At 61.7% G+C, this 110,658-nt stretch carries 116 protein-coding genes, 1 tRNA gene and 1 pseudogene; 56 read left to right on the top strand and 62 right to left on the bottom strand.

Features of this window, described 5'->3' with window-relative positions:
- Positions 1-131: 131 nt before the first annotated feature.
- Together NDI72_RS02370 and NDI72_RS02375 are read left to right on the top strand one after the other, a co-directional pair.
- Positions 132-686 carry a hypothetical protein gene (locus NDI72_RS02370; RefSeq protein WP_113152768.1) on the top strand — a complete coding sequence of 185 codons (555 nt, stop codon included), beginning with the start codon at positions 132-134 and terminating at the stop codon, positions 684-686.
- A 165-nt stretch (positions 687-851) separates the two neighbouring features.
- The gene (locus NDI72_RS02375; protein ID WP_283799710.1) at positions 852-3,113 is read left to right on the top strand and encodes an AAA family ATPase; all 2,262 of its coding nucleotides are present in this window, start codon (positions 852-854) and stop codon (positions 3,111-3,113) included.
- A gap of 378 nt (positions 3,114-3,491) precedes the next feature.
- Here NDI72_RS02375 and NDI72_RS02380 read toward each other — a convergent pair whose 3' ends face one another.
- A complete protein-coding gene (locus NDI72_RS02380; RefSeq protein ID WP_113152766.1) occupies positions 3,492-5,225 on the bottom strand; it encodes a site-specific integrase in 1,734 nt (577 codons plus the stop codon).
- Positions 5,226-5,489: 264 nt separating this feature from the next.
- Positions 5,490-5,566, bottom strand: a tRNA-Met gene (locus tag NDI72_RS02385).
- A 230-nt stretch (positions 5,567-5,796) separates the two neighbouring features.
- On the opposite strand from NDI72_RS02385, the gene NDI72_RS02390 reads away from it, so the two are divergent.
- Positions 5,797-6,750, top strand: coding sequence for a Gfo/Idh/MocA family protein (locus NDI72_RS02390; RefSeq protein WP_206544073.1), 954 nt, complete (start codon positions 5,797-5,799; stop codon positions 6,748-6,750).
- A gap of 94 nt (positions 6,751-6,844) precedes the next feature.
- Here NDI72_RS02390 and mnmA read toward each other — a convergent pair whose 3' ends face one another.
- Positions 6,845-8,029, bottom strand: a complete 1,185-nt coding sequence (mnmA, locus tag NDI72_RS02395; RefSeq protein ID WP_206548285.1) for a tRNA 2-thiouridine(34) synthase MnmA — start codon at positions 8,027-8,029, stop codon at positions 6,845-6,847.
- A gap of 287 nt (positions 8,030-8,316) precedes the next feature.
- On the opposite strand from mnmA, the gene sciP reads away from it, so the two are divergent.
- Positions 8,317-8,592 (top strand): CtrA inhibitor SciP, encoded by a 276-nt coding sequence (gene sciP / locus NDI72_RS02400; protein WP_113155879.1) that lies wholly within the window; start codon positions 8,317-8,319, stop codon positions 8,590-8,592.
- A gap of 200 nt (positions 8,593-8,792) precedes the next feature.
- Here the strand turns inward: sciP and NDI72_RS02405 are convergent, their stop codons facing one another.
- Positions 8,793-9,158 carry a flagellar export protein FliJ gene (locus NDI72_RS02405; protein ID WP_113155878.1) on the bottom strand — a complete coding sequence of 122 codons (366 nt, stop codon included), beginning with the start codon at positions 9,156-9,158 and terminating at the stop codon, positions 8,793-8,795.
- A 442-nt stretch (positions 9,159-9,600) separates the two neighbouring features.
- Here NDI72_RS02405 and ctrA point away from each other — a divergent pair, with 442 nt between their 5' ends.
- Positions 9,601-10,296, top strand: a complete 696-nt coding sequence (ctrA, locus tag NDI72_RS02410; RefSeq protein WP_113155877.1) for a response regulator transcription factor CtrA — start codon at positions 9,601-9,603, stop codon at positions 10,294-10,296.
- A 155-nt stretch (positions 10,297-10,451) separates the two neighbouring features.
- Here the strand turns inward: ctrA and NDI72_RS02415 are convergent, their stop codons facing one another.
- Together NDI72_RS02415 and chpT are read right to left on the bottom strand one after the other, a co-directional pair.
- Positions 10,452-10,820: a response regulator gene (locus NDI72_RS02415; RefSeq protein ID WP_204360832.1), complete on the bottom strand. Its 369-nt coding sequence runs from the start codon at positions 10,818-10,820 to the stop codon at positions 10,452-10,454.
- 103 nt (positions 10,821-10,923) lie between these two features.
- Positions 10,924-11,556, bottom strand: coding sequence for a histidine phosphotransferase ChpT (chpT, locus tag NDI72_RS02420; RefSeq protein ID WP_113156398.1), 633 nt, complete (start codon positions 11,554-11,556; stop codon positions 10,924-10,926).
- 469 nt (positions 11,557-12,025) lie between these two features.
- On the opposite strand from chpT, the gene NDI72_RS02425 reads away from it, so the two are divergent.
- Entirely contained in the window at positions 12,026-12,616 is a 591-nt protein-coding gene (locus NDI72_RS02425; protein ID WP_113155875.1) for a DUF1134 domain-containing protein, read from the top strand.
- Positions 12,617-12,798: 182 nt separating this feature from the next.
- Positions 12,799-14,079 (top strand): coiled-coil domain-containing protein, encoded by a 1,281-nt coding sequence (locus NDI72_RS02430; protein WP_283799467.1) that lies wholly within the window; start codon positions 12,799-12,801, stop codon positions 14,077-14,079.
- Positions 14,080-14,096: 17 nt separating this feature from the next.
- Here NDI72_RS02430 and NDI72_RS02435 read toward each other — a convergent pair whose 3' ends face one another.
- The 6 genes from NDI72_RS02435 to NDI72_RS02460 all read right to left on the bottom strand — a co-directional run bounded on the left by NDI72_RS02435 (position 14,097) and on the right by NDI72_RS02460 (position 19,878).
- Positions 14,097-14,897, bottom strand: a complete 801-nt coding sequence (locus tag NDI72_RS02435) for a TrmH family RNA methyltransferase (RefSeq protein WP_283799468.1) — start codon at positions 14,895-14,897, stop codon at positions 14,097-14,099.
- The gene (locus NDI72_RS02440) at positions 14,894-15,664 is read right to left on the bottom strand and encodes a HugZ family pyridoxamine 5'-phosphate oxidase (RefSeq protein WP_283799469.1); all 771 of its coding nucleotides are present in this window, start codon (positions 15,662-15,664) and stop codon (positions 14,894-14,896) included. The genes NDI72_RS02435 and NDI72_RS02440 overlap by 4 nt, the downstream gene beginning before the upstream one ends.
- A gap of 82 nt (positions 15,665-15,746) precedes the next feature.
- Positions 15,747-16,508 (bottom strand): SDR family NAD(P)-dependent oxidoreductase, encoded by a 762-nt coding sequence (locus NDI72_RS02445; protein ID WP_206548280.1) that lies wholly within the window; start codon positions 16,506-16,508, stop codon positions 15,747-15,749.
- A gap of 237 nt (positions 16,509-16,745) precedes the next feature.
- Entirely contained in the window at positions 16,746-17,933 is a 1,188-nt protein-coding gene (gene choV, locus NDI72_RS02450) for a choline ABC transporter ATP-binding protein (RefSeq protein WP_283799470.1), read from the bottom strand.
- Positions 17,930-18,784: a choline ABC transporter permease subunit gene (gene choW, locus NDI72_RS02455; protein ID WP_113155869.1), complete on the bottom strand. Its 855-nt coding sequence runs from the start codon at positions 18,782-18,784 to the stop codon at positions 17,930-17,932. Before choW ends, choV begins: the two co-directional genes overlap by 4 nt.
- 146 nt (positions 18,785-18,930) lie before the next feature.
- Positions 18,931-19,878, bottom strand: coding sequence for a choline ABC transporter substrate-binding protein (locus tag NDI72_RS02460; protein WP_113155868.1), 948 nt, complete (start codon positions 19,876-19,878; stop codon positions 18,931-18,933).
- Positions 19,879-20,106: 228 nt separating this feature from the next.
- On the opposite strand from NDI72_RS02460, the gene NDI72_RS02465 reads away from it, so the two are divergent.
- Positions 20,107-20,727: a thymidine kinase gene (locus tag NDI72_RS02465; protein ID WP_283799471.1), complete on the top strand. Its 621-nt coding sequence runs from the start codon at positions 20,107-20,109 to the stop codon at positions 20,725-20,727.
- Positions 20,728-20,736: 9 nt separating this feature from the next.
- Here the strand turns inward: NDI72_RS02465 and NDI72_RS02470 are convergent, their stop codons facing one another.
- Positions 20,737-21,747, bottom strand: coding sequence for a YeiH family protein (locus tag NDI72_RS02470; protein ID WP_283799473.1), 1,011 nt, complete (start codon positions 21,745-21,747; stop codon positions 20,737-20,739).
- A gap of 101 nt (positions 21,748-21,848) precedes the next feature.
- Here NDI72_RS02470 and NDI72_RS02475 point away from each other — a divergent pair, with 101 nt between their 5' ends.
- The 9 genes from NDI72_RS02475 (at position 21,849) to soxR (ending at position 33,362) form a co-directional block, all read left to right on the top strand.
- A complete protein-coding gene (locus tag NDI72_RS02475) occupies positions 21,849-22,781 on the top strand; it encodes a LysR family transcriptional regulator (protein ID WP_283799475.1) in 933 nt (310 codons plus the stop codon).
- A 20-nt stretch (positions 22,782-22,801) separates the two neighbouring features.
- Positions 22,802-23,890 (top strand): coiled-coil domain-containing protein, encoded by a 1,089-nt coding sequence (locus tag NDI72_RS02480; RefSeq protein ID WP_206548276.1) that lies wholly within the window; start codon positions 22,802-22,804, stop codon positions 23,888-23,890.
- Between the two features lie 179 nt (positions 23,891-24,069).
- Positions 24,070-25,218, top strand: coding sequence for a hypothetical protein (locus tag NDI72_RS02485; RefSeq protein ID WP_113155864.1), 1,149 nt, complete (start codon positions 24,070-24,072; stop codon positions 25,216-25,218).
- Between the two features lie 141 nt (positions 25,219-25,359).
- Positions 25,360-27,270, top strand: coding sequence for an AAA family ATPase (locus NDI72_RS02490; RefSeq protein ID WP_283799477.1), 1,911 nt, complete (start codon positions 25,360-25,362; stop codon positions 27,268-27,270).
- A gap of 63 nt (positions 27,271-27,333) precedes the next feature.
- Positions 27,334-27,741 (top strand): endonuclease domain-containing protein, encoded by a 408-nt coding sequence (locus tag NDI72_RS02495; RefSeq protein WP_206544061.1) that lies wholly within the window; start codon positions 27,334-27,336, stop codon positions 27,739-27,741.
- Between the two features lie 424 nt (positions 27,742-28,165).
- Entirely contained in the window at positions 28,166-29,449 is a 1,284-nt protein-coding gene (locus NDI72_RS02500; protein ID WP_283799479.1) for a DUF6638 family protein, read from the top strand.
- Between the two features lie 22 nt (positions 29,450-29,471).
- A complete protein-coding gene (locus tag NDI72_RS02505) occupies positions 29,472-30,596 on the top strand; it encodes a DUF2333 family protein (protein WP_206544059.1) in 1,125 nt (374 codons plus the stop codon).
- Between the two features lie 192 nt (positions 30,597-30,788).
- Positions 30,789-32,495 (top strand): formate--tetrahydrofolate ligase, encoded by a 1,707-nt coding sequence (locus tag NDI72_RS02510; RefSeq protein ID WP_283799712.1) that lies wholly within the window; start codon positions 30,789-30,791, stop codon positions 32,493-32,495.
- Between the two features lie 339 nt (positions 32,496-32,834).
- Complete coding sequence (gene soxR, locus NDI72_RS02515) at positions 32,835-33,362, top strand: redox-sensitive transcriptional activator SoxR (protein WP_502888367.1); 528 nt, start codon at positions 32,835-32,837, stop codon at positions 33,360-33,362.
- A gap of 144 nt (positions 33,363-33,506) precedes the next feature.
- Here soxR and NDI72_RS22035 read toward each other — a convergent pair.
- The 5 genes and pseudogenes from NDI72_RS22035 to NDI72_RS02530 all read right to left on the bottom strand — a co-directional run.
- A pseudogene (locus NDI72_RS22035) lies at positions 33,507-33,680 on the bottom strand (TipAS antibiotic-recognition domain-containing protein); the annotation flags it as partial.
- Positions 33,681-33,795: 115 nt separating this feature from the next.
- The gene (locus tag NDI72_RS22040) at positions 33,796-33,897 is read right to left on the bottom strand and encodes a hypothetical protein (RefSeq protein ID WP_502888369.1); all 102 of its coding nucleotides are present in this window, start codon (positions 33,895-33,897) and stop codon (positions 33,796-33,798) included.
- A 128-nt stretch (positions 33,898-34,025) separates the two neighbouring features.
- Positions 34,026-34,556, bottom strand: a complete 531-nt coding sequence (locus tag NDI72_RS02520) for a GreA/GreB family elongation factor (protein WP_283799480.1) — start codon at positions 34,554-34,556, stop codon at positions 34,026-34,028.
- 226 nt (positions 34,557-34,782) lie between these two features.
- On the bottom strand, positions 34,783-35,190 hold the full coding sequence (gene rnk, locus NDI72_RS02525) for a nucleoside diphosphate kinase regulator (protein WP_113155855.1): 408 nt from the start codon (positions 35,188-35,190) through the stop codon (positions 34,783-34,785).
- Positions 35,191-35,503: 313 nt separating this feature from the next.
- Entirely contained in the window at positions 35,504-36,640 is a 1,137-nt protein-coding gene (locus NDI72_RS02530; protein ID WP_113155854.1) for a site-2 protease family protein, read from the bottom strand.
- 179 nt (positions 36,641-36,819) lie between these two features.
- Here NDI72_RS02530 and NDI72_RS02535 point away from each other — a divergent pair, with 179 nt between their 5' ends.
- The 4 genes from NDI72_RS02535 (at position 36,820) to NDI72_RS02550 (ending at position 42,082) form a co-directional block, all read left to right on the top strand.
- Complete coding sequence (locus NDI72_RS02535; RefSeq protein WP_206544323.1) at positions 36,820-37,587, top strand: phosphatase PAP2 family protein; 768 nt, start codon at positions 36,820-36,822, stop codon at positions 37,585-37,587.
- A gap of 152 nt (positions 37,588-37,739) precedes the next feature.
- Positions 37,740-39,929, top strand: coding sequence for an anthranilate synthase (locus NDI72_RS02540; protein WP_283799481.1), 2,190 nt, complete (start codon positions 37,740-37,742; stop codon positions 39,927-39,929).
- 70 nt (positions 39,930-39,999) lie between these two features.
- On the top strand, positions 40,000-40,881 hold the full coding sequence (locus NDI72_RS02545) for a cation diffusion facilitator family transporter (RefSeq protein WP_113155852.1): 882 nt from the start codon (positions 40,000-40,002) through the stop codon (positions 40,879-40,881).
- 109 nt (positions 40,882-40,990) lie between these two features.
- Positions 40,991-42,082: an AbrB family transcriptional regulator gene (locus NDI72_RS02550; RefSeq protein ID WP_206994059.1), complete on the top strand. Its 1,092-nt coding sequence runs from the start codon at positions 40,991-40,993 to the stop codon at positions 42,080-42,082.
- A gap of 12 nt (positions 42,083-42,094) precedes the next feature.
- Here the strand turns inward: NDI72_RS02550 and NDI72_RS02555 are convergent, their stop codons facing one another.
- Together NDI72_RS02555 and NDI72_RS02560 are read right to left on the bottom strand one after the other, a co-directional pair.
- On the bottom strand, positions 42,095-43,399 hold the full coding sequence (locus NDI72_RS02555) for a serine hydrolase domain-containing protein (protein WP_283799483.1): 1,305 nt from the start codon (positions 43,397-43,399) through the stop codon (positions 42,095-42,097).
- On the bottom strand, positions 43,396-44,064 hold the full coding sequence (locus NDI72_RS02560) for a DUF899 domain-containing protein (RefSeq protein WP_283799484.1): 669 nt from the start codon (positions 44,062-44,064) through the stop codon (positions 43,396-43,398). Before NDI72_RS02560 ends, NDI72_RS02555 begins: the two co-directional genes overlap by 4 nt.
- Before the next feature lie 228 nt (positions 44,065-44,292).
- Between NDI72_RS02560 and NDI72_RS02565 the strand changes: the two genes are divergently transcribed.
- The 4 genes from NDI72_RS02565 (at position 44,293) to NDI72_RS02580 (ending at position 48,363) form a co-directional block, all read left to right on the top strand.
- The gene (locus NDI72_RS02565; RefSeq protein ID WP_283799485.1) at positions 44,293-44,847 is read left to right on the top strand and encodes a winged helix-turn-helix transcriptional regulator; all 555 of its coding nucleotides are present in this window, start codon (positions 44,293-44,295) and stop codon (positions 44,845-44,847) included.
- 247 nt (positions 44,848-45,094) lie between these two features.
- A complete protein-coding gene (gene leuA / locus NDI72_RS02570; RefSeq protein ID WP_113155847.1) occupies positions 45,095-46,834 on the top strand; it encodes a 2-isopropylmalate synthase in 1,740 nt (579 codons plus the stop codon).
- Positions 46,831-47,607, top strand: coding sequence for an alpha/beta fold hydrolase (locus NDI72_RS02575; RefSeq protein ID WP_283799486.1), 777 nt, complete (start codon positions 46,831-46,833; stop codon positions 47,605-47,607). The genes leuA and NDI72_RS02575 overlap by 4 nt, the downstream gene beginning before the upstream one ends.
- Positions 47,608-47,751: 144 nt before the next feature.
- On the top strand, positions 47,752-48,363 hold the full coding sequence (locus tag NDI72_RS02580) for a hypothetical protein (RefSeq protein WP_283799487.1): 612 nt from the start codon (positions 47,752-47,754) through the stop codon (positions 48,361-48,363).
- Positions 48,364-48,387: 24 nt separating this feature from the next.
- On the opposite strand, the gene NDI72_RS02585 is transcribed toward NDI72_RS02580, so the two are convergent.
- Positions 48,388-48,543: a hypothetical protein gene (locus NDI72_RS02585; protein ID WP_224873384.1), complete on the bottom strand. Its 156-nt coding sequence runs from the start codon at positions 48,541-48,543 to the stop codon at positions 48,388-48,390.
- Here NDI72_RS02585 and NDI72_RS02590 point away from each other — a divergent pair.
- Entirely contained in the window at positions 48,472-48,651 is a 180-nt protein-coding gene (locus NDI72_RS02590) for a DUF3955 domain-containing protein (RefSeq protein ID WP_224873383.1), read from the top strand. The two genes, NDI72_RS02585 and NDI72_RS02590, sit on opposite strands and share 72 nt — an antisense overlap.
- 3 nt (positions 48,652-48,654) lie before the next feature.
- On the opposite strand, the gene NDI72_RS02595 is transcribed toward NDI72_RS02590, so the two are convergent.
- On the bottom strand, positions 48,655-49,575 hold the full coding sequence (locus NDI72_RS02595; protein ID WP_113155843.1) for a metallophosphoesterase family protein: 921 nt from the start codon (positions 49,573-49,575) through the stop codon (positions 48,655-48,657).
- A 119-nt stretch (positions 49,576-49,694) separates the two neighbouring features.
- On the opposite strand from NDI72_RS02595, the gene NDI72_RS02600 reads away from it, so the two are divergent.
- Positions 49,695-50,180, top strand: coding sequence for an NUDIX domain-containing protein (locus tag NDI72_RS02600; protein ID WP_206544047.1), 486 nt, complete (start codon positions 49,695-49,697; stop codon positions 50,178-50,180).
- Between the two features lie 88 nt (positions 50,181-50,268).
- Here NDI72_RS02600 and NDI72_RS02605 read toward each other — a convergent pair whose 3' ends face one another.
- Positions 50,269-51,258, bottom strand: coding sequence for a glutathione S-transferase family protein (locus NDI72_RS02605; RefSeq protein WP_283799488.1), 990 nt, complete (start codon positions 51,256-51,258; stop codon positions 50,269-50,271).
- A 276-nt stretch (positions 51,259-51,534) separates the two neighbouring features.
- Between NDI72_RS02605 and NDI72_RS02610 the strand changes: the two genes are divergently transcribed.
- Positions 51,535-52,044, top strand: coding sequence for a GNAT family N-acetyltransferase (locus NDI72_RS02610; protein ID WP_206994065.1), 510 nt, complete (start codon positions 51,535-51,537; stop codon positions 52,042-52,044).
- Between the two features lie 69 nt (positions 52,045-52,113).
- Here the strand turns inward: NDI72_RS02610 and NDI72_RS02615 are convergent, their stop codons facing one another.
- Genes NDI72_RS02615 through NDI72_RS02630 form a run of 4 tightly spaced genes read right to left on the bottom strand, consistent with a single transcriptional unit; the run spans position 52,114 to position 58,951 of the window.
- Positions 52,114-54,174 carry a hypothetical protein gene (locus tag NDI72_RS02615; RefSeq protein WP_283799489.1) on the bottom strand — a complete coding sequence of 687 codons (2,061 nt, stop codon included), beginning with the start codon at positions 54,172-54,174 and terminating at the stop codon, positions 52,114-52,116.
- 1 nt (position 54,175) lies between these two features.
- Positions 54,176-56,986, bottom strand: coding sequence for a DUF4159 domain-containing protein (locus NDI72_RS02620; protein ID WP_283799490.1), 2,811 nt, complete (start codon positions 56,984-56,986; stop codon positions 54,176-54,178).
- Positions 56,983-57,900, bottom strand: a complete 918-nt coding sequence (locus NDI72_RS02625; RefSeq protein WP_283799492.1) for a DUF58 domain-containing protein — start codon at positions 57,898-57,900, stop codon at positions 56,983-56,985. Before NDI72_RS02625 ends, NDI72_RS02620 begins: the two co-directional genes overlap by 4 nt.
- 28 nt (positions 57,901-57,928) lie before the next feature.
- A complete protein-coding gene (locus NDI72_RS02630) occupies positions 57,929-58,951 on the bottom strand; it encodes an AAA family ATPase (protein WP_283799493.1) in 1,023 nt (340 codons plus the stop codon).
- Between the two features lie 161 nt (positions 58,952-59,112).
- Between NDI72_RS02630 and NDI72_RS02635 the strand changes: the two genes are divergently transcribed.
- Genes NDI72_RS02635 through NDI72_RS02645 form a run of 3 tightly spaced genes read left to right on the top strand, consistent with a single transcriptional unit; the run spans position 59,113 to position 61,642 of the window.
- Complete coding sequence (locus tag NDI72_RS02635) at positions 59,113-59,742, top strand: DUF1285 domain-containing protein (RefSeq protein WP_206554701.1); 630 nt, start codon at positions 59,113-59,115, stop codon at positions 59,740-59,742.
- Positions 59,739-60,377 (top strand): CoA pyrophosphatase, encoded by a 639-nt coding sequence (locus NDI72_RS02640; protein ID WP_283799494.1) that lies wholly within the window; start codon positions 59,739-59,741, stop codon positions 60,375-60,377. Before NDI72_RS02635 ends, NDI72_RS02640 begins: the two co-directional genes overlap by 4 nt.
- Entirely contained in the window at positions 60,377-61,642 is a 1,266-nt protein-coding gene (locus tag NDI72_RS02645; protein WP_283799495.1) for a CCA tRNA nucleotidyltransferase, read from the top strand. The genes NDI72_RS02640 and NDI72_RS02645 overlap by 1 nt, the downstream gene beginning before the upstream one ends.
- Before the next feature lie 57 nt (positions 61,643-61,699).
- Here the strand turns inward: NDI72_RS02645 and NDI72_RS02650 are convergent, their stop codons facing one another.
- The 7 genes from NDI72_RS02650 to NDI72_RS02680 form a co-directional block, all read right to left on the bottom strand.
- On the bottom strand, positions 61,700-61,885 hold the full coding sequence (locus tag NDI72_RS02650; RefSeq protein ID WP_113155833.1) for a DUF1059 domain-containing protein: 186 nt from the start codon (positions 61,883-61,885) through the stop codon (positions 61,700-61,702).
- Between the two features lie 125 nt (positions 61,886-62,010).
- Positions 62,011-62,901, bottom strand: a complete 891-nt coding sequence (locus NDI72_RS02655; protein WP_283799497.1) for a LysR substrate-binding domain-containing protein — start codon at positions 62,899-62,901, stop codon at positions 62,011-62,013.
- A 9-nt stretch (positions 62,902-62,910) separates the two neighbouring features.
- Entirely contained in the window at positions 62,911-63,180 is a 270-nt protein-coding gene (locus tag NDI72_RS02660; RefSeq protein ID WP_283799499.1) for a hypothetical protein, read from the bottom strand.
- Positions 63,181-63,238: 58 nt separating this feature from the next.
- Positions 63,239-65,125 carry an ABC transporter ATP-binding protein gene (locus NDI72_RS02665; protein ID WP_206554680.1) on the bottom strand — a complete coding sequence of 629 codons (1,887 nt, stop codon included), beginning with the start codon at positions 65,123-65,125 and terminating at the stop codon, positions 63,239-63,241.
- Positions 65,122-66,969 (bottom strand): ABC transporter ATP-binding protein, encoded by a 1,848-nt coding sequence (locus tag NDI72_RS02670; protein ID WP_206554681.1) that lies wholly within the window; start codon positions 66,967-66,969, stop codon positions 65,122-65,124. Before NDI72_RS02670 ends, NDI72_RS02665 begins: the two co-directional genes overlap by 4 nt.
- A gap of 125 nt (positions 66,970-67,094) precedes the next feature.
- The gene (locus NDI72_RS02675) at positions 67,095-67,640 is read right to left on the bottom strand and encodes a hypothetical protein (RefSeq protein ID WP_283799500.1); all 546 of its coding nucleotides are present in this window, start codon (positions 67,638-67,640) and stop codon (positions 67,095-67,097) included.
- 89 nt (positions 67,641-67,729) lie between these two features.
- Positions 67,730-67,987, bottom strand: coding sequence for a hypothetical protein (locus NDI72_RS02680; protein ID WP_283799501.1), 258 nt, complete (start codon positions 67,985-67,987; stop codon positions 67,730-67,732).
- Positions 67,988-68,284: 297 nt separating this feature from the next.
- Between NDI72_RS02680 and NDI72_RS02685 the strand changes: the two genes are divergently transcribed.
- Positions 68,285-68,731, top strand: coding sequence for a tRNA (cytidine(34)-2'-O)-methyltransferase (locus tag NDI72_RS02685; RefSeq protein ID WP_206544035.1), 447 nt, complete (start codon positions 68,285-68,287; stop codon positions 68,729-68,731).
- 180 nt (positions 68,732-68,911) lie between these two features.
- On the opposite strand, the gene NDI72_RS02690 is transcribed toward NDI72_RS02685, so the two are convergent.
- Entirely contained in the window at positions 68,912-69,169 is a 258-nt protein-coding gene (locus NDI72_RS02690; protein ID WP_113155827.1) for a hypothetical protein, read from the bottom strand.
- A gap of 119 nt (positions 69,170-69,288) precedes the next feature.
- Between NDI72_RS02690 and hemF the strand changes: the two genes are divergently transcribed.
- Entirely contained in the window at positions 69,289-70,203 is a 915-nt protein-coding gene (hemF, locus tag NDI72_RS02695) for an oxygen-dependent coproporphyrinogen oxidase (protein WP_206544320.1), read from the top strand.
- Between the two features lie 73 nt (positions 70,204-70,276).
- Here the strand turns inward: hemF and NDI72_RS02700 are convergent, their stop codons facing one another.
- Positions 70,277-70,909: a LysE family translocator gene (locus NDI72_RS02700; RefSeq protein ID WP_206548253.1), complete on the bottom strand. Its 633-nt coding sequence runs from the start codon at positions 70,907-70,909 to the stop codon at positions 70,277-70,279.
- A 95-nt stretch (positions 70,910-71,004) separates the two neighbouring features.
- Between NDI72_RS02700 and NDI72_RS02705 the strand changes: the two genes are divergently transcribed.
- The 7 genes from NDI72_RS02705 (at position 71,005) to NDI72_RS02735 (ending at position 78,002) form a co-directional block, all read left to right on the top strand.
- A complete protein-coding gene (locus NDI72_RS02705) occupies positions 71,005-71,322 on the top strand; it encodes a DUF6665 family protein (RefSeq protein ID WP_502888368.1) in 318 nt (105 codons plus the stop codon).
- A gap of 118 nt (positions 71,323-71,440) precedes the next feature.
- A complete protein-coding gene (locus tag NDI72_RS02710) occupies positions 71,441-72,196 on the top strand; it encodes a class I SAM-dependent methyltransferase (RefSeq protein WP_206994075.1) in 756 nt (251 codons plus the stop codon).
- Between the two features lie 267 nt (positions 72,197-72,463).
- Positions 72,464-73,027 (top strand): ubiquinol-cytochrome c reductase iron-sulfur subunit, encoded by a 564-nt coding sequence (petA, locus tag NDI72_RS02715; protein ID WP_113155823.1) that lies wholly within the window; start codon positions 72,464-72,466, stop codon positions 73,025-73,027.
- A gap of 23 nt (positions 73,028-73,050) precedes the next feature.
- On the top strand, positions 73,051-74,337 hold the full coding sequence (locus tag NDI72_RS02720; protein WP_113155822.1) for a cytochrome b: 1,287 nt from the start codon (positions 73,051-73,053) through the stop codon (positions 74,335-74,337).
- A gap of 29 nt (positions 74,338-74,366) precedes the next feature.
- Positions 74,367-75,191, top strand: coding sequence for a cytochrome c1 (locus NDI72_RS02725; RefSeq protein ID WP_283799506.1), 825 nt, complete (start codon positions 74,367-74,369; stop codon positions 75,189-75,191).
- A 186-nt stretch (positions 75,192-75,377) separates the two neighbouring features.
- Complete coding sequence (locus NDI72_RS02730) at positions 75,378-75,929, top strand: adenine phosphoribosyltransferase (RefSeq protein ID WP_113155821.1); 552 nt, start codon at positions 75,378-75,380, stop codon at positions 75,927-75,929.
- An 84-nt stretch (positions 75,930-76,013) separates the two neighbouring features.
- The gene (locus tag NDI72_RS02735; RefSeq protein WP_283799508.1) at positions 76,014-78,002 is read left to right on the top strand and encodes a S8 family serine peptidase; all 1,989 of its coding nucleotides are present in this window, start codon (positions 76,014-76,016) and stop codon (positions 78,000-78,002) included.
- Here the strand turns inward: NDI72_RS02735 and NDI72_RS02740 are convergent.
- The 7 genes from NDI72_RS02740 to NDI72_RS02770 form a co-directional block, all read right to left on the bottom strand.
- Complete coding sequence (locus NDI72_RS02740; protein WP_206548249.1) at positions 77,992-78,471, bottom strand: MaoC family dehydratase; 480 nt, start codon at positions 78,469-78,471, stop codon at positions 77,992-77,994. The genes NDI72_RS02735 and NDI72_RS02740 overlap by 11 nt on opposite strands.
- Positions 78,468-78,935: a MaoC family dehydratase gene (locus NDI72_RS02745; protein ID WP_206554686.1), complete on the bottom strand. Its 468-nt coding sequence runs from the start codon at positions 78,933-78,935 to the stop codon at positions 78,468-78,470. The genes NDI72_RS02740 and NDI72_RS02745 overlap by 4 nt, the downstream gene beginning before the upstream one ends.
- A 64-nt stretch (positions 78,936-78,999) precedes the next feature.
- Positions 79,000-79,971, bottom strand: a complete 972-nt coding sequence (gene corA, locus NDI72_RS02750) for a magnesium/cobalt transporter CorA (RefSeq protein WP_113155818.1) — start codon at positions 79,969-79,971, stop codon at positions 79,000-79,002.
- Positions 79,972-80,109: 138 nt separating this feature from the next.
- Positions 80,110-81,213 (bottom strand): redox-regulated ATPase YchF, encoded by a 1,104-nt coding sequence (gene ychF, locus NDI72_RS02755; RefSeq protein WP_113155817.1) that lies wholly within the window; start codon positions 81,211-81,213, stop codon positions 80,110-80,112.
- Positions 81,214-81,216: 3 nt separating this feature from the next.
- Positions 81,217-81,936 carry an aminoacyl-tRNA hydrolase gene (gene pth, locus NDI72_RS02760; protein WP_113155816.1) on the bottom strand — a complete coding sequence of 240 codons (720 nt, stop codon included), beginning with the start codon at positions 81,934-81,936 and terminating at the stop codon, positions 81,217-81,219.
- Between the two features lie 24 nt (positions 81,937-81,960).
- Positions 81,961-82,599 carry a 50S ribosomal protein L25/general stress protein Ctc gene (locus NDI72_RS02765; RefSeq protein WP_206544027.1) on the bottom strand — a complete coding sequence of 213 codons (639 nt, stop codon included), beginning with the start codon at positions 82,597-82,599 and terminating at the stop codon, positions 81,961-81,963.
- A 205-nt stretch (positions 82,600-82,804) separates the two neighbouring features.
- Positions 82,805-83,227: a winged helix-turn-helix transcriptional regulator gene (locus NDI72_RS02770; protein ID WP_283799509.1), complete on the bottom strand. Its 423-nt coding sequence runs from the start codon at positions 83,225-83,227 to the stop codon at positions 82,805-82,807.
- A 100-nt stretch (positions 83,228-83,327) separates the two neighbouring features.
- Between NDI72_RS02770 and NDI72_RS02775 the strand changes: the two genes are divergently transcribed.
- A complete protein-coding gene (locus tag NDI72_RS02775; RefSeq protein WP_283799510.1) occupies positions 83,328-83,888 on the top strand; it encodes an NADPH-dependent FMN reductase in 561 nt (186 codons plus the stop codon).
- A gap of 69 nt (positions 83,889-83,957) precedes the next feature.
- Here the strand turns inward: NDI72_RS02775 and NDI72_RS02780 are convergent, their stop codons facing one another.
- From NDI72_RS02780 to lgt, 6 genes are all read right to left on the bottom strand, one after another.
- Positions 83,958-84,890 (bottom strand): ribose-phosphate pyrophosphokinase, encoded by a 933-nt coding sequence (locus NDI72_RS02780; protein ID WP_206544024.1) that lies wholly within the window; start codon positions 84,888-84,890, stop codon positions 83,958-83,960.
- A 218-nt stretch (positions 84,891-85,108) separates the two neighbouring features.
- Positions 85,109-85,741 carry a hypothetical protein gene (locus tag NDI72_RS02785; protein ID WP_283799511.1) on the bottom strand — a complete coding sequence of 211 codons (633 nt, stop codon included), beginning with the start codon at positions 85,739-85,741 and terminating at the stop codon, positions 85,109-85,111.
- Positions 85,742-85,754: 13 nt separating this feature from the next.
- Positions 85,755-86,906, bottom strand: a complete 1,152-nt coding sequence (locus NDI72_RS02790) for a M24 family metallopeptidase (RefSeq protein ID WP_206544022.1) — start codon at positions 86,904-86,906, stop codon at positions 85,755-85,757.
- On the bottom strand, positions 86,906-87,700 hold the full coding sequence (gene pgeF / locus NDI72_RS02795; protein ID WP_283799512.1) for a peptidoglycan editing factor PgeF: 795 nt from the start codon (positions 87,698-87,700) through the stop codon (positions 86,906-86,908). Before pgeF ends, NDI72_RS02790 begins: the two co-directional genes overlap by 1 nt.
- Before the next feature lie 58 nt (positions 87,701-87,758).
- Positions 87,759-88,847, bottom strand: a complete 1,089-nt coding sequence (locus tag NDI72_RS02800; RefSeq protein ID WP_283799513.1) for a class I SAM-dependent methyltransferase — start codon at positions 88,845-88,847, stop codon at positions 87,759-87,761.
- Positions 88,844-89,683: a prolipoprotein diacylglyceryl transferase gene (gene lgt / locus NDI72_RS02805; RefSeq protein ID WP_113156388.1), complete on the bottom strand. Its 840-nt coding sequence runs from the start codon at positions 89,681-89,683 to the stop codon at positions 88,844-88,846. The genes NDI72_RS02800 and lgt overlap by 4 nt, the downstream gene beginning before the upstream one ends.
- A gap of 234 nt (positions 89,684-89,917) precedes the next feature.
- Here lgt and NDI72_RS02810 point away from each other — a divergent pair, with 234 nt between their 5' ends.
- The 5 genes from NDI72_RS02810 to NDI72_RS02830 all read left to right on the top strand — a co-directional run bounded on the left by NDI72_RS02810 (position 89,918) and on the right by NDI72_RS02830 (position 93,065).
- Entirely contained in the window at positions 89,918-90,553 is a 636-nt protein-coding gene (locus NDI72_RS02810) for a DUF1326 domain-containing protein (RefSeq protein WP_113156387.1), read from the top strand.
- Between the two features lie 26 nt (positions 90,554-90,579).
- Positions 90,580-91,446: a DUF2182 domain-containing protein gene (locus NDI72_RS02815; protein WP_283799514.1), complete on the top strand. Its 867-nt coding sequence runs from the start codon at positions 90,580-90,582 to the stop codon at positions 91,444-91,446.
- 91 nt (positions 91,447-91,537) lie between these two features.
- A complete protein-coding gene (locus NDI72_RS02820) occupies positions 91,538-91,852 on the top strand; it encodes an accessory factor UbiK family protein (RefSeq protein WP_113155809.1) in 315 nt (104 codons plus the stop codon).
- Between the two features lie 336 nt (positions 91,853-92,188).
- Positions 92,189-92,689, top strand: a complete 501-nt coding sequence (locus tag NDI72_RS02825; protein WP_113155808.1) for a type III secretion system chaperone family protein — start codon at positions 92,189-92,191, stop codon at positions 92,687-92,689.
- 22 nt (positions 92,690-92,711) lie between these two features.
- Complete coding sequence (locus NDI72_RS02830) at positions 92,712-93,065, top strand: tRNA-binding protein (protein ID WP_283799515.1); 354 nt, start codon at positions 92,712-92,714, stop codon at positions 93,063-93,065.
- A 271-nt stretch (positions 93,066-93,336) separates the two neighbouring features.
- On the opposite strand, the gene NDI72_RS02835 is transcribed toward NDI72_RS02830, so the two are convergent.
- On the bottom strand, positions 93,337-93,831 hold the full coding sequence (locus NDI72_RS02835) for a DUF2165 family protein (protein WP_113155806.1): 495 nt from the start codon (positions 93,829-93,831) through the stop codon (positions 93,337-93,339).
- A 162-nt stretch (positions 93,832-93,993) separates the two neighbouring features.
- Here NDI72_RS02835 and NDI72_RS02840 point away from each other — a divergent pair, with 162 nt between their 5' ends.
- Positions 93,994-94,236 (top strand): hypothetical protein, encoded by a 243-nt coding sequence (locus NDI72_RS02840; RefSeq protein WP_283799516.1) that lies wholly within the window; start codon positions 93,994-93,996, stop codon positions 94,234-94,236.
- A 30-nt stretch (positions 94,237-94,266) separates the two neighbouring features.
- Here the strand turns inward: NDI72_RS02840 and NDI72_RS02845 are convergent, their stop codons facing one another.
- On the bottom strand, positions 94,267-95,607 hold the full coding sequence (locus NDI72_RS02845) for an ATP-binding protein (RefSeq protein WP_113156386.1): 1,341 nt from the start codon (positions 95,605-95,607) through the stop codon (positions 94,267-94,269).
- A gap of 282 nt (positions 95,608-95,889) precedes the next feature.
- Between NDI72_RS02845 and NDI72_RS02850 the strand changes: the two genes are divergently transcribed.
- On the top strand, positions 95,890-96,234 hold the full coding sequence (locus tag NDI72_RS02850) for an antibiotic biosynthesis monooxygenase family protein (protein ID WP_283799518.1): 345 nt from the start codon (positions 95,890-95,892) through the stop codon (positions 96,232-96,234).
- Between the two features lie 2 nt (positions 96,235-96,236).
- Here the strand turns inward: NDI72_RS02850 and NDI72_RS02855 are convergent, their stop codons facing one another.
- Both NDI72_RS02855 and NDI72_RS02860 read right to left on the bottom strand, forming a co-directional pair.
- On the bottom strand, positions 96,237-96,959 hold the full coding sequence (locus NDI72_RS02855; protein WP_113155803.1) for a response regulator: 723 nt from the start codon (positions 96,957-96,959) through the stop codon (positions 96,237-96,239).
- Positions 96,960-96,999: 40 nt separating this feature from the next.
- Positions 97,000-97,506: a MarR family winged helix-turn-helix transcriptional regulator gene (locus tag NDI72_RS02860; RefSeq protein ID WP_113155802.1), complete on the bottom strand. Its 507-nt coding sequence runs from the start codon at positions 97,504-97,506 to the stop codon at positions 97,000-97,002.
- A gap of 254 nt (positions 97,507-97,760) precedes the next feature.
- On the opposite strand from NDI72_RS02860, the gene NDI72_RS02865 reads away from it, so the two are divergent.
- The 3 genes from NDI72_RS02865 to NDI72_RS02875 all read left to right on the top strand — a co-directional run bounded on the left by NDI72_RS02865 (position 97,761) and on the right by NDI72_RS02875 (position 99,780).
- Positions 97,761-98,654 (top strand): branched-chain amino acid aminotransferase, encoded by an 894-nt coding sequence (locus tag NDI72_RS02865; RefSeq protein WP_113155801.1) that lies wholly within the window; start codon positions 97,761-97,763, stop codon positions 98,652-98,654.
- Positions 98,655-98,774: 120 nt separating this feature from the next.
- Positions 98,775-99,050, top strand: a complete 276-nt coding sequence (locus NDI72_RS02870) for a hypothetical protein (protein WP_113155800.1) — start codon at positions 98,775-98,777, stop codon at positions 99,048-99,050.
- A gap of 88 nt (positions 99,051-99,138) precedes the next feature.
- Positions 99,139-99,780, top strand: coding sequence for an MBL fold metallo-hydrolase (locus NDI72_RS02875; protein WP_283799519.1), 642 nt, complete (start codon positions 99,139-99,141; stop codon positions 99,778-99,780).
- Positions 99,781-99,886: 106 nt separating this feature from the next.
- Here the strand turns inward: NDI72_RS02875 and NDI72_RS02880 are convergent, their stop codons facing one another.
- Positions 99,887-100,390 (bottom strand): anthrone oxygenase family protein, encoded by a 504-nt coding sequence (locus NDI72_RS02880; protein ID WP_283799520.1) that lies wholly within the window; start codon positions 100,388-100,390, stop codon positions 99,887-99,889.
- A gap of 90 nt (positions 100,391-100,480) precedes the next feature.
- Between NDI72_RS02880 and NDI72_RS02885 the strand changes: the two genes are divergently transcribed.
- Positions 100,481-101,092, top strand: coding sequence for a TetR/AcrR family transcriptional regulator (locus NDI72_RS02885; protein ID WP_283799521.1), 612 nt, complete (start codon positions 100,481-100,483; stop codon positions 101,090-101,092).
- Between the two features lie 294 nt (positions 101,093-101,386).
- Here NDI72_RS02885 and NDI72_RS02890 read toward each other — a convergent pair whose 3' ends face one another.
- From NDI72_RS02890 to NDI72_RS02920, 7 genes are all read right to left on the bottom strand, one after another.
- Positions 101,387-101,842: a BA14K family protein gene (locus tag NDI72_RS02890; protein WP_206544013.1), complete on the bottom strand. Its 456-nt coding sequence runs from the start codon at positions 101,840-101,842 to the stop codon at positions 101,387-101,389.
- Positions 101,843-102,259: 417 nt separating this feature from the next.
- Positions 102,260-102,475 carry a cold-shock protein gene (locus NDI72_RS02895; RefSeq protein WP_113155796.1) on the bottom strand — a complete coding sequence of 72 codons (216 nt, stop codon included), beginning with the start codon at positions 102,473-102,475 and terminating at the stop codon, positions 102,260-102,262.
- A gap of 417 nt (positions 102,476-102,892) precedes the next feature.
- Positions 102,893-103,105: a cold-shock protein gene (locus tag NDI72_RS02900; protein ID WP_113155795.1), complete on the bottom strand. Its 213-nt coding sequence runs from the start codon at positions 103,103-103,105 to the stop codon at positions 102,893-102,895.
- Between the two features lie 229 nt (positions 103,106-103,334).
- The gene (locus NDI72_RS02905; RefSeq protein WP_283799522.1) at positions 103,335-103,805 is read right to left on the bottom strand and encodes a VOC family protein; all 471 of its coding nucleotides are present in this window, start codon (positions 103,803-103,805) and stop codon (positions 103,335-103,337) included.
- 104 nt (positions 103,806-103,909) lie between these two features.
- Positions 103,910-104,347 (bottom strand): DUF1284 domain-containing protein, encoded by a 438-nt coding sequence (locus tag NDI72_RS02910; protein WP_283799523.1) that lies wholly within the window; start codon positions 104,345-104,347, stop codon positions 103,910-103,912.
- Positions 104,347-104,949, bottom strand: a complete 603-nt coding sequence (locus NDI72_RS02915) for a biotin transporter BioY (protein WP_283799525.1) — start codon at positions 104,947-104,949, stop codon at positions 104,347-104,349. Before NDI72_RS02915 ends, NDI72_RS02910 begins: the two co-directional genes overlap by 1 nt.
- A gap of 210 nt (positions 104,950-105,159) precedes the next feature.
- Entirely contained in the window at positions 105,160-105,825 is a 666-nt protein-coding gene (locus NDI72_RS02920; protein ID WP_113155791.1) for a GntR family transcriptional regulator, read from the bottom strand.
- Positions 105,826-105,951: 126 nt separating this feature from the next.
- On the opposite strand from NDI72_RS02920, the gene NDI72_RS02925 reads away from it, so the two are divergent.
- From NDI72_RS02925 to NDI72_RS02940, 4 genes are all read left to right on the top strand, one after another.
- Positions 105,952-106,524, top strand: a complete 573-nt coding sequence (locus tag NDI72_RS02925; protein ID WP_283799526.1) for a helix-turn-helix domain-containing protein — start codon at positions 105,952-105,954, stop codon at positions 106,522-106,524.
- 2 nt (positions 106,525-106,526) lie between these two features.
- On the top strand, positions 106,527-107,069 hold the full coding sequence (locus NDI72_RS02930; RefSeq protein WP_283799528.1) for a GNAT family N-acetyltransferase: 543 nt from the start codon (positions 106,527-106,529) through the stop codon (positions 107,067-107,069).
- Between the two features lie 146 nt (positions 107,070-107,215).
- On the top strand, positions 107,216-108,448 hold the full coding sequence (locus NDI72_RS02935) for an OpgC family protein (protein ID WP_283799530.1): 1,233 nt from the start codon (positions 107,216-107,218) through the stop codon (positions 108,446-108,448).
- Between the two features lie 67 nt (positions 108,449-108,515).
- Positions 108,516-110,102 (top strand): OpgD/OpgG family glucan biosynthesis protein, encoded by a 1,587-nt coding sequence (locus tag NDI72_RS02940; RefSeq protein ID WP_283799532.1) that lies wholly within the window; start codon positions 108,516-108,518, stop codon positions 110,100-110,102.
- Positions 110,103-110,108: 6 nt separating this feature from the next.
- Here NDI72_RS02940 and NDI72_RS02945 read toward each other — a convergent pair whose 3' ends face one another.
- Positions 110,109-110,615 carry a DUF2938 domain-containing protein gene (locus NDI72_RS02945; protein WP_206554241.1) on the bottom strand — a complete coding sequence of 169 codons (507 nt, stop codon included), beginning with the start codon at positions 110,613-110,615 and terminating at the stop codon, positions 110,109-110,111.
- Positions 110,616-110,658: the final 43 nt, after the last annotated feature.

Below are 110,658 nucleotides of genomic sequence, written 5' to 3' on the forward strand. Positions count from 1 at the left end.
CAACCGTGATCTTCTGGCTCTAATCAACGAGTCCTGAGCCTAGCTATGCCGTTGATTTTGAGGCAAACATACCCCATCAGAGTTATCCATTCGAAGCGCAGAACAAGCGCACCGCCCTCTACGACAACTTGATGGCTTTCGATGGTGAGCAGCAATACCGGATTATCAAGGAACTCTGCGAACACAGATCCTTCGGCTTCAAAACGAACAAGAAGCGAGAAGAGCTCAAAATCAGGCTGGCCACACGCTATGCGCAGTTCGCAGGCGGCGCTCCTGCATCAGATATCAACGAAACTTTGATCGAAGAGACACGGCACTGGCTCGATGGCCACCCGAAGGCGCTGGAATCTTACAACAGCGCCCTGCAGAAATACGAGGCGGGCATTTTCCATCGCAACCTGATCGATGATCTGCGTGTCGCACTCGAACTCCTGCTTAAACAAATCTTCGATAACGGAAAGTCACTTGAGAATCAACTTCCTGCGCTCGGCACATTCATCAAAGGCAACGGTGGATCCAAGGAACTCGCCAATATGTTCCAGAAGATCGTTGAATACTACGCCAAGTATCAGAGCAGTTATGTCAAACATGACTCCAGCGTAATTGAGGAAGAGATCGAGTTAATATTTGAGATCACCTCTTCTTTTATGAAGCACTTGGTAAGATTGAGCACAGATGAGAGCTGAGATTTAGCCCCACAAAGCAGGGTCCTGATAGACCGGCAAGGAGCCGAATGGTGAGGTTAGCGCGATCGGCGCGTTGGATTGATGCTATGGGAGGTTGACAACAACGATGTCGGCGCATGAACTCTAGGGATGGGTATAGTAACAAATATCAAATCGCTGCAGGGAATGGGAGTATTCGCCGACCGCGCTGCGCGTTCGCCTTCTCTTAATTTCCGCCGTTACAACCTCGTCTACGGGTTCAATGGTTCAGGGAAAAGTACCCTATCGCGTCTGTTCGCGAGCCTCGAGTCCGGCAGGCCGCATCCCAAACTTCCCACCGACGGAAGATTCGAGATGGCGCTGGACGATGGATCGACGTTCGGATGCCCGACCAATCCCGTCGGTCTTGAACGGCGACTACTTGTCTTCAACTCAGATTACATTGAACAGAATCTGCAATGGGGCGCAGGGCGCGCGAACCCAGTGTTCTACGTTGGCGCTGATCAAGCTGAAGCCGCAAAGGAGCTTACAAGGGTCGAGGACAAGATTGTCGAAGCGGACAAGAAAAGGGAAACTGCATCCGCCGTGGAGAAAGCTGCGGAGAAAACCTTTGTCAACTTCAAGAGGGAGCGCGCGAAGTCGGTTGCCTCCCGCCTGCACCTTGGCAACCGCAAATATGAGGCACCGGCACTCGCCAAGGATTACGATACCTGGAAAGACGACAAAGGGCCCGCGCTCACGGACGACGAAATGAAGGCGGCCGAGGATACGTGTCGGCTTGATGAGCCAATGCCGCGCTTCGAAACGATATCATTCGACAAGTCCACAATCGAGACAGCCTACCGCTTCATCGCCGACGTCTGCGGTCAGTCGATGGCGACCGTGGCACTCGACGAGGTCCAGCGGTATCCCGATATACTGCTTTGGCTGAAGCAGGGGCATGAGTTCCATGAAACTAACGGGATCGCCGACTGCCTCTTCTGCGGCAACGCAATATCGGCCGAGCGGCGTGCGCACCTCGCCGCTGCCCTCGACGACAGTGTCGACCAGTTCGTCGCACGTCTCAACAAGACAGCCCAGCGGCTGGCTGGTCTCATCGAGTTATCAGCTCAATTGGGCGCTCAGGTACCCTCATTTGACGATCTGGCAACTGAGTTTCGGATTGGCTTCCGGGAGGTTCGGGAGAACCTATTGAAGGACATACGCCTGCTGGCGAAGCAACTGGGCACACTGCAGACTGTCCTCTTCGCTAAGCTCGAGCGTCCGGCGACGCCCGCCGACATGAAGGACGTCGCCGCAGAGGCGGATGTCCTCGCTACCGCGGAGCGGATTGATGCGGGCGTTGTGACCGTCAATGAAGCTATTTCGGCCCACAATCGGGCGGTCACCAATTTCGCGAAGCATAAGGAAGCCGCCGAGGCCTCTATACGCCGGCACTTCATCCTCGACTGCCGCGACGACTACGCGCAGGCTGCAAAAGACCTTGAAGACGCGACGAACCAGCATGAGATTGACGCCAAGAATGTTGCGGCGCTGCGGATCAAGGCGGACGAGCTGCGCCAGCAAATAAGGGCACACGGACCCGCCGCCGAGGTAATTAATAGGCTGATCGCAGCCTATCTTGGTCACGGCGAACTCACGATCAATCCCACCGACGACGGCTACGAACTCCAGCGGCACGGAACACCGATCACCGGCGTGCCGAGCGAAGGTGAGAAAACCGCGATCGCGATTTCCTACTTTCTTTCGTCCATTGAGGCAGACAACCGGAAGCTGACCGACCTCATTGTGGTCGTAGACGATCCGGTATCGAGCCTAGACACGAAGGCGCTGAATTTTGCGTGCTCCCTCGTGAGATCTCGCCTGGAAAAGGCCGCGCAGGTGTTTATCCTCACCCACAACCTGCAATGCATGAATGAGTTCAGAAAGGCGTGGAAAGGCAAGGCCCGCCCTCCGGCTGGCAAGGAGCCGTCGGCGACGTTTCTCTTCATCGACGTAGCGATACCTGAGGGGCAGCCCCGTCGGTCCTCGACGATCGTCCAGATGTCGAAGCTGCTTCGCGAGTACGATTCAGAATACCACTTCCTCTTCAGCCACGTGCTCAGGTTCGTGGAGCATCCCGATGCTTACGATGACCATGGCTACATGATGCCCAACGTCATCCGACGGGTGCTCGACGTATTCTTGGCCTTCAAGTGCCCAGGCGGCGGTGGGCTGCCCGCACAGCTCGACAAGCTGTGCGTCGACTACCCAGAGCTAGACCGGGAGCAACTGGCTGCTTTGGAGCGGCTCGTCCAAGTCGAATCCCACTCTGATAACATTGACGACTTGCTGTCCTTCTCAACCATGACGCTGGAAGAGACGAGAGATGCGGCAACCGCGCTCTTCCAAACAATCAACAACGTCGATGCTAAGCACCTTGAGCGGCTGAAGAGGCTCTGTCGCTAGACGCCACTACTGATGGCGGCTGGCCATTTCGTTGTCCCATGATCTGAGAAATACGTCCATATTGCCACGCGAAAACTTTCTCGACGATTGCTGACCGCAAGTTGCCACGCACCGGACATTCATCCCTGTCGCAGCGAACGGCAGCTCTCCGCCCGTTCCAGACTTTTGTGTTGTCGAGATGACCGACAGCTTTCAGCGCGCGGGAATGGAGACGCGAACGACCGAGGTGAAGGCGCGCTCCGTCAGAGTTGAGCGGCTATCTAATGGCTGCGTTTCCAGTTCCTCCAACCAGAAGTGAATAGGCAGCTTCCCAACATAGTTCAGAAATCGGGTCGATTACTTCACGCCGCACCCGCCGCTCGTTTCTGTGCAAGCGGGTCACTTTAATTCGCTCAACCGTTCTTGATAATATGCCGACCAGTTCTGCTGCTGTAACCAAGGTTTCAGCACCACCAGATCACCGCAATTCACACGTTCCTTGGCGGCCAGAAGAATGGGCGTTATCGCATCAAGTGCGGGGGACGCTGCCTGCTCGAAATGCTGTAAATCTCGCGTCGTTAGGCGATGCTTCATGCCATAGCGGGCGGGGATGTCCGACTTCGGTGAGTGTCCCATCAGGCGCTTTCGCGTGACGTCCTTGATTTTGGTGTTATCGATCAGATCAGCAAACCAGTGCCTCGTGGAATAGAGTGTTACTTCCTTGCGGGCGATGCCTGTTTTCTTCTTCAGATACTGCCAGCTCTTTGTGATCGGCTGGCCCCAGCGCATTTCGCCATTTGGCTTGGGATAGGGCTCCCATTCCGGGAAGAGATAGGGGCAGCCAAGCTGCTTCAACTCGTCCACCCGCTCAAGGAGACCCAGATCAAGGATCAGTGGGTGAAGGGGGACGACGCGCTGCGACGACGGGGTCTTGAAACGCTTCACATCTTTCTTGGCCACGCGGCCTTTGGAGGGGTCAAAACCTCTGAGGTAGAGGTAGTGAATTCCGTCTCGCTCCGCGATGTCGTTCAGTTCCAGCTGTCCCAGCTCGCCTGGCCGCAGGCCTGTCAAAAGCAACAGAAGGTAGGCCCAGTAAAGGTGCGACTGGATGAAGTATTTTCCTGGTTGCCAGATCCGTTTGTCGCTCTGGCATCCCGTGAAGAGCGGTTGCGAAAAGATTTTCGCGATTTCGCTGTCATCGAACGAGTCCCGGGGCAGGGAGGTGAGATTGTTTTCACTGACATGGCTGAACACGGGCTTGGGGTGAGGGTAGTGTCCCCGTTCAATCAGCCAGTCAAAGAATTTCGACAGGGCGTTATGATAGCCGTTGCGCAGCCGTGTTTCGGTCAACCGATCAAGGCGCGACCATCCATGCTTCTTTGCATAGAGGTACCTCTCTGCCAGTGTTTGTGCATGCTCTTTGGGAACGTTGCGCCTGTTTGGAATGTCGGGGAGCATCTGATCGAGCTCGAGCACCTTGCGCTTGTCAAACCTGGCGACGACCGGATCATCCATGATGTCGATCAGGAACTGTACGACCAGTTGGATAGCTGAGCGGGCATCCGCGTTGCCGCCATTCGTCACATCCTCTTCAACGTATTCCTGCAGCGCCTGAGAGAAGGTGAGCGGATCGGCCTCTGGCGCAGGGGGATGTGCAAAAGGCTCCTCGAGAACGTCGATGGGGACTTCCGGCTCGCTCGCTGACGGAGTGATGCGGGCTTCACGGGCCATTGGATCATGCCATGCGGCGATTGTATCAGGCTGAGAGGGAATGGCGGGAGAATGATGTGCAGATGCCTGAAAGCTGGCGGGTACTGCGCCCATTTGGATGGCTGCCTGCATGTCGGCCCTGCCGCGTTCATAAGCTTGAACCCTGTCACGCTGACGCAGGAACGTCTCGGCATCCAGATTCTGGTTCACGAAACGGTTCAGCAGGGCGGTGAAGTCAGGCTCGATCATGTCGGGATCGCACTGGGCGGCCAGCGCCCGACGCTTCAGGTTCTTCAGCATCTCCTCGTAGTTGCGCCGTGCCTGAAGCCGTTCTTCAGAAAGAGGCCATGGATCCAGCAGATATTTTCGCAGTTCGCCCACGTTCTTCTGAAAGAGCGATACGTAGTTCGCGCTGTCGTTCATTCTGTGAATCCAGCCCAGGTGCTCTGAAAGTCGAATACGCGCCTGACGATAGTCGCTGGTTCTTAACGAGACTCTATAGAGCTGCTTGCCCAGGAGGAGGGATGTGACGGGATTCAACCGAACCTGAAGGTAATAGCGTCCTTCACGGCGAGAAAGGTAGGAAGCGCAAGCCATGGCATCTCCGCGTACATTTGTGCGAGATGTCTCACAGTTTCTGGAACCTCTGTTCCTTGTAACTGGTTGATATTGCTTGCGTAATCAAAATGGTAGCGGAGGAGGGATTCGAACCCCCGACACAAGGATTATGATTCCTCTGCTCTAACCGACTGAGCTACTCCGCCAACCGAGGACAAAAACAGCTGCGTCGGCTGCGAGTCCGTTGCCTCAAGAAGACGCGCGGATATAAGGTGGCTGTGTCTGCCCTGTCAAGCGGGGTTCTTCGTTTCTTGGGGGAATTTGTCGTGGCTGTCGAATTCCCTTAAGAAAGGGCCGGGTTTTCCCTGGCAGGGTTGAGTCGCGGGTGCGGCGTCTGTATGTGTTTTCAGCGCCAAAATCTCGGGCGAAGGATTTGATGAAACCGCGTATTGCAGTACTCGGATGTGGCTATTGGGGCTCAAACCACATTCGCACGCTTAAGTCTCTTGGAGTGCTGGCAGCCGTCTCCGACGCCAATGAGGCGCGGGCCGAGGGCTTTGCCAGTGAGCATGATTGCGTCGCAATCTCCCCGGAGGCGCTCTTCGAGCACGACGATATCGATGCAATCGTTCTGGCCCTGCCGCCGCAGTACCACGCCGAATACGCCATCCGCGCCATGCAGGCCGGCAAGGACGTTCTTGTGGAAAAGCCGATCGCGCTGACCGTCGATGACGCCAAGCGCGCGGTCGCCGTTGCGCGCGAGACCGGGCGCATCATCATGGTGGGGCATGTGCTGCGCTTCCACCCGGCTTTCGAGAAGCTCAAGGAGCTGATCGACAAGGGCGATCTCGGCGAAATCCGCTATATTCATTCGCATCGTCTCGGCCTTGGCAAGTTTCACACCGAGAATGACGCCCTGTGGGATCTGGCGCCGCATGATCTCTCGATGATTCTCGCACTGACCGGCGTTGCGCCGGAAGAGGTGCGCGGCGAGGGCGCGGCGCTGCTCGACCACCTGAGCGACTTCGCGCATCTGCACATGCGCTTTCCCGGCGGTCTGCGCAGCCATTTGTTCACCTCGCGCCTCAACCCCTATCGCGAACGCCGCCTGACGGTGGTCGGCGACAAGGCGATGGCCGTGTTCGACGATGTCGAGCCATGGGGGCGCAAGCTTGCCGTCTATCGGCATGCGGTCTGGCATGACAGCGGTCACTGGGCGTTCACGACCAATGAACCGACCTATGTGGACGTGGAAGAGGGAATGCCGCTCACGCGTGAGCTGCAGCATTTCATCGACTGTATTGAGACCCGCAAGGAGCCTCGCACCACCGGTGAAGAGGCAATCGAGGTTCTGCGCATTCTCACGGCAGGTTCCGTCACCCACGGCTGACGGGCGCTGCCTTTCAGGCGCGATAGTGATCAATCACGCGCCCGTGCGGGCGCGTGTGCAAACTGGTTTGGCGTGAAGTGCGGCGCAGTGCGCTCTACGCGCCCTGACCAGCCATGGTAGAGAGGCGCGTGAGCTGCGCTTCGGCTTCGGTGCCGCGCTCGGAGCGCTCGATGAAGCCGCCGCCATAGACGCGGGCCTCATTGCCGTCGTCGGAGTAGAGCACGCAGGCCTGGCCCGGTGCGACACCGGCTTCGCCCTCCGTCAGTTCGACCCAGGTGACGCCGTCTTCATGGTGAAGCACCGCAGGGCGGGGCGGCCGCGTGGAGCGAACCTTCGCAAACACTTCCATGCCGCCCCTGGGGAGCTCGCCAAGCGGTCCGTCGCCCAGCCAGTTCACCTGGCGCAGGAAAACCTTGTGCGTCTCGAGCGCCTCGCGCGGGCCGACAATCACGCGCGCATTCTCTGCGTCCAGATGCACCACATAGAGCGGCTCGCCGGTCGCGACGCCGATGCCGCGGCGCTGGCCGATCGTGTAATGCATCACGCCGTCATGGCGGCCGAGCCTGCGCCCGTCCAGATGCACGATCTCGCCCGGTGTGGCGGCTTCCGGCTTCAGCTTGCTGATGATGTCGGAATATTTGCCGCGCGGAACAAAGCAGATGTCCTGGCTGTCCTGCTTGGTGGCGACGCTCAGGCCCATCTCTTCGGCGATGGCGCGAACCTCGGGCTTGGAGAGCCCGCCCAGCGGGAAGCGCAGATAGTCGATCTGCTCCTGCGTGGTGGCGAACAGGAAATAGCTCTGGTCGCGCTCGGCATCCACGGGGCGCGTGAGCGCGCGGTGAGCGCCATTGGCGCGGCTGCGGATATAGTGGCCGGTGGCCAGCGCATCCGCGCCAAGCTCGCGGGCGGTTTCCAGAAGATCGGCGAACTTGACCGTCTGGTTGCACGAGACGCAGGGGATCGGTGTTTCACCGGCCACATAGCTCTGCGCAAACGGGTCGATCACGGCCTCGCGGAAGCGCTGCTCGTAATTCAGCACGTAATGCGGAATGCCAAGCGTCTCGGAAACGCGGCGCGCATCGTCGATGTCCTGACCCGCGCAGCATGATCCGGGGCGGTGAGCCGCCTCGCCATGATCGTAAAGCTGAAGGGTGACGCCAACCACGTCGTAGCCTTGTTTCGCAAGAATGCCGGCAACAACGGAGGAGTCTACGCCGCCCGACATCGCCACCACGATTCGGCAGTCCTGCGGGCGTCCGGGCAGGTCGAGGCTGTTCATTCGCTAGGTCTTCTTTGTCTTTATCGTGGCCGATTACATGCCAATGCGGCGAATATAGGTCAAGGATCGGGCCACCGCCACCCTGATAGGTTAACGCCCCTTTTGCCTGCAAACCCCAGCTTTTCCAAGGGGTCCGGAGCGTTTCCGGCGCAATTTGAAACAAATCTCAGGCAAATCCCTAACGCGGGATTCATGTCCGTTACCGTATGCTTACCATGTGCTTAGGCAAATTTTAAAGCCGGCGCACTAGCTTGTGAAACGGGTCTTGAGTTCAGGTAGAGAGTACTATGACCGAAATGGTTCGACCACGCGTAAAATATGTCATCGGCCCGGATGGCAGCCCGCTGACTGTTGCGGACTTGCCTCCGAGCAATACGCGCAGGTGGGTTATCCGTCGCAAGGCGGAAGTGGTTGCCGCAGTACGCGGCGGGCTTTTGAGCCTTGAGGAAGCTTGTCAGCGCTATCGTCTGACGGTGGAGGAGTTCCTCTCATGGCAGGCTTCTATCGAGGATCATGGCCTTGCAGGTCTGCGCACGACGCGGATCCAGCAATACAGGCATTGATCGGCTTTCGGAGCGCTTCTCTTCGCTAGAAGGGGCGGGCCGACTTCCAGTCAAAACCGTAAAAAGGGCCGGCGCTCGTCGCCGGCCTTTTTGCGTTCCGGGTTTCAGTCTGTGGATTCCTGAACGCTGAACGCAAAAAAAACGGCAGGGGATAACCCTGCCGCCTCGTGCAGAATGCGGTGTGGCGTGAGCGTAAAGGTCTAGCCGGTCATAGCACGCGAGGGCGCGGCATCCGGGCGGGTGCGGTTTTCAAGCGCTTCGGCCTTGGCGAGCTCGGCTTCAGCCTCGTTCAGCTCTGCTTCGGCGCTCTTGCGCTGCTCGACCAGTTCAGCCTGGGAGGTGCGCAGATTGTCGCGGCGCAGGCGAGCGGCCTTTGCGAAGGTCGGGTAGGCGAAGTGATTGAGGTCGGTAATGCCCGCCTTCGTTTCCTCGGAGACGATCTGTGCATCCAGTTCCGCCGCCATGCGGTCGAATTCTGCGATCATCGTATCCAGCTGCGCCATCCGGCGCCGCTTCTCATTAACCTGAAACTGCTTCAGACGGACGAGATTTTCACGCGGCTTCATGCTCGTTACTCCCACAATACGCACACACCAGCGCCTCGCGGCGGCTGTCCGTCCCTTTTACGCCGGGTCGGAATACAAATGCTAAACGCACTTAGGAAACAAAATCCTAAGATTTAGCTTTCCCGGTAACCATTCGTTTACGGGCATTGTTAATCATATGGGTGATGGCTTAAGGCGCGGTAAAGATTGTGCGTGAGGAGCCGTAATTTGATTGCTTGGAGAGTCGGTTAGCGTAAATTTCTAATGCAATTTGCGTTGTCCAGGAGCGGAAATTTCATTATTGGAATCAAACCGGTGCCTTCAAAAGCTAAAAGGGGATTCTGGCGCTTGCCAGAACGAATTAGATTTTGTTAACCATTAACTGGCAGCCTCCGATTCAGGCAATCATTGCTTCGGTGCCGGGTGCCTGCCAGGCCGGGTCGGCGGCGAGAAGGGGATAAAGATGCGCGTTCTGCTGATTGAAGACGACAGTGCCACGGCACAGAGCATTGAGTTGATGCTCAAGTCTGAGAGCTTCAATGTCTATACGACGGACCTCGGTGAAGAGGGCGTCGATCTCGGCAAGCTCTATGACTACGATATTATTCTGCTCGACCTTAATCTGCCGGACATGTCCGGTTATGAGGTCCTGCGGACGTTGCGCCTTTCCAAGGTCAAGACGCCTATTCTCATTCTGTCCGGCATGGCCGGCATTGAGGACAAGGTGCGCGGCCTGGGCTTCGGCGCGGACGATTACATGACCAAGCCGTTCCACAAGGACGAGCTGGTTGCGCGTATTCACGCAATTGTGCGTCGCTCCAAGGGGCATGCGCAGTCGGTCATCACCACGGGCGATCTCATCGTCAATCTCGACGCCAAGACGGTCGAGGTTGGTGGTCAGCGCGTTCACCTGACCGGCAAGGAATACCAGATGCTGGAGCTGCTTTCGCTCCGCAAGGGAACGACGCTCACCAAGGAAATGTTCCTGAACCACCTCTATGGTGGCATGGATGAGCCGGAACTGAAGATCATCGACGTGTTCATCTGCAAGCTTCGCAAGAAGCTGGATGCAGCGTCCGGCGGGCAGAACTTCATCGAGACGGTCTGGGGCCGTGGCTATGTGCTGCGTGAACCCGAGGAAGTCCGCGAAAGCGCCTGATCCGCTTCAAATCCCCTTGGAACGCGCAAAACCCGGCCGCGAGGCCGGGTTTTTCTTGTTGCGTACTCGTTTTCGGAAATTCCGGGCAGGGGCGTCGCCCGCAGGGCGCCAGAACATGCCTCGCAAGAACACGCCTCATCTGCCGGAGAGCGCTCTCAGGCGGCCGACTGGAATTCGCGGAACTGCTCCAGAAGCTGGGTGCGGGTGAAGGGCTTGAGCATGTAGCCCTTTGCACCTGCGCGCTTGGCGCGCATGATTGCGCCCAGATCGAGCTCGGCAAGGCACAGAAGGATGTAGGGCTTGAATTCGGCTGGCAGCGCCATCAGCTGTCTGACCAGTTCGCTGGAAGCCATGTCCGGCAGCGAGCTGTCGACAATGATGATGTCGGCCATGTCGTGTGCAGACAGGTTGATCGCTTCCTGGCCGGTCGCGGCTTCGGTCACCATCATGTCCGCACTCGTCAGAATGCGCTTGGCGACTTTCCGGATCACACTGGAATCGTCAACGATCAGGCAGCGAGCCATTTTCATGTCCTTTCATGCAAAGCCGGTGCCGCTGATTAGACGACAGAAAGGACTATGGCCCGCTGCAGGTAAAGCTGCGGCAAAGAGGTATGGTTAATCTTCTCTATTTCGCCGCAGAGAGAATGATCTCATCCGCCGTGGCGCGAATGTTCACGTTCATGCCGGTCTCTTTGGCCAGAAGCAGCGTGTAATAGAACTGCACGCTGTGGGCGTCGACGGGCTCGTCCGGCTTCGATCCCGAGTGCAGTTCGAGGAACTTCGGCGGGACGCGCAGCATCGGGCCTTCGGCCTTGATCACGAAATGCGCATTGGTGTCGGTATCTTCCAGATAGACCCGCAGCCTGCCGCCGCGCGGGATCGCTGCATTGGCGACCAGAAGCAGGTTGAGCAGCAGCTTGACCTGGTTCTTGGGCAGAAGGGCGCGCACGCCGTGCCATTCGAGTTCGGGCTTTTCATTGTTGATGAAGGCCGCCGCGACCGTCTGGGCGTCGCCCGTGTCGATCTGCATGCCGGCCGAACCGGCTGCGCCGAAGGCGATGCGGGCGAACTGGAGACGCGCCGATGCGTTGACCGCGCTTGCGCGGATCAGGTTCATCGCGTCTTCGTCGGCGCCGCCTTCATCCAGTAATTCGAGGCCATTGTTGATGGCGCCCACCGGAGAAATGATGTCGTGGCAAACGCGGCTGCACAGAAGAGCTGCCAGATCGGGGGCGCTCAGCGAGAAAAGTTCGGACACGGGCATCTGTCCTCCAGACGTTGTTGCCAATCGGGCCTTTTCCGTCTGCTTTCGCCACGGGGCTGGCCGGTCTCTGCTCCAGAGCATCGGTCCGAAAAGTGGAAACCGGTTTTCGGGCTATTCCGATGCTTCGTTAATGGTTCGGACTGTCCTTTGTGCGCCCGAACGGCCGCACGGCAATCCATTGGTTCTGACTTTGCGCAGGCTCCAGTCCCTGACCGAATCAGATCATGAAACGCACGATTTCTGGTTACACAGGCCCGTTAAAACCGGCAACAGTTTGGCTCTGATCGCAAACAGATCCGGCTGCCGTGGCTGGTTTTTCGGGGTCTGAAGAAACTTTGCCAAGCATCTTTGATGTGAGGTTAACAATTAGAAAAGATTCGGAGCCTAGTTTTAGCAGTTGTGGCTCTGTGCGGGGCGATGACGGGGCGGTCTCTGACAGCCACTCATTGATGGAGAATGAACAATGCCTGCAAGGCTTTTTGACTGGACGCGGCTCATCCAGGCCGCGTTGATTGTTTGTGCGGTCGGCCTTGGCGCCTTGTCTTTGACGACGAACGCGGCGCGCGCCAACAATACCTACTCGGCAGGAGAGATCGTTGAGGCCGGTCACGGCTTCTTCGGCGCGACGACCGGCGGTCTTGCCGCCGTGGTCGAGCGGATCTTTTCCAATTACGGCCTGCCGAACGGCTATGTTCTCGGCGAAGAAGGGTCTGGCGCTTTCATTGGCGGCCTCACCTATGGCGAGGGCATGCTCTACACCAAGAATGCCGGTGACCATAAGGTCTTCTGGCAGGGGCCTTCCATCGGCTGGGACTATGGCGGCCAGGGATCGCGCGTGATGATCCTGGTCTACAATCTCAACTCGGTGAACGATCTTTACCGTCGTTTCGGCGGCGTTGCGGGCTCGGCCTATCTGGTTGCGGGTCTCGGTTTCAACGCGCTGACCAACGACAATATGGTTCTGGTTCCGATCCGTACCGGTGTCGGCGCGCGTCTGGGCGTCAATCTCGGCTATCTGAAGCTGACCCCGCGTCCGACCTGGAATCCCTTCTGATCCAGACCAGACGTCAGACCATTCGGGAGCGGCGCCGCGCAGATGCGATGCGCCGCTCTTTCCGTCTTTGGGCCGTGCAGGCGCGCCTATCAGCTTGACGTGGACGCCTTTTTGCGTGACCCAAGGAACCGGCTGCAAGCGGCAAATCGCTGTGGCTTTCACGACGACATGGGTTTCATGCGGTGATCAAGACCATACTGCTCCTTCTTCTGGGCTTCTTCATAGCGGGGTTTGTGGCTCTTCTGCTGGCGCCGATCCTCTGGCGTCGTGCTGTGCGTCTCACGACCAAGCGCATTGAAGCCAGCATGCCGCTTTCGGCCAATGAGCTGGAGGCGGAGAAGGACAGGCTGCGCGCAAGCCACGCCATGACTGCGCGCCGGCTCGAGATGAACATCGAAAATCTCAACCACAAGACGTCCGCGCAACTGGTCGAACTCTCCCGCATGAGTGAAGAGGCGCGCCGCCTTTCCGAAGAGCGGGCTGCCCAGGAACGGCTGATCGCCCGGCTGAAGGGGGAGGTTGAGCGGCAGGCCAAGGCGCTTGATGAGAAGGCCGAAGCGATTGCCTCGCTGGAAGCAAGGCTCGATGAGACGCTTGCCGAGCTCGAGACGCGCAGTGCGGGGCTGCTTCAGCTCAACGACACCTATGAGGAAGAGCGGCTGCTTGCCAGCAGCCGGCAGATCGAACTCGTTGCGCGCGAAACCGAGCTGCGCAAGGTCGAGGGCGATCTGGCCTTGCTTCGCCGGGAACGCAAGGAAGCGATCCGCGAAGCGCGCGACGCGGAGACGGCGCGTGATCAGGCCGAGGCCGGGCTCAAGGTAGCCGAGAAGCGCAACGCCGATCTGCAGAAGAAGCTCGAGGGCCAGATGCGGGTTCTCTACGAGCTTGAGGAAAAGCTGGAGCGCCGCGAGGGTGAAATCGCGCGGCTGCGTCAGGACATTACGAACGCCAGCACGGAAAGCCTCTCCACGCAGGCCGCCCGGCGGCTTCGCGAAGCAGAAGAAGAGCGCGACCGGCTCGCGCGTGAACTGGCCGACAAATCGCTGCAGCTTGGAACGGTTCTGAGCGAAGGCGGCGTGCGCAGAAGCGCGCCGGCGCAAGACTTCCGGGCGCAAGGCTTCCCAGCGCAAGACTTTAATGACGAGCGAGAGACATTGCAGACACGCATTTCGCGCCTCATGCAGGAAAACAAGAAACTTCGCGCAGACCTTTCAGCCCAAAAGGCGAAGACCGCTGGCGGTGCGAAGCAGAAGGCTCCAGCCGATACCGCGCGCGCAGACGATGCGCTGCGCGAGCAGATCCACAGCCTCGCAGCCGAGGTTGTGAGCCTCACGGCGGCGCTGGAAGGCACGGACACGCCGATTACCAGGCTGCTTGAAAAGGCGGAGCCCGAAGGCGCCGAGGGTCGCCCGCTCAGCCTTGCCGAGCGGGTGCGTGCGCTGCGCGCGCAGACGAAGGGCTAAATCGCCAAACGCCGCGTTCAGCCGCGCCAGAGCCGGTGCAGCGCGATGGCGGACGCCGCAGCCACATTGAGGCTGTCGAAATCATCCGCCATGGAAATCCGTGCGGTCGGCAGCCGGTCCATCACATCCTGTGAAAGCCCGTGCCCCTCGCTGCCCAGAAGCAGCGCGTGACGCGGCGTGCGCTCCACATCGGCAATGTCGATCCCGCCACGCGGGCTGAGCGCAAGAATGGAGAAGCCACGGCTCTCCAGTGCTCCGGCAAGGGCGTCGGGATCGCTGATCCGCGCGAACGGCACTTTGAGCGTTGCACCGACCGAAACCCGGATGGCCTTGCGATAGAGCGGATCGCAGCAATCGTCGGTCAGCAGGATTGCGGCTGCGCCAAATGACGCCGCGTTGCGGAAGATCGAGCCCATATTGTCATGATTGGAGATACCGGAGAGCGCCACGACCAGCGCCTGCGCCGGCAGCGTGTCGAGCAGCTCGTTGCCGGTCGTCTCCGGTTTTTTGCCAATGGCCAGAATGCCGCGATGGATTTCAAATCCGGCGATCCGGTCCATCACCGCGCCGCTGGCCACATAGACGGGCACGTCTTCCGGGATGTGTTCGATCAGATCGGCGAGGCCGTCGACCCGGTTTTCCCGCAAAAAGACGCTTTCTGCCGAAAAGCGGCTGGTGGAGAAGAGTACGTTCAGCACCACGCGGCCTTCGGCCACGAAGCGGCCCTGCCGGCCCACCAGATCGCGCTCGCGAATATCCCGATAGGCCGCAATGCGCGGATCGTCAGCCTCTTCGATGCGGATCAGCGTGCGTTTCATGCGGCCAGCGCGGCGCGCGCTTCCCTGGCCATCTCAACGAGGGCGGGGCGCATCTGTGCGGCGTCGCTCAACGGTTCTGCGAAAAAGACGCGGCGCGTGTCGTCGCCAAGCGCCAGGTCCACGCCGTCGGGGTCGATGCCGGTGAGCTGCCATTTTCCGGCCTGCGCGCGGCCGAAATGCCGGGCATAGTTCTCCACCGCATCGGCATGGTCGCTGTTCATATGCGCGATCGCGCCAGCCTCGGCCGCGGCCAGTCCCGCAAGGGCCGGGCTGTCGCTCAGAAGGTCGCTTCGGGTGAGCCTGTAGGCGCGGGCAAAGCCGCCATTGAGGAGCGCGGTTTCAGGCTCCAGCCGATAGATCGCGAAGTCGGGGAAATCGACATAGAGTTTCGCCTTGGGATGGCGCGCCAGATAGCGGCGCTTGGCAAGCGCGTGGGCGTCGCTGTCGCGCTCCAGCCTGTGCGCCGTGGCCTTTACGGTGAGGCGCGGATGGGCAAGGGGATCGCCCTTGCCGGGCTCGCCGATCAGCAGCGAGCAGCGCGGATCGGCTTCAAGCCCCCTTGTATGGGCGGAGAGGCCGGAGACGAGAATGAGCGGCGCGCCATCAAGATCGGTGGCGGTGGCGACGCGCGTTGCAAACGGAGCGCGGTCTTCCGGATCGACCGTGGCGAGCGCGCCGTAACGCGACACCCTTAACAGCGTGCGCCCGAGGCGGATCGCGTCTGCGTCTGTTTCAAGGATAACGTCTTTCTTCTTTTCGTCGCTCATTGCCGCCTCGTCTGTTTTAATATGCTTCTTTCGCTCAAGAAATAGGCGGCTTCAAGTCCCCGTCGGGGATATCCGGACCAGCCTATCGCGGCGCCATGCGGATTGCGCCATCGAGCCGGATCGTCTCGCCATTCAGCATCTGGTTTTCCACGATGTGGCAGGCGAGCGCTGCATATTCCGACGGTTCGCCAAGACGCGGCGGGAAGGGCACCTGCTGGCCAAGCGAGGCCTGTGCGTCTTCCGGCAGCCCGGCCATCATCGGCGTCTTGAAGATGCCCGGCGCAATGGTGCAGACGCGAATGCCCGAGCGCGACAGATCACGCGCGATCGGCAATGTCATGCCCACCACGCCGCCCTTGGAGGCGGAATAGGCAACCTGGCCGACCTGTCCGTCAAAGGCGGCGACCGAGGCCGTGTTGACGATCACGCCGCGCTCGCCACCGTCGAGCGGTTCCAGCTCCTGCGCCTGTGCGGCAAACAGCCGGATCATGTTGAACGTGCCGAGAAGGTTGATTTCGATCACCCTGCGATAGAGGTCGAGCGGGTGCGGACCATCCTTGCCGACGGTCTTCATCGCAATGGCGATGCCGGCGCAATTGACGAGGATGCGTGGAGCCCCGAGCTTTTCGGTCGCGGTGCGGAGCGCTTCCTGAACGTCCTCCTCGCTCCTCACGTCACATTTGACGGCGATGCCCTGAAGGTCGGCGGCAACGTCTTCCGCCCGCTCCATGCCGATATCGGCGATGGCCACCCTGGCCCCCCTGGCGGCAAGCGCGCGTGCGGTGGCTTCGCCAAGTCCCGAGCCGCCGCCCGAAACGAGTGCAACAACGCCGGATGGATTCATGAAAAGACCTCCCTTTGATTTGGGGAGGCAGAGTAGAGCATCGGACCGAAAAGTGGAAACCGGTTTTCGGGTTATTCCGATGCTCCATCAATAGGTTAGATCGTCCTTTGTGCGTCCGGATGGACGCACGGCGATCTAGACCGGTTCACGGGCGCTGGAAACGCCGAACTGGTTTCAGTTCGTTCGTCCGGGATCAAACGCCCCGCCCTTCATTCGGGCGAGGCGTTTTCATGCGCATCAGCGCCGGATGATGGAGCCCAGAACGTCGCGGATGCCGATGGCGCCGACAAAGCGGGAAGCATCGTCGAACAGCGCTACGGGCGCAGTCTGCGACTGCTGCATGGCGCGCATCACTGTTTTCAGTGATGTGCCGGCCGTCGCCCAGAAGACCTTTGGCCTGTCTTCCGGCAGATCCTCGATATTGTCGCAGGAAACCCAGATGGCCGGCTTCTTGTTGCGCTCGGCATCGATGACCAGCATGTTTTCATCGAACTTGAAGCGAGTGGTGCGGCGGCGGTCTAGCCAGAGCCAGCCTTCGCCGGCAGGCTCCAGATCGCGCACATCGCGCATCACGTTCCAAGCGGTCAGCACCGAGAGCGGGTTCACATTGGAGATGAACTCGCGCACATAATCGTTCTCCGGGGCCAGAATGATGTCTTCCGGCGCGCCGGTCTGGACGATCCTGCCGCCTTCCATGATGGAGATGCGGTTGCCGATCTTCAGCGCTTCCTCAAGGTCGTGGCTCACGAACAGAATGGTCTTCTTGAGCCGTTCCTGCAGTTCGATCAGCTCATCCTGAAGCTTGGTGCGGATCAGCGGATCGAGTGCGGAGAACGGCTCATCCATCAGCAGGATGGGCGCTTCCGTCGCGAAGGCGCGGGCAAGGCCCACACGCTGCTGCATGCCGCCCGAAAGCTCATGGGCATATTTGTCGGCCCATTCGGTCAGGTGAACCAGTTCGAGCTGCGCCATGACGCGCTCCTTGCGCTCGGCGGCGGGCACGCCGGCAAGCTCCAGCCCGAAGCCGACATTCTCCGCCACTGTGCGCCACGGCAGGAGTGCGAATTGCTGAAAGACCATCGCCACGCATTCGCGGCGGATCTTGCGCAGTTCGGCCTGCGAGCAGTTGACCACATCGGTCTGCCACTCGCCGTCATGCACGATGACATTGCCGCGCGCCACCGTGTTCAGCCGGTTGACCGCACGCAGAAGCGTGGATTTGCCGGAGCCTGAAAGCCCCATGAGAACGGAGATCTCGCCGCGCTCCACGGTGAGGTCACAGCCCGCGCAGCCAAGCACCGCGCCCGTTTCGGCAAGGATTTCCTCACGGTTCCTGCCCGCATCCACCAGCGGCAGGGCGTCGGCCTTCTGTTTGTCGGTGCCGAACAGGATGTCGACATTCTGGAATTCGACGGCCACGCTCATTTGTCGCTCCTGCGTTCGATCCGCGCGATGCGGTCGAGAATGATCGCCAGCACGACGATGGCGAGACCGGCTTCAAGGCCGAGTGGAATGTTGACCGAGTTGAGCGCGCGCACCACCGGCTTGCCGAGGCCGTCAGCGCCGATCAGGGCGGCAATCACCACCATGGAAAGCGACAGCATGATGCACTGCGTCAGCCCCGCCATGATGGAGGGCAGGGCAGCCGGCAGCTCCACCTTCCACAGAAGCTGGCGCTTGGTTGCGCCAAAGGCCTGGCCCGCTTCGAGCATGGGCTGTGGAACGGAGGTGATGCCCAGATAGGTGAGACGGATCGGTGCGGGTGATGCGAAAATGACGGTCACGATGAGACCGGGGGCCGCGCCGAGGCCAAACAGGATGAGCACCGGGATCAGGTAGACGAAGGTTGGCAGCGTCTGCATCAGGTCGAGGACCGGACGCAGGAACTGGTAGACGCGCGCATTGTGCGCGGCCCAGATGCCGACCGGCACGCCGATGGCCATGGACACGGCGGCAGCGGCCACGACGAGCACAAGCGTTTCGACCGTTTCTTCCCAGAGCCCCTGATTGATGATGAAGGCAAGACCGAGCGCCACGGCAAGCGCGAGCTTCCACGAGCGCTGAAGACCGTAGGCAAGGGCGGCTATGGCCAGCACCAGCCCGATGGGCGGGATGGCGAGCAGAAGGTCGACCATGCCGTCGAGGATGTCGGCCAGCACCTCTGCAAGCGTGTCGAACAGCCAGGCAAAATTGGTGGTCAGGAAATCGAAAAAGTCACGGCCCCACCGGCCGATGGGAATTTTCCAGTCTGCGATCCATTCTGAAACAGGGTCCATGAGCCCGGGGAGTTCCTTTCTGCGGATTTCTTCTTCTTGCGTGTGCAGGTGCCGGGTGAAGAACCGGCAGTCTCCGTTCCCGGTCGGGAAGGAGGAAAAGCCGGCGCGAAGCTGCACTCATGCGGGCCTGCGCGCCGGCTGCCGGACTACATGTCCAGATGCGCCTTCACGGCGTCGAGACCGGTCTCGCCGCTGAAGGTGGTCACACCCTCAAGCCACGGGCCGAGCGCGTCCGGATTGGCTTTCAGCCATTCTGCGGCGGCCTTCTGCGGCTCCTGATTGTCATCGAGGATCTTGCCCATGATCTCGTTCTCCATCTGGAGCGAGAAGACCATGTTCTTCAGAAGCTTGCCGAGGTTCGGGCACTCTTCGGAAAGGCCGGCGCGGGTGTTGGTGTGCACGGTTGCGCCACCGTAATTTGGGCCAAACACGTCGTCGCCGCCTTCAAGATAGGTCATCTCGACATTGGCGTTCATCGGGTGCGGTTCCCAGCCGAGGAAGACGATGGGCTTCTTGGAGCCGACGGCGCGGCGAACCTGCGAGAGCATGCCGGCTTCGGAGCTTTCCACGAGCTCGAAATCCTTCAGGCCGAACGTGTCGTTCTCGATCATGTCGAGGATCAGGCGGTTGCCGTCATTGCCGGGCTCGATGCCGTAGATCTCGCCATCCAGTTCGTCTGCGAACTTGGCGATGTCGGCGAAGCTCTTGAGGCCTGCATCATAGGTGTATTTCGGAACGGCCAGCGTGTATTTCGCGCCTTCCAGATTGGTGACCAGCGTTTCCACCGTGCCGTCTTCGCGGTAGGGCGCGATATCGGCTTCCATGGTCGGCATCCAGTTGCCGAGGAACACATCGACGTCGTTGTTCTTCAGCGAGGCATAGGTCACCGGCACCGAAAGCACCTGGGTTTCGGGCTCATAGCCGAGGCCTTCCAGCACCACGGACGCGGTTGCGGTGGTTGCGGTGATGTCGGTCCAGCCGACGTCGGAGAATGTGATGGCCTTGCAGGAATCGGCTTCTGCGGCGAACGCTGCGCCCGAGAACAGGCTTGCGGCGAGCCCGAGTACCAGTGTCTTCTTTCGGCTGGGTAACATGACAGCTCTCCTTTTATGATTGTTGTCCGGCAAAGGGCGGGTCTTAACCGGCTTTGCCAATTTATTCAAAGGCAACCACCAATTCGGGGGCGCTGCAAGTGCAAACGAGTGTCTGTTTGCGCCATGCAACGTGCCGTTGGCGACGGTATTCCGGTGGAAGAAAAACAATGCGGCGTTTTCTAAAGAGCGCTGGTGGTGTTTAAGAGCGCGAAAGATACAGGCAGCGCGATGGCAAAGCTCTATTTTCACTATGCGACGATGAACGCCGGCAAGTCGACCATGCTCTTGCAGGCGTCCTACAATTATCGTGAGCGCGGCATGAGCGCGATGTTGTTTGTGGCCGGTCATTATCGCAAGGAAGACGGCGGCTATATCTCTTCACGCATCGGGCTTGAAAGCGATGCCGAGATGTTTCGCGATGGAGACGATCTCTACGCCCGCGTTGCAGAGCATCACGGCCACACGAATGTTCACTGCGTCTTTGTCGATGAAGCGCAGTTCCTTGAGGAAGAGCAGGTCTGGCAGCTTGCCCGCGTCGCCGACAGGCTGGGCATCCCGGTCATGTGCTACGGGCTGAGGACCGATTTCCAGGGCAATCTCTTCACCGGATCGCAGGCGCTTCTGGCGCTGGCGGATGAATTGCGCGAGGTGCGCACGATCTGCCGCTGTGGCCGCAAGGCCACCATGGTGGTGCGGCTGGGGCCGGACGGCAAGGTTGCCAGGAAGGGCGCACAGGTCGCCATCGGCAAGGATGTCTATGTCTCGCTTTGCAGAAAGCACTGGGAAGAAGAGATGGGCCGCTGGAAGGCGGAAGATCTCGTGAGCTTTGCCGGCAGCGCTGCCGGGTAGAGCGCCCCGTCAGGCGACGCCCAGAAACCGGATCAGCGCATAGCTGACAATGCCCAGAACGGTGAGCGACAGAAGCGCTGCGACGATCACCCGGCCGCCGCTTTTCATCACGCTGCGAATATCCACCGTCAGGCCGAGCGCTGCCATGGCGACCACGGTCAGAAGCCCGGATGCCTCGTGCATGGGAGCAAGTGCGGCGGCGGGGATCAGCTCAGCCGAGCGCAGCGCCATCATGGCCAGAAAGCCGATGATGAACCACGGCACCATTTGCAGGAAGGTGAGTTTCGCGCCGGTCTTGCGGCCATGGGCAAGGCCGAGAAGAAAGATGACCGGCCCGAGCATGAGCACGCGCACCAGCTTGACCAGTGTTCCCACCTGAATGCCGATGGCCCCGGCTGGCGCAGCTGCCGCAAGAACCTGCGGCACCGCATAGACGGTGAGACCCGCAAACACGCCGGACTGCACCGGGCTCATTCCAATGGCGACATAGAGGACCGGCAGGAGCAGCACGACGAGAATGCTCAGAAACGCCGTGAAGGAAAGGGACGCCGCGACTTCCGAGGCTTCGGCGCGGATTACGGGGGCTGCTGCGGCGATGGCCGAGTTGCCGCAGATGGAATTGCCGCAGGCAACGAGCGTCGAAAGGCCGGGCGAGAGGCCGAGCGCGCGGCTGATTGCATAGCCCGCAACGAGCGACAGCGCGACAACGCCGACGATGCCGCCCACCAGTCCGAAACCGGCATCCCCCAGCGCACCGATGCTGATCGATGCGCCGAGCAGCACGATCGCCACTTCCAGAACCGCCTTGGCGCAGAAGTCTATGCCGGGCCGGAAGGCGGGGCTTAATCGGGCAAGGGAAGCGATGGCCGCGCCGAACAGGATGGCGAGCACAAGCCCTTCAAGCCACGTCTCGCCGAACCATGCCTGTTCCGCCCGTGCGGCCGCCAGCGCCAGCCCCGCGACGAGCACGGAGAGAAGAAGGCCCGGTAGAAGCCGGAGTGGGTGGCGAAGTGCGGACATGAATGCGACCTGATGCAATGACGCATTCTTGGTCGCATGGCGCTTTATCGACTTCTATCGAATAGTTTGCCATATATCGTTCGGGAAAATCGAATGATGCCATGACCTTTGAACAATTGCTGATCTTCGTTGCCGTCGCCGAGCGGGAGCACCTGACCCAGGCAGCCGCCGCCGTGGGGCGCACGCCCTCCGCCGTCAGCGCCTCCATCAAGGCGCTGGAAAGCTATTACGGCGTGGAGCTTTTTCACCGGGTTGGCCGCCGCATCGAGCTGACCCGCGTCGGCAGGGTGTTTCTGGGCGAGGCGCAGACGACGCTTGCGCGTGTGCGTTCGGCGGAAACCATGCTGTCCGAGCTTGGCGGGCTTCGCCGCGGCACGCTCAACGTTCATGCCAGCCAGACCGTTGCGAGCTATTGGCTGCCGCCGGTGCTGATGCGCTTTCACAAGCTCTATCCGGGCATTTCCCTGAAGCTGACCGTCGGCAACACGCGAATGGTGGCCGATGCGATGCTGGAGGGGGTGGCCGAGGTCGGGCTGGTGGAGGGCAGGGTGGACGAACCGGCCCTTTCCGTCAGGCGGGTGGACCGCGACGTGATGGCGATTGTCGTTGCGCCAGACCATGTCTGGGCGTCGGGCGCCGCCCTGCAACCTGCCGATCTCGTGACGGGGGCGGCGTGGATCATGCGCGAGGAGGGATCGGGCACGCGCACGGCGTTTGAAAGCACGCTCGTGGAGATGGGCATCGACCCGGCCGCGCTCGATCTGGTGATGGATTTTCCTTCCAACGAGGCGGTGCTGTCGGCCGTGCGCGAAGGCGGGTGCGCGGCTGCCGTCTCCATGGCCGCTGCCGGGCCGCTGGTGGAGCGCGGCCTGCTGAAACTGGCCAATATCGACCTCGGCGCGCGTGATTTCAGCCTGTTGCGACACAGGGAAAGACGCCAGAGCGGGGCTGCCACGGCGCTGGAGGAATTGTGTGTTGAGGCCGGCAACGTCTTTCAATCGTCAATCGACACACATATATTTCCGCAACCCTGACATTTGCGGAGCGCACCAGCATGGCCACCTTGCAGAATTTCGACACCGAGATCGCCAAGACCCGCGAGGTGGTGGATGACATGCGCTCCAGGATCGAGCAGTCGGGAACCGTTCTCGACAAGCTCGCGCGCACCGACGAAAAGATCGGCCAGGCCGATTTCGACATCGAGAACGCCCGCATTCAGGATGTGCTTTCGCAGCAGAAGGTGATGGAGGCGAACATCGCCGACCTGATCATCGGGCTCGAGGACGCCACCAATGTGTTCGGCTCCGAATTCGAAAGCATGAAGAGCTATACCGGCTGGGAGAACTTCATCGGCATCTTCTCCAAGCAGAAGAAGCAGCGCATGCGCACCGAGCGCGTGCGCAACATGTCGCTGTCGGGCAATCTGCAGGAACTGCTTGCCAAGTCCGACACCATCACCGGCATTCTTCAGGACCAGAAGCAGGTGCTTCAGGACCGCTACAAAACGTCCGAGACAAGCCTTGGGCAGGTGATCGAGCGCCGCAAATCCACGATGACCAATCTGGAAACGACGCAGAAGCGCATCGAGGAGCTGAACCCGATGCTGCTCGACATTGAGAACCGCATTGCCGCTTCCACGAACCAGAAGGATCGTACGGAGCTTGAGGGCGAACGCTCGAAGCTTGCCACCGAATACAATGAGGCGCAGGCCAAAGAGCAGGAACTGCTCGCCGAGAGCCAGACGCTTGAGCGCTACACGTCCATGTTCCAGACCTTCGTGGATTCGCTCAACAACCAGATCGCTGCCCAGTCGACGCTGATCAACAAGCTGACCATCGACACCGAGCAGCGCATCGTTCTCTACAAGGCGCTTGAAGATTCGCTGAAGACCGCCGCCCAGCAGGATGTGGCTCACCGCATCAACACGCTTGGGTCGCAGGTCGACAACACGGCCGAGGAAACCATGGCCGGCATCGGCGCAGCCGCGCAGCGCCACATTGGCGATCTGCTCGAACTGCACGAAAAGAACATGGTCACCACCGCCGACATTCAGCGCCGCAAGAAGCTCGCCGACGATGCCTTCGCCCGCCGCTTCGAAGATGTCATGAAGAAGCACGACGCGGCCAATTACGTCCGGGCGTGACGACATACAGTGCGCGGACCTTCAATGCGGAGCCTCGCCCCTCACCCTTACCCTCTCCCCGCTCGCGGGGAGAGGGGGACGTTTACGTGGCGACCCTCTTCCTTCTCGCCGCATGCGGGGAGAAGGTTCAGGCAGGCGGATGAGGGGCGTGCGCCAAGGTCCCAGAACAGGTCTTTTGCATGAACACCGCTCCTGACGCCGCAGCGCGTTATTTCGATGCCATTGCGTCCGCGCTCGAAGGGCTCGGCGTCTATTTCGGCGACCGCACGGCCTCGCCGTTCCAGTCGCACGGCCTCGTGGCCGAAGTGGTCGCGCCCTATATCGGCCGGCTGGAGCGCTCCTTTGACTGCTGGCGCAACCGGCTCGGCTTCATGGAAAAGTTCCGCATCCAGCGGGCCGAAAGCGGATATCCGGTGTTTCAGAGCGTTCTGGAACTGGAGAACGACCGGCGGCAGGCGGAACAGCGGCTGGCCGGCATTTCCGGTCCGGACGAGCTGCGCGCCGAAATGGTCGATTTCATCCTGCGTCACCGCGCGTTCCCTGCGGATCTCCAGCAGTCCATGGCCGAGCGCCTCTATCTGGAGGAGGTGAAGGAGGGAAAGATCTTCTCGCCCTTCATTTTGCCGGAAACCGTGCGCGTTTCGGTGAATCCGAAGACAAAACGGCCCTATTATCTGGTGCATTGGGGCGCTTTTGACGGAAATTCGAGCCTGCCCATGGTCTACATGGCGGCGGTCGAGGATTCCTCGCCCGGCATGCTCAAGGCGCTGGTTTCCGACGAAGGAAAGCTCAGGGAGGACGTCGATATCGGGTTTCCGGTCGGCGGTCTGCTCAACCCGGAGCTTGCGCATCAGTTTGACGATTTCGCGGAAAAGAACTCCGCCTATTCCCTGTCGCCGGCCACGATTGCCGGAAATCTCGACAAGGATTTCGACCATCTCCACCCCAAGCAATTGCGCCGGGTGGTGCTCGGGCCGTTCTACACGGCGGGTATCACGGAGAATAACTCCACCGTGTCTGACGTGCTCGGCAGGGTGCGCCGGCGCGAAAACGCGTGGCTTCTCACCTGGACGGTGCAGGAAGTCTATTCCAAGACCGAGCGCCCGGCCCGCAAGGGGCTGTGGTCCAGCCAGCCGGCGCGTGAGGAGTTCTTCATCGACACGGATGATCTGGACGCCGCCCGCATGGGTGTGAGCGCCTATGAGCAGCACGCGCTTGTGCCGCATGAGGCCTATCAGGCGCTTTACGCCGCCGGCGAAGCGCAGAAGATTTTCGATGGCTACGACGTGCACGTCATTTCAGGCGGGCGGGTGATCACGGATGTATAGCAGCTTCGCCCCGGCAGAAGACCATACGCCAGCCCCTCATCCGCCTGCCGGCACCTTCTCCCCGCAGGCGGGGAGAAGGGCGATGGCGGCAGGCGTTGCGCATCAGGGGCAGTCCCACTGCCCGACAGATCAGGAGCTTTCATGGACACCGGCCTGACGACCATCGACGAGAAAGACATTGAGAAGCACCGGGCGACGGCGCAGAGCCTTGTGACGCGCTTCGTGGTTCTGCAGGCCGATGGCGGCCGCTCCGGCACCGGGCTTGCCGGCACCGGGCGGCGTTTCGTGTCGACCGTTTCCACCGGCGCGCTGCGCAGGACGCGCGAGGTGGAGCTGGCGAAAACCATCGCCGCCATCCGTCAGGGCGACCCGATGCTCTCCATTGCGCAGCACACGCTCCTTTTCCGCGCCCGGCGCGGGGCGGCAGTGGCGCTTGCGGTGGCCGACGTCTTTGCGCGGTCAACCGAGCTTGAAAGCCTTCAGGAGCGCAACGCCCGCAGCCCGCTTGAGGGCGATGCGGCGCAGACCTATCACGCGCTTTTGCAGGCTTCGGCCTATGTCGCGGCCTTCACGCTCTCCTCCTATCTCCTGCAGATGCTCGACGCCGACAGCGAGCCGGTAAATGACACGGATGAGCCGGACTTTCAGTTCGACACGCCGCAGGATGCGCTGAAGAGCGTTCTTGCCGCGCTTGATGGGGCGATCGCGGGTGCGACAGACGACACGGCGATGACGGCGCGCGCCCGCGCGCTTGCCCGCGTCGCAATCGAGGGGCTGTTGCAGCGGCGCAGCCGTTTCACCGGTCTCGGCGCGTTTGAAGACACGCATATGCGGCTCGAGGCTGACGATTTTACGCTGGACGGGTTCGACATTGCGCCGGGAAGCCGGCGCAAGCCGCTTGTCATGACGTTCAAGAAACCCAACGAGATCATCGGCAACCACATTGCCAAATATCAGGCCATGAAGCTCGCCAAGATGCTGATGGCCTATGATTTCGACCGCCAGCTCAACCCCTTCGTGGAGCTGGGGGGCTTTCTTTTCACCTTCATCGGTGATGGCGCACCGGGCACCGGCAAGACCATCCTCATCCAGATGACCGCCGGGCTGTTGAACGATTACTGCCAGGTGGCGGGCGTGCCGTTCCACTACGAGAATTTCGGCGTCGACCAGATTTCCTCCTATCAGGGCAAGTCGGGCCAGAACTGCAAGCAGTTCGTGGAAAATGTGCTGAGCCCGCGCGCCATCGGCTTCGGCACCATTGACGACATCGACCAGGTGGCGGCCAAGCGCTCCGACGACCGGGCGTCTGCCGGTCAACAGGAGGTGACGGGCGTTCTGATGGAGAGTTTTGCGGGCGCGGGCACCGTGGTGCGCGGCAACTGCTCCTTCGGCATGTTCTCCAACTATCCGGAGAATGTGGACGACGCGTTGCGGCAGCGCGCCGGCGCGCGCTGGCTTGTCGACGGGCCGCAGACTTTTGAGGATTATGTCGACATCTTCGTGCTTCTGGCAGGCAAGAACCATTCGATCCCGCTTGGCGAGCACGCGCTTTACGCCACGCAGGAGATCAAGCGCGCGGTCGAGACTGCCTATGAGGCACATTCCAGACCGCAAGAAGACGGGCTTGCGAAGGTCTATGAGCGCTTCCTGAATGATCGCGGCGAGCCGAAGACGCTGACGGATATCGGCGCTTATCTGCATGAGATCAAGCTGGCGGAGCCGCGCTTCACCGGCCGCGCCATCAAGAACATCACCGACGCCATCAAGATGCGCGCCATGGACGTCGAGCTTCCGGACGAATGGTTCGAGACGCCCGAAGCCTTCATGCGCCGGGGTTATGACGACAAGAAAGCGATGATCGCCGAGCTGCGCCGGCCATTCACGATGGACATGGTGATGCAGGAGATCAATCGCTACGCGGATTCGGAGTTCCGCTATTCGGACCGCTCCGACGATGCGGCGGTTTCCACCATCGTCCGCGACCAGCGCCTGCGCGAACGCGCGCTGCGCGAGATCGAGGAGATGAAGGCGAGGGGCGTGTGGGGCGGTTGAGTGAGCTTCCTTCTCCCCGCTCGCGGGGAGAAGGTGCCGGCAGGCGGATGAGGGGCGAGCGCCATGCGGAATGCGAAGCCAGAGCAGACCGAAAGGGCGCGCTCCCTGCGCCGCACTGAGAACGATGCGGAAGAAGCCCTGTGGTCGGAACTGCGAAATCGTCGGTTGAACGGCTTCAAATTTGTACGGCAGCTTCCTGTCGGGGCGTATTTCGCCGATTTCGCCTGCAGGGAGAAGCACCTTGTGGTCGAGGTCGATGGCAGTCAACATGCTGAAAACACTGCGGATCGGCGTCGCGATGGCTATATGAACGAGAAGGGGTGGTCTGTGCTGCGTTTCTGGAATGTCGATGTTCTGAAAGAGCGGGAACAGGTGCTTGAAACGATTCTGGCTGTTCTGGAGGAACGGCTTTCGTCGGCCGTCGTGGCGAATGACATGCGGTTTGCTCCTGCAAAGGATCGTGAAGGGTGAACGAGTTGAGTTTTGAAGCAGGCATTTGCCCCTCATCCCCCTGCCGGGACCTTCTCCCCGCGGGTGCGGGGAGAAGGAGGCTGGTCAGAGGCGAGGCGCCAGTTCCTGGTCAATTGCAATTCCCGAACCGGGGAGTTCGCGAACGCTCGCAGGGCATGAGCAGACCCGTTCGAAATGACAAACCGGCGTCTGCGCGCCCTTCTCCCCGTGTGCGGGGAGAAGGTGAGGATGAGGGGCGAGCGCGACCGGTAAGGCTTCGGCGCATCATGGGCGGTTTGGCGCTTCGATTGCTACACTGCTTTCATCTGCCAGCCGGCCCCTCATCCCCCTGCCGGGACCTTCTCCCCGTGAGTACGGGGAGAAGGCGGATGGCCGCGACGTTTATGCTTCCATTTTCACGCCTGCAGGGGGAGGGGCTGGCGTCATGAACCTCCTGCGCGACAACGAGCTAATCTTTGGCCGCCTGCTCAGGATCGAGGAGCCGCATCTGATTGCGCGTTACAACAAGGCGCTGGACGCCTTTGGTGTGCCGCCGACGAAGCTTGCTTCCTTCGAGATCGATCGCACCGGCTTCTCGCCGCAGATCGCGGAGGAACTGGAAGATATCCAGTATCTCGATCCCAATGGCGTCAATCGGCGCTTCATCATTCTGACACCGGCGCAGATCGAATTGCCGGTGGTTCACACGGCCTTCTCCAACACCTCGCAGCTCGTCTACGAGTTCATGATGGCCAATGCGCGCGCCATCAACGCCATCACGATCAAGGATGTGGTCTATGGCGAGATCGAGGAGCAGGTGAACCAGTTGCGGGACATAGAGGATCTGCTCTCCATCGTGCAGGTGGAGTTCAAGGTTCTCTCGGCGGAGGACCTGCTCGGCAAGGCGGCGGAACTGGGGCGGCTGGCCGACCGGGTGAAGCACGAGCCGGATGCCTGGCGTGACGATGCGCTGCTCAACCGCATGGTGGCGCTTGCACGCGAGACCGGTGACATTCGTGAAAACAGCCTCGTGCCGGAGCAGGTGGTGTTCCGGCATGACGCCTACTGGACCAGCCATTTCGGCGGCGTCTACATCTTCATTGACCGCGACACGACAACGGTGATCGCCGATCCGGCAACGCCGGGCTTTCGCCGCTCGCGGCCATGGCAGGTGAGCTATCTGTCGAAGGACGACCCGGCGCGCATCTTCCGCTTTCTGGCGGAGACGGGCCGCATTCAGTTGCCGCGCGCCTCGTGGATCGAACGGTCGAACTATCTTGCCCATCGCGGCGAGATGGTGCTGCTTGATCTGGTGCGCCGTGAAAACCCGGATACGGATTTTGCGCGCGTCGACCCGGTCTGGCTGCAGACCTGGACACACCGCAATGCCGGGCTGGTGGCGGGTGAGGGGAGCATTCCCTTCCTCAATGCCGCCGTGCGTGAGATCAGCCAGACGGGCAGGCTCAAGATCGAGGAAATCCCGCCGCGCCTGCGCTTTCTCGTTACGCGGGCCGATCCTGAACATCCGGATGCATGGCTCACCAACAGGCTGATCTCCGACTTCGTGCCGTCCGATTTCATCGCCCGCTATGTTTTCAACAAGCAGGGTTTCTACAAGGATTACGAGCGCTATTCCGACGCCTGGCGCGAATATGTTGTGGCGCAGCTCAAAACCGCTTATCTCAGGGATAAACCGGCGCTGAGAAAGCGCCTCTATGGCCTGGATTAAAAACGCCTGAGGGAGGCGCTTCGTGCTCGATCCGATCGTTGAATTTTTCACCCGTGTGTTTCACTGGATCGGCCGGGGCATCGGGCTCGTGATCGCCTGGATCCTGTGGCCGTTCATGGCGGTCGGGCGCTGGTACACGCGCCGCGGCTGGATCGTGCGCGGCTCGGTCGGCCTCGTTGTTCTTGTGATCGTGGGCTTCTATGGATACTTCTTCTGGCAGACGCAGGTCTGGACCGGCTTCAATCCGGACTATGTGGAAGAGTACAAGCTGGAAGAGCGCAGCGTTTCCGCCGGCGAGCAGACCGCGGCCACACAGGGCGGCGAGACGCGTACCTGCGGACGCTCGGCCATTGTCGACGTGACGGCGGATCTGACCGATTTCAACGTCAATGAGAATGCATGGATTTCCTCCATGCTGCTCTACAAGCTCGGCTTTTTCTTCGCGCTCGACTGGGATGACACGCCCTTCTTCGACAACAAGGCGTCGTTCCAGCGCGGTATCAACCAGGCGGCCCGCCGCAGCGCCATCGAACTGGTGGATGCGCTTGGGCGTGTGCGCGGCACGTCGCAGATCGACCGTGATCTGCAGAATGCGCGCGGTGCGCTGACCTTCGATGAGGAAACCTGGTATTTCGGCCTGAGCCCGTTTGGTCCCAAGACACCGACGCCCAGCTTCTACCGGTCCGCCATCCGCGACCTGCGCAAGTTCAACGACCGGCTTGAAAGCTGCGAGGCGGTTTTTGACGCCCGCGCCGACAATCTGATCCAGTTTCTCGACCGCATCGCCAGCGATCTGGGGTCGACCTCGGACCTGCTGCGCCAGCGTTCGGAGAACTACAATTCGGGCTGGTTCGACACGCGTGCGGATGACCGCTTCTGGTTCGCCTATGGCCAGCTCTATGCCTATTACGGCCTCCTGACGGCAGCGGGCGCGGACTTCGAGGACGTTATCAAGCAGCGTTCGCTCGGCTCGCTGTGGGATACGACGGAAGAGCAGTTCCGCGCGGCGCTCAACGTGCAGCCCTTCATCATTTCCAATGGGCGTGAGGATGGGTGGATCATGCCCACGCATCTGGCCACGATGGGCTTCTACATCCTGCGGGTGCGCTCCAACCTGGTTGAACTGCGCCTCGTTCTCGACCGCTAATCCGGTTCGCCACTGTGTGGCAGGCGCGGCTTTTCGCGCGCCTGTCGTTTCACCACCACCATCGAATGCAGCCTGTCGCATTTCACGCATTGTGCGCCTCTTTTGCGACGGTGGACGTTTTCAATTCGCGGCTTTATGCCAATCGGCAAACGTTGCGGACCATCGGGAGAGGGAATCATCGTCATGGCCGAAATGAAATCCGGGGCCGAAATGAAATCCGGCGCCGAAGTGAAATCCGACATCGAAATCGCCCGGGCGGCGAAGAAAAAGCCGATCCAGGAGATCGGTGCGCGGCTGGACATTCCCTCCGAGCATCTTCTGCCCTACGGCCATGACAAGGCGAAGGTTTCGGCCGAATTCATTGCCGAGACCCGCAACAACACGGACGGCAAGCTGATCCTTGTCACGGCGATCAATCCGACGCCGGCTGGCGAAGGCAAGACCACGACGACGGTGGGGCTTGGCGATGGACTGAACCGCATCGGCAAGAAGGCGGCCATCTGCATTCGCGAAGCCTCGCTCGGCCCGTGCTTCGGCGTGAAGGGCGGGGCCGCCGGCGGCGGCTATGCCCAGGTGGTGCCGATGGAGGACATGAACCTTCATTTCACCGGTGATTTTCACGCCATCACCTCGGCTCACAACCTGCTCTCGGCGCTGATCGACAACCACATCTACTGGGGCAATGCCGAAGAGATCGACACGCGCCGTGTGACCTGGCGGCGTGTGATGGACATGAACGACCGGGCGCTGCGTGAGATCGTCTGCTCGCTGGGCGGCGTGGCAAACGGCTTTCCGCGCGAGGCGGGCTTCGACATCACCGTGGCCTCCGAGGTCATGGCCATTCTGTGCCTTGCGACCGATCTGAAAGATCTGGAAAAGCGTCTGGGTGACATCATCGTCGGCTACCGCCGCGACAAGAGCCCGGTCTTTGCGCGCGACATCAAGGCCGATGGCGCGATGACGGTGCTGTTAAAGGACGCCCTGCAGCCCAATCTGGTGCAGACGCTGGAGAACAATCCCGCCTTTGTTCATGGCGGCCCCTTCGCCAACATTGCCCATGGCTGCAACTCGGTAATGGCGACCACGACGGCGCTCAAGATCGCCGACTATGTGGTCACCGAAGCCGGGTTTGGCGCGGATCTGGGTGCGGAGAAGTTCTTCGATATCAAGTGCCGCAAGGCGGGTCTTAAGCCGGCTGCTGCCGTCATCGTTGCGACCGTGCGGGCGCTCAAGATGAATGGCGGTGTGAAGAAGGAAGATCTGGGCGCGGAGAATGTCGAGGCGGTGAAGGCCGGTTGCGCCAATCTCGGACGCCATATCGAGAATGTGAAGCAGTTCGGCGTGCCGGCCATTGTCGCCATCAACCATTTCCACACCGATACGGATGCCGAGATCGAGGCGGTGAAGGCCTATGTGGCCGAGCAGGGCGAAGAGGCCATTCTGTGCCGGCACTGGGCGGAAGGCTCCGCCGGCATCGAGGAGCTGGCGCACAAGGTGGTGGCGCTGGCCGAGAGCGGAGTCTCGCAGTTTGCCCCGCTTTATGCCGACGAGATGTCGCTGTTCGAGAAGATCGAAACGGTGGTGAAGCGCATCTATCGCGGGTCCGAGGCGGTTGCCGACAAATCCGTGCGCAACCAGCTCAAGCAGTGGGAAGAGCAGGGCTATGGCCATCTTCCCGTCTGCATGGCGAAAACGCAGTACTCCTTCTCCACCGACCCCAATCTGCGTGGCGCGCCCACGGGGCATGTGGTGCCGGTCCGCGAGGTGCGGCTTTCCGCCGGCGCCGGTTTCGTGGTGGCGATCTGCGGTGAGATCATGACCATGCCGGGCCTGCCCAAAGTGCCGTCATCCGAGCATATTTTCCTCAACGATGACGGGCAGATCGAAGGACTTTCCTGATAAGTTGAGTCGGAAAGCAGGAGGCGGGCCGCAAGCCCGCCTTTTTGTTGGCCGGTACTGGCGTTTTGCTTTCGCGATGGGGCGCGAGCGGCAGGGTGTGTTGGTGGTGCTCGGGGGGCGCAGGCTGGTGCGCGCTGGCCCGGCTCATCGCAGGGAAATGCCGGATTGTCCGCTGCATCTGATGCCGGGCCTGCGACCCCGGACCTGCGCCCCCGGACCTGCGACCCCGGATTTGCGCCCCCGGATTTGTCATGCCGGACCGGCAATAACGCGTTTCCTAAAAAGCTTTGTGCCGTATAAAAATTAAGTTCAATTGAGCTTGAGTTTGGAAGCCGGCCTGTGAGAGCTTCTTGGCTGGAGCTGGAGCTGGAGCTGGAGCTGGAGCTGGAGCTGGAGCTGGAGCTGGAGCTGGAGGAGACCGTCTTGGCATCGATGCTCACCATTAATCAGGTATCGCGGCGCAGTGGCGTCGCGGCTTCCGCGCTGCGCTATTATGAAGAGCGGGGGCTGATCGTCTCCGAACGCGCAGGCTCCGGGCACCGGCGCTATCAGCGCGCTGTGCTGCGCCGTGTGGCGTTCATCGTCTTTGCGCAGCGGGTGGGGCTCTCGCTTGATGAGATCCGCGCCGAGCTCGACAAGCTGCCCACCGATCATGTGCCCAAGGGCGATGACTGGGCGCGTCTTTCAGAAAGCTGGACGCAGCGCATTGACGAGCGCATTGCAGAGATGGAGCGTCTGAAGCGCGGGCTCACCGAATGCATCTCCTGCGGCTGCCTCTCGCTGGAGACATGCGCGCTGACGAACCCGGCCGACCGGGCAAGCCGGGCCGGGCCGGGGCCGCGATACTGGGTGGGAAGCAGGGGATAGGTCCTGCGTTTGGAGCATCTCCGCTTTTCGGGGACTGGCTTTAGGCTTCCGGCATGCGCCTTGCGCCGGCGCGCATGGCCGCGGGAGCCATCTGGGAAAGCCCTTGCCCGGCGTCTGATTGCGCTGGGCGAAGTCGGGGTGGCTCTCGTAGATATCGGCAAGACCTGCATAGGCGGTCGGCGTGGAGGGCCCGTTCCACATGTCTGAAACCCACGCCCGGTGCCGCTCGAGCGCGGTGTCGAGAGCGCGTGCCTCGTGAGCCGTGCCGGCCTGCATTGCCTTGACGAGGCTGGCTTTGATCCCGGCCAGATCCCGCATGCGGGTTGCTATCTGCCGGTCATCGAACCTGTTTCCCGACGAATCCCTTGCAAGCGCCGTCAGGCCATCGAATTGGGGATCGTCGAGAATGGCGCCGATCTTATCGAGCGGCAGTTCAAACGCGGTAGAGGAGGATGTGCTGCGGGCGCAGCAGCTCCTCCTCACCGTAATGGCGATAGCGGTTTTCGCCGACGCGTGCGGGGACAAGAAGGCCGATCTCGTCATAATGGTGAGGCTTGCCCGCACCGAGATGCCGGCAAGCCTCACCAGTTCACTGACCGTCCATTCTCTCATCACACGCGCCTCCGCAGGACAGGAGGGACAATCCCTCACGCTGCGTGAGGGTCAAGCGGCGCTCGGACCGGGATCGTCATCACCGCCCGGTGCGATGAATGTGGGTTGCGCCATCGCCGGCGCTTCTGCGCTGTGAACGAGCCGCAGGGCAGGCCGTGGCTGCGATGAAGCGCCCATCTTTCGCCGTGCGGACTCGGGCTGATAGACCACCTCTTCCAGCGTGATGCGGTCGGGCGTGTCCGTTCCTTCGTGGGGCAGGACGAGCCTATCGCCCGCTGAAAGGCCGAGCAGCGCCAGACCGCGCAGGGTGGTGAGGGGCAGCGTCAGGCCGACAAAGCCCTGCAGCTCCTCATGGCTGATGATGCGGGACTGCGGTGCTTCGTCGTTGATGCGGTAGCGCACGCGGCTGTTGAGCGTGGTCACATTCGCCGGCACGTCTTCGCGAAAGATGACCGTTGCTCCGTCAAGCTTGGCGCGCAGAAGCGTGGCATAGGCTTCGCTGAATCTGTGCCTGCGCTCCTGCAGGAATTCGAGGATGGTGAAATCCTTGGTGGTGAGGATGCAACCCTGTCTGGTCCACATGGCGATCTCCAACGCGGTTCCCGCGCTTCGTGACGGGAGACCGCGAACAAACAAACCCGCGCGGCCTCACTGCGGCTGCGCAGACTGAATATCGGTCGAGCGGCCCCCCTGCGCCGAAAGGCTGTGGCGCAGGGGCTAGGCTCCCGTCAGGAGATGTCCCGTGAAGAAACGGTGATGTGGACCAGTCATTTTTCCAACCAGGGGTCGCCAACTCGGGGCTGGTGGCTCAGGCGGTTTTTTCTTCCTGCGTCACGCGCACCACCGTCAGCTTGTGGGTCTGGCCGGTGCGTGCGGACCAGTTGATCGACTGGCCTTCCTTGAGGCCGATAAGCGCAGTGCCCACCGGCGTGGTGATGGAAATGCGGCCCTTCTCGATGTCGGCATCGCCGGGATAGACCAGCGTCACGGTCTTTTCGGGGCCTTCGTCGGCTGTGTAGACGACGGTGGAACCCATGCGCACGACGGTGGCGGCGAGCGATCCGTCGCGCACGACGCGCGCCCGGTCGAGTTCGGCCATCATGGTTTCCGACACCTCGGGATTCCGATCTTCCAGCGCTTCGGCGAGGCCGGTGAGGCGATCATAGTCGGTCTGGGAAATCGTGATGCTCGGCTTGCGCCCTGTCTTCTGCTGCATTGGCTTGTCCATGCGAATAGTGCGGTCACGCAACTCCTGTGCGTGCCGGTCAGGCTTCGACTGTAGTTCGAATTTTTAAGTGATGCGCCCTGAGTTTCGTTCCGCCGTTCAAACTCGATCTATCGATCGGAAGACGGAAACGCGCCCCTCGGTTCGGAGGCGCACAGCACCGAACCGGGGGTCAATATCCCGCAATGGGACATACCCGGAAAAGAACGGAGATGTGCTTTCGGTTCGTGCTCATGCGTTAAACGTGGTGCGCAGACGGGGCGATGTCAAGGCAGTTTCGGTAAATGCATCATGCGGTGACATGTTATGCCCGGTCTTGCATGTTGCGCCTGTTTCGCTTCCGCAGGGCGGCAAAGCGAAAGCCCTCGGGCATTGCCGCGCGCACCATGATCATTTCGCCGATGGTTTCATGGGTGATGAGGCCTGCAAGCCTTTCATGACTGTCCAGAACGGCCACGGCGGGAGCCTGTGTTTCCTGCATCAGGCGCACGCCCTCGGTCAGGCTCTGCTGTTTGTGGATGGTGGGAAGGCCGGCCCGCATGGCGCTTGCGGCTGGGGCGTCCGGCCCCGCATCCCGCAGCACGCGGATCATGTCGTTACGGGTGATCAGCCCTTCCAGATGGCCCTGTGCATCCACCACGGGGAACTCGTTCTGTGTGGTGGCGAGCAGAAGGTCGATGGCTTCGCCGATGCTGGCCGAGCGGCTCAGCGTGGCGAATTTCGTGACCATCACGTCGCCCGCCAGAACGCTGTTGGCCACGCTCTTGATCTGGGCGTTCTGGGCCTCTGCCGAGGCCGCCAGATAGACGAAGATGGCGATAAAGATGAGGAGCGGGTTGTAGAGCAGCCCCAGAAAACCGAACAGGAAGGCAAGGCCCTGTCCGATATTGGCGGCGATCTGTGTCGCTTTGGCCCAGCTCAGCCGGGTTGCCAGAAGCGCGCGCAGCACGCGACCGCCATCCATGGGGAAGGCGGGAATGAGGTTGAACAGGACGAGAAAGATGTTCACGCCGGCCAGCCGCACGAGAAAATCGGCGCGCGGATCTTCCACCTGAAGCATCTGCTCGATGCCGGCTGTGCCGCCAAGTGCAAAGATGATGAGCGCGGCAATGACCACATTCACCATCGGGCCGGCGATGGCGATCACGAGCTCCTGCCGGGGTTCTTCCGGCATGCGCTCCAGCCGCGCCAGCCCGCCAATGGGCAGAAGCGTTATGTCCGGTGTCTTGATGCCGTAATGGCGCGCGGCGAGCGCATGGCCGAATTCATGAAGCACCACGCAGGCGAACACCGCGACGATGAAGGCGACGCCTTCCCATGCGGCTGCCGTTCCACCGATCTGGTAGTGCATGAACCAGATCCAGACCAGCAGCAGGAAGAAGGTGACATGCACCCTGAGCACTGTGCCACCGATTTTTCCGATGTTGAAAGACCAGCCCATGAACGTCGCTCCAGTTGGCAACAACCGTATATACCTTATTTAGGTGACAATCATCGTGTTGGCATCGGGCATCGTGTTGGCATCGGGCATCGTGTTGGCATCGGGCATCGTGTTGGCATCCGGCATTGTGTTGGCATCGAGCCATTGCAGGATCATCTGTTTGAGAGAGTTGAGTGGGTATGACGGTTGAGACGGAAGGCTTCCTTCAGCGGGTTTCGCGCAGGCGCAGGGCATTGGCCCCGGCGCTACTCCTTCTGGTTCTGACGGTCGGTTCCTTTGTGTTTCTCGCCATCGCCGATGAAGTGGCCGAGGGCGAGATAAAGGCGTTCGATGAGCGGGTGCTGCTTTCGATGCGCACTGCCGCAGATCCGGGCGATCCAATCGGGCCGCCATGGCTCGAGGAGACCGCGCTGGAGATCACCGCCATCGGCGGCTATCCGGTCATCATCATTTCGCTTCTTGTGGTGACGGGGCTTCTGGTGGTGACGCGGCGCTATGGCGCGGCGTTTTATGCGCTCTTTTCCGTGGGCTCCGGGGCGCTCGTCTCTTACCTGCTCAAGCACTATTACGAGCGGCCGCGCCCTGACATCGTGGAGCATCTGGACGTGATCCACACGGCAAGTTTTCCAAGCGGTCACGCCACGGTCACCACGGTGGCCTATCTGACGCTTGCGGCCCTCGTTATCCGCTTCTTCCCCGACTGGCGCGTCAGGCTCTATGTGCTGGCGGTTGCGGTGTTCGTTTCGTTCATCGTCGGCGTCAGCCGCGTCTATCTTGGCGTTCACTGGCCAAGCGACGTTGCGGCGGGCTGGGCGCTTGGTGCTGCCTGGGCGAGCTTCACCTGGCTCTGCCTCAGCCTGCTGGCGGTTTATCGCGGCAAAAGGCTTGCGAATGGCGCGGGAAACCAGTTGCGCGAGAGCCCGGCGGACGCTATGGAAAAGCCATGACAACGATTTCTTGCGCAAATCTCTGGTGGTGGGTTCGCTAACAGCGGCCAACCGTGCAGTGTGCGCGTAAAGAAAGACCATGGCCGCAGGTGAAAACCGGGCGGCCATTTTTGTCTGCGCTTCCCGGCGATGCCTGAAAAAGGGAGCATATGATGAGCCTGGAAGTTCTGGAAAATGGCGCCGAGCGTTTTGCGACGGCGGGCGGCGTCACCATCACGCGAAGCCGTGTGGAGACCGCCTATGCGGGCGCCATCGATGCCTATATCGATGCGCTGGACGAGCGCCGTGGCGCGGTCTTTTCCTCGAATTACGAATATCCGGGCCGCTACACGCGCTGGGATACGGCCATCATCGACCCGCCGCTGGTGATCTCGGCGCGTGGGCGCGCGATGAAGATCGAGGCGCTGAACGCGCGCGGCAAGGCGCTGCTGCCGATCATCGCCGATGTGGTTGCCGCACTGGATACGGTGACGGTGCGCGAGCGTGACGAGACGCGCCTTGCCCTGACGGTGGCCGAGCCTGACCGCGTGTTTTCCGAGGAAGAGCGTTCGCGCGCGCCGACGGTTTTCACCGTCCTGCGTGCGATTACCGCACTCTTCCATTCCGATCAGGATTCCAATCTCGGCCTTTATGGCGCGTTTGGCTATGACCTCGCCTTCCAGTTCGACCCGATCAAGCAGACCCTGAACCGGCCGGAGAGCCAGCGCGATCTGGTGCTTTACCTGCCGGACGAAATTCTCGTGGTCGACCATCATGCGGCAAAGGCCTGGCATGATCGCTACGACTATGCGGGCGAAGGGTTTTCGACTGAAGGCCTGCCGCGTGAGGGCGCGCGCGAGACATTCAAACCAGCAGCGGAAGCGCCACCGCGTGGCGATCACACGCCCGGCGAATATGCGCGTCTTGTCGAGAAGGCCAAGCACAGCTTCCATCGTGGCGACCTTTTCGAGGTGGTGCCCGGCCAGATGTTCATGGAGCGCGTCGAGCGCCGTCCGTCCGAGATTTCGCGCCGGCTGAAGCAGATCAACCCGTCGCCCTATTCCTTCTTCATCAATTTGGGGGAGCAGGAATTTCTGATCGGCGCATCGCCGGAGATGTTCGTTCGGGTCAATGGCCGGCGGGTCGAGACCTGCCCGATCTCCGGCACCATCAAGCGTGGCGATGACGCCATCGCCGATGCCGAACAGATCATCAAGCTTCTGAACTCCAAGAAGGACGAGTCCGAACTGACCATGTGTTCGGATGTCGACCGCAACGACAAGAGCCGTGTCTGCGAGCCGGGTTCGGTGCGTGTCATCGGTCGCCGTCAGATCGAGATGTATTCACGCCTCATCCACACGGTCGATCACATTGAGGGCAGGCTGCGCGAGGGCATGGATGCGTTCGATGCGTTTCTGAGCCATGCCTGGGCCGTGACCGTGACCGGCGCGCCGAAACTGTGGGCGATGCGCTTCATCGAGGAAAACGAGAAGAGCCCGCGCGCCTGGTATGGCGGGGCCATCGGCATGGTGCATTTCAATGGCGACATGAACACCGGCCTGACGCTGCGCACGATCCGCATCAAGGATGGTGTGGCGGAGGTGCGGGCAGGGGCCACGCTTCTGTTCGATTCCGATCCGCAGGAGGAAGAGGCCGAAACGGAACTCAAGGCGTCGGCAATGCTGTCGGCGATCCGCGATGCCGGGAAGACCAATATGGAAAACGAGATGCGCACGACCGCCCGTGTCGGTGAGGGCGTGAAGATCCTGCTTGTCGATCACGAGGACTCCTTCGTGCATACGCTCGCCAACTATTTCCGCCAGACGGGCGCGGATGTGGTGACGGTGCGCTCGCCCGTTGCCGATGATGTGTTCGACCGGGTGGAGCCGGATCTGGTCGTGCTCTCGCCGGGGCCGGGACGGCCGGAAGATTTCAACTGCAGCGCCACCATTGCCAAATGCCGTGCGCGCGAACTGCCGGTCTTTGGCGTCTGTCTTGGCCTGCAGGCACTGGTGGAAGCCTATGGCGGCGAGCTGCGACAGCTTGCCGAGCCGATGCATGGCAAGCCTTCGCGCATCCGCGTCAGCGGCAACAGCCTGGTCTTCTCGGGCCTGCCTGCGGAAGTGACAGTCGGGCGTTATCACTCGATCTTTGCCGATCCGGCGCGTCTGCCAGCCAGCTTCACGATCACGGCCGAAACGGATGACGGTGTCGTGATGGGCATCGAACATGAGGATGAGCCGGTTGCAGCCGTGCAATTCCATCCCGAATCGATCATGACGCTCGGACAGAATGCCGGCATGCGCATGATCGAGAATGTGGTGGCGCATCTGCCGCGAAAGGCGCGGGTGAAAGCAGCCTGACACATTCGGCATGTAATGCCCTGTGAAGGTCCTGCCCGGTGGGGCAGGATGTCGATTGAAAGGAACCACCATGCCGTCCAACGGTGATCTTCAGCGTATTGCCCTATGGTCCATCGTGGTGGCGTTCGGCATTTTCGGGCTGAAACTGTCGGCGTGGTGGCTGACCGATTCCGTGGCGCTGTTTTCCGACGCGATGGAATCGGTGGTCAATGTGGTGGCCTCCTTCGTCGCCTGGTATGCGCTGCGCATCGCGCACCGCCCCGCAGACGACAATCACCCCTTCGGTCATCACAAGGCGGAGTATTTCTCCGCCGTTCTCGAAGGCGTTCTGATCGTTGTTGCAGCGCTTCTGATCATCCACGAGGCATGGACCGCACTGTTTGCGCCGCGTGCGCTGGAAGCGCCGGTGGCCGGCCTTCTGGTGAATGCGCTGGCAGCGGTGGGCAACGGTCTCTGGGCGTGGCTCCTCATTTCGACCGGGCGCAAGGCGCGGTCGCCGGCCATGGTTGCCGATGGCAAGCATCTGTGGACGGACGTTGTCACCTCGGCGGGTGTCATCTTCGGTCTGGTTCTGGCGGTGGTGACCGGGTGGCTGTGGCTCGATCCGGTGATGGCGCTGATCGTTGCAGTCAACATTCTGTGGCACGGCTGGCATCTGGTGGGGGATTCCGTGCAGGGGCTCATGGATGTGTCTGTCGAGCCCGAGGAACTGGCCGAAATTCACCGGGTCGTCGAAGAAAACAGTGTCGGTGCGCTCGAATTTCACGACCTGAAAACCCGCGAGGCAGGCCGCGCCCGCTTTATCGAGTTCCATCTCGTCGTGCCGTCCGACATGACGGTCGAGGTCGCGCACCACATTTGTGACCGCATCGAGGGCGCGCTTGAAAAATCGCAGCCGGGCGCTGAAGTCACCATCCATGTGGAGCCCGCGCACAAGGCGAAATTCGCCTGATCCCAAAGGGGTAAATGGGGCGGCCATCCGCGTGTCCGCGTCTGGCTCATTTCCCTGAGCCCGGCAATCCTGTATGCCGTGATGGCAAGAATTCAGGACGCATGGTTTGATGGACACCGCACCGCAGGCAACTTTCCAGGGCCCTCTTACCCGGCTGACGCCTGCTCTGCAGTGGCTCTTTCTGGTGTGCCTCACGGCAGCCCTTGCCGGCGTGATGCTCTATGGAACCATGCCGGCGGCGCTGCTCATCGGGCCGATGCTGGCGGCGGTGACGACGGGCGCGCTCGGCGCGGGCATTCGCGTTCCGGGGCTGGTTTTCGCCGCCGCGCAGACGCTGGTCGGGCTTCTGATCGGTGGTTCGCTGGAGCCGGCCATTCTCGCTTCCTTCGTTGATATCTGGCCGATCCTTCTGATTGCCGTCGTGGCGACGGTGGGGGCGAGCAGCTTTCTGGGTTTTATCGTCAGCCGCTGGAAGATCCTGCCCGGCACCACGGCGGTCTGGGGCTCCGCGCCCGGTGCGGCCACGGCGATGGTGCTGATGGCCGGCGCGTTTGGCGCGGATGCGCGGCTTGTGGCCTTCATGCAGTATCTCCGGGTGATCTTCGTCACCGTGGCTGCGGCCGTCATTGCCAGACTGTGGGTGGACACGTCAGGCGTTGAGGTTCCCGCGACCGTCTGGTTCCCGTCCATCGACTTCAATGCCTTTGCCATCACGCTGGCAACCGCCATGGTGGGCGGGGCGTTCGGGCGATTGGTGCGCCTGCCTGCACCGTTCTTTCTCGGAGGCATGCTGGCCGGTGCGGTGGTGCATCTGGGCGGCGGGCTGACGCTGGAGCTTCCGCCATGGCTGATGGGCGGCGCTTACATGATGGTCGGCTGGACCATCGGCCTGAAATTCGACCGGGCGCTTCTGCGCACCGCCTTCAAGGCGCTGCCGCAGGTGGTGATATCGATCGTGGCGCTGATGGCCTTCTGCGGCGCGCTCGCCTGGTTCCTGCATGTGGAATGGGGCATCGACCCGCTGACCGCCTATCTGGCGACGAGCCCCGGTGGCATGGATTCGGTCGCCATCATCGCGGCTGCCGCTTCGCAGAACGTCAATCTGTCCTTCATCATGGCTGTGCAGATGGCGCGTTTTCTCTTTGTGCTTCTGGCCGGTCCGCCCATCAGCCGTATGGTGGCGCGCTGGGCCGGTGGTTAGGGCGCCGCACCGTCAGGCAGCAATGGCCTGACGGGCCTGTGTCCAGAAATCCATATAGGTCCGGGGTGGCTCGGGCGATGTCATCATGTTCTGGCTCAAGAACACGCCCACCAGCCCGTTCTGCGGATCGGTATAGGCGGTGGTGCCGAACCCGCCATTCCATCCGAAACTGCCCGGTGTGAGCCAGGGACGCGTTCTCCTTAGGCCGACGGACATGCCAAGCCCCCATCCTGCACCGCCTTCATCCATGAACATCGTCGCGTGCGGGGCCGTCTTTTGCCCGGGCGTCAGTTGATCGCGCGTCATTTCGGCCACCGTCTCGGCCTTCAGATAGCGTCTGCCGTCCAGCGTCCCGCCATGAAGCATCATGCGGCAGAAGGCGGCGTAATCATCCACCGTCGTTACCAGACCGCCTGCGCCGGAATCCATGGGCGGCGGATTGGTGAAGTCCACGCCCTGTTCCGGCCCGAAGACGATAAGCTCCGCTCCTCCAATGGTAAAATCCGGGCCATACTGGTTCGGCAGCCGGTCCTGCTTTTCTGCGGGGACATGAAAACCGGTGTCCTTCATGCCAAGCGGATCGAGCAGGCGCTCGCGCATGACAGCGCCGAGCCGCTGCCCCGTTGCACGCTCGATCAGGATGCCGGCCACATCGAGCCCGTTGTTGTAGAAGAAATCCTCGCCGGGGTGCGCTGCCAGCGGCAGGGCTCCCAGCTTCTCCATGTAGTCGTCGGAAGACATTTTCGGCAGCACCCAGCTCGGCGCGATGCCGGCTTCGCGCATGGCTTTCTGGATCGGGTATGCGTCCGGAAACACCATGATCGCGCCAAGCCCGAAGGTCATGGTCAGGAGCTGGCGCAGCGTCACGGGGCCGTTTGCGGGAACCGTGTCATCCAGTGGTCCATCAAGGCGTTTCAGAACCCGGCGGTCGGCAAGCTCCGGCAAGAGGTCATCGACGGGACCATCAAGCGTCAGCACGCCGTCCTCCACCAGCATCATCGCCAGCGCCGCCGTGACCGGCTTCGTGATCGAGGCAACGCGGAAGATCGTGTCGCGGGCCATGGGTGCGCCTTTGCCGTTCAGCGCAAACGTGCCGGCAGTGCCGACATGATCCACACCATCGTGATGGATCAGCCATGTCGCGCCGGCCATGCGGCCTTCGGCGACATGCGCTTCCATGGTGTCTTTCAGCGTTTCCAGTGCCTTTGGGGAAAGCGTGTTCATGGCGGTCGCCCTGTTGCTGATGGCGGAAGAAAAGGCCAGTGCCGCACCACCGGTCATCAGGCGGCGGCGGGAAAGCGAGGGGGCTTCGGTCATCCCGTCGTCTCCGCATCATATTCATCGTGCAGCCGCCACCATTGATAGGGTGCCGTCTGGGAGATGCCTTCGGGCGCGTCTTCCCAGCTTTCCTGACGTCCGAGGGGCGTGAGGTCGAGAAATGTCCAGTTGCTGCCCAGCGCCTCGACACCGCGCCCGCTGGTGAAATAGGTGTGAAACACCGTGTCGCCTTCGTGGATGAAGACGTTGAGGCCGAAGCCGCCGGTAACGCCGAAATCCTCGTTGAAGGTCGAGTCTTCCACGGAATACCAGCGCTGCGGCCAGCCCATGCGCCTGCGAAAGGCTTCGATCTCGCCAACTGGAGCGCTGGAGACCAGCGCCAGTGTCGTGTCGCGGGCGTTCAGATGGGCGGCGTGGCCGAGATTGTCGACGAACATGCAGCAGCCGGCGCATGGCGAAGGATCAGCCGGCCTGAGCATGTGGTGATAGACAATCAGCTGGCGGCGTCCCTCGAACAGATCGTTGAGCGTCAGCGTGCCTTCCGGGCTTTTGAAGGCATAGTCCTTATCGACACGGACCCATGGCAGGCGACGCCGCTCGGCAGCCAGGGCATTATGGGCGCGGGTGAGCGCCTTTTCCTTTTCAAGCAGCGCTGCGCGCGCTTTCTGCCAGTCTTCCCGGGATGCGATTTCTGGGGCGGTCATTGTGGTTTCCTCCTCGCTTCCTTGCATGTTCGAGCGCGGTATCGCGCTCGCAGTCAGGGATAAGACGCAGACGGGTTCCTCCGATCCGACATGCGGTGGCAGAAAATCCGGGGCGATTTTCCTCCGGGCTGCCATTCCCTGCCGATGTTCAAATACTGATTAAGTTTTGCAACTGGTTGCGAATGAGTCAACCCGGTGGCATCTTGCAATCAGATTCTGGAGGGCAGATTGAACGAGACCCGGAAGACCGCCGCACCGCATCGCTCGGGCTGCCCCATCAACCTCACGCTTGAGGTGCTGGGTGACAAATGGAGCCTGATCGTGTTGCGCGACATGATGTTCGGCGACCGCCGCCATTTCCGCGAACTGCTGACCGGTTCGGAGGAGGGGATTGCCTCCAACATTCTCGCCGACAGGCTGCGCAGGCTTCTGGCGGAGGGCCTTGTCTCGAAGGCGGATGATCCGAGCCACAAGCAGAAGTCGATTTACAGCCTGACCGAGAAGGGCATCGAACTGGTTCCGGTCTTCGCCATGATTGGCGCGTGGGGCAGCAAATGGCTGCCGGTGAGCGAGGAGCTGTCGATCCGCGCGAAGCTTTTGGCGGAAGGCGGGCCATCGCTTTGGGATGCGTTCATGGAGGAATTGCGCGAAATGCATCTGGGCTTGGCTTCCGCGCAAAATGCCGGCGAACCGGGGGTGCGCATGCGTTTGCAGGCGGCTTATGAAGAGGTGCTGGCGCGCAAGGCGTCCACCGCACTTGCAAGCCGCGCCGGCGTCGTTTAATGAAGCTCCCATGATCACGCGTCAGACAGATATCTTGTCCAGTCGCGCCGCTTTCGTCGGCGAGACCGTTCGCGCGCTATTTTCCAGCCTCCTTCTTCTTGGCCTTATCGGCGATCGCCGGGTCCGTTGAAGGAGCGCCCGGCGATCGATGTCGCCGCCTGGCATCAGCTCTTTCTCCAAAACCGCGATTTGTTGTTGACAGGCCCGCCGTGCCGAGCGCACGCAACCGGTGCCGGGAGAAAATGGAATGGACGCGCATACAATGACTGACATGGCAGAAAACCGAGTACAGGGTGAAGCAACCGCACAGGGCCGCAAGGGCATGGCGGATGCTTCGATCAAATATCAGCCCTATCCGCAGATCGACCTCGCAGACCGTACCTGGCCCTCCAGGCGCATTGAAAAGGCTCCGATCTGGTGCTCCGTCGATCTGCGTGACGGCAATCAGGCCTTGGTCGACCCGATGGGGCATGACCGCAAGGCGCGCATGTTCAAGCTGCTGGTGGACATGGGCTTCAAGGAAATCGAGGTGGGCTTTCCATCCGCCTCGCAGACCGATTTCGACTTCGCCCGCTGGTGCATCGAGGAAGCCGGCGTGCCGGACGATGTTTCGCTGCAGGTGCTGGTGCAGTGCCGTCCCGAACTGATCACGCGCACCTTCGAGGCGTTGCAGGGCGCGAAGCACCCGATTGTCCATTTCTACAACTCCACCAGTGAGTTGCAGCGCCGTGTCGTGTTCGGCAAGGATGTTGCCGGCATCAAGCAGATCGCCACGGACGCCGCCAAGATGGTCATGGACATGGCCGCCAAGGCCGGCGGTGGATACCGCTTCCAGTATTCGCCGGAGAGCTTTACCGGCACCGAGCTGGATGTGGCTCTGGAGATCTGTAACGCTGTCATCGAGATCATTGATCCGACGCCCGACAACAAGCTGATCGTCAATCTGCCGTCGACCGTCGAAATGTCGACGCCGAACATCTATGCCGACCAGATCGAATGGATGTGCCGCAATCTCGACCGGCGCGACAGTCTGCTGATTTCGCTGCACCCGCACAATGACCGTGGCACGGGCATTGCCGCCACGGAGCTGGGCCTGATGGCCGGCGCGGATCGCGTCGAGGGCACGCTGTTCGGCAATGGCGAGCGCACCGGCAATGTGGATGTCGTGACGCTGGCGCTGAACATGTACACGCAAGGCGTCGATCCCGAGCTGGACTGCACGGACATCAACCGCATGAAGGATGTCTACGAATACTGCAACCAGCTGGTCATTCCCGAGCGTCACCCCTATGTCGGCGAGTTGGTCTACACCGCCTTCTCCGGCTCGCATCAGGACGCGATCAACAAGGGCATGAAGGCCATCAAGACGGCCAACAAGCCGCTGTGGGAAGTGCCTTACCTGCCCATCGATCCGCAGGATGTTGGCCGCTCCTACGAGGCGATCATCCGCATCAACTCGCAGTCGGGTAAGGGCGGCATCGCCTATGTTCTGCAGGCCGATTACGGCCTGAACCTGCCGCGCAATCTGCAGGTCGAGTTCCGTGGCGACATTCAGGACATTACCGACCGTGAAGGCAAGGAACTGCCGGTCAAGCAGATCTATGAGCGCTTCATGGAGCTCTATGTCGACCAGCCGGACGCGCGCATCAAATTTGTCGATCACCAGACCTTCCCCGACACTTCGGTCAAGGGACAGCGCATTGTCGAGGCGACGATCACCGATGGCGGCAAGGAAACCGTGATCAAGGGCGTGGGCACCGGCCCGGTCGATGGTTTCATTGACGCGCTCTCCAAGCATCTCGGCGTGGACATGTCGGTCATCGACTATTCCGAGCATTCCATGCAACAGGGCTCCAATGCGGCGGCCATCTGCTACATGGAAGTCCAGCATCCGGGCGGCAAACTGTTTGGCGTGGGCGTGAACACCAACATCGTCGCGGCGTCGCTCGAAGCGGTGGTTTCGGCGGCCAACCGGATCATCGGTTGACGGGCGCGCTTTACGCTGACGATATGGGCGAGGGCGAATGCGCCCTCGTTCTGCTGCATGGCTTTGCCGGCAGCCACCGGGTCTGGGAGGGTGTGCGCAAGGCGCTGCCCAACGCGCTTCCCAAGGGCCTTCGCATCATCGCTTATGATCTGCCGGGCCACGCCCGTTCCCTTGACCTGCCGGGCGCAGGCAAGGCCAAGTCCGTGGCGCAGATGGTTGTCGACGATCTCGCTGCGCGGGGCATTGCCCGATATCACTTGGCCGGCCACTCCTTCGGCGGAGCGGTCGCCGTTCTTGCCGCCCATCTTGCGCCCCAGTCCGTCGCCTCACTGGCGCTGATTGCGCCGGGTGGGTTTGGCCCGGAGATTGCCGGAGACCTGATGACGGCGCGCGCCCATGCACGCACTGACGATGAAATCACCGCTGCCGTTCAGGCAATGTTCGGAGCGCAGGCGCAGGTTGAGAGCGGCGTCGTGGACGCTGCGGTTGAACTCAATTCTGTTCCGGGGCAAGGCGAGAAGCTCATCGAGATCAGTTCTCTCATCGTGCGCAATGGGGAGCAGGGAGCCTTCCCGCGCGCCATGCTGGAGGCGCTTGCCATGCCCGTTCACGTGGCGTGGGGTTCGCGCGATGCGGTGCTGCCGCCGCATCAAGCCGACGGGTTGCCGGGGAGCTTCATCGTGCATCGGTTGCCGGGGCTTGGCCACATGCTGCCCGAGGAGGCTCCGGCCGAGATTGCGCGCATCATCGCTGAAAGCATTGGCGCAGTCTGATCCGGATGTTCGGCTTTCCCCTCGTGTTTTTCTTAAACTCGTCTTGTTTACGCCGCTTTCAGGGGCGGAACAAAACGTGATGATTTTCTGTTTTAGCCATGTTAACGATGGGTTAACGCTTCCTTGTCGTCAGGAGTACCGCCCATGAGTGAGGCTGGTCAGTCCGCAGTTTCGGTTACCAATGTGCGCCGGCTTTCCGATGCAATGCGCGAGATGAAGAATGCGGCTGCCGACAGAACGGATGTGGTCGTGGAGATGCGTGAGGCGAGCCGCACGCGGCTTGAGCTTCTGGCGCAGGAACTCCAGCCCGTTTTCGACGATGTTCCGGCGGACGATCCGACCTTTGATTTCGCCATCTCTTCCGGTGAGCAGCCCCGGCTGTGGATCGATGCCGTTGCCCATGTGGCGATGGGCCGTGACCGCCGCACCTATCGGTTTGTCCGCGATACACGTCTTGGCCGCGTGGTGCTTGCCGAAAGCGCGGAGATCGCTCCCGTCGCCAATCAGGTAACGCGCTACATTGCCGAGCGCCTTGTGGAGCGTCAGCGGGCCGTGGAAGGTGATGTGGAGCCGCTGCCGCGCGGCGATACACAGGAGCAGGAAACTGTTGCTCCAACGCTCTACAGGAGCGCCTGGAGCAGCTTCTTCAGCGGGGTTGCCTTCGTCATCCTGGGCGGCATTGTCGGTGTCGCCACGGTTGTCGTCGCCATGTGGGACCGCTTCCCCGAACTGGATGCGTTCTTCTCCCGCTTCTGAGGAGAAATCAAAGTCTCGCCCGCTTTATGTGGTTTCCTGCGTGATGAAGGGACCTGTTTGCGAGCGATTTTGATGAAGTTTCTGTTCTTTTGCGCCGTTTTTCTGGTTGTGGCCGGTGGCGCTTGTCTGTTTGCAGCCAATTGGATTGGCAGCAGTGTTGATGCCGAAGGTTTTCTGCATGAGCCGTTTGCGCTGATTGCGCTCGGTTCCCTGTCCGTGGCCCTTGGCGCGGCGAGCGGCACATTCGGCCTTGGCATTGCTGCATGGCGGTGCGTGCGCGCCTCCTGATCCTCAGCCGGCCTGCACGTCTCCGGTAAGGAGCGCGCCCGAAACCTCGCCTATCGTGCCATTGCCATCGGTCACGCCGCGGCGGGAAAAGCGGATCTCCCACGCGCCCGGCTTTCCGTCGATTTCGAAGAGATTGTAGTGACCGGGCGGTTTGGCGCTGCCATGGGACTGGCCGGCTGCAGCGACGCCGACGACCGGCACGGAAGCTCCGCTTGGCCCGTCGATGCGGTGGACGGTCGGCTTGTGTGTGTGGCCGTGCAGAATGAGTTCCGCGCCATGCTTGCGGATCAGTTTCTGGAACCGGCCGATGCCGTAAAGGCGCTTGCTCGCATTGGTCGCGCCACGCACGGGGGGATGATGGATCATCACGACCCGGAACAGCCCGGCCTCCCGGGTGGCGTCGAGCATCTTCGCCAGCCGCTTGGCCTGCGCTTTCGAGAAATGGCCCGACGCCATGAAGGGCGCGGTTGCGCGGGCCGAGGAAACGCCGATGATGGCGACCTGGTCGCGCACCCGCAGATAGGGGAACGCGTCTTTGCCTTTTGGGGGTGTCCCGTCGTCGCCGGTCATGTAGGCGGCCCAGGCGCGGCAGCAGCGCGCAAGCGCGCCCGGCACATAGGCGTCATGATTGCCCGGCACCACCGAGACCCTGTCCGCAGGTCCGAGGCTCTCCAGCCAGAGCCGCGCCATCTCGATTTCCTTGTCGAGCGCGAGGTTGACCAGATCGCCCGTAAGCGCAATGTGGTCGGGCGCGGCTTCGAGCATGTCGTCGGTGATGCGGTCGATCAGGCCGTGGTCGAGATTGAGCCTTCGATTGCGCCGCCAGTTGATGTAGCCGGTGATGCGCTTGGAAGCGAGCTCACGATAGGTAACAGCGGGGAGAGGCCCCAGATGGATGTCGGAAAAATGCGCAAGGCGAAACATGTTTCGTGTGTAGAACACGCAAACCGCGCTGACCAGCCCGCCAGAGCACCGGAGCGAAAAGTGTCATCCGGTTTTCGGTCTGGCCGCTTCTCTGTCGAAGGCCGATCCGGGGGCAACCGATGAACGCACCCGCTTCACCGCCCCGAAAGGCGGCGCTCAGCGCCCGTCTTTTTCATTTCTGGCTGCGGTTGAGCAGGCCCATGACACTGGGCATGCGCGGTGTGGTCTATGACGCGGAAAACCATGCGGTCTTCCTCGTGCGGCACACCTATGTGAAGGGCTGGCACTTTCCCGGTGGCGGTGTGGAGCCGGGCGAGAGCACCGAGGCGGCGCTTTCGCGCGAGCTTGTCGAGGAAGGCAATATCGAGATCCTCGAACGGCCGGTTCTGCGGTCGTTTCATTTCAACCGCATGGCCAGCAATCGTGACCATGTGGCGGTCTATCTCATCACCGGCTTTCGTCAGACGCATCCGCATGTGCCTGACCGTGAGATTGCCGAGGCGCGTTTCTTCCCGCTGGACGCGCTGCCGGATGGCACCAGCGACGGCACCCGCCGCCGCATCGCGGAGATTTTCGACAACGCACCCGTTTCCGACGAGTGGTAGCGCGGCGTGACTGGTGTTCGTCCTTCTCCCCGCATGCGGGGAGAAGGGGGCTTTGGCGTTGGCGCACGTTCCTTAGAGGATGAAAAACTCAGGCGGCCTTTGCCCATTCACCGCGATTGTGCGGTGCGTCCAGATTGAGTTCCGGTCCGAGCGGCACCACGCCGGTCGGATTGATGGTCTTGTGGCTGCCGTAGTAGTGGGCCTTGATGTGCAGCATGTCGACGGTCTCGGCCACACCCGGCGCCTGATAGAGTTCGCGCAGATAGTTCGACAGGTTCGGATAGTCGTCGATCCGGCGCAGGTTGCATTTGAAGTGACCGACATAGACCGGGTCGAACCGCACCAGCGTGGTGAACAGCCGCCAGTCGGCTTCCGTCAGCTGTGAGCCGGTGAGGTAGCGCTGGCGTGAGAGGCGGTCCTCCACCTGATCCAGCGTATCGAAGAGCGCTTTGAACGCCTCTTCATAGGCGGCCTGCGTGGTGGCGAAACCGGCCTTGTAAACACCGTTGTTGATGTTGTCGTAGACAAGATCATTGGTGGCGTCGATCTCGGCGCGCAGGTCTTCCGGATAGAAATCCAGCGAGGCGTCGCCCCACTCATCGAACGCTTCGTTCAGCATGCGGATGATCTCCGCCGACTCGTTGGAGACGATGGTTTCCGTCTTCTTGTCCCACAGCACCGGCACGGTGACGCGACCGGAATAATCCGGGTCGGCCTTGGTGTAGATCTGGTGCATGAAGTCGAAACCGTAGAGGTCGTCGCCCGTCGCACCGTCTTCCCTGAGGAAGGTCCAGCCATTTTCACCCATGAAGTGATGGACGACCGAAACGGAGATCACGTCTTCCAGCTTCTTCAGCTTGCGGAAGATGAGCGTGCGGTGCGCCCACGGGCAGGCGAGCGATACGTAGAGGTGGTAGCGCCCGGGTTCGGCCCTGAAGCCGCGCTCGCGGCCTTCAGCCGGTGCGCCGTCCTTTGTGACGAAATCCCTGAACTGCGATTTGGACCGCTCGAAGCGGCCGCCGGTCTTGGAAGTGTCGTACCACTGATCGCGCCAGACACCGTCAACGAGCAAACCCATTCTCGAAACTCCTTTGTTCCAGCCGCATGTAGGTTATTGCCGGGGTGAACCCAACCGTTCTGGTTGTAAACACTGCGTCAACAATTTTGGTTCCGCGGTAAAGTTCCAGTGGACGAGGCAGGGAATTGCTGGTAGCGGGAAAACCATTCAGCGAGGAAAACGCACGACATGATCCTGTTTCTGGTGGAGCGACGACGAAAGGACTAAAGGCCCCTGGCATGGGGCGGGCGGGCCTATGGCCGCTTCCACCTTTCGAGACCACCGGACTAGACGATCATGGCTTCTGCCGAAATTCATTACCTGCCGGAACAGCCGGCCCACGACGCTGAAATCGAACTCATCAACGAAGAAGCCTTCGGCCCCGGCCGCTTCACCCGCGCGGCCTACAAGATCCGCGAAGGCGGCCTGCATGATCGTGCGCTCTCTTTTGTCGCCATTCATCAGGATGTGGTGATCGCCTCGGTGCGGATGACGTGGATCGCCGCCGGCGAGGGCAGGGCGCTTCTGCTCGGGCCGCTGGCCGTGCGGCCTGCCTTCAAGAGCATCGGCATTGGCCGCAAGCTGGTGCACATCGCCATCGAGGCCGCGCGTGAGGCCGGAGCGGGCGCTGTCGTGCTCGTGGGAGATGCGCCTTACTACGGGCCGCTGGGGTTTGAGAAAATCCCCTATGGCCAGATCGAGATGCCGCGCCCGGTTGATCCAAACCGGCTTCTGGCGGTGGAATTGCAGGAAGGCGCGGTCGCCCGCCTTCAGGGTGATGTCACCCACGCGGCGCTGGCGCGATAGCGCAGTCCAGAAAAACTGCGGAAAATCGCTCCGCCCCTGTCGAACCACGAGGGCGGGAAGCCGCTTCCCTCAGCGTCCCTCGCGATACCACATCGCCCCGAAGGCAAAGAGCAGGAGGGCGAGCGCCAGAAGACCGGTGAAGACGGGCACCCGGCGCACGGCCTTCAGCACGCTGTCATCCGTTGTTCTGAATCCGATCCAGTCATTGCCCGAAGCGGTGCCGGTGCGGCGGACGGGAACGATGTTGGGCAGATTGCCATCGGCAATCCGGCGCACTGAGCCTCCCGTTGCATCTGCTGCCGGCGTGAGCTTCTCCAGCGTCGAAACCATGTCGCCGAATTCCGGTGCGTTGACCGGGCCGACATGGGCGAGCGTCGTCAGCTCGCCATTGGCGATGCTGTAGATGCCGATCTCGTTGGTTTCCAGACTGGTGGAGAAGCGGCCGGGGCCAGCCGGGCCAAGCTCTGCGGAAAGCAGATTGCCGGACGGCGTGGTGATCTCGGCGGGCGGCGCGCATTCCTCCATCGTCTGGCGGGTGATCTCGAGCCGCATGCCGCGACCTGCCGCTGAAAGGCGCTCCTCTTCCAGCTCCGGTTCCTTCATCAGCCAATGGGCGATGCGCCGATAAAGCGCCACATGCGGGCCGCCGCCTTCGAACCCGCGTGCCCACAGCCAGCCCTGATCGGACAGAAACATGCCGACGCGGCCTTCGCCCTTGCGGTTGAGGATGAGAAGCGGCTGGTCGTTCGCGCCCTGCATCACCACCTGACCGTCAGGCCGGTCGATGCCGATCAGACGGAACCAGCGGCTCCATTCCGGCGGTTCGGATGCCGAGCCCTCAAGGCCGCGTGTGACCGGATGGCGTTCGCCGGTTTCGGTCAGGCGCGGGTAAAACCCCTGTTCGAGCACGTCGCCGGTTGGCAGACCCGGCAGAGCGGAGATGAGCGGGGTGCGCGCGATGGACTGGTTGCCGGCGAATTCCGGTCCTGCCGCGATCAGAAGCGCGCCGCCATTCTCCACATATTCGGCGATGTAGTCGTAATAGAGGATCGGCAGCACGTCGCGGTGCTGGTAGCGGTCGAAGATGATGAGATCGAAATCGTCGATCTTCTCCACGAAGAGCTCGCGGGTGGGAAAAGCGATCAGCGACAATTCGTTGATGGGCGTTCCGTCCTGCTTTTCCGGCGGACGCAGAATGGTGAAGTGAACCAGATCCACGGAAGCGTCGGATTTCAGAAGGTTGCGCCAGGTGCGTTCGCCCGAATGCGGCTCTCCCGAAACCAGCAGAACCCGCAGGTTCTCGCGAATGCCATCGACCAGCGCGACCGCACGGTTGTTCACGTCGGTCAGCTCGCCCTCAACGGGGTCGATGGCGAGTTCGATGATGTTGCGCCCGGCGCTCGGCACGTCGATCTCGAGCCGCGTTTCGCGGCCGATCAGGGCGTCTTCGATGAACAGTTCCTCGCCATTGATGATGACGCGCACTTCCACCGGTCCGCGCTGCTCGTCCGTGGCGATCACCCGGTAGGTCATCTCCAGCGGTTTGCCGACAATGCCGAAGCGCGGCGCGCGTTCGAAACGGATGCGGCGGTCCATTTCGTCCGCTTCGCCGGTGATCAGCCCATGAACCGGCGCACCAAGGGCTGCCGCATTTTCGGGAATGTCGTGCACCTGCCCGTCGGTGATCAGCACCGCCCCGCCCACGCGGGAGGGCGGCACGTCGCGCAGCGCGCCGTCCAGCGCCTCGAAGAGATGTGTCTGTGCGTTTTCCGTTGCTGAAGACGCGCGGCCCGTGCGCACCACGCGGGTTTCGAATTCCTTGAAACGCGTCAGCCGCGCTTCCAGTTCGGCAGCGGCCTGGTCGGTCATCTCGCTGCGACCGTCGATGGTGGTCTGGCTGTGGCTTTCGTCCACCACCACGGCCACGATGCTCTTGAGCGGTTCGCGTTCCTCATCGAGCAGGACGGGATTTGCAAGTGCTGCACCCAGTGCGGCAAGGGCTGCAAGCCGCAGCCACGCCCCGCGCTGCCGGGTCCACAGACCGGCAAGCGCCAGAAGCGCGACGGGCGCGAGAAGGGCGGCCAGCACAGGCCAGGAGAAGAAGGGTTCGAAACTGAGCGACCAGTTCATGCTACTGCCCCAGTCGTTCAAGCAGGACCGGCACATGCACCTGGTCCGATTTGTAGTTGCCGGTGAGCATGTACATCATGATGTTCACGCCCGCGCGGTAGGCATAAAGGCGCTGCAGCGGATCGTTGGGCACGGTCGGCAGAAGCGGCTCGCCATTGGCGTCGAGCGCCCAGGCTCCGGCCAGATCGTTGCCGGTGATCATGATCGGCGTCACCCCGTCGCCCACCCGCACCGGGCGGTCGGTGCGTGAGGGGGCGTTGAACGAGGCTTCCACCCAGAGCGGGCTTCCGCGATAGCGGCCGGGAAACTCCGGCAGGATGAAGAAGGCCTTGGTCAGCACGTGATCTTCCGGCACCGGTTCCAGCGGCGGAACGTTGAGACCGGAAAGGATGTCGCGCAGGCGCTGCGTTGCTGGCGTCACCGCATCCGAGCCAAAGCCGGTGGAATACTGGTCTCGCGTGTCGAACAGCACCGTGCCGCCCGACTGCATGTAGGCGTCGATGCGGGCGATCGCTTCTTCGCCGGGCATCGGTGCGTCGGGATCGATGGGCCAGTAGATGAGCGGGTAGAAGGAGAGCTCGTCGGTTGCGATGTCGACGCCTGCCGGCTCCCCGGGTTCGAGCGCGGTCTTGGCGGCGAGGAAGGTGGAAAGCCCCTGAAGGCCTGCGCGGCTCGTGGCGTCGAGCGAGGAAAGCCCGGTCAGCACATAGGCAATGCGTGTCTGCGAGATGGCGGCGATGGCGTCGGCCTCGCCGGTGCGCTCGTCCTGCGCGCGGGCTGTATCCGGCGACATGATTGCAAGCGCCAGTCCCATGGCGAGCATGGCGGCCGCGCCCCTGGCCAGTTGCGGTTTGCGGCGCAGTCGTCCGCCAAGCCACAGAACGGCCAGCGTATCGAGCGCAAGCAGTGCGAGGGCGGCGGCAAAGAGCGGCCCCTTCAGCGGCTGCTGCTCATCGAAGCCATAGCTGATCGCGGTCATCGGGGCAGGGGCCTCCGGGCGGGTGATCGGGGTGAGTTCCGCATCGGGTGCGAGCAGATTGTGCGCCACGACGCCTTCTTCGCTGCCATAGAGACCGGGCGGGTTCTTGAGCGTGACGGCGGTTGCGCCTGCGGCAAGCGGTTCGGCATCGCCCGATGGCGGGACGAGGCGTCCGTCGGCGGAAATCATGCGGTAGGGGGCAAGTGCCCGTCCGCCTTCGGCGCCCGGCTCATTGAGGGTGCCCTGATTGCGCGAGAACTGGACGATCCGGCGCAACATTTCCACGAAACTGCCGGAAATCGGCAGGTTCGACCATGTGGCCTCCGGCGTGACGTGAAAGAGCACGATCTGCCCTTCGCCGCGCGCAATGCCGGTTACCAGCGGTGTGCCGTCGGCCAGATTGGCCCAGCTGCGTTCCACGATGTCGGGCGAAGGTTCGGCGAGAACCTGCCGGTTCACCGTTACGTCGCGGGGCGGGGCGAGATCGGAGAAGGGGCCATTGGGCGGGAACTCCGCCACGGGCTGCGGCTCGGTCCAGGAGAGCGCGCCGCCCAGTGAGCGTTCCCCCAGCCTCAGCCGCACCGGCAGCAGGTCTTCGTCATTCTCGGCTGCGGCGAGCCTTGGGCCGGCAAAACGCACCAGCGTGCCGCCGGCGTTGACCCAGTCGATCAGCGCCTGACGGGATGATGCGGGAAGCGTGCCCACATCGGCCATGACGATCACGGCCGGGTTCTGCTCCAGAAGCTCCGGCAGCGCTTCCGTCAGTTCCGCGCTTGAGGGCTGCAACAGGTCGGCAAAGGGCGAGAGCGCGCGCTCGATATAGTAGAGCGGCGAAAGGAGCGGCTGCGCCTGATCCGCCTCACTCTGGGAGATCAGGCCGATCCGCCGGCGCTTGCTGTTTTCATCGAGAACCCGAAGGGCGGCGGCCTGGTTTTCACCCTCAAGCCCCACGGAAACGAAATCGTTGCGCAGCTCAAACGGCAGGCGCATCGCGCCCACGGCGCGGGTTTCGCCGACGCCGAACGTGATCGTGGTTTCGGCGATGCGCCGGCCCCTGTCGTCGCTCGCAAAGGCAACCGCCTGACGTGGCCCGGTGTCGCCTGCAGCGCGTGTCGCCGTCACTTCGAAGGCTTCCGCCGTGTTCTGCGCATCCGTTGCTGCGAGAAGGCCGAGCCGCTCGGGCGATGCCCAGAGAACTTCGCCCGGTGCGCTGGCGAACAGTTCGCCGAACGCCGCCTCATCGCCCGTCGCCGCGAGCCCGTCGGAGAGCACCGCAATGGCCGCACCCGGAAAGTCTTCCAGCGCGCCTGCCACCCGGCCATAGATTGCAGGCCGGTTGCCCGGCACGGGGCGGGGCTGCGCGGCGTTCAGCCGTTCAAGCGCGGTGTCGGCGTCGAAGGGGCCGATCTCCTGGTTCTGTTCTTCAGCCGTGAGCGCCAGAACGACCGGCTGTTCATTGGCGCGGGCATCTTCGATCAGGCGTGCGGCGGTGGCCACGCGTTCATCCCAGTCGGGCGCGGAAGCCCAGCCATTGTCGAGCACGATGGCGAGCGCAGCGCCGTCGCCGGCCGCCTTCTCGCGCGGGTTCAGCACCGGATCGGCAAGCGCCAGGATCACCAGCGCGGCAAGCAGCAGTCTGAGCAGCGTCAGCCACCACGGACTTTTGTGGGGCGTCTCCTCCCGCTTTGCCACGCGGGCCAGAATTTTCAGGGGCGGAAATGTTTCGGTCTGCGGGCGCGGCGGGGTGAGACGTAAGAGCCACCAGATCACCGGCAGGGCGATCAGGCCCCACAGCAGAAACGGTTGTGCGAACGAGAGGGAAAGCCAGTTCAAAGCCCGCCCTCCATGCCGAAGCCTGCGTCGACGCTCATGGCGTTGTGGACCGTGACAAGCGCCTGTGCGGCGGGCCGGTCCGTGTGGTGCACGGTATAGCTCCAGCCAAGCCGCTTGCACCAGCCGGTAAGTTCTTCGCGCCGCGCGAGATAAAGCCGGCGATAATCGTCGGCCAGCGTTTCGGCGCGGCCTGCCGTCAGCTTGTCGCCTGTTTCCGGGTCGGCAAACTCGGTGCGGCCGGAATAGGGGAAGCTTTCCTCCGCCGGGTCGGCAATCTCGATCAGATGGGCGCGTGCGCCACGGCCCGCCAGCTGGTCGAGCCAGGCGATGGTTTCTTCCACCGGATCGAGGAAATCACTCGCCAGCACCACATCTGAGAAGCGGCGCACCTGCAGGAGGTCTGGTCGCGCGGGAAGGCTCGGGGCATGCATGAGCTGCGTCGCCAGCCGCTCCGCGCCGTTGCGGGCGGAAAACGGGTCGGTGACACCCGGCCAGGCAATGCGTTCGCCACTGCGTGACAGGAGCTCGGCCAGCGCAAGGGTGAGGACCAGCGCGCGCGATTCCTTGGCGGTTGGCGCAAGCGAGGATTTGAAGAGCATGGACGGCGACGGGTCGGCCCAGAGCCACACCGTGTGGGCAGCCTCCCACTCGCGGTCGCGGACATAAAGATGATCGTCGCGCGCCGAACGCCGCCAGTCGATGCGCGAGATGGCCTCGCCATCCACATAGGGCCGGAACTGCCAGAAATTCTCGCCAATGCCGCGCTTGCGGCGGCCATGCCAACCGGCGATCACATTGTTGGCCACGCGCCGGGCGTCCACCAGCAGGTCAGGCATCAGCGCGGCTCGCGCGCGAGCGCGAACCAGCGCATCGTTCGATGCAACCGGTGTGGAGACTTCGCCGATCTTTGCCATCAAGATCCTATCTGGGGCAGGCCGCCCATTAGTCGAGCGTTTTCACAAGACGCCGGATCACGTCGCGCACGGTCATGCCTTCTGCACGGGCCGCGAAAGTGAGCGCCATGCGGTGCTGGAGAACGGGTTCGGCAAGTGCGCGCACATCGTCCACCGAGGGCGCGAGCCGGCCATCATAGAGCGCGCGGGCGCGGGCGCACAGGGTCAGCGCCTGGCTGGCGCGCGGGCCGGGACCCCACGCCACATGGCGGTCGGTGTCGGGATTGCCAACGCCCGGCCTTGCCGTGCGCACGAGCTGGAGAATGGCGTCGACCACGCTTTCGGGCACCGGCATGCGGCGGATCAGCATCTGGACTTCCTTCAGCCGCTCGGCGGTCAGCACATTGGCGGCTTCCGCCTCGCCCACACCGGTGGTTTCCAGAAGGATGCGGCGCTCGGCTTCGAGTTCGGGATAGAGAATGTCCACCTGCATCAGAAAGCGGTCGAGCTGCGCTTCCGGCAGCGGATAGGTGCCTTCCTGCTCCAGCGGGTTCTGCGTCGCGAGCACATGGAAGGGCGCGGGCAGGTCGTGCCGGTGGCCGGCAACGGTGACGTGATATTCCTGCATCGACTGGAGAAGGGCCGACTGGGTGCGCGGGCTGGCGCGGTTGATCTCGTCGGCCATCAGAAGCTGCGAGAAGATCGGACCGGGGAGAAAGCGGAAGGAGCGCTTGCCCTTCTCATCCTGCTCCATCACTTCCGAGCCCAGAATGTCGGAGGGCATGAGGTCCGGCGTGAACTGGATGCGTCGCGCATCAAGGCCGAGCACGACGCCCAGCGTTTCCACCAGCTTGGTCTTGGCCAGTCCCGGAACGCCGACGAGAAGCGCATGGCCGCCGGCCAGCAGCGCCACCAGCGTGCGCTCCACCACCGCTTCCTGGCCGAAGATCACCTGTCCGACGCCATCGCGCACCCGGGCGATGTCCGCAAGCGCGCGTTCGGCCTCGGCGATCATCTCCTTGTCGCTCATGGGCTTTTCGCCGGGGACTTCGTTCTTGGAAACAATGCTCATGCCGTCTCGATCCTTGTTGAGGCCCGCGGGTATGGTGCGGGGCGGGAGGAACGGACCAGGCCGGCACGTGTCTGAAGCGATTCGTACCGTCACGTCCCTTTGGGAAATTTAAAACACTGAACAAGGCTGACAAGCGAAACAACAGTGACTATTTCGTGACCATGGACGATGAAACGACTAAGAGCACATCAAGTCTCGCTGAAGCCGGCGACGCCGTCAGTCTTGAGGCAATGATAGCGCGCGCGGCCCGCTCCGGAAAAGGCGCGCCGCCCGTCGAACGCTGGAACCCCGCCTTTTGTGGCGATCTCGACATGGAGATCAAAGCCGATGGCACCTGGTTCTACATGGGAACGCCGATTGGCCGCCCGGCGCTGGTACAGCTTTTCTCCTCCGTTCTGCGCAAGGATGAGGACGGCAAAACCTATCTCGTAACTCCGGTGGAAAAAGTCGGCATCCGCGTCGAGGATGCGCCTTTCCTCGCCGTGGAGATGGTCGTGACCGGCGCGGGCGAAGACCAGGCGCTCACTTTCCGCACCAATGTCGGCGATGTGGTCGAGGCCGGGCCAGAGCATGAACTGCGCTTCGTGGACCAGCCGGAGACCGGCGGGCTAAAACCCTATCTCCATGTGCGCGGGCGTCTCGAGGCGCTGGTGGCCCGCTCGGTCATGTATGATCTTGTGGAAGCGGGCGAGGAGATCGAGATTGACGGGCAGCTCATGTTTGCCATCCGCTCGCGCGGTTCGGTTTTTCCCGTGATGCCTGTCGCCGAACTGGATAGACTTTCGCAATGACCATGACGACCGCGCCCAAAAGCCTGTTCTCGGCAGAGGAATTCCGCCGCCGCGCTGCAAGACAGCAGGGACCGGCAGGGGCGGAAGACTATGGCGATCACAGCCTGAACCCGGACCTGCGCGAAATGATCGTCCGGCCCGGCCTGCGCGATGCGGCGGTGCTCATTCCGGTTGTCGATCATGCCGATGGCGCGTCGGTCATCCTGACCCAGCGCACGCTGGCGCTGCGCAACCATTCCGGCCAGATCGCCTTTCCCGGCGGCCGCATCGACCCGGAGGACGTGTCGCCCGAGGCTGCGGCGCTCCGCGAGGCGGATGAGGAAATCGGCCTTCGGCCCCGCATCGTGGATGTGGTCGGACGCATGCCCGATTACTCGACCGGCAGCGGTTATCGCATCGCGCCGGTGCTTGGTATCGTCCGTCCGGGCTTCCGGTTGCACCTCAATCCCGACGAAGTGGATGCCGCCTTTGAGGTGCCGCTTGCCTTTCTCATGGATCCCGCCAACCATCGGTGCGAAAGCCGTTTGTGGCAGGAGAAGGAACGGTTCTATTACACCATGCCATTCGGCGAGCGCTTCATCTGGGGCGTGACCGCCGGCATTATCCGCACCCTTTACGAAAGACTTTATGCTTGATGGACAAGCGACTGATTTCAGAATCGCAATGGCTGGCCGACGAAAAGCTTCAGAAACTGCTCGCAGCCCTTTCCACCGAGGGCGATGAGGCGCGCGTCGTCGGCGGCGCGGTGCGCAACACGCTGCTTGGCCAGCCTGTCACCGACATCGATATCGCCACCACCACGACGCCGGATGAGACCGTGCGCCGCGCGCGCAAGGCAGGTTTCCGCACCGCGCCGACGGGCATCGATCACGGCACCGTGACGGTAATCGCAGATGGTCACGCCTATGAGGTGACGACGCTACGCGCCGACGTGGAAACCGATGGCCGCCGCGCCAGCGTCACCTTCGGGCGCGACTGGCAGAACGATGCCGAGCGCCGCGACTTCACGATCAACGCGCTCTATGCCCGCGCCGATGGCGACATCATCGATCTGGTCGGCGGGCTTGCGGATCTCGACAGCCGCACCCTGCGCTTCATCGGCGATGCAGACACCCGCATCACCGAGGATTATCTGCGCATTCTGCGTTTCTTCCGCTTTTTCGCCTGGTATGGCGCTGGCCGTCCGGATGCCGCCGGGCTGAAGGCCTGCACGCGTCACCGCGACGGGCTGGAGCGTCTTTCCGCCGAGCGTGTCTGGGCGGAGCTCAAGAAGCTTCTGTCCGCGCCCGATCCTTCGCGTGCGCTTCTGTGGATGCGCCAGACCGGTGTGCTGACGAAGATCCTGCCGGAATCGGAGAAATGGGGCATCGACACGATCGGCCCGCTGATGGAGACGGAACGCACGCTTGGCTGGGGGCCGGAGCCGCTTCTGCGTCTTGCGGCGATCATTCCGCCCCATGAGCCGCGCATATTGGAACTGGGCAGGCGGCTGCGCCTTTCCAACGCGGAAAAGGCGACGCTGATGGGCTGGGCGAGGGCACCCGTTCCGCAGCCTGATCTCGATGAGGCCGGATTCAGAAAACTTGCCTACAGGTCTGATGAAAAAGGTCTTTTGTGGCGGCTGAAGCTTGCGCTTGTGAGCGCGCGGGCGCGCGCTGCCGAGGATGACAAGGCGCTGATGGAGGCTGCCGGCTTCACCCGCCTGATGAGGCTCGCCGCCGCATGGCAGAAGCCGGTGCTTCCGGTCGATGGCGGCGATCTGGCAAAGCTCGGGCTGGAAAAGGGGCGCGCGGTCGGTGAAGTCCTGTCGCGGCTTCAGGACGAGTGGATCGAGTCTGATTTCTCGTTGAAGCGCGACGCGCTGCTTGAGCGCGCCGCAGAGATGATTTCGACCGGATGATTTCGACCGCAGGCTGACCCTTTCGGGGCTGCGGTCTTTGGGGGGGCAGGGCGCGGCTCAGGCCGCGTTCTTGGCCTGCCCGATGCGAGAGCGGATGGCTTCCACCATGCTCTCGCGGATCACCGTTTCGCCGTGGGCATCGCGCATATGTTCGGCTGCGCGGCGGATCACCTCCGCTTCTTCCTCATGGCGTGTGTGCCAGTCGCAGCCTGGAACGAGCGAGCCGCAATGAAATTCCTTCATGAGACTGTCCTCCTGTTCTCGGTTGATGCGTGCCTTAAACTATAACACGGAATGCGGCGAGAGGTTGCTGAGGGAAACAAACTTGATTGGCATTGAGCTAGCCCACAGCGTCATCCGCCGTGCCGTCAGACTTCAAGCATTTCCTCGATCTCGCCGCGCAGCCATGCCTTGAATTCACGCACCTTTGCCGGTTCCTGCCGGTTCTCCGAGGTGATCAGCCAATAGCTGTAGCGTGTTCTGGCCCGCTCCTGAAACGGCGCGACCAGCCGCCCGCATTGAAGCGCATCATAAGCGAGTGTGTGCCAGGCAAGCATGACGCCCTGTCCGGCGATGGCTGCATCAAGGCAGAGCGCGGCGTCGGTGAAACTGTCGCCCTCAACGAGGTCGCGCTGGTCAAGACCAAGCGGTTTCAGCCACACATCCCATGCAATGTTCGAGTTGGCGTCGCGGATGATCGGCGCTGTGAGTATGTCTTCAGGCGTCTCGAGCGCGTCGGCCAGCGCCGGCGCGCAGACCGGAAACACTTCCTGCGGCAGAAGATACTCGCTCTTCACGCCCGGCCAGTCGCCTTCGCCCACACGGATCGCCAGATCGATGTCGCTGCTGTCGGGATTGATGAGGTCGGTCGAGGCCTCCAGCCGCAGCTTGGTTTCCGGATGCGCTCTCGTATAGCGCGCCAGCCGCGGCACGAGCCATTTGGATGCGAAGACGGGCGCGACCGAGATGGTCAGGACCGAATCCGTGTCGTGACGCGTCATCGCGACGGCTGCGTCGAGTGTCTGGAAGCCGAGGCTCAGCCGGTCGATGAACTGCTGGCCGAGCCCGGTTGGCCGGATGCCGCGTCCCGTCCGCTCGAAGATTGCCGCGCCGAGCTGCGCTTCGGTCTTGATGATCTGCTGGCTGACGGCTCCCACCGAAACGCCGAGTTCATCGGCAGCCGCACTGAGTGAGCCGCACCGACCCGCCGCTTCGACGGCGCGCAATCCGTTCAGGTGAACGCGTGGCAGGTGTTTCATATAGTTTTTCTAAAACAAACCACAGGCAATCTCCATTGAAAATAATGCCAAACGCCGGGATTTTGGCTCTCGTAGAGAAATCTCACAGATGGAGAAGGCACCATGTTTCAGTTTTTCTGGATAATGGTTCAAACCTTCAGGGACAATCACCGGCGAGCGGTGCAGGATGCCTGGGATGACAATTGGTGGCGTGATCCGCTGGCGCATCCGGCTCTTCGCGGCATGTCGGAGCGCGAGCTGGCGGATTTGCCGCTGCGTCGCTCCAGTTTTGAAGACCATGAGGAAGAAGAGCCGATGGCCGCACCATCAGTGCAGCCACCGGCATTCGTGTCCAGGCTTACTCAGCAGCCATCCGTTCGCCCAGAAAGCCACCCGACTGGCGTTTCCACAGCTGGGCGTAAAGCCCGTCCTGTTCCACCAGCGCGTCGTGCGAGCCCTCTTCGACAACGCGGCCCCGGTCCAGCACGATGATCCTGTCGAGAGCGGCGATGGTGGAGAGCCGGTGCGCCACGGCGATAACCGTCTTGTTCTCCATCAGCCGCTCAAGATTTTCCTGAATCACCGCTTCGATCTCCGAATCCAGCGCCGATGTTGCCTCATCGAGGATGAGGATCGGCGCATTCTTCAGCATCATCCGGGCGATGGCGATGCGCTGGCGCTGGCCGCCGGAGAGCTTTACGCCCCGCTCGCCCACCACCGCGTCATAGCCGGTCCGGCCTTTCGGGTCGGTCACATCGAGGATGAACTCATGCGCCGAGGCGCGCTTTGCCGCCGCGATGATTTCCTCTTCGGTGACGTCGCCCCGCCCATAGGCGATGTTGTCGCGGATCGAGCGGTGCATCAGCATCGGCTCCTGGCTCACCACGCCGAACTGTGCGCGCAGCGAGGCCTGCGTTACCTGCGTGATGTCCTGACCATCGAGCAGGATGCGCCCGTGCTCGGCCTCGAAAAGCCGCAGCATCAGGCTGACAATGGTGGTCTTGCCGGCGCCCGAAGGCCCGACCAGCGCCACGCGCTCGCCCGGCTTGATGTGCAGGTTCAGCCCCTCGATGATGCCGCTTTCCTTGCCGTAATTGAACGTCACGTCGTCAAAGCGGATGTCGCCTTCGGCGCGCGGCATGACCTTTGCGCCCTCGGCGTCGCGGATCGACGGCTCCACCGAAACGACGGTGGTTGAGTCCTGCACGGTCGCGTAGTTGCGGATCAGCCCGTTGATGTTGAACATCATCCAGCCCGACATCTGGTTCAGACGGAAGACGAGGCCCATGGCCGCCGCGATCTCGCCTGTGGTGATGGCGCTGTCGAGCCAGCGCGACACCGCCAGCACGAAGATTGCCGCCATCATGAAGCCGTTGACGATGGCCACCGTCACCCGCACGCGGGTGATGGCGCGCGTCAGCTTCTGCACCGCGCTCAGGAAATGCGCCATGCCCTCGCGCACATAGGAATGCTCGCGCTGGCCGCTGTCGAACAGCTTCACCGCCAGAATGTTGGTGAAGGCGTCGACCATGCGTCCGTTGAGGATCGAACGCTGGTCCGCCGTGCGCCGGCCTGCCCGCCGCAGGGGCGGCAGCAGGAAGCGCGCGATGGCCATGTAGGTCGCGAGCCAGAGCACGATGACCACGCCCATCCACGGGTCGAGCACCGTCAGAATGGAGAGCGCCAGCACCACGAAGGTGAGGAAGCTCCACATGGTCTGCAGCACGTTGATGATGAAGTCGCCCGTGGCTTCACCGCCCTGCAGTATCTTTGTGGCGATGCGGCCGGCGAAGTCGTTCTGGTAGAATTCATAGGGCTGTTCGATCACCCGCCGGAACGACTGCCAGCGCACACGCTGGTAGAAGGCAGGCGCGATGACCTGCTCTTCCAGCACCGTGTTGACGATGATGACCACGGCGCGGATCACCAGAAGCAGGGCCAGAAAACCGGCCAGCTTCGTCCAGTGATCGGCGATCAGCGTCGCCGGCGAGGAGGAGTCCAGCAGGTCGATCAGCCAGCCAAGCGCCCAGTAAAGCCCCGCATCGACGGCCCCCATCAGGCCGCCGGCGATCAGCAGCAGGATGAACGGCCATTTGGCCTGCCGGGCGAAGAAGAGAATGAACTCATGCGCCTTGACCGGCAGGACCGCCCGCGGCGTGTCGCCGAAGGGGTCTATGACCTCTTCGAGACTGCGCCACAGGCTGTCGGTTTGGTGGGGCTCCGTCTTTTCGCTGTCTTCCTTCATTCCGCAGCCTCGTTTGCTTCGAGATCGAGAAACCCGCCGGACTGGCGCTGCCAGAGGCTTGCATAGAGCCCGCCGGCGGCAACCAGATCGTCATGCGTGCCTTCCTCGACGATCCGGCCCTTGTCCATCACCACCAGGCGGTCCATGGCAGCGATGGTGGAGAGCCGGTGGGCGATGGCGATCACCGTCTTGCCCTGCATCAGGCGGTAGAGGTTTTCCTGGATCGCCGCTTCGACTTCGGAATCGAGTGCGGAGGTCGCCTCGTCGAGAATGAGGATCGGCGCATCCTTGAGCATGACGCGGGCAATGGCAATGCGCTGGCGCTGGCCACCTGACAGTTTGACGCCCCGTTCGCCCACATGGGCGTCAAAGCCCACGCGGCCCTTCGGGTCCGTCAGTCCGCCGATGAAGCTCATCGCCTCGGCGCGCCGGGCCGCTTCAAGCATCATCTCTTCGGTCGCGTCGGGGCGGCCATAGAGGATGTTGTCGCGTACCGAACGGTGCAGCAGGGACGTGTCCTGCGTGACCATGCCGATCGCGGCGCGCAGCGTGTCCTGCGACACGTCGGCGATGTCCTGGCCATCGATGACGATGCGCCCGCGCTCCAGATCGTAGAAGCGTAAGAGCAGGTTCACGAGCGTCGACTTGCCCGCGCCCGAACGGCCCACGAGGCCGACCTTCTCGCCGGGCTTCACGGTTAGCGACAGCTCTTCGATGACGCCGCCCTTCTTGCCGTAGTGGAAGCCGATCCCGTCGAAATCGATCTTGCCTTCCGGCACTGCAAGGGCCTTTGCGTCCGGCTTGTCATCGACCAGCCGGGGCATGGAGATCGAGCTGATGCCGTCCTGCACGGTGCCGACATTCTCGAACAGCGCCGTCAGCTCCCACATGATCCACTGCGACATGCCCCACAGGCGAAGCACGAGGCCGAGCACCACGGCCACGGCGCCGACGCTTACCGCACCGGCCACCCACAGGGTGACGGAGAGATACCCGACCACGACGAGGCACAGGGCGTTGAGCAGGTAGAGCAGGCCGTAGAGACCGGTGATGTTGCGGAACTGCTCATGCACCGTGTCGAGGAAGCCGCCCATGCCCTCGCGGGCGTAAGACGCTTCGCGTCGGCCATGCGAGAAGAGTTTTACCGTCTGAATGTTGGTGTAGCTGTCGACCACGCGGCCGGTCATCACCGAGCGCGCGTCAGCCTGCCGCTGCGCGATCTTTCCGAGCCTGGGTACGTAATGGCGCATGAGCAGGATGTACCCCACCAGCCAGCCCACCAGCGGTGCTGCCAGCTTCCAGTCGGCCGAGGCCGCGAGAACCAGCATGCCGGTGAAGTACACCGTCACATAGTTCATCACGTCGGTCATCTTGATCACGCATTCGCGCACGGCAAGCGCCGTCTGCATCAGCTTGGTGGCGATGCGGCCGGCAAACTCGTCCTGATAGAAGCTCATAGACTGTTTGAGCAGATAGCGATGCACCTGCCAGCGGATGCGCATGGGATAGTTGCCCATCAGCACCTGATGCGTGACCAGACCATAAAGGAACACCACCGCCGGCAGGGCGATGCCGACGATTGCAGCCATGCCGATCAGCTTTGCGCCTTCCTCATCCAGAAAGGTCGCGCGGTCCTTCTCGGCCAGCCAGTCGACGATGTTGCCGAGGAAGGAGAACATCCAGACCTCTGCAATGGCGATGATCATCATCAGGACCGCCGAAATGGCGATATAGGGCCATGCCCCTTTGGTGAAGTGCAGGCAGAAGGCGAAGAAGGTGCGCGGCGGCTCCTGCGGTTCTTCGGCGGGGAAGGGCTCAAGTCGTCGTTCGAACCATTGATACATTGTCTTTGGCGTCTTTCATTCTCGTGCCCGCAAACGCGACGCGTCGAGTCGCGTTTGCGGTGTAAACGTCTGTTTTCGTGCTCTTTTCCGCGGGCGGCGGCTGGCGGAAAAGCAAATGCGTTCGGCTAGATGTGGCCCTTGCGCGGCACGGATGCCGCAGGCCGGTTTGCGCGTTTATTGCCTGGCTCCTTCATGGAGCCGGTATTCAGGAAGGGCGGAGGCGTGCCGCCGCTTTGGTCGTGCGGTTTTGTGCGCGGTGGCTGCGCCTGGGTTCCGAGAGCGGCCTTGAAGGCTCCTGAAAGAGACGTGGCAGGAGCGCTGTCATGTCCGCGCAAAAACGCGGCGGTGGCCGGGTCGGTGCCTGAAATCTTATTGTCTTGAGACGCGGTGCGTCCGTTTGGAAAGCGTGCAGTCATGATGCAAATCCCATGTGTCAACCGGAAGAAACGGTCGGCGGATTCGCTCGTGAACTGCTTTGGTAATCTTAGAAAAGCTGAAGAACGAAAGCCGCCGTCAGGCCTGGTATGGCGCCGCGATGTACGGGCGCAGACCAGCGAAGGAGGTAAGCATCTTGTTGTCCATTGCCGCCTCCAGCGGTTTTCGTTGATGGGATGCACCTTATAACCGTGTTGTTCGGGCTTGACCAGAGGATGCGTTTTCTCTGCTGCCATCTGCGGTTGTGTCGGCGCATGCGTGATCGTGCCCGCTCCGCAGGCGTGCGAAGCGGGAAATGAGGGGTGCGAAGAGGGGCAGGCGCTCTTCATCGCAACAGCCGTTTCAGTTTCGCCATCAGGCCGATACGCGCTGCCGGCGCGACCTGTCCGAGGTCGATATCCGCCAATTGGCCGCGATGCGGCCGTTGCGTCCGGTCCTCATGGATGAGGGGCGTTTTCACACCAAGGGTCAGCGCCCATGCTTCAAGCCTGCGGTCCTGCAGGGTAGGGCGTGTGGGGTCTAGTTGTGGAACGAAAAAATCGTCATTGCGGCCGTTTGGCCGCCGGGGGAAGCGGTTGTGCATCGCGAACGTCCTTGGGGAGCGGGAGGAAATCCCGACGGACTGCGATGGGTAGCTGCCTTGGAATGGTGCAGGAGCGTGCCGGACCGAGTCCGCCGTCAGGCCTTGTGGCCACCGGCGAGGAGCCAGATCATGTGATGTCGTCGCATTGTCATGCCTTTCTCCTTCGGTTCGCGTTGACAATGGCGGGCTTATACCCACAGTTGCAGCGACCCGCCACCCGTAATTACGCCTTTCGGTCGACACGTCCTCAGCTGTGTCCGGAAGGCAACACTCAGCCATGTCGAGAGACACAGCCGCATGCGTATCGCGCTTTACCAGCCAGACATTCCCGGAAACACCGGCGCCATTCTCCGTCTCGCCGCCTGCCTCGGCTTCACGGTCGATCTGATCGAGCCTGCCGGCTTTGATCTCTCCGACCGGAATCTGAAGCGCGCGGGGATGGATTATCTTGAGCGTGCCGCGCTCGCCCGCCATCCGTCCTGGGAAACGTTCGAGCTCTGGCGCAAGCGCGAGGGCCGGCGTCTTATCCTGTTCACCACCCGGGCCGAGGCGGGTTACACGGACTTTTCCTATGCCGATGGCGACATTCTTCTGTTCGGTCGGGAATCTTCCGGTGCGCCGGAAGCCGTCCACGCCGCCGCCGATGCGCGGCTGACCATTCCCATGAAAGAGGGCGCGCGCAGTCTCAACCTTGCGATGACGGCCGCGATGGCCGCCGGCGAGGCGCTCAGGCAGTTGCGATAGGTCATCATCCTGGGGCGTTTCACGCTGCATCGGGCTCTTTCCTTGGCTTCGGAAAGAGCTGCCTACAGGTTCAAGCCGACTTTAAGTCAACAGCCGCGAGGCGCGCATATGCTGTTCAGAAACGCAGTCTGAAACAGGCCGTCACGTATATCTGAAATCTTGGATGGAAGACGCGGGAGGTCAGTCGGCGCTTGGTAATCGGCGCATCGTGAACTCGATCATGTCGCCGGGGCGTTCACACCAGCTTTCGATCTCTGTCCAGTAAGCCTGCTTGGGCCAGCGCTCCAGCCATTCGCGCGCTTTGTCGCGGGCCTGCGCGCGCGGCAGTGCAAAACTCTCCCGTAGAAATCCGTCGCGTGGCAGACGACCCGTCCTTGCGCGATGTTTGTCGAGGCTGCGTTTCAGCCCTTCCAGGGGTGGTTTTGCGGGCACACGCACGAAAGAACTCCTTGACCCGATTGATAAGAAGCTTAGGCAACGCTGTTGAAAAATGCGAGTCATTTGTGGGGCTGTCCGTTTCCTGCGGCGTTGCGTAGGATCGGGCGAAAGGAATGATGATGGAAAGACCAGAACTCCCTACCGGATTGCCGGACGATATCGAAGAAAAAAAAGCAGCCGCGCGCGCCTGGTTCGAGGAACTGCGCGACAAGCTGTGTTCAGCCTTCGAAAATCTTGAAGATGAGCTGACCGGGCCTTTGTCCACGCGCACGCCGGGCCGCTTCGAGCGTACGCCCTGGGAGCGCGACGGCGGTGAAGGCGGCGGGGGCGTCATGTCGATGATGCATGGCCGCGTTTTCGAGAAGGTCGGTATCCATGTCTCGACGGTTCATGGCGAGTTCTCTCCCGAGTTCCGCAAGCAGATACCGGGCGCGGAGCAGGATCCCCGTTTCTGGGCCTCCGGCATTTCGCTGATCGCCCATCCCCAGAACCCCCATGTGCCGGCCGTTCACATGAACACCCGCATGGTGGTGACCACCAGCCAGTGGTTTGGCGGCGGCGCAGATCTGACCCCGGTGCTTGACCGTCGTCGTTCGCAGGAAGACCCCGACACCGTGGCCTTTCACAAGGCCATGCGGTTCGTGTGTGAACGTCATGCCGGGATTGTCGACTACGAGAAATACAAGGCCTGGTGTGACGAGTATTTTTACCTGCCGCATCGCAAGGAACCGCGCGGCGTGGGCGGCATCTTCTATGACTGGCTCAAAACGCCGGACGAGAAGGGCGGCTGGCAGGCCGACTTTGATTTCACCCGCGATGTGGGACGCGCCTTTGCCGTCGCCTATCCGCATCTGGTGCGCAAGAACTTCAACACCAACTGGACCGAGGCCGACCGCGAAGAGCAGCTCGTGCGCCGGGGCCGTTATGTCGAGTTCAACCTGCTTTATGACCGCGGCACGATCTTCGGACTGAAGACCGGCGGCAATGTGAACTCCATCCTGTCCAGCATGCCGCCAGAGGTGAAGTGGCCGTAGCCGCAGCTGGCCGCTCAGTCATGTGATGCGGGCGGGCCGGGTTTCCCGAGGGGAGCCGGCCCGCCCGTTTTCTTCAGGGGCGCATGGTGGCGAGTTTCAACCCGAACCCGACGAACACCGTTCCGGTCACGGCTTTCAGCCAGCGCTGCATGCTGGCGCTGCCGCCAAGCGACTTCATGCTCGAGAACAGGAGCACGAGCGCCGAGAACCAGAGCACGTTCAGCAGCGAATGGATCGCCACCAGCGCAAACGCCCAGGACGTTGCATCCGCGCTTGCCGGAATGAACTGCGGAAACGCAGCGAGATAGAACATTGAAACCTTGGGGTTCAGCGCGTTGGTCAGGAACCCTTCGAGCCCCGCCTTCGCGAGCGTGCGCCGCCTCTTGGCCGGTGTGATGGAGTGCGGCGCTGCAAGACCGCGCCATGCCTGCCACAGGGCCTTGACCCCGATATAGCAGAGATAGGCCGCGCCCAGCATTTTTACGATGAAGAAGAGCTGGGCTGACTGCACCAGAATGATCGATATGCCCAGAATGGAAAGAAGGCCGTGCACATAGAACGCGGCGAAGAAGCCCGCGACATTGGCAAAGCCCGCCGCCTTGCCGGAAGTCGGCACGGTTTTGGCGATCAGCACCCCGTTGGGGCCGGGTGACACGACGAGAAGCGCTGCGACGAGAGTGAAGGTTCCAAGCTCAAGCAGTGTCATCAAGGTCACCTTGTCGGTTCATGCGGGACTGGGTGTGATGCTATATAGAAGGCAGTCTTTCGTTTTGTCCATCAACGGTGGAGCCGCGCTGCCCCATGCTGAAGATGCCCAGTTCCATCACCGGCCTCGTGTCTCACCCCTTGAGTGGCGATACGGTTTTGCAGCACGAGATTGCGGCAGAGCAGGCGTCGTCTCTGGGGCATGCAGGCCGGAGGGTCGAGAAGGCGCTGGCGCGGCTTTCCGAAGCGGATGAAAGCGATGCGCAGGCGCGCGACCGCCTGCTTCACGCCGCTGCTGATGCGGTTCATGGCTATTTCATTCAGCGCGAGCTGTGCGGAATGCGCAGGCATGATGATGTCATCAAGGACATGGCCATCCCGGGCAGGGTTCTGGCCCGATTGGGCGCGACCTGACAACCAGGCCGCATCCGCTCTCTGGTCTGGCGAATCCCTTATTCTGGCCCGCTTGCCGTTGCCGCGTTGCGATGGCAGTCCCGGTCTGCAAACAGATGCAGGCAGAAGAGATTACGCAATGGAAAACCGGTACGGCACGCTGGCCTCCTGGGTCTATCACCTCGACAAGCCCATAGGCCGCTCCTTCGGCGATATCGGGTTTTATCGTGATCGTCTGGCAGGCTGCAGCGGTCCCGTCCTTGAGCCTGCGGCTGGCAATGGCCGGGTGCTGATTCCGCTTCTTGAAGCTGGCTTCGATATTCGTGGTTTCGACGCGTCGGACGAGATGGTCGCCCATTGCCGGGCGGAGTGCGCGAAGAGGGGGCTGTCGGCGCCGGTCGATATCCAGCGCTTCGAGACGTTCTCTTATCCTGAGCGATTTGAGGCCATCATCATTCCCGCCGGTTCGTTCCAGCTTGTCACGGAACCGGAGGCAGCACTTGGCGTCCTTCGGCGATTCCATGACGCTCTTTGTGCGGGCGGACGCCTGCTGCTTGATCTCGATCCGCTGGCCTCACTCGCCGATACGTCCCGCACCGCGCGTCACTGGCGCGACGGGGACAGTCTTCTGACGCTGTCGGAGCAGCGTGTGGAAACCTGCTTCCAGCGCCAGACCATGCTTTCCCACCTGCGTTACGAGCAGTGGCGCGATGATGTTCTTGTGGCAAGTGAGCTGCAGCTCTTCCATCTGCGTCTATGGGGCGTTCTGGAGATGGAACTCGCCCTGAAAGCCGCGGGTTTCAAGGAAATTCGCGTCCATGGCGACTATTGCGCCGATGAGAAGCCCGGGCCTGAGGCAGTCAGCTTCACCTTCGAGGCGGTCGCCGGCGCGTGATCTGGACGGCAGGTGTCAGGATGGTGGGAGGCGCGTTCGTTGAAAAATAAGAGTTTTTCACTCATCTTTATTCGCTGTGTTTTACCCGCGACAATCTGCCATCTAAAGCCGCCCCCGTCTGGACAAGTTCCTGCGTGGCGCATAGAAACCATCGAAAAATGCCGGGGGTAGAACCGGGCAGCTTTGCCATGCGTGGTAAAATGCCCGTGTTTGAGGTGCAATGAGGCTTCCCGACCGGCCGAACTGAGGTGAAAGGATCGCAGTCCCGTGAGCGCTACCGATTCGACCGAACATACAAGGCGTGACTTTCTTTATGTCGCCACAGGCGTTGCCGGTGCCGTTGGCATCGCCGGCGTTGCATGGCCGTTCATCGACCAGATGCGGCCAGATGCGTCCACCCGGGCGCTGGCGTCTATTCAGGTAGACGTGTCCGGCGTTGAGCCCGGCATGTCCCTGACCGTGAAATGGCGCGGCCGGCCTGTGTTCATCCGCAACCGGACTGAGAAGGAAATTGAGGAAGCCAAGGCTGTTGCTCTGGCCGACCTCAAGGACCCGATCGCACGCAATGCCAACATTGCTGCCGATGCACCGGCGACGGACATCGACCGCTCGGCGGGCGAGGGCAAGGAAAACTGGCTCGTCATGGTTGGCGTCTGCACCCATCTGGGCTGCGTGCCGCTCGGCCAGGCCGGTGATTTCGGCGGCTGGTTCTGCCCGTGCCATGGTTCGCACTACGACACCGCTGGCCGCATCCGCAAAGGTCCGGCTCCAGAAAACCTGGCGGTTCCGACTTTTGAATTCGTGTCCGACACCGTCATTCAGGTCGGCTAAGGCTTGGCGAGAGGGGATTTTCAATGAGCGCTGGACATTCGACCTATACGCCCAAGACCGGCCTCGGCCGCTGGATGGATGCGCGTTTGCCGCTTCCGCGTCTGGTCTATGATTCTTTCGTGGCCTATCCGGTGCCACGCAACCTCAACTATGCATACACCTTCGGCGGCATCCTTTCGCTGATGCTGGTGGCGCAGATCGTGACCGGTATCGTGCTGGCCATGCATTATGCGGCCAACACCGAAGTTGCCTTTGTTTCCGTCGAGAAGATCATGCGCGACGTCAACTCCGGTTGGCTGCTGCGCTACCTGCACTCCAACGGCGCGTCGATGTTCTTCATCGCCGTCTATGTGCACATCTTCCGCGGCCTCTACTACGGTTCCTACAAGGCGCCGCGTGAGATGCTGTGGATCCTCGGCTGCATCATCTACCTGCTGATGATGGCGACGGCCTTCATGGGCTACGTGCTTCCGTGGGGCCAGATGAGCTTCTGGGGCGCAACGGTTATCACCGGCTTCTTCACCGCCATTCCATTGGTGGGTGAGTGGATCCAGCAGCTGCTTCTGGGTGGCTTCGCCGTCGACAACCCGACGCTGAACCGCTTCTTCTCGCTGCACTACCTGCTGCCCTTCATGATCGCCGGCGTTGTCGTCCTGCACGTGTGGGCGCTGCATGTGACCGGTCAGACCAACCCGACCGGCATCGAAGTGAAGCAGAAGACCGACACCGTGGCCTTCACGCCCTATGCGACCGTCAAGGACGCGTTCGCCATGGTCGTGTTCATGCTGCTGTTCGCCTACTTCGTCTTCTACATTCCGAACTACATGGGTCACCCCGACAACTACATCGAGGCTGACGCTCTGAAGACCCCGGCGCACATCGTTCCCGAATGGTACTTCCTGCCGTTCTACGCGATCCTGCGTGCGATCACCTTCAACATCGGACCGATCGACTCCAAGCTGGGCGGCGTTCTGGCCATGTTCGGCGCCATCGCGGTTCTGTTTGTCGTGCCCTGGCTCGACACCTCGAAGGTTCGTTCGGCTGTCTACCGCCCGTGGTTCAAGCTCTTCTTCTGGCTCTTCGTCGTGAACGCCGTCTTCCTCGGCTGGCTCGGCTCGCGTCCGGCAGAAGGCATCTACGTGGCGATGGCACAGGGTGCGACGCTGTACTACTTCGCCTTCTTCATCGTGATCATGCCGGTTCTCGGTCTGGTCGAGACGCCCCGCCGTCTGCCCAATTCCATCACGGAAGCGGTGCTTGAGAAGAAGTCCTCCGCCGGCGCGCCGGCCACCGAACAGGCAAAGGGCTGAGCGAGAGAATGCGCAAAGGGATTTTCGAAATGAAGAACGTCCTCAACGGATTGGCCGCGCTCGGTCTCGGTCTGGCTGTCGCTACGGCAGCCGATGCCGCCGAGTTCCCGATCAAGAAGCCGGTCGAGCAGGACTGGTCGTTTGCCGGCCCGTTCGGCACCTACGACAAGGGCCAGCTGCAGCGCGGCTTCAAGGTCTACCGCGAGGTCTGCGCGGCGTGTCACTCGATGAATCTTGTGGCGTTCCGCAACCTCACCGATCTCGGCTACTCCGACGCCCAGGTGCGTGCGATTGCAGCCGAGTATGAGGTCGAGGACGGCCCGGATGATGCCGGTGACATGTACATGCGCCCGGCAAAGCCGTCGGACCGCTTCCCGGCTCCGTTCGCCAACCCGCAGCAGGCTGCCGCCTCCAACAGCGGTGCAGTCCCCCCGGACTTCTCGCTGATTGCCAAGGCACGCGCTGTCGAGCGTGGTTTCCCGACCTTCGTCTTCGACATCTTCACCCAGTATGCCGAGGCAGGCCCGGATTACATCCACGCCCTGCTGACCGGTTACAGTGACGTTACCGAGGGACACGAAGTTCCGGCTGGCACCTACTACAACCCGTACTTCCTCTCCTCGGCTTCGCTGGCCATGGCGCCGCCGCTCTCCGAGGGCATGGTGACCTATGATGACGGTGCGCCCGAGACGGTCGATCAGTATGCGCGCGATATCTCCGCGTTCCTGATGTGGGCAGCCGAGCCGCACATGGAAGCACGCAAGTCCACGGGCTTCGTGGTCATGATCTTCCTTCTGCTCTTCGGCGGTCTGGTCTATCTGACCAAGCGCAAGATCTGGTCTGACGCACACTGACGCGCCGTCCACATAAAGAGATTTGAAAGGGCGCCGCCGGCGCCCTTTTCTTTTGCGCGATGATGCAGTTTACAGTCAGGTGAAAACGCCTGATCTCGCGCAGACAGGGCAACAGCAGACCATCTGCCGTTTCATCGTTCTGTGTGAAAGGTGAAGCGGACAATCAGGCGAAACAGGGCAGGGCACATGGCAGCTTCGCAGACACTTCAGGAAACCCTTCTTTCCGCAATCCGCACGATCCCGGACTATCCGAAACCCGGCGTGATGTTCCGCGACATCACCACGCTTCTGGGCAATGCACGCGCCTTCCGCCGTGCGGTGGATGAGCTGGTGCACCCCTATGCCGGCACCAAGATCGACAAGATCGCTGGTATCGAAGCGCGTGGCTTCATTCTGGGCGGCGCCATGGCGCACCAGCTGTCGTCGGGCTTTGTTCCGATCCGCAAGAAGGGAAAGCTGCCGCACGACACCGTGCGCGTGGCCTACAGCCTTGAATACGGCATCGACGAGATGGAGATGCACAAGGACGCGGTGAAGCCGGGCGAGAAGGTTCTTCTGGTCGATGACCTGATCGCCACCGGTGGCACCGCCGAAGGCGCGGTGAAGCTTCTGACCCAGATGGGTGCGGAAATCGTCGCAGCCTGCTTCGTGATCGATCTGCCGGACCTGGGCGGCCGCGCCAAGCTTGAAGCGCTTGGGGTCGACGTCCACACCCTGATCGCCTTCGAAGGCGATTGAATACTGTTGTTTCTTGAAGTTTTTCAGTATACCCTCATAAGGAGTTGTTTTTATTTAATTATATTATAATTTAGATATATATAGATGAGATTGTCTTTTTTGTTGGTGCTCTTCGCTATTGGCGGAGAGCTCTCCACTGCGTGTTTGGCGCAGGAGGGGGCCGTCATTCATTTTCCTGTCGGCTCGACGGGAGACGCGGAAACCGATGCTCAGTGGGGACTTTCCCGGATCAATGCCCACCTGGCTCACAGGGCCGGGTTCACCGGCGGGGGCATCCTGGTCGGCTTGCTCGACAGCGGAGCCGACGCTTCTCATCCAGAGCTTTTCGGGCGGGTTTCATCGAAGTCGTTTGATCTTCGTGGCCTCATGTATGGCAGCAGTGACCCTGTTGGACACGGCACGATGGTGGGGAGTGTTCTGGTCGGGAACAGGGACGGAAACGGTATGCATGGAGTGGCCTATGACGCCACGCTCATGTCCGTTCAGTTGTCGCACTCCGACCCTCTCGACCTCACATTCGCTTTCTCCTTCATGTATGCGCTGGAGATGGGGGTCGACCTCATCAATGCTTCGTTTGGGCTGCAGACCTACGTGCCTCTGTACCCCGACGATGATCCCGGGGTTCTCAGCCCTTTGAGTTACACTCTGTTTGCGGTGCATGAAGCCGCCGGTGCGGGGATCCTGACAGTTTGGGCGGCGGGCAATCATGGCCGTGAATCTGTTGCGCTTCTTCCGAGCCTCCCGCTTGTCTTTCCTGAACTGGAAAGCACCACGCTTGCCGTCACCGCAGTCAATACGGATGGGCGGCTCGCCTATTACGCCAACAAATGCGGCTTCGCCGCCCGTTGGTGTCTGGCAGCGCCTGGCGGAGAGGCCGGTGCATCAAATGGCATCTATGCGGCCCGGACAGGGGGAGGTTATCTCTCCGGCATGGGCACTTCGCTGGCTGCACCGCATGTCACCGGCGGGCTCGCAATCGCGCGTCAGATGTTTCCGCAGGCTGATACGCGCGACATACGCAAGCTGATCCTTCGCACCGCGCTCGATATCGGTGATCCGGGCGTTGATCCGGTTTTCGGCTGGGGCCTGCTTGACCTGGGCAATCTGACGGAAACTATTTCCCCGGCCGGGCGCAGTATTTTTGCCGCTTCTTCCCGCAGCAGGCACATGGCGATGGCGCAGGCGGCACGCGCGCCTTTTGAGACTATGCGGCGACGCGCGCCGCTAAACGACCGGCTCTGGATGAGTGGCAGTTTCTTGCATTCCAGAACTTCCGTCTCACCCGGTTTTCCAGAGGCGCGAGCGAGCATCAGGACGCTCTACACGGGTGTCGATCTGATCGATCAGGTCAATGTTACCGCCGGCTTTGGCGTTGGCTACGCTGAGGTGGACACCAGTGAGCGTGCCACTGCCAACACCGCGCATGCGAAAGGCGTGCATGGTTTCGCCTATGGGACCTGGGATATTGGCGACTGGCGCCTGCGGGCCAGCGCGGGCGTCAGCCGTTTCCGCCAGACCCACACGCGGCGCACCATCCCGGGGCTTGCCGGCACGGTGACCGCGCTGGGCCAACCGGTGGCGCAGTCACACAATGTCGCCCATGGTGGTTTCGGAACGATGGAGACCGGTTATCGGCGGGCTTTCGGTTGGGGGGACGCAACGCTCTTTGCGCATTTTTCGGGGATCACCCAGCGCTTCGGGCCGGCACATGAAACGGGGCTGGAACTGCTCGGTCAGACTGTGAGCGCCGACCGCATCACCACGGTTGAAGCTGGCCCGGGCATCCGCCTGTCCGGCAGGTTCGGTCTGGCGGACTGGGAGGTCGAGCCGGGACTGGAGCTCGCTTACGCGCGTGTTCTCAAGCCGGGCGCTTTCGCGGTCGATACCACGCTTCTCGGCCGTGTGCTGGAAGCGCGGGCCGAAGGGGTGGGGCGTGACAGGCTTGATATCGCGGCGAAGCTGGATCTGCATTTGCCGGAAACCGGTGCGTCCGCCAGAATTGGCTATGCCGGCGCGTTTTACGGGGCCGGCAATCAGCACCAGGTTTCGCTCGGCCTGTCGGTCAGCTATTGACTGCGGCCTTCATCAGAACGCCGTTGTCGAACTGCATCACCGTTTCGCCGTCGCCATTGCAGGCGGCGGCCATCAGCGTCACCAGATGCCAGCCGGGGCGTGAGGCGAGCGGACGATGCGCCGTTGCCGTGCGCGTGAAGGTGATCGTGTCGCCTTCAAAGACGGGTTTTAGCCATTTCAGGTTGGAGAAGCCGGGGGAGGGGCCGAATTCGGGTTTTTCGCCGGGGCCGTCCCATGCGCCATGGGCGTCGCGTTCAATGCCTTCGAGATTGTAGCGCATCCACATGGAGCAGGTGTGCCAGCCAGAGGCGCACAGCCGCCCGAACACGCTGTCGCGTGCGGCTTCCGGGTCCGTGTGGAAAGGCTGCGGATCATAGGCGCGGGCGAAGGCGATGATCTCCTCGGCGCTGAATGTGTGCGTGCCCAGCGTCACGGTTTCGCCAAGCCGCAGAAAACGGTCGATACTCATGCTGCCGCTCCCGTCGCACGCATCCTGAACATGATCGGGTTCTCCATCTCCATCACCGTCTCACCGCGCTGGTTGGTCACCAGATGGCGAAACGTCACCAGGCCGATGCCCGGGCGCGATTTGAGCGGACGGCGCTCCAGCACCGTTGTCTGGCCGCTGAGCGTATCTCCGGCGATGACGGGGCGCTTCCAGCGCGCGTCGGTGATGCCGGGCGAGCCCTGAGACGTGGAATCGACCAGAAACGCGTCATAGAGCATCCGCATGAACATGGCGCAGCTGTGCCAGCCGGAGGCCGCCAGACCGCCCAGTATGCTGGCCTTGCCGGCTTCTTCGTCCAGATGCATGGGTTGCGCGTCGAACTGTCTTGCAAACGCGATGATCTCTTCTGCGCTCACGGTCTTCTCGCTGAACGGGATTGTCAGTCCCGGCTCAAGATCCTCGAACGCCCACTTCTTGTCTGTCATGATTGCTTCCTGTTCAGGCTTGAACCTTATGGCCGCAAGCGCGGCCTTCTTCAAGGACCTGGCCCTAGAGCCAGCCGCGCCCCTTGAAATACCAGAAGGGAAGCACTGCCGAGAGGACCATCACGACAAGGGCCAGAGGGTAGCCATAGGTCCATTGCAACTCCGGCATGAACTCGAAGTTCATGCCGTAGATCGATGCGACGAGGGTGGGCGGCAGGAACACCACCGCCACCACCGAGAAGATCTTGATGATGGCGCTCTGTTCGATGCTGATCATGCCAAGCGTGGCGTCGAGCAGGAAGTTGATCTTGTGGGAGAGGCTGGAAGCATGAACGGAAAGCGCTTCAACATCGCGCGACAGCGTCTTGATATGGGCGCGCAGCTCCTTGCTGTTCTTTGCCGATACGGCGCTGAAGAAGGTGGCAAGACGCTGCATTGTGAGCAGGCTTTCCTGCAGGTTGGCGAGCAGGTCTTCCTTGCCGCCGATCCTGCGCAGAATGATCTGAAAGCTGCGGTCGCGGCTGGACGCTTTCTTTTCCGACGGATGGAAAATGCCCTTGGAGAGTTCCTGAACTTCGCGGCCGGCGCGTTCGAGAATGTCCGCGAGCCGTTCCACCACGGCGTCGAGCAGGTTGATCAGAACCGCCTCGCCGGTGGCGCAGCCAAGGGCGCTCTTCTCCGCCCGCTGCGGAAATGTCTGGAACGCGCGGGGCTCGTGAAAGCGTACGGTGACCAGCGGCTTGCCCGGCGACAGGATGAACGTCACCGGCCCCATCTCGGGCTGATCCTTCTCGCTCTGTGCGGGCAGGGTGGTGGTCATGAAGTGCGCGCCGTCTTCGCTGTAGAGGCGGCTGGAGACCTCGATCTCCTCCATGTCCTTGCGGTTTGGCACGTCGATGCCGAGCCAGTCCTCGACGGTTTTTTCTTCTTCGTCGGTCGGGGCGAGCAGGTCTAACCAGACGATTTTTTCACGCTCGGCGTCTGCAAATTCGACAGGCTTAAGGCGTTGGTTCTCAAAAATAAAAGTCTTAATCACATCTACTCTCCTGCAAAATCCCGGGGCGACCATTTCCGGCTATTGTGACGCCGTCAAGACATGATGCCGGGATGTGCAGAAGACAGGGGGTGCAGCCTGTCGGCGACACCCCCGTTTTTCATTGTGGTCCGTGGTGCCTCAGGTGTTGAACTTGAACAGCATCACGTCGCCATCAACCACGACATATTCCTTGCCCTCGTCGCGCGCCTTGCCGGCGTCACGGGCGGCGACTTCACCGCCGAGGGTCACGAAATCATCATAGCCGATGGTCTGGGCGCGGATGAAGCCGCGCTCGAAATCGGTGTGGATCACACCGGCAGCCTGCGGGGCCTTGGCACCCTTGTGCACGGTCCAGGCGCGGGTTTCCTTCGGGCCGGACGTGAAGAAGGTGATCAGGTCGAGAAGTTCGTAGCCGGCCCGGATGAGGCGGTCGAGGCCCGGCTCTTCCAGTCCCATGGCGTCCAGATACTCGACGGCTTCTTCATCGGAAAGCTGGGCGACTTCGGCCTCGATGGCGGCGGAGATGACGACGGTGCCGGCACCCTGCGCAGCAGCCATCTCTTCCACGCGCTTTGTCTGGGCATTGCCCTCGGCTGCGTCGCCTTCCGCCACGTTGCACACATAGAGAACGGGCTTGGAGGTGAGAAGGTTCAGGCTGCGCAGGATCTTCAGATCTTCGGCTGCAATACCGTCGAGCAGCACGCGCACCGGCTTGCCGTCCTGCAGCAGTGCAAGCGACTGCTCCATCATCGGCAGAAGCGTCTGGGCTTCCTTGTCCTTGCCGGTGGCGCGCTTCTGCATCTGCTGCGTGCGGCGCTCAAGGCTCTCCAGGTCGGCAAGCATCAGCTCGGTCTCGACCGTCTCCGCATCGGCGACCGGGTCGATCCGGCCTTCCACATGGGTGATGTCGTCATCCTCGAAGCAGCGCAGCACATGAACGATGGCGTCCACTTCGCGAATGTTGGCGAGGAACTGGTTGCCGAGCCCTTCACCCTTGGACGCGCCACGCACCAGGCCGGCGATGTCGACAAAGGAAATGCGGGTCGGGATGACCTCCTTGGAGCCGGTCACGGCGGAGATCTTCTTCAGGCGCGGGTCGGGCACCGCCACCTCGCCCGTATTGGGCTCGATGGTGCAGAAGGGGTAGTTGGCGGCCTGTGCGGCTGCCGTCTTGGTGAGTGCGTTGAAGAGCGTCGATTTGCCGACATTGGGCAGACCGACGATGCCGCATTTGAAACCCATTTCCTATTCCTTCTGGCCGAGGAGTTTCTTCAGCATGGCCGCCATGGGGCCATTTTCCGGTATTGAGGCCGATGGCCCCTGTTGCCGCGCCTGGCGAATGTGGCTCTGCTTCCGGGCGGGCTTCTTTTCCTGTTTGGCGGCCGGCTCAGCGCCGGACCCTTTCACCGCGAGGCTGACGCGGTTCATGAAACCCGACTCGTCACCCTCGGCCAGCATGGCGATGTTGTCTGCCACCGTGTCGAGAAGCGGTTCGAGCCAGGCCTGGTCTGCCTTGGCGAAATCACCCAGAACATGCGCATTCACACGCGCCTTGTCGCCGGGATGGCCAATGCCGATGCGCACGCGGCGATAGTCCTTGCCGCAATGGGCGTCGATGGACTTGATGCCGTTGTGTCCGCCCGAGCCGCCGCCGGTCTTCAGGCGCAGCTTGCCGGGGGCAAGGTCCAGCTCGTCATAAAAGACGATCAGGTCTTCAAGACCGACCTTGTAGAACCGCATGGCTTCGCCGATCGCCTGGCCAGAAAGGTTCATGAAGGTCTGCGGTTTGATCAGCAGCACCTTCTCGCCGCCGATGCGCCCTTCGGCCACCAGCGCGTTGAATTTCTTTGACCATGACGAAAAATTATGGCGGCGCGCAATCGCGTCCGCCGCCATAAAACCGACATTGTGCCGGTGCCGTTCGTATTGCTGGCCGGGATTGCCGAGCCCTGCAATAAGCAGCATGAGATCTTGCAGGAAAGGGGAGGATTACTCCTCGCCCTCGCCCTCCTTCTCTTCCGAACCGGCTTCTTCGCCCTCGGCAGCTTCTTCCGACTTGAGGCCGGCCGGTGCTGCGACGGTTGCGATGGTGAAGTCGCGGTCGGTGATGGTGGGTTCCACGCCTTCCGGCAGCTTGACTGCGGAGATATGTGCGGAATCGCCGATATCCATGCCAGCCAGATCAACCTCGATGTACTCGGGGATCGCCGTAGCCGGGCAGGTGAACTCGACTTCGTGACGAACGACGTTGAGAACGCCGCCGCGCTTGATGCCGGGTGCGGTTTCTTCATTGATGAAGTGAACCGGCACGTTGACGGTCACGACGGTGCCCTTGCCGATGCGCAGGAAGTCCACATGCATCAGGAAGTCGCGGACGGGATCAAGCTGGTAATCCTTCGGGAGGACCTTGATCTTCTTGCCGTCGACGTCGATCGTCGCGATCGTGGTGAGGAAGCCACCGGCGTGGATCTTCATGAACACTTCCTTGTAGGGAAGCGTGATGGAGATGGGGGCATCCTTGTCGCCGTAGATCACGGCGGGAATCTTTCCGTTGCGCCGAATAGCCCGGGCGGACCCCTTACCGACCCGTTCGCGCGCCTCGGCCTTCAGCTCATAGCTCTGGCTCATGGCCTGTCCTTTCATGTTGTGGAGCGCTTTCAGGCGAACCTGAAAACGTGAAAGCTGTCCGAAACGGAACCGGACGGCGCTACAAGCGCTGCCTGAAGACCGAATTGTATCGGGCGAACTTCCATCCGCGGTGCCTCCAAGGGTGTCTACGCGGACGGCGGGTCTATAGCCGATGGAGGGGGCGTGCGCAAGGGCGCAACGCCTTTTACGGCACGGCGGCGGGCTGTATCGGCTGTGTTTCCTGCCGACCCGGCTTCTCACCGCCCGTACGCGCATCATACGCAGCGCGTGCGGCCTCCATCCGGCCCGCATTGTCGAGTGCGAACTGTTGCAGCACGGAAAGCGGTTCGGCGAGTTCGTGACCGAACGGGGTGAGTCGGTATTCCACGCTGGGCGGCACCGTCGGATATTCGATGCGCTCCACGAAACCGTCACGCACCAGCGCGCGCAGCGATGCGGTCAGCACCTTCTGGGAGATGCCGTCCACGCGCCGTTTCAGCTCGTTGAAGCGTAGCGGTTCCCCGCGCAGGCGTCCGATGATGAGCGATGTCCACTTGTCGCCGATGAGGGACAGGATTTCGCTGATCGGGCGGCAGCTCTCGGATATGTGCCCATGACGCGGTTTCATAAAGGTGCCTTCTTGCAACGGGTTTCCTGCTGTCAGATATAGGCCTGGTTACCAAAGGATACCACCGGGATTTTGACCCCGGCCGGACAGAGGAATGAAAATGAAGAAAGTTTTGGTTCTCGTCGGCTCCAATCGCAGGGAGTCGATCAATCTCAAATTCGCGCAGGCGCTTGAGAAGCTTGCGGAGGGTCGGCTCGAATTCGAGTATTTCGACCTGTCCACGCTGCCGATGTACAATGATGACGACGCTGCGGATTATCCTGCGGCTGCTCAGCACCTCAAGGATCGAATCGGCGCAAATGATGGTCTTCTGATCGTCACGCCGGAGCACAACCGTTCCATTCCCGCCATTCTGAAGAATGCCATCGACTGGGGTTCGCGTCCCTGGGGCATGAACAGCTGGACCGGGCGGCCGACCGCCGTTGTGGGCGCCAGCCCGGGCGCAATGGGCGCCATCGCCGCGCAGATCCACCTGCGCTCCATTCTGGTAAGCCTTGGCGCAACGTTGATGACCAGCCCCGAGGTCTATCTGCAGATGAAGCCCGACCTCATCGACGGGAACAACGACATCACCAATGAGGACACCAGGGCCTTCCTGGCCGAGTTCGTCGACAGGTTCTCTGCGTGGGTCGGCGCTGATGCGGAGCGCGCCGCCGCCTGACTTCATCAGGCAAGAGCCATAAAAAAAGCCGGCCACAGAGGCCGGCTTTTTTGTGTCGATAGCATTGGTTCAGTCGAACAGGCTCGAAACCGATTCTTCCGATGCCGTGCGCGAGATCGCCTCGCCGATCAGGTCGGCAATGGTGATCGTGCGAATGTTTGGTGCTGCTTCCACCGCAGAGCTCGGCTGAATGGAGTCGGTGATGACCAGCTCCTTGAGCCGTGAGCCGCTGATGCGCGCTGCTGCGCCGCCCGAAAGCACACCATGGGTGATGTAGGCGGTGACGCTGGTTGCGCCATTGTTGAGCAGTGCGTCGGCCGCGTTGCACAGCGTGCCGCCCGAGTCGACGATATCGTCGATCAGCAGGCAGTCCTTGCCGCTCACATCGCCGATCACGTTCATGACTTCAGACTCACCCGGCCGGTCGCGGCGCTTGTCCACGATGGCAAGCGGCGCATCGATGCGCTTTGCCAGCGAGCGCGCCCGCACCACGCCGCCCACGTCCGGCGAAACCACCATGACGTTGGAGAGCGTGTAGTTGGCCTTCACGTCGCGCGCCATCACGGGCACGGCGAAAAGGTTGTCGGTGGGGATGTCGAAGAAGCCCTGGATCTGGCCTGCATGCAGGTCCAGCGTCAGAACGCGGTCAGCGCCTGCCTGGGTGATCAGGTTCGAGACCAGCTTTGCCGAGATCGGCGTACGGCCCGATGTGCGCCGGTCCTGCCTTGCATAGCCGAAATAGGGCAGCACCGCAGTGATGCGGCGGGCCGAAGAACGGCGGAAGGCATCGATCATGATGAGAAGTTCCATCAGGTGATCGTTGGCCGGATATGCGGTCGACTGCAGGACGAAGACGTCCTCGCCGCGCACATTTTCCTGGATTTCGACGAAAATTTCCTGGTCCGCGAAACGTTTGACCGTCGCTTTGCCAAGAGAAATGTTGAGATAGCGGGAGACGGCCTCTGCCAAAACCCGGTTGGAATTGCCCGCAAAGAGCTTCATGGAATGTCCTCGGAGAACGCCTTGACGCTTGCCCGCGCTTTTAACGGGGTGAGACTGTATTGCAAAGGGAATGACGGAAAAAAACGCATTTTAAGGCAGAACTGTGTGGAAATGTCCCACCTGCTGTTCTTCGCGTCTGTTATCCGGTTTTCTTCCCGAACCAGTTTTTGTCGGCTATCGAGTTGCAAAGGCAGTTTAGGCCCCTCGGGGGCCTGCGGCTAGCCCTGCCGTTGCGCGAGCCAGGCGGTGAGCTGGCTCATCGTGGAGTCGGCCACAGCTTCCATCGTCGTGCTGGTAACGGAAGACCATCCATCGCCGCTGCCGCCGGGAGCTGCCTGCTGGCCCTGAATGCGGTGGAGCCGGTTGCCGGACGGATCGAGCACATCCCAGACATAGATCACCGTGGTCTTGCCGCCATCGGCGATCGCCGAGAAATAGCCTTTCATCACCATCGGTGCGCTCGTGCCCTGCGGCACGATTGCTATGCCGCTCTGGCGGGCCCGCGCTTCCAGACGGCGTGAGAGCGCCGGTACGGCCTGCGCGGTCGCGCCGACAACCGGGGCGAACTGGATCCGCTGGTTGCCCGTGACGGCCTGAATGGGCGCTGCGGCAGCCTGTGTGGCGGGATCGGCCGTGGCTGCGAGCGCAGTCGCCAATGGTGCTTCCTGTGGTGCCGCCACCTGCTGCGAGGCTGCGCCGGGAACGGATGCGTCCGGCGTCGGCCCCGAATTCATGTCGAGCACGGAGCCCGTGTTGCAGCCGGCAAGGCTTGCAGCACCCAAAAGGGCAAGGCCCGTTATGATGCGCTTTGCGTGAATGCGACGGTCCCCCGGATACTCTTGGTTGTACATCGTCATATTGCCTCTACCGGGTGATCAGGTCCAGCCCGTAGCGCGAAAGCGGCTCGGGGGCTTCATCCGTTGTCAGGTAGGTGCGGCCAAGGCACATGGCGTTGCCGGATTCCGAATCCATGATGATCATGTGCGCGAACAGCGTCATGCCGGGCGCAATCGGTTCGCTGTTGCCGGCATAGAACATCTGCGGATCCATCCACGAGGGCGCAAAGCGGGCACCAAGGGAGTAGCCGCAGGCGTTCAGGCGGTGCTTGGTCAGGCCGTGGGTCTCCATCACGCGGGCGTGCGCGTCAAACACGTCACCGAATGTGTTGCCCGGCATCATGGCCTTCTGTACGGCGGTCAGCGCATCGCGCGCGGCGTCGAACAGTTCCTGATGGCGCTTGGAGACCTTGCCGGTCAGCACGGTCTGCATCATCGCCGCGTGGTAATGGTGATAGACGCCGGCCCATTCGAGTGTGAGCTGGTCGTTCTTGTTGAGCTTGCGGCGGCCAGCCTTGTAGCGGCACAGAAGCGCATCTTCGCCCGAACCGATGATGAACTCATTGGCCGGGTAGTCGCCGCCACCGGCCAGAACCGCGCCCTGCATGGCGGCGAGAATGGCGGCCTCGTCGCCTCCCTGCTTGATCAGGGGGAGGGCGGCGTCCAGCGCCTCGTCACCGAGTTTGGCGGCCCGCTTCACCTTTTTGATCTCGGCCTCGCTCTTGAAGAGCCTGAGGCGGCTCACGAGGTCGGAAGCGTCTTCGATCTTGCCGAAGGTCTGGAGCTGCTCGTCCAGCAGGCGCGTGTTGCGACCGGTCAGGCCATGTGTGTCATATTCCACGCCGATGCGCGCGCCCAGAAGATCGAGATCATTGAGGAGATTGCGCAGGTCGGCGGCCGGGTTGGCGTCGTGCCGGTCGGTCCACAGAACGATGTTCTCGATGGTGGAGGTGTGCCGCGCCTGCCGCAGATCGGCCGAACGCGTGAGAAGCACCATCGAGCCATCGGCCTTCACCACAAGGCACTGGAAGAAGCAGAAGCCGAACGTGTCGTATCCGGTCAGCCAGTACATGCTCTCCTGAGCGAAAAGCAGCATCGCATCGAGCTTGCGCTCGGCCATTTCGATGACGAGGCGATCGCGTCGGGAATCGAATTCTGCCTGTTCAAAATGAAGCGCCATCAAATGTCCTCCAAGACGATCGCTGAAATCTGGCGTCCGTAATCGGCTTCACCGCGATGCGTGGCGCGGCGATAGGAATAGAAATGCTCTTCTTCTTCATAGGTGCAGCGGCCAAGCTGTGCGGCGTTCACGCCCGCCGCCGTCAGCCGCGCCACCGTATAGCCGTTGAGGTCGAACAGCGCGTGGCCCGGCTTGTCCGACGCGCGAAACCAGATCTGATTGGCCGGATTGTGGTTCACGAACCGCTCGACGAACTCCGGCCCCACTTCATAATTTGCCTGACTGATGGAGGGGCCGAGCACGGCGGTGATGTTCTCCCGCTCCGCGCCAAGCAGCTCCATCGCCGCAATCGTGTTTTCCAGAATGCCGGTCAGCGCGCCTTTCCAGCCCGCATGGGCGGCGGCGATGACCCGCGCCGTGTCGTCAGCAAACAGGATCGGCCCGCAATCGGCGGCCAGCGCGCCAAGCGCCAGCCCCGGCCGGTTTGTCACCAGCGCATCGGCCTGCGGGCGTTCGGAACCGAATGCCCCGTCGACGATGATCGCATGCGGCGAGTGAACCTGATGGACTGTCAGGAGATTGTCGGGCGCAACGCCCAGCCATTCGGCCACGCGGCGGCGGTTTTCCGTCACCGTTTCGGGCTCGTCGCTGGACCCGTAGCCGACATTCAGCCCGTCATAAAGTCCGGTCGAGACGCCGCCTGCACGGGTGAAGAACCCGTGCGCCACGCCATTTTTCCCGGCGCGGTCCAAAAGCGGCGACCGCAGGGGCTCCGGTCTCGTATTCTCGTGCATGCGCCGCCTTCTCAGATAGTCTCAAGCGGGCGGATCGTGAGGCAGGGGCGAAACCAAGTCAATGCGGCGAAACGAATGGTGGAACCGTCACTGTGGATGACGTTACGGCCAGAACCTTGAACAGCGTGCCCATCTGCTCAGGCCCGGCCAGCCGCTCCACGGCGTTGCGGATTGCCTGCTGTTCCGTGCCGTTCTTGTCGGCGCCCAGTCGCCCGGCACGCTCCAGAATGCCAAGCCCGATGAGGAAGTCGCCCTGATCCATCAGCGCTGCGGCAAGCCCTTCGTCCCGTGCAGCGCGTGCAAGGGCGGAAAAATCCACATGCGCGGTCAGGTCAGCCTTGCCCTGGTCCTTCAGGATATTCGTGTAGGCATGGCTGCGCATGGCCTGAAGCGTGTCGCCGGGGGCGGGCGTCGCATAGCCGTAATCGATGAAGAGGGCCGCGCCGCCCTCAATGCGAATGCGTTCCGCCATGCGTGTCATCAGCGCGTTGCGTGCCGGTGCGAGCTCGACAATGGCTCCAGAGGGCGCTTCTTTTGCACCGGGCGGCAGAAGCGTCTCATCGGCTGCGCCTGCACCGGCCATGAATGAAAGCCGGTCATTGGCGTCGAGGCCGACCGTGCGCTCGCGCCAGCCCGAATCGGTCTTTACGTACTGGCGCACCGGAATGGCGTCGAAAAGCTCATTGCCGATGATGAAGAGCGGGCCGTCCGGCAGCGCGTCGATATCGGTGATCCACCGGGGAGAAGCGCCGGATGCCGCGAGCGTCTTGCGCTGCACCTCGCTCAGCCTTGGGCTCGCTTCGATCATGTAGAGGCGCATCTGCCGGCTGAACGCCGGGTCGATCTTTGCCCAGGTTCGCAGCATGTCCTTCATGAGCGTGCCCCGGCCGGGGCCGATTTCTGCAAGGATGGGATTGCCCGGCGCACCGCTGGCCTTCCACGCGGTGTAGAGCCAGACGGCGCACAGTTCGCCGAACATCTGGCTGATCTCGGGCGCGGTGGTGAAGTCGCCTGCCGCGCCAAAAGGCTCGCGCGTCGTGTAGTAGCCCTGTTCGGGGTCGAACAGGCAAAGCGCCATGTAATCCGCGACGCTCATCGGCCCCGTCGTCGCGATCTGCGCCCTGATGCGCTCTTCCAGTGTTTTCATAGGGCTGTCGCCGGAGCGGCCTTGGCCCGTGCCCGCAGCATTGCCCAGACGCCCACCAGCACCATCGGCGTCGAGAGCACCATGCCCATGGTGAGCCAGTCGCCCGCCAGATAGCCGATATGCGCGTCCGGCTCGCGGAAGAATTCGACAATGATGCGCGACAGGCCGTAGCCGCACACAAACGCGCCGGCGACGAAGCCGGGCATCTTGAGCTTCAGCCCCTTATGGGTGAGAAGGCGCAGAACCACGAACAGCACCAGCCCTTCGAGTGCGGCCTCGTAAAGCTGGCTCGGGTGGCGCGGCTCCGGTCCGCCATTGGGGAAGACGAAGGCCCAGGGCGCGTCCGTCACCCGGCCCCACAGTTCCGAATTGATGAAGTTGGCGACCCGCACGAGGCCGAGCCCGATGGGCACAACGGCGGAAATCGTGTCGAACAGGCTCCATGCATTGATGCCGCGCTTTTTCGCAAAGAGAAGCATGGCGAGCGTGACGCCGAGCAGCCCGCCGTGAAACGACATGCCGCCTTCCCACACGGCGAGAATGTCGAGCGGGTTCGCGATGTAGCGGGGGAGATCGTAGAAGAGAATGTAGCCAATGCGTCCGCCGGCCACGATGCCGATGGCGGCCCACAGAACGAAATCGTCGAGATCCGTGACCGTCATTGCCGGCTTGCCGCCGGCCCAAAGACGTTCGTTCGAAACCAGCCGTCGCGCATACCACCAGCCGAGCAAAATGCCGACCACATAGCCAAGCCCGTACCAGTGAATGGCAAGCGGTCCCACCTGTAGCGCCACCGGGTCTATGTTGGGGAAAGGCAGGGCGGCCAGCGGCGTCATCAGATAGTCGGTCAATCGGGTCTCCCGGCGCGTGAATTCAGACGCGGCAGGTATTGCGGAGCATCGGGGCGAGGTCAAGGCGCGCAGTGCCGCGGCTTCCCATCTTCAATCTGGAGAAGGCGCTAAGGCTTTCAGCCTAGTCGCTACCTCAAGTCCCGAGGCGTAGAATTCCGGCTCCTCAGTCTCGGCAACAGATTTCTCGATAAGGAGCAGTATCAACCCCGGGAGGTAATGATGACCGATACCAAGTGGATGATCAGGGGACGTGAATTTATTCACTGCAACTGCGCTTATGGATGTCCATGCCAGTTCAATGCCCGGCCCACACATGGAGGCTGTCACGCTGTCGGGGTGGTGCATATCGATGAAGGCCGGCATGGCGACGTCAAACTCGACGGTCTGAGCATGGCCATGATCGTGTCATGGCCGGGCGCCATTCACGAAGGCCATGGGAGTGTCGTGCCCATCATAGATGAGCGCGCGGATGAAAAGCAGCGCGAGGCAATGCTGCGGATCATGAGCGGTGAGGACACGGAGCCCGGCGCAACCTTCTTCCAGGTTTTCTCAACCACCTATGAGAAAGTGCATGATCCGGTTTTCGCAAAGATCGATTCCGATGTGGACGTCACTGGCCGCTCGGCGACGTTGAACGTGCCCGGCTTGATCGAGGCGCGCGGTGAGCCGATCATCAATCCGGTTAGCGGCCAGCCACACAACGCACGCATCAACCTGCCGAACGGCTTTGAATATGATGTCTGCGAGGTCGGACGCGGCTGGGCGGACACGCAGGGGCCGATTGCAATGTCGATACCCGACTCGCACGCCCACTTTTCCAGGGTCCACATGACCGGCGAGGGCGTTGTTCACTGACCTGATCCTTCGAGGAGGACAAAGGCATGGCTTCCACCGCACTGGAAATCACTCTGCGGCGTGATCGCCTGATTGTTGGCGCGGCCCTTGCCGCGCTGACCGTCGTTTCCTGGCTCTACATACTGTGGCTGGTCGAGACCATGGATATGGGCATGACCATGCCTGCAGGCGACATGACCTCGTCCATGCAGGACGCTGCGCCGATGAGCGACATGGCGATGAGCGACATGGCCATGGGCGAGACGGTGATGGCGGGCCTGCATCCGTGGAGCTTCACCTATTTCGTCTTCATGTTCGTCATGTGGGCGGTGATGATGGTCGGGATGATGACGCCATCCGCCGCGCCCATGATCCTCATCTATGCCCGCGTCGGTCGCGCCGCTGAAGAAAAGGGCAGGCCGCTTGCGGCGACCGGTTTCTTTGCCAGCGGCTATCTTCTTGCCTGGACCGCATTCTCCCTTATCGCGACCCTCGGCCAATGGGCGCTGGAGCAGGCGCTTCTTTTGACACCCATGATGGCAAGCGCGAGCGCGCTCTTCAGTGGGCTTGTGTTGATTGCCGCCGGTCTGTTCCAGTGGACCCCGCAGAAGGATGCCTGTCTGAGCCATTGTCAGGCGCCGCTTGCCTTTGTTCATGCCCATGGCGGCTTCCGGCGCGAGCCTCTGGGTGCGCTGGCGCTTGGCTTCCATCACGGGCTTTACTGCATCGGCTGTTGCTGGGCGCTGATGGCGCTTCTGTTTGTCGGCGGCGTGATGAACGTTCTCTGGATTGCCGCCATTGCGATCTTCGTGCTCGCCGAAAAACTGTTGCCGCCGCGCTGGCCGGTGTCACGCATGGCCGGTGGCGTTCTGATTGCGCTCGGCATCTGGGTGCTTGCCGGCGGCGCGCTTTAGGCTGCGTTCTTGATGGCGCTGCGACAGCAAATGACCTTGCATTCGGCGCGCGGGCCCACTACCTCAAATGGATCAACCTGAAAGGCGCGCCATGACCAACGGAAGCAACCGGATCCTCGACGAATTCGCCAAGCTGATGACCGATGCCGCAGGCGCGGCCCAGGGCGTGCGCCGCGAGGTGGAGACCGCATTTCAGGCGCAGGCCGAGCGGGCCCTGAACGCGATGGACGTCGTCCAGCGTGAAGAATTCGAGATGGTGCGCGAAATGGCGCTCAAGGCGCGCGAAGAAAACGCTGCCCTGACAGCGCGTATCGAAGCACTTGAGGCTCAGCTTGCTGACGCCGGAGCGTCCAAGGCTGCGAAAACTGATTCTAAGCCGGCGTCATCCACCCGGACGAAAAAATAATTTTTTATTACCGTCGCCTGTGTATGGCGTCGAAAAATCCTTGTTCGAGAGTCGCTTACGCCGCGTTGCCCTTGGCAGCGCGGCGTTTCTATCCACACGCCCCCGGTCCTTTCGGCAAAAAAGGTCTGGTCACGCGACTCTGCATCAATAGACTGAATTTACAGCGTGATTCGTAACTGGTCATGCAGTTGGGCAGGGGCGGGCCCGTAGTAGTTCCATGCGTTGTCGTTGTCGCTCCACAATGTGTTTCAGGTTTGAAACGTCTTGCGGGGGAACCCTCCCGCCGTGGATTCTTGCGGGGTGCTTCGGTGCCTCCAGATACGGGAAAGCAGATTAATGAGCCTTCTTGAACTCGACATGACCCGTGATGCGCATCCCGTGGATGTCATCGAACATGTCGCGAACACCAATGACTGGAGCTTCGAGCGCAATGGCGACGACGAGATCGCCATCGCCGTGGCCGGCACCTGGACCGACTACAACGTGTCCTTCTCCTGGATGGAGGAGTTCGAGGCGCTGCATGTGGCATGCGCATTCGATCTGAAGGTGCCCGCGAAGCGCACGCTCGAGGTCATGCGGCTCCTTTCGCTCATCAACGAACAGATGCTGTTCGGTCATTTCGATCTCTGGGAGCGCGAGAACGTCGTCATGTTCCGCCAGGCGCTCGTTCTGTCCGGTGGCGTCGAGCCCACGGGCCAGCAGGTCGAGACCATGCTGAACAGCGCCCTTGAGGCATGCGAATGCTATTATCAGGCATTCCAGTATGTCATCTGGTCCGGCAGCACCGCACAGGAAGCGCTCAACAGCGTCCTGTTCGAAACGCACGGCAACGCATAAGCTGCAGGGCAGGGGAGCGGGCATGTCCTCCGACAAGACACCGGAAATCACCTTTGACGATTTCCTGAAGGTCGATATTCGCATCGGCACGGTCGTCGAGGCAGAGCCCTATCCCGAAGCCCGCAAGCCGGCGATCAAGCTGAAGGTCGATTTCGGTCCCGAGATCGGCATCAAGAAATCGTCGGCGCAGATCACTGCTCACTACAAGCCGGAGGCGCTCGTCGGTCGCCAGGTTGTGGCCGTGGTCAACTTCCCTCCGCGCCAGATCGGCAAGTTCATGTCCGAAATCCTCGTGATGGGTTTCTCGGATGAAGACGGCGCGATCGTTCTGGCAGGCTCCGACAAGAAGGTGCCGAACGGCAGCCGCCTGCACTAGATCGCCCTGCGTCCGTTTGGGTGCATGAAGGACGATCCAGACTGCTGCCCGCGCATCTGGCGTCAACGGTCGCAGTCGCCGATTTTCTCTTCATTGCGGCGCCCTGAGCGCTCAGCCGATCACCGGTGTCTGGCTGATGCTGGCGAAGCCGGTTTTCTGATCCGCCAACTCCTTGCTGAACCGATTGTTCTTCGCGCATGAAAAAGGCCGTGCGGAGGTCCCATTCCGCACGGCCCCAGACGACCTTATGGGCCGAATGCAGTGATTTGCGTCAGGCGAGTTCTTCGTCGCGCTGGTTGACGAAAATCAGAACGCCGAGGATCGCGACGTAGAACTTGAAGGCAGCGTCCTGGCCGTTCCAGATCTTGGACTGCCACATCAGGAACCACTCGCCGCCAACGACCATGAAGCCGAAGAACCATACGAGGAAGCCGATGGTTGCGCCGGCGATCATCAGCTTCTTCGAAGCGTTGAATTCTGCGGCCGAGCCGTTGCGGGCACCGAGCATCTTCAGGCCGCCGAGCAGGAACAGGACGAAGGTCAGGCCTTCACCTGCGATGATGAGCCAGTAGCCGGCATGCCAGAACGCGGGCGTCGTGATCGCGCGGTACATGGCCGAGTTGCCTTCGAACGTCGTGTCCATGCTGAACACGTGCTGCACGAACGCGAAGTTCGAGCCGTAGTCGGTGATGTTGTTGAACGTAACCATGAACGCGAAAGCCGCGAGGGCCAGCGTCATGGCGATTTTTGCGTAACGTGAGGTCATTTGCCCCTTCCCTCCGATAAGCGACCGGGCAAAACCATTCTTCTGTGGCCCGGGCGCGACTCAGTGTGTTAGACGAAAGGCGTAGGTGCAATCTTTTGTAAGCAAAACGTCAAGCGCGCGCGTATTTTTCGACAAAAGTTTCGACAGTCTGGAGCGGAATTCTTGAAAACGGCTATTGAACTGACCCAAACCGCGCGCCGGAAGGTGGACGCTGAAGGCCTCGGTGACCGTGTCGCCGGGCTGGTGCTTGGCGAATGGGCGCAGACGGGAGACTTCGTGGAACTCGCAGGCGATGGCGAGGCTCTGGTCTTCATCATCCACGCGCGCCGCATCCGCATTGAGGCTGATGGCCGTCAGACGCTTGTCTTCAAACTGGATCATCCAGCGCGGCCGGTCACGCGCTGAACCGGACGGGGCGGGTCCTGCGGCCCGGCCTCAGGCCGGAACCCGGATCACCGCCCGCAGACCGCCAAGCGGACTGTCATCCAGCGACACGTCGCCGCCATGGCTGCGCGCAATGTCGCGCGCGATGGACAGGCCAAGCCCGGTGCCGCTCTCATCCTGATTGCGCGCCTCGTCCAGCCGCACGAACGGCTTGAACACGCTTTCACGCATGTCCTGCGGAATGCCCGGCCCGTCATCGTCCACGGTGATGGTCAGAATGCCGTTTGCATTGCGCGCCGTGATCTCCACCTTGTCGGCATAGCGGAACGCATTGCCGATCACATTGTTGAGCAGGCGGCTGAAGGCATTGGGCCGCACATGCAGAAGCGTGTCGCCGGTTGTCACGATCTTCAGCTCGCAGTCGCGCAGGCCCGCCTCTTCCTGCGCGCGCTCGAAGAAGGCGGCGAGATTGAATTCGCCCGGATCTTCCGCCGCCTCGCCACGGGCGAAGGCAAGATAGCCCTCCAGCATTGAGCGCATGTCCTCGATGTCCTGATTCATCGCCTCAATGTCTTCCTTGCTGCTGGCCACGGCCAGTTGCAGCTTGAAGCGGGTCAGGATGGTGCGCAGATCGTGGCTCACGCCTGTCAGCATGGCCGTGCGCTGTTCGATCTGTCTTTCAATGCGCTCGCGCATCAGCAGGAAGGCGCTGCCGGCGCGGCGCACTTCCTCCGCGCCGCGCGGGTGGAAGCCGCTTGGCGTCGGCCTTCCCTTGCCGAAACTGTCGGCAGCCTCTGCCAGTTGCAGGATCGGACGGATCTGGTTGCGCAGAAAGGCGACGGCGATGGCGATCAGGACAAGCGATGTGCCCACCATCCACAACAGGAAGATGTGCGTGTTCGAGGCATAGGCCTGGCTGCGCCGCGCAAAGACGCGCAGAACCCTGTTGTCGAGCTGGATGCGGATCTCGACAATGTTCGAATTGCCCACCGTGTCCAGCCAAAAGGGGCGGTTGATCTGCCGTGTGATCTCTTCGCCCAGCGTCTGATCCAGGATGGAGAAAAAGGGCTTGGGCCCGGGGGCGGGCAGGGGGTCGGGCGGCAGGAGGTCGATCTTCAGCGCCAGCCGCTCCTGCGCAATGCGGATCACCTGGGCGTAGCCGTCGTCGTCGGGATAGGTCTCTATCATGTCGATGATCGCGGAGATGTCGCGTGTCACCGCCTGGCTGAGGCGCTGCGTGACGGTCTGCCAGTGACGTTCCATGAACACGAAGGCGATGACCGACTGCAAAAGCAGCATCGGCGCAATCACGATGATCAGCGAGCGTGCATAAAGCTGTTTTGGCATATAGCGCGAGATGACGCGCCAGAAGCGCCGCCATGGTCTGCGCATCGCCCCCAGTGCCTGTTTCAGGCGCGCCAGCGGCGTGATCTTTTCGTTCGAGTTAACCTGCAAGTTCGCCTTCCGCCCTGTGGGCGCCCATTCCCGAGATGCGATTTCGGTTTGATCGTAGAGCATCAGGCCGAAAAGTGGAATCCGGTCTTGCCACATCAGGTACCCGAAACAGTGTCTCTCTGGCAGAGGGTAATTTCTGCGCTTGACTTCAAGTCGACTTGAACTTCGACACTCTGCCTGTCGGTGGATGGGCCGCCGGCATTTCAGAAGGAAAGATGCATGTCGACGATTTCGACAGATGCCGCGTTCGCACCGGTCTACCGGGTCGACAAGTTCGCCGTTCCGGCGGCCGGGCGTCAGGAATTTCTGGAGCGCGTGTCAGCGACCCACGATGCCCTGCGCAGGCAGGATGGTTTTGTGCGCGATGTCGTGCTGGAGCAGGCCTCGGGGCCGGGCGACTTCAACTTTGTCACGCTGGTGGAATGGCGCGATGAAGCAGCCTTTGCCGGAGCCTCACAGGCTGTCGCCAGCATGCACCGGGAAACCGGGTTCGACCGTCATGAAATGATGGAGCGTCTGGGTATCCGGGCGGACATCGCCAATTATCGGGCCTTGCCGGTCTAAGACTATTCCACGCTCAGCCGGTAGCCGATGCCACGCACGGTCTGGAGATAGACGGGGTTGGACGGGTCGCGCTCGATCTTGCGGCGCAGGCGATTGATCTGCACGTCGATGGTGCGCTCGCCCACTTCCGAATCCTCGCCCACAAGCTCGTGCCGGGGCACGGTCTCTCCGGCGCGTTCGGCAAAGATGACCATGATGTCGCGTTCGCGATCTGTCAGCTTCACGAGCTTGCCCGTGTGCTTCAGTTCGCGCTTGGCAATCTGGAACGAGTAGGGGCCGAAAACGACCTGTTCCACCTTTGGCGTGGTTTGCGGGCTGCTGCGGCGCAGGATGTTGTTGATGCGCAGAACCAGTTCGCGCGGGTCGAAAGGCTTTGGCAGATAGTCGTCCGCGCCGGCTTCCAGCCCCGATACGCGGCTGTCGGTCTCCGAGAGCGCCGTCAGCATCAGGATCGGGGTTTCCTTTTCCTCACGCAGAGATTTGGTCAGCGAGACGCCGTCTTCGCCCGGCATCATCACATCGAGAACCACCAGATCGAAGTCGAGCCCGACGAGCTTGCGTCGCGCTTCGGCGGCATTGCTGGCGATGGTGACGCGGAAACCGTTTTCGCGCAGGAAGCGGTTGAGAAGGCTGCGAATGCGTGTGTCATCGTCCACGACCAGCAAATGCGGCGCATCATCGCTCAGGACCGTCTTGTCCTTTTCGAGATTGCCGGTTTCGCTCATCGTGATGACCTCCTGAACTCGTGGCGCCTGAATCGGTGCCTTACTTAGAACGCCCGTTTGGCAGTTTGTCCATCTGGGGGCGTAGTTCCGGGTTCACCATGGCGCGCAGGAAGCGCTCCACTGCGGCGACGTCGCCCGGCTCCGCCTCTTCAAGTGCCGCACGGATGCGGCGGGACTGTGGCAGGGCGAGTTCCATCGCCAGGTCACGCCCCTTCTGTGTGGGATAGAGCTCGCGCTGGCGGCGGTCGCGCGGGCCGGGAACCTGCACGATGTAGCCATCATCGATCAGCTGTTTCAGAACGCGCGCCAGGCTCTGCTTGGTGATCCTCAGAACATCCAGCAATTCCGCCACGGTCAGGCCGGGCAACCGGTTCACAAAGTGCAGCACCCGGTGGTGCGCGCGCCCGAAACCATACTCGGCAAGGATGGCGTCCGGATCGGCGGTGAAGTCGCGATAGGCGAAGAAGAGATGCTCGATAACGGCAAAATCCACGCCATCGTCCAGCGTCAGCGGGGTTTTGATCGGCTCATCGTCGATTGTGCTCATGGGCTGCTTGCAGTCGATTTCATTTGTTGGCGAAGAAATTATGTCAGCCTTATTGACATAATTTCGGCGCGTTGATAATTTTTGACAACGTTTTAGGCCTGTAGCGCACAAATTGGTATCTGGAAGAAGCTTTTACGGAACTTCCTTCAAATTCCTGTCCGCCACAGGTAGGCTAAGACGATTGAAGGCGCCGCCCGAGGGGCGGCATTTCGGTTTGTCCGGTCGTTGGAATACGGACCGGCAGGAGAGGTTACATGGCAGCGGTTCCTTTTGATCAGCTCGAGGGCTTTATCTGGCTCAATGGTGAATTCGTCAAATGGGCAGACGCCAAGATTCACGTACTGACCCATGGCTTGCATTATGCAAGCGCGGTGTTCGAGGGCGAGCGCGCCTATGATGGCGAGATCTTCAAGCTCACCGAGCACACAGAGCGTCTGCATGAATCGGCGCGGATTCTCGGCTTCACCATTCCCTGGTCGGTGGAAGAAATCGACGATGCGTGCCGCGAACTTCTGGCGCGTCAGGGCTTCTCCGATGCCTATGTGCGCCCGATTGCCTGGCGCGGCAGTGAGCTGATGGGCGTTTCGGCCCAGCAGAACCGCATCAACCTCGCCATCGCCATCTGGCAGTGGCCGAGCTATTTCGATCCGGAGCAGCGCCTGAAGGGCATCCGTCTCGATATCGCAGAATATTGCCGTCCGGACCCGCGCACTGCGCCGTCCCGGTCCAAGGCTGCCGGTCTCTACATGATCTGCACCCTGTCCAAGCACGCCGCAGAGGCCAAGGGTTATGCCGACGCGATGATGCTCGACTGGCGCGGTCAGGTTGCCGAGGCGACCGGTGCGAACATCTTCTTCGTCAAGGACGGCGTTCTCCACACGCCGACCCCGGACTGTTTCTTGGATGGCATCACCCGGCGCACGGTGATCGAGCTCGCGCGCCGTCGCGGCATCGAGGTTGTCGAGCGTGCGATCATGCCCGAAGAGCTGGAAGGCTTCGAGCAGTGCTTCTTATGTGGCACGGCCGCCGAAGTTACGCCGGTTGCAGAGATCGGGCCGTACCGTTTCGAAGTCGGTGAAATCACGCGTCTTCTGATGAACGACTACGCCAGCGAGGTTCGTCCGAGCCTGCGCGTCGCTGCGGAGTAAAAGGGATGCAATCAGAGGTTTATCCTCTGATTCTATACACCCTTTATTTGACATGGGCCGGATTCGCGTTTTCATGGGCGCGCCGGCCACGAACGGTCGGCTCTACATGAGGGACCGAATATGGAAGCTCTACTTCCGATTATCATTCAGGCGGTAACGGGTGTGCTCGGTGGCGAAGCCATCGGAACAGTTGTGAAGAAAGCCGCGATGGGCCATGGCGCCAAGATTTTGAGCGGCATCATTGGCGGTGTTGGCGGCGGTGCTCTGCTGTCGGGCATGGGCGGTGACGCCGGCGCGCTGAGCGGTCTGCTCGGCGATGCCGTTGGCGGCGCTGTCGGTGGCGGTGTGTTGACTGGCCTTGTCGGTGTCGTTATGGGCGCCATGAACAAGAGCTGAGTTCTGTCGAATTCTCGAAGCGGGCAGCCTTGCGGTTGCCCGTTTTGCATTTTTGCCGCATTGCGGCATCTGTAACCTGGAGGGCTTCATGGGAAATCTTCGCGCCGGTGTCATTCCCGTGACGCCATTTCAGCAAAACTGCACGATCCTCTTCGATGAAGAGGCGAAGGTTGGTGTCGTTGTCGATCCCGGTGGCGAGGTGGATCGCATCCGTGCCGCGATTGAGGAAAACGACATTGCCGTCGAGGCCATCTGGCTTACCCATGGTCATATCGATCATGCGGGCGGCGCGATGGACCTGAAAGAGGCGCTTGGCGTGCCGCTGATCGGGCCGCATGAGGATGATCGCGACCTTCTCTCCAATCTGGAAAATCAGGCGCGCATGTTCGGGCTGGATCAAAGTGTGCGCAACGTCACGCCGGATCGCTACCTGACCGAAGGCGAGACGGTTTCCTTCGGCGATCATGTCTTCGAAGTGTTTCACTGCCCGGGGCATGCGCCGGGCCATGTGGTGTTCTTCAATCGCGATGCGCGCTTTGCCCATGTCGGCGATGTGCTCTTCAATGGCTCCATCGGCCGCACCGACCTTCCGGGCGGCGATCACGACGCTCTGATCCGGTCGATCAAGGACAAGCTCCTGCCGCTGGGCGATGATATCGGCTTTCTGTGCGGGCATGGTCCCGGCGGAAGGTTTGGGGACGAGCGCCGCAGCAATCCCTTCCTCGTCTAGTTCCAGGCAGCGTTTCGTGGAAACGCTGCTTACGCCATCTCTCCTTACTGCTCGCGCATTCCCGCGAGGGCCGGTTATCTGGCTGACTTGCGGGTTGCTTCGTACGTCAGGCCCGGTTCGGGTTCAGTCGTGCGAGGCCATATCCCGCCAGGGCGAGGGCGATGCCTGATGCAATCGTTCTCGTCTGGTTCCAGAACTGCCAGCGCGAAGAGTAGTCGGTCCAGATTTCCTGCGCCGCATCCAGCTCCTTGGGCACGACGACAAGAGCCAGCGCTTCGTTCATCGGCACGTTGATTGCCGCTGTCAGCAACAGCCCCAGTGCGAGATAGACAAGCGCTCCGACGCCGAAAAAGGCTGCGGACGTCTTCTGCCCGCTGCGCAGGATCAGGAACGCGGCAAGCCCCATCACCACCGGCGTCAGAAAGAATGCCGGGAAGAAAACCGCGTTGCGCACGGAGGCGTTCATCGCCTGCATGGCCTGGATTGCCACGCGGGGATCTGCCTGATCGAGCCCCCACATGGTCGAACAGACCCAGGCATAGAAGAAGCCGAAAATCGCCCCCGCAAACAGGATCGCGGTTACCGAAACGGCAGTGGTCAATGCGCGCATCATCATCTCCTCTGTTTTCGTACATATATGTACGGTTTTGTAATTCCGTACATTGATGTACGATTTGAGTCAACGAGACCGGAGATTCGGATGCGGGACGAAACGCGGGCGCAGAGACAGCTCCAGATAGAAGAGGCTGCCTACGCGCTGCTTGGCGAGAAGGGGTATGGCGCAACATCGATGCTCAGTGTCGCCAGAGTGGCGCGGGCCTCGAATGAAACGCTCTATCGCTGGTATGGCGACAAGCGCGGGCTCTTCAAATCGATGGTCGAGACCAATGCGTGTGATATCCGGGCCGCGCTCCGCGATGCAATCGACAGCGGGGCTGATCCTCTGGCCAGTCTTGAGAAAGTCGCGCCGGTTCTCCTCACCATGCTTCTTGGAGAGAAGGCGGTTTTGCTCAACCGCGCGGCCGCTGCCGATGAAACCGGCGAGCTTGGAGCGGCGCTGGCAGAGGGAGGGCGCAATGCGGTTGCGCCGCTGATCGAGGCGCTGCTTCGCCAATCCATGGAAAGCGGTGCGATCCGGGCCCCTTCCGCTGCGACGGCGGCCGAGTGGTTTCTCGGGCTTCTCATCGGTGATCTGCAGATCAGGCGGATCATCGGGGTGCTGCCAGAACCCGGTGCGGACTTTGTTGCGGACAGGGTGGCTGGCGCTTTGGCTGCTTTCAGGGTGCTATGCGCCAATGCGTCGCAGGGTTGAATTTTTTATTAAGAATCATCTATAGGTAAATTCTGCATCCTGAGAATGCAGAATTTGTTCCGAGGATCGCATTTGTTCCGAGGGTCGCATTTGTCCCGAAAATCGCATTTGTCCGTGTTGGCGATTTCCGGAGTGGCGACGCGTAATCTGTCCCGCGTCAGTCTCTCGTGTTCTGATCTCGTTTTACTCATGCGTGTTATCCGGGCTGTGTCTTGACGCCCTGATCAGCTTTTTCATGAAGAAAGGCCGGGCAAAGCCCGGCCTCTTTTTCTGGAGCAGGGAAACTCCGGGTGTCTAGCGCGGCTGGCAGAAATGCCGGTTTCCATCATATCCCATGAAGGTGCCGGTCCGGCCATCGAAGCTGCGGTAGCGGTTCGAGCAGTAGCGGAACCATTCACGCGACCAGGGCTCCATGCTCGCACGATACTGAACGGGACGTTCGCGATAGGCCGGGCGTTCGCGGTAGGCGGGCGCGCTCGGATAGTAATCGCGGTAGACCGGCTGGTAATCCGGGTAGCGCGGACGACGCGGCGGATCGATATAGACGCGCTCATTTCCGCGGCTCGATTCCGAGAGCAGACCGCCGACAATGGCGCCCGCAGCCAGGCCGAGCACGCCAGCAGCGATGGCGTCATTGTTGTTGTTGTGCCGGTGGCGATTGCGGTGGCCGGCGTCGGCCGTCGAGATCGCCCCAAGCGTTGTTGCAGCCACGGCAAGCGAAAGAATGCCCGTCTTCAGGATGCGTTTCATGACCTTACCTCTTCAAGTGTCGCTGCCGTGTTCAGGGGGAGGGGGGGGGCAGCTGTCACAGAGGGTTTATTCATTGGCACCTGAATGCTGCCTGAATAAGGCTGCCATCTTGTGTTCAACCGTTATGAAGGGGCCACATATTCCGTGTTGCCGCGAGGATGGCTGTACGGGGGCGGTCTGGCTGTCTGCCTTTGCCTGGAGGGCGCGCAAAATTGTACAGGCAGAAGGGAGTGTTCATTGCAGGGATGAGCAATCCGGTTTCGCGCGGGGTCGGTGTTTTGGAGAAGAAGCTTAATTCAGGCCGAATAGACATATCGCGCGACCATCTGCCGGTCGTGCGTCTTCACCCTCTCCGGGTGCAGGTGGGCCTGCCACGGAGGGCAGGCAATACGGCGCCTCAGGCGCCGCAGGCCCTGGTCAGGAGGCAACCATCAGGTTGACGGCCTTTGGACCTTTGCCACGCTTGTCGGGCTCGGTCTCGAACGTGACCTTCTGCCCGTCTTCCAGTCCCGCCAGACCGGAAGCCTGAACTGCTGAAATATGAACGAAAACGTCCTTCTCGCCATCATCCGGGGTAATGAACCCGTATCCCTTGGCTTGGTTGAAGAACTTTACTGTACCACTCTGCGACATAGGAAGGAGTCCTTTCTCCCTTTATGCTGGTTTCGGCGGGCCAACCTCTTGAAGGGTTTTAGGCCCATGGCGTCATCGGTCGTTTACTGGGGGAGAAGAAACAGTCAGCTTCGCGCCTCGCAGTGGGGACCCGTGATTGTGGGCTCTTCGCCCGCACAAGCATATTGTCCTCTTACTATCGGTGCGACTTCCCAGACGGGCCTAAATGGACCCGCTATTGGGGCATGCCATTCCAGTCTCCGGGCCCGCAAATGCCCGAATGGCAGGGAGCTTCCCCGATTTTTTCAAGGGTATCAAGAGAAAGTTTTATGAATAATACGAATTGCGAAGGTGTCTGCGTCTGCAATTCCAGCGAGCAAAGAAAAAGCGCGGCGTTTGCACGCCGCGCTCAAACTCTACAACCGAGATAACCCGGTATTAGGCAGCCGAAAGGTTGACTGCCTTCGGGCCTTTGCCCATGCGATCGGGCTCGACCTCGAAGGAAACCTTCTGGCCGTCGGTGAGCGTGGTCATGCCGGAGCGCTCAACTGCGGAGATGTGTACGAAAACGTCTTTCGCGCCATCGTCCGGGGTGATGAAGCCGAAGCCTTTGCTCGCATTGAAGAATTTAACGGTGCCTGTCTGGGCCATTGGGAAACTCCTTTTCCCTTTGAGAGTTCGCGCCTGCGCAACGTGCACAGATTAGCGGTGGTTCGAGAGTTTGAAGAAAATCGGGGAAAGGGGCCGTCCAAATCATAAAGCTTCCAGTCTCCGGGTCTGCAATCACCCGAGCGCGGGGAATCTATGACACGAAAGGGAAATGGCTACAAGACTGCGTGTACTAGCTAATTGTCTATGATTTACGCATGCTGAGCCGGCTTCAATCGCGGGCTGCGGCCTCCAGCAGCGCGATGTCGAGCTTCACCATTTCCAGCATTGCCTCCGTCACCCGTCTCGCTTTGGGGTGGTCGGGATCGCTGATGAGGGCGTTGAGCATTGCGGGAACGATCTGCCAGCTCAGTCCCCAGCGATCCCTCAGCCAGCCGCATTGCTCTGTCGCGCCGCCTTCGCTCAGCGTCTCCCATAGCCTGTCGATCTCGGCTTGCGTTTCGCACTCGGCGACGATGGAGAAACTGTGGTTAAAACTGTCGAGCGGCCCGGCTTCCAGCGCCCGATAGCGCTGGCCTGCAAGTGTGAGTTCTGCGATTTTCACGCTGCCTGGAGGTCCGGCCGGCGTCTCTGCCGGCAGCGTGGTGACGTTGTCGATCCGGGAATTGGGTATCAGCGACGTGTAGAGGCCGATTGCGGCCTCCATGTCTTTCTCGAACCAGAGGTGTTGTGTGATGTTCATGGTCACGTCCTTTCCTTCTGGTTTGCCTTGGGGGGGGGCCAAGGACGAAGGAGAGGGCGGTTTTCCGACAAAAGGATGCCCTGCCGGTCGTGGCTGATGTTGTTTCAGCCGCTGGCAGTGAGTGTCAGCAGGCTTTCGGCATAACTGTTGCCGGCAACCGATGAGCAGAGCGAAGTCCATTCGCAGCCAAGGCATGCCTGGCGTGTCGCGCCTCTGGCGAAGCTGGTCCGCATCCGGTCGAGGAGCTTTCGGTCGGGCGTCAGCAAATGGCCGATTTCGACTGGTTGTCCCAGCCAGCGTGTCAGCGCCCCTGCGGCGCGCCGGTCGCGTTCGCGGACGCTGCCATTCAGGCAATGAGGCGTTGCCTCTTCCGCGATGAGGGGCTGGCAGATGTCGTCCGGACCGTCGACGATCAGGATCTGCTCACCTGCGTTGAGGCGTTCGATGATCCCGTCGTAATTGGCGGTGAAGGCGGGGCTGTAGCCCCGCCCGACATAGGTCAGCATGCACAGGAGATGGTGTGCACGCAGCCGCACCGTCATTACGCATCGCCCCGTTTTGCGGTGCGCGAGAGCGCCACCAGCGACGCAGCGCCCAGTGCCGATTTCAGGATTGCGCCGACAATAAAGGGGGTGACGCCAAGCATGATTGCCTTTTCGAGGCCGATCGTACCGGCAAGCCACAGACCGCCCATGGCGAGGCAGAGGGCGTTCGCGGCCAGCATGGAGGTGAAGGCAAGGAGCGCGCGCTGCGCATTCCAGCCGCGTTCCGTGAGTGCGCCGACAAGCAGCGCCATGAGCGGGAATGAGGCGAGATAGCCGCCCGTCGGGCCTGCGAAATGCGCAAGGCCGCCTGCGCCGCCGGCCAGAACCGGCATGCCGATCATGGCTTCGCCGAGCCATGCGAGCACCGTCAGGGTGCCGAGCCTTGCGCCGTAAAGTGCGCCGATCATGGCGACGGCGAATGTCTGCATGGTCACGGGGACGGGCACCATTGGAACTTCGATGCGTGACGCCACTGCCAGGAAGAGCGTGCCAAGCACGACTGCGCCGGCCTTGAAGGCGAGCGACTTCTCGTTGAGCCGGAGTGCGCCGGCGTGGCCGATGAGGCCGGTGGTCTGCTGTGAAGTTAAGCTGTGAGGCATGGTCTCTCTCAAATTATAGATAATTATGAGTCTTCATCTATTATTGAGTCCATATTCGCGTCGGCTTGGCAAGGGGGTGTGCAAAATCTCACGCATTGCGTCTTCTGCGCTGCGCCCAGACGCAATTGCGCCACGGCAGGGCAGTGTGACGCTCGGGGAACAGGTTGGACGCGATTTTGGTGGTGGCCGTCGGGCCGGAATGAGCCTTAATTAGCCTTCGATCACGAAGGCTTCGCGTCGCTTGCCGGATGCGGTTTCAACTGGCCTGCGTCCGATCCATTGCACATGCCGCGCGAGCACGGCCGAGGCCGCATCCACTTCGCCGCGCCGCAGGTGCTCAAGGATCGCGCGATGGTCGCGGTCCGTGCGGGTTTCCCAGTTCGAGCGCCAGGCCGAAAAAAGAAAGCGCGCGCTTGCCGCATGCAGGTCGTCGATCGCCGCCAGCAGGCGGGGCATGCTGCACGGCGTGAGCAGAAGCCTGTGAAACCGCCGGTTTGCGGTCTCCCACGCGATCACGTCGCGCGCCTGATCGCCTTCAAGGATTGCCTCTTCCGCAGCTTTGAGGATTGCCGGTGTCAGGTGCTGTGCTGCGTTGCGCAGGGCAAGAACTTCGAGCGCGGCGCGCATCTCAGCCACTTCGCGCACCTGGTTCAGATCGAACGCCGCCACCCTCACGCCGCGCCGTGGTTCGCTCTTGGCGAGCCCCTGCGCTTCGAGCAGCCGAAAGGCCTCGCGCACGGGCACATGGCTTGCGCCAAATTCTTCGGCGATGTGGTCCTGCCGCAGGCGTGCACCCGGCTCCAGCGCGCCGGAGACGATGCGGTCGGCAAGCGTGCGCGCGATCTGTGCGGCTTTGGTCTCTTTGCGATCACTCATGATTATAGATAATTTGCTTCGCGCTGATTTGTCGAGCCATCTTTCTCGCTTCCCCGTTCGGCTTCGGATGGATGGGCAGCTCGCCCGACGCTTGACGGATTTCATATCCGGGATAATTTCTCAAAAATGGATTCTATCTCGATACCCGACCCCACGATTGATCAGCGCATTGCAGAGCGCCTGCGGGCGCTGCGTCAGGAGCGTGGCTGGTCGCTTGACGATCTTGCCGGTCGCAGTGGCGTCAGTCGCGCCACGCTTTCGCGGCTTGAGAATGCGGAGGTGAGCGCCACGGCCAATGTGCTGGGCAGGCTCTGCGCCGCTTATGGCATGACGCTCTCGCGGCTGATGCATCTCGTGGAAGACGATTTCCCGCCGCTGGCGCCACGCGCGGCGCAGGCGCTTTGGGAAGATGCGCAGTCCGGGTTCGTTCGCCGCGTCGTCTCGCCACCGGCCCGTGCGCTTGCCGGAGAGGTGATGGAGGGGTGCCTGCGTCCGGGCGCTTCCGTCTCATATGATGGTCCGCCGCGCCCGGGCCTGGAGCATCATCTCGTCATGCTTGAAGGTGCGCTCCGCATCACGGTCGATGGTGCTGTTCATATGGTTCATCCGGGCGATTGCCTTCGCTATCAGCTGCGCGGCCCCAGCCGTTTCGAGGCCGGGGAAGAGGGCGGCGCGCGCTATCTCCTCTTTACGGTGTGACCATGCAGGATGCCGCCGCCTTTTCGATTGATCGCCTCGACGCTTCGCAGGCTGAAGGCATGCTGCCTGAGCTGGCGTCCCTTCTTCATGCATGCGTGCATGGCGGGGCAAGCGTCGGCTTTGTCCTGCCCTTTGATGTGCATGAGGCGGAGGGCTTCTGGCGTGAAAAGACCCTGCCTGCGGTCAGATCCGGTGATCGCGTGCTGTTCGTGGCGCGACAGGGGGCGGTGCTCGCGGGAACGGTTCAGCTTGTGGTGGACATGCCGCCCAATCAGCCGCACCGGGCAGAAGTCTCCAAGCTTCTGGTCAGTCCGGCGTTCCGTCGTCGCGGGCTCGCCCGGTCTTTGATGCTCGCGCTCGAGGCCGAAGCCCGCATGCGTGGCCGCAGCCTCATCACGCTCGACACCCGCACGGGCGACAGCGCCGAGCCGCTTTACGCAGCACTTGGTTACGCGGTTTCGGGCGTCATTCCCGATTTTTGCCGCGATCCCTTTGATGATCGTCTCGACCCAACGACGGTGATGTACAAGCGGTTGGAGGTCTAGGGTCAGGGCCCTGTTTTCCGTAAGCGGACGGTGCTCCACCTCACGCGCCTGACACCGTTGCGAACAGATCGTGATGGCGTTGATGGAACCCGCACATGGTACCCGCGCTTGTCCACGGGGGTGGTTCCAAGTCTGCGGAAGAGAATATGCGACGCCTGGAAATACTGGACGGCATGCGAGGATATTTCCTTGTCTTCATGGTGTTGAACCACCTGACCTTTGCCGGCGGATATCTGCTGGTCAAATTCAATCACGGCGAACTGGGATATGTGCAGGATGCGCAGGGCTTCGTGTTCCTGTCCGGCCTGCTTGTCGGCATGGTCTATGCGCGCCGCATGCTCCGCGATGGTTATGCTGCGGGTGCGGCGAAGGTAAGAAAGCGCGCTTTCGAAATCTATCGCTATGCGGTGGCCTGCCTCGTGATCGTCTTTCTGCTCGGCTTGGTGCTCAGCGCCTCTTCCACCTATTGGGAGCCGTGGCTCTGGGATCTCGCCGACCACAATCCGTTCTATGCGCTGGCCTCGCTGCTTCTGCTCTACCAGCCCACCTATATGGATATCCTGCCGCAATACATCGTCTACATGCTGGTGTCGCCGCCGCTGATCTGGCTTTGCGTCACAGGGCGCTGGATGTGGGTTGCGGCACTGTCCGCGTTTCTCTGGGCGGCCGTTCAGCTGGGCCTTCATTTCCCGGTTGCCGGCGGCATTCGCGCGCTGCTTGATGAGGTGCATGAGGGCGAGATGTTTCGCACGGCCTTTAATGTGCTTGCCTGGCAGGCGGTCTTCATGTCCGGCCTCGTTCTCGGTGCGCTCACCGCCACTGGCAGGGTCGACTGGGAAAAGGTGATGAACCCGAAACGCACGGCGCTCGTCTGGCTGGCCTTCGCTCTGGTGCTGGTCTTCATGGGTTTCCGCTTCGGTTTCACCTTCAAGCTTCTGCCCGAGCCGATGATGGAGCGCTTCAGGAGCCTCGACAATCGAACCGAGTTCAGCTTCGTCTATCTGGTGAACTTCATGGCCACCGGTTACCTCGTGGCCTGGATGGTCATGGCGGGGTCACTCGCGGACAACCGGATCGTGCGGGCGCTGGGTAATGGCCTGCGCTGGATATTCAGCCTTTCCTTCCTGCGGCTGATCGGTCGCCATTCACTGCAGGTCTATGCCTGGCACGTGATCGTGATCTACCTCCTGAAAGGGTTCGAGCATCACTATGGTCCGTTCTCGGAGTGGACCAAGACGGCGATTGCGCTCTCGGCCATCGCCTCGCTTGCCGTGCCGGCGCTTTATCGCGAGCGCGCAACCTATTTCAGCAGGGTTCCTTTTCTGCGTGACCGGGCCTCGTCTGATGACGTGAAAGCCCGGGCCGCACCCGCCAAGTGATCCGCCGTCCGGCGGTTCACGCAATTTCACTCCAGCATTTCATGAATGAGCAAGGGACTGTACATCCATGACCGATCTTAACCGACGGGATTTTCTTTCGTTCGCGCTGTCGTCTTCTGTGGTCGCAGGACTGTCGGGCAGCGCGTTTGCCGCAGCCGAAGCGCCGGGGCTGACCTTCGGTCCCGCAAAGACCTTCAGCTTCGATGCACTGAAAGAAGAGGCCGAGGCGCTGGCCGCGGCCCCGTGGCAGGATGGCCGCTCGCCCCATGGCGAGATCCTTGAGCAGATCGATTACGACGCCTTTCAGAAGATCCGTTTTCGCAAGGATCATGCGCTCTGGGCGGATGGGAAAGGCGGCGCGCCGGTGCAGTTCTTCCATCTCGGGCGCTACTTTCAGGAACCGGTTCTCATGCATGTCGTGGAGAATGGCGAGGCGCGGGAAGTGCTTTACCGGCCGGATTATTTCGATCTGCCCGAAGATCATCCCGCGCGCGAACTGCCCGACAATATCGGTTTCTCCGGCTTCCGCCTGCATGAGCCGTCGCAGAAGACCGACTGGCTGGCATTCCTCGGCGCATCCTATTTCCGGTCTTCAGGCGAGCTGAACCAGTATGGTCTCTCTGCGCGTGGTCTTGCCATCGACACGGCCCTGCCGAAGCCGGAGGAGTTTCCCCGGTTCAGCCGCATCTGGCTTGAGCGCATGGAGGGAGAGCCGGACCGCGTTCTGGTCTATGCGCTGCTCGACAGTCCCGGTATCACCGGCGCATATCGTTTTGACTGTGCGCGGGGCGACGGCCCGGTGATGGATGTCTCGTCCTGGCTCTATCCGCGCAAAACCGTCGAGCGGCTGGGCGTTGCGCCGCTCACCTCCATGTACTGGTATTCCGAAACGAACCGAAAACAGGCTGTCGACTGGCGGCCGGAAATCCACGATTCCGACGGGCTTGCCATCTGGATGGGTAATGGCGAGCGCCTCTGGCGGCCGCTCAACAATCCGCCCGAAACCGTCACCAATGCCTTCATGGATGAGCGCCCGCGCGGTTTCGGCCTACTGCAGCGCGACCGTGATTTCGACCACTATCAGGATGACGGCGTCTTCTACGAGCGACGTCCCTCCGCCTGGATCGAGCCGGTCAATGAGTGGGCTTCCGGTCAGGTTCAGCTTGTCGAAATTCCCACCGATGACGAGATCCACGACAACATTGTCATGTATTGGGTGCCGGATGCCCCGGTCGAGCCGGGCAAGCCGCTCCAGTTCGATTATCGTCTTTACTGGACGGCCGACGAGCCATTCCCGGCAGAGCTCGGGCGCGTCATGGCGACCTATACCGGCACTGGCGGCATTCCCGGCCAGCCGCGTCCGGAAAACACGACCCGCTTCGTGGTTGACTATCGCGGTGGAGAGGTGGGTGCGCTGGAGCGCGGCGATGCCGAGCCGGTGGTCGATCTCTCACGCGGCGAGGTGACGCTGGCGGACGCCCATCCCGTTGTCGGTCAGCCGGGCCTCTACCGCGCTTTCTTCGATGCGCGGATTGAGGGTACGGACCCCGTCGATATGCGCATGTATGTGAAGGGCGGGGATGACCGCGCGCTGACCGAGACATGGCTCTATCAGTATTTCCCGAACCGGGATGATGTCAGAAGCGGGGCCTGATCCGGCTCATCCTCCGGTGAGCCAGTTGGCGCCAAGTGCGGCCAGATAAAGCCCGACACCGAAGGAGGTGTGGGCGATGAGGCTGCGCAGTCTTGCCGTGTTGGGCGCTGGTGTCTTCGCTGCGGCGATGCCCGCGCCCATGCCGGGCTGCAGGATGAGAAAGGGCGCAAGCACGGTTATGATGCCCATGGCGAGTGCGGGCAGAAAGCTTGGCTGGCGCGCCCAGCCCAGCCCTGCCATTGCGATCAGAATACCGGCGAAGAGCACGCCGATGGCATAGTGTGCGGCCCAGCCGATGGCGCGCTCGCCGGGGATGGGCCGGGCAGCGCCGATAGCCTGATGGCAAAGGGTTCCCGAGCCGAGATGTCCGATCCAGCGTCCCACCATTGCGTAGTTGAGGGCGGGAATGCCGAAGGCCCGTTTCTGAAACAGCGCCCATAGATCCATGAAGGCGGTAGCGCCCACGCCGATCAGAAATGCGCGTATGCTGAACTCGATTGCTTCGGCCGTCATGCTTGTTCCGTTTTCTCGTTGCCCTGACCGGGCGTTGCTTTTT

The sequence above is a fragment of the Nitratireductor sp. GZWM139 genome (assembly GCF_030068685.1).
GTDB lineage: Bacteria > Pseudomonadota > Alphaproteobacteria > Rhizobiales > Rhizobiaceae > Nitratireductor > Nitratireductor aquimarinus.

Bases quoted from the DNA above. Each gene is read 5' to 3' on its own strand.
- NDI72_RS02370 (WP_113152768.1), top strand. From the start codon at position 132: ATGGCTTTCGATGGTGAGCAGCAATACCGGATTATCAAGGAACTCTGC.
- NDI72_RS02375 (WP_283799710.1), top strand. From the start codon at position 852: ATGGGAGTATTCGCCGACCGCGCTGCGCGTTCGCCTTCTCTTAATTTC.
- NDI72_RS02380 (WP_113152766.1), bottom strand. From the start codon at position 5,225: ATGAACGACAGCGCGAACTACGTATCGCTCTTTCAGAAGAACGTGGGC.
- NDI72_RS02390 (WP_206544073.1), top strand. From the start codon at position 5,797: ATGAAACCGCGTATTGCAGTACTCGGATGTGGCTATTGGGGCTCAAAC.
- mnmA (WP_206548285.1), bottom strand. From the start codon at position 8,029: ATGAACAGCCTCGACCTGCCCGGACGCCCGCAGGACTGCCGAATCGTG.
- sciP (WP_113155879.1), top strand. From the start codon at position 8,317: ATGACCGAAATGGTTCGACCACGCGTAAAATATGTCATCGGCCCGGAT.
- NDI72_RS02405 (WP_113155878.1), bottom strand. From the start codon at position 9,158: ATGAAGCCGCGTGAAAATCTCGTCCGTCTGAAGCAGTTTCAGGTTAAT.
- ctrA (WP_113155877.1), top strand. From the start codon at position 9,601: ATGCGCGTTCTGCTGATTGAAGACGACAGTGCCACGGCACAGAGCATT.
- NDI72_RS02415 (WP_204360832.1), bottom strand. From the start codon at position 10,820: ATGGCTCGCTGCCTGATCGTTGACGATTCCAGTGTGATCCGGAAAGTC.
- NDI72_RS02425 (WP_113155875.1), top strand. From the start codon at position 12,026: ATGCCTGCAAGGCTTTTTGACTGGACGCGGCTCATCCAGGCCGCGTTG.
- NDI72_RS02435 (WP_283799468.1), bottom strand. From the start codon at position 14,897: ATGAAACGCACGCTGATCCGCATCGAAGAGGCTGACGATCCGCGCATT.
- NDI72_RS02440 (WP_283799469.1), bottom strand. From the start codon at position 15,664: ATGAGCGACGAAAAGAAGAAAGACGTTATCCTTGAAACAGACGCAGAC.
- NDI72_RS02445 (WP_206548280.1), bottom strand. From the start codon at position 16,508: ATGAATCCATCCGGCGTTGTTGCACTCGTTTCGGGCGGCGGCTCGGGA.
- choV (WP_283799470.1), bottom strand. From the start codon at position 17,933: ATGAGCGTGGCCGTCGAATTCCAGAATGTCGACATCCTGTTCGGCACC.
- choW (WP_113155869.1), bottom strand. From the start codon at position 18,784: ATGGACCCTGTTTCAGAATGGATCGCAGACTGGAAAATTCCCATCGGC.
- NDI72_RS02460 (WP_113155868.1), bottom strand. From the start codon at position 19,878: ATGTTACCCAGCCGAAAGAAGACACTGGTACTCGGGCTCGCCGCAAGC.
- NDI72_RS02465 (WP_283799471.1), top strand. From the start codon at position 20,107: ATGGCAAAGCTCTATTTTCACTATGCGACGATGAACGCCGGCAAGTCG.
- NDI72_RS02470 (WP_283799473.1), bottom strand. From the start codon at position 21,747: ATGTCCGCACTTCGCCACCCACTCCGGCTTCTACCGGGCCTTCTTCTC.
- NDI72_RS02475 (WP_283799475.1), top strand. From the start codon at position 21,849: ATGACCTTTGAACAATTGCTGATCTTCGTTGCCGTCGCCGAGCGGGAG.
- NDI72_RS02480 (WP_206548276.1), top strand. From the start codon at position 22,802: ATGGCCACCTTGCAGAATTTCGACACCGAGATCGCCAAGACCCGCGAG.
- NDI72_RS02485 (WP_113155864.1), top strand. From the start codon at position 24,070: ATGAACACCGCTCCTGACGCCGCAGCGCGTTATTTCGATGCCATTGCG.
- NDI72_RS02490 (WP_283799477.1), top strand. From the start codon at position 25,360: ATGGACACCGGCCTGACGACCATCGACGAGAAAGACATTGAGAAGCAC.
- NDI72_RS02495 (WP_206544061.1), top strand. From the start codon at position 27,334: ATGCGGAATGCGAAGCCAGAGCAGACCGAAAGGGCGCGCTCCCTGCGC.
- NDI72_RS02500 (WP_283799479.1), top strand. From the start codon at position 28,166: ATGAACCTCCTGCGCGACAACGAGCTAATCTTTGGCCGCCTGCTCAGG.
- NDI72_RS02510 (WP_283799712.1), top strand. From the start codon at position 30,789: ATGAAATCCGGGGCCGAAATGAAATCCGGCGCCGAAGTGAAATCCGAC.
- NDI72_RS02520 (WP_283799480.1), bottom strand. From the start codon at position 34,556: ATGTGGACCAGACAGGGTTGCATCCTCACCACCAAGGATTTCACCATC.
- rnk (WP_113155855.1), bottom strand. From the start codon at position 35,190: ATGCAGCAGAAGACAGGGCGCAAGCCGAGCATCACGATTTCCCAGACC.
- NDI72_RS02530 (WP_113155854.1), bottom strand. From the start codon at position 36,640: ATGGGCTGGTCTTTCAACATCGGAAAAATCGGTGGCACAGTGCTCAGG.
- NDI72_RS02535 (WP_206544323.1), top strand. From the start codon at position 36,820: ATGACGGTTGAGACGGAAGGCTTCCTTCAGCGGGTTTCGCGCAGGCGC.
- NDI72_RS02540 (WP_283799481.1), top strand. From the start codon at position 37,740: ATGAGCCTGGAAGTTCTGGAAAATGGCGCCGAGCGTTTTGCGACGGCG.
- NDI72_RS02545 (WP_113155852.1), top strand. From the start codon at position 40,000: ATGCCGTCCAACGGTGATCTTCAGCGTATTGCCCTATGGTCCATCGTG.
- NDI72_RS02550 (WP_206994059.1), top strand. From the start codon at position 40,991: ATGGACACCGCACCGCAGGCAACTTTCCAGGGCCCTCTTACCCGGCTG.
- NDI72_RS02555 (WP_283799483.1), bottom strand. From the start codon at position 43,399: ATGACCGAAGCCCCCTCGCTTTCCCGCCGCCGCCTGATGACCGGTGGT.
- NDI72_RS02560 (WP_283799484.1), bottom strand. From the start codon at position 44,064: ATGACCGCCCCAGAAATCGCATCCCGGGAAGACTGGCAGAAAGCGCGC.
- leuA (WP_113155847.1), top strand. From the start codon at position 45,095: ATGGACGCGCATACAATGACTGACATGGCAGAAAACCGAGTACAGGGT.
- NDI72_RS02580 (WP_283799487.1), top strand. From the start codon at position 47,752: ATGAGTGAGGCTGGTCAGTCCGCAGTTTCGGTTACCAATGTGCGCCGG.
- NDI72_RS02585 (WP_224873384.1), bottom strand. From the start codon at position 48,543: ATGCAGAAAACCTTCGGCATCAACACTGCTGCCAATCCAATTGGCTGC.
- NDI72_RS02595 (WP_113155843.1), bottom strand. From the start codon at position 49,575: ATGTTTCGCCTTGCGCATTTTTCCGACATCCATCTGGGGCCTCTCCCC.
- NDI72_RS02600 (WP_206544047.1), top strand. From the start codon at position 49,695: ATGAACGCACCCGCTTCACCGCCCCGAAAGGCGGCGCTCAGCGCCCGT.
- NDI72_RS02605 (WP_283799488.1), bottom strand. From the start codon at position 51,258: ATGGGTTTGCTCGTTGACGGTGTCTGGCGCGATCAGTGGTACGACACT.
- NDI72_RS02610 (WP_206994065.1), top strand. From the start codon at position 51,535: ATGGCTTCTGCCGAAATTCATTACCTGCCGGAACAGCCGGCCCACGAC.
- NDI72_RS02615 (WP_283799489.1), bottom strand. From the start codon at position 54,174: ATGAACTGGTCGCTCAGTTTCGAACCCTTCTTCTCCTGGCCTGTGCTG.
- NDI72_RS02625 (WP_283799492.1), bottom strand. From the start codon at position 57,900: ATGGCAAAGATCGGCGAAGTCTCCACACCGGTTGCATCGAACGATGCG.
- NDI72_RS02630 (WP_283799493.1), bottom strand. From the start codon at position 58,951: ATGAGCATTGTTTCCAAGAACGAAGTCCCCGGCGAAAAGCCCATGAGC.
- NDI72_RS02635 (WP_206554701.1), top strand. From the start codon at position 59,113: ATGGACGATGAAACGACTAAGAGCACATCAAGTCTCGCTGAAGCCGGC.
- NDI72_RS02640 (WP_283799494.1), top strand. From the start codon at position 59,739: ATGACCATGACGACCGCGCCCAAAAGCCTGTTCTCGGCAGAGGAATTC.
- NDI72_RS02645 (WP_283799495.1), top strand. From the start codon at position 60,377: ATGGACAAGCGACTGATTTCAGAATCGCAATGGCTGGCCGACGAAAAG.
- NDI72_RS02650 (WP_113155833.1), bottom strand. From the start codon at position 61,885: ATGAAGGAATTTCATTGCGGCTCGCTCGTTCCAGGCTGCGACTGGCAC.
- NDI72_RS02655 (WP_283799497.1), bottom strand. From the start codon at position 62,901: ATGAAACACCTGCCACGCGTTCACCTGAACGGATTGCGCGCCGTCGAA.
- NDI72_RS02660 (WP_283799499.1), bottom strand. From the start codon at position 63,180: ATGGTCTTCAAAACTGGAGCGACGCAGCGGCAAATCCGCCAGCTCGCG.
- NDI72_RS02665 (WP_206554680.1), bottom strand. From the start codon at position 65,125: ATGAAGGAAGACAGCGAAAAGACGGAGCCCCACCAAACCGACAGCCTG.
- NDI72_RS02670 (WP_206554681.1), bottom strand. From the start codon at position 66,969: ATGTATCAATGGTTCGAACGACGACTTGAGCCCTTCCCCGCCGAAGAA.
- NDI72_RS02675 (WP_283799500.1), bottom strand. From the start codon at position 67,640: ATGGCAGCAGAGAAAACGCATCCTCTGGTCAAGCCCGAACAACACGGT.
- NDI72_RS02680 (WP_283799501.1), bottom strand. From the start codon at position 67,987: ATGCACAACCGCTTCCCCCGGCGGCCAAACGGCCGCAATGACGATTTT.
- NDI72_RS02685 (WP_206544035.1), top strand. From the start codon at position 68,285: ATGCGTATCGCGCTTTACCAGCCAGACATTCCCGGAAACACCGGCGCC.
- hemF (WP_206544320.1), top strand. From the start codon at position 69,289: ATGGAAAGACCAGAACTCCCTACCGGATTGCCGGACGATATCGAAGAA.
- NDI72_RS02700 (WP_206548253.1), bottom strand. From the start codon at position 70,909: ATGACACTGCTTGAGCTTGGAACCTTCACTCTCGTCGCAGCGCTTCTC.
- NDI72_RS02705 (WP_502888368.1), top strand. From the start codon at position 71,005: ATGCTGAAGATGCCCAGTTCCATCACCGGCCTCGTGTCTCACCCCTTG.
- NDI72_RS02710 (WP_206994075.1), top strand. From the start codon at position 71,441: ATGGAAAACCGGTACGGCACGCTGGCCTCCTGGGTCTATCACCTCGAC.
- NDI72_RS02720 (WP_113155822.1), top strand. From the start codon at position 73,051: ATGAGCGCTGGACATTCGACCTATACGCCCAAGACCGGCCTCGGCCGC.
- NDI72_RS02725 (WP_283799506.1), top strand. From the start codon at position 74,367: ATGAAGAACGTCCTCAACGGATTGGCCGCGCTCGGTCTCGGTCTGGCT.
- NDI72_RS02730 (WP_113155821.1), top strand. From the start codon at position 75,378: ATGGCAGCTTCGCAGACACTTCAGGAAACCCTTCTTTCCGCAATCCGC.
- NDI72_RS02735 (WP_283799508.1), top strand. From the start codon at position 76,014: ATGAGATTGTCTTTTTTGTTGGTGCTCTTCGCTATTGGCGGAGAGCTC.
- NDI72_RS02740 (WP_206548249.1), bottom strand. From the start codon at position 78,471: ATGAGTATCGACCGTTTTCTGCGGCTTGGCGAAACCGTGACGCTGGGC.
- NDI72_RS02745 (WP_206554686.1), bottom strand. From the start codon at position 78,935: ATGACAGACAAGAAGTGGGCGTTCGAGGATCTTGAGCCGGGACTGACA.
- ychF (WP_113155817.1), bottom strand. From the start codon at position 81,213: ATGGGTTTCAAATGCGGCATCGTCGGTCTGCCCAATGTCGGCAAATCG.
- pth (WP_113155816.1), bottom strand. From the start codon at position 81,936: ATGCTGCTTATTGCAGGGCTCGGCAATCCCGGCCAGCAATACGAACGG.
- NDI72_RS02765 (WP_206544027.1), bottom strand. From the start codon at position 82,599: ATGAGCCAGAGCTATGAGCTGAAGGCCGAGGCGCGCGAACGGGTCGGT.
- NDI72_RS02770 (WP_283799509.1), bottom strand. From the start codon at position 83,227: ATGAAACCGCGTCATGGGCACATATCCGAGAGCTGCCGCCCGATCAGC.
- NDI72_RS02775 (WP_283799510.1), top strand. From the start codon at position 83,328: ATGAAGAAAGTTTTGGTTCTCGTCGGCTCCAATCGCAGGGAGTCGATC.
- NDI72_RS02780 (WP_206544024.1), bottom strand. From the start codon at position 84,890: ATGAAGCTCTTTGCGGGCAATTCCAACCGGGTTTTGGCAGAGGCCGTC.
- NDI72_RS02785 (WP_283799511.1), bottom strand. From the start codon at position 85,741: ATGTACAACCAAGAGTATCCGGGGGACCGTCGCATTCACGCAAAGCGC.
- NDI72_RS02790 (WP_206544022.1), bottom strand. From the start codon at position 86,906: ATGGCGCTTCATTTTGAACAGGCAGAATTCGATTCCCGACGCGATCGC.
- pgeF (WP_283799512.1), bottom strand. From the start codon at position 87,700: ATGCACGAGAATACGAGACCGGAGCCCCTGCGGTCGCCGCTTTTGGAC.
- NDI72_RS02800 (WP_283799513.1), bottom strand. From the start codon at position 88,847: ATGAAAACACTGGAAGAGCGCATCAGGGCGCAGATCGCGACGACGGGG.
- lgt (WP_113156388.1), bottom strand. From the start codon at position 89,683: ATGACGCCGCTGGCCGCCCTGCCTTTCCCCAACATAGACCCGGTGGCG.
- NDI72_RS02810 (WP_113156387.1), top strand. From the start codon at position 89,918: ATGACCGATACCAAGTGGATGATCAGGGGACGTGAATTTATTCACTGC.
- NDI72_RS02815 (WP_283799514.1), top strand. From the start codon at position 90,580: ATGGCTTCCACCGCACTGGAAATCACTCTGCGGCGTGATCGCCTGATT.
- NDI72_RS02820 (WP_113155809.1), top strand. From the start codon at position 91,538: ATGACCAACGGAAGCAACCGGATCCTCGACGAATTCGCCAAGCTGATG.
- NDI72_RS02825 (WP_113155808.1), top strand. From the start codon at position 92,189: ATGAGCCTTCTTGAACTCGACATGACCCGTGATGCGCATCCCGTGGAT.
- NDI72_RS02830 (WP_283799515.1), top strand. From the start codon at position 92,712: ATGTCCTCCGACAAGACACCGGAAATCACCTTTGACGATTTCCTGAAG.
- NDI72_RS02835 (WP_113155806.1), bottom strand. From the start codon at position 93,831: ATGACCTCACGTTACGCAAAAATCGCCATGACGCTGGCCCTCGCGGCT.
- NDI72_RS02845 (WP_113156386.1), bottom strand. From the start codon at position 95,607: ATGCGCAGACCATGGCGGCGCTTCTGGCGCGTCATCTCGCGCTATATG.
- NDI72_RS02850 (WP_283799518.1), top strand. From the start codon at position 95,890: ATGTCGACGATTTCGACAGATGCCGCGTTCGCACCGGTCTACCGGGTC.
- NDI72_RS02855 (WP_113155803.1), bottom strand. From the start codon at position 96,959: ATGAGCGAAACCGGCAATCTCGAAAAGGACAAGACGGTCCTGAGCGAT.
- NDI72_RS02860 (WP_113155802.1), bottom strand. From the start codon at position 97,506: ATGAGCACAATCGACGATGAGCCGATCAAAACCCCGCTGACGCTGGAC.
- NDI72_RS02865 (WP_113155801.1), top strand. From the start codon at position 97,761: ATGGCAGCGGTTCCTTTTGATCAGCTCGAGGGCTTTATCTGGCTCAAT.
- NDI72_RS02870 (WP_113155800.1), top strand. From the start codon at position 98,775: ATGGAAGCTCTACTTCCGATTATCATTCAGGCGGTAACGGGTGTGCTC.
- NDI72_RS02875 (WP_283799519.1), top strand. From the start codon at position 99,139: ATGGGAAATCTTCGCGCCGGTGTCATTCCCGTGACGCCATTTCAGCAA.
- NDI72_RS02880 (WP_283799520.1), bottom strand. From the start codon at position 100,390: ATGCGCGCATTGACCACTGCCGTTTCGGTAACCGCGATCCTGTTTGCG.
- NDI72_RS02885 (WP_283799521.1), top strand. From the start codon at position 100,481: ATGCGGGACGAAACGCGGGCGCAGAGACAGCTCCAGATAGAAGAGGCT.
- NDI72_RS02890 (WP_206544013.1), bottom strand. From the start codon at position 101,842: ATGAAACGCATCCTGAAGACGGGCATTCTTTCGCTTGCCGTGGCTGCA.
- NDI72_RS02895 (WP_113155796.1), bottom strand. From the start codon at position 102,475: ATGTCGCAGAGTGGTACAGTAAAGTTCTTCAACCAAGCCAAGGGATAC.
- NDI72_RS02900 (WP_113155795.1), bottom strand. From the start codon at position 103,105: ATGGCCCAGACAGGCACCGTTAAATTCTTCAATGCGAGCAAAGGCTTC.
- NDI72_RS02905 (WP_283799522.1), bottom strand. From the start codon at position 103,805: ATGAACATCACACAACACCTCTGGTTCGAGAAAGACATGGAGGCCGCA.
- NDI72_RS02910 (WP_283799523.1), bottom strand. From the start codon at position 104,347: ATGACGGTGCGGCTGCGTGCACACCATCTCCTGTGCATGCTGACCTAT.
- NDI72_RS02915 (WP_283799525.1), bottom strand. From the start codon at position 104,949: ATGCCTCACAGCTTAACTTCACAGCAGACCACCGGCCTCATCGGCCAC.
- NDI72_RS02920 (WP_113155791.1), bottom strand. From the start codon at position 105,825: ATGAGTGATCGCAAAGAGACCAAAGCCGCACAGATCGCGCGCACGCTT.
- NDI72_RS02925 (WP_283799526.1), top strand. From the start codon at position 105,952: ATGGATTCTATCTCGATACCCGACCCCACGATTGATCAGCGCATTGCA.
- NDI72_RS02930 (WP_283799528.1), top strand. From the start codon at position 106,527: ATGCAGGATGCCGCCGCCTTTTCGATTGATCGCCTCGACGCTTCGCAG.
- NDI72_RS02935 (WP_283799530.1), top strand. From the start codon at position 107,216: ATGCGACGCCTGGAAATACTGGACGGCATGCGAGGATATTTCCTTGTC.
- NDI72_RS02940 (WP_283799532.1), top strand. From the start codon at position 108,516: ATGACCGATCTTAACCGACGGGATTTTCTTTCGTTCGCGCTGTCGTCT.
- NDI72_RS02945 (WP_206554241.1), bottom strand. From the start codon at position 110,615: ATGACGGCCGAAGCAATCGAGTTCAGCATACGCGCATTTCTGATCGGC.